Source organism: Dyadobacter sp. CY261 (assembly GCF_021440085.1).
Classification (GTDB): Bacteria; Bacteroidota; Bacteroidia; order Cytophagales; family Spirosomataceae; genus Dyadobacter.
Window position 1 is genome coordinate 346,029 of the sequence record NZ_JAKCPW010000001.1, and the last position, 115,343, is coordinate 461,371.

Consider the following 115,343-nt stretch of genomic DNA (forward strand, 5'->3'; position numbering starts at 1 on the left):
ATTGCTGTGGTTTGTTTTTTGGATTCGAAATTGCAAAATATAGCGTAAAATCGAATTTCTTGGTAAAGGTTCACTTGATTTAGGAACCGTTCTAGTATAATTTGCGCCCGGATTTTTTACACCCCTCTGTTAATGCTCTATCAAAATATCCTCCTCATCGATGATGATGAAGATGATCAGGAAATTTTCCTGACCGCGTTGGAATGTACCGGAAAACCTGTTCAATGCACCGTGTTGGATAGTGCAAGGAAAGCTTTTAACCAAATTACCAAAGGCGAACTCGAAACGGACCTTATTTTTCTGGATCTCAATATGCCGCTCATGAACGGGCAGCAGTTTTTGGCGGAGATCAAAAAAGATGAGAAGCTTCGCAAAATTCCCATAGTTATCCTCTCAACTTCTTCGAATGCCGCAACGATCGAGCAGGTAAAACAGTTGGGCGCAGGCCAATTTTTTACCAAGCCCGGGCGGTTTGAAGACCTGGTGGCCATACTCGACGAAGTACTGGCCTAGCGGCGGAGCCTGGCGCTAAACCAAGCCACATTTACGGAACACCCATCGGGGGCATCAGGACAAACGGGAAACCGGTGTATCTGAATAACCCGACTCAGGTTACGATTCGTCGACGCTTAGCGGTGAGCCATCGATTTCCATTCCTAAATTCAAGTAAACGGTAGTAAACGTATTTTGATTTCGCCTTTAAAGAATATTTAATCTTTAAATTCTACAAACATGGCGCAATCAATACGAAGTTGTTTATCGGTCTTGCTGGCCGTGCTGTTTTGTGTAAATCAGGCGGCGGGCCAGGACAGGCGGATTAAGGGAAAAGTGGTGGATGAATCGAGCGCCGGTATTCCCGGTGTAAGTGTGCTTGTGAAGGGTACCAGCAACGGCACCAATACCGACGCTGAGGGTAATTTCAGCCTATTGCTTCCCGCAGGCAGCCATGTACTCACCGTTTCATCGATCGGGCATGTGACGCAGGACGTGAATGTTTCGTCCGCCGCGACGGAGGTGACTGTCAAGCTCAAAGCGGATGTAAAAAGCCTCGGCGAAGTGGTAGTGACGGCACTGGGTGTTCAGCGCAGCACGCGGAATGTGGGTTATGCTGTGCAGCAGATCGACGGCGGCGGTATCCAGGAGGCGAGGGAGGTTAATTATATCAATTCATTGCAGGGGAAACTGGCCGGCGTCCAGATCGGCGGGAATAGCGGCTCGATGGGCGGCTCGTCGCGTGTGACGATCAGGGGCTTGAAATCTATTTCCGGCAACAACAATGCGCTGTTTATCGTCGACGGCGTGCCCATGGCCAATATGAACCTGAATTCCTACGGCGTGACCGGCGGGCAGGGGACAGGCGGCGGAGGTTATGATTACGGTAACCCGGCCCAACTGATCAACCCGAATGATGTCGAAAACATTTCAGTACTGAAAGGAGCTGCCGCGACGGCGCTTTATGGCAGTCGCGGGCAGAATGGCGTGATTTATATTACTACCAAAACCGGTAAGGGTTCGGGTAAGCTTTCGCTGAATTACGATCTGAACATCCAGGCTGACCAGGTTTCGCTTCTGCCGAAGTTTCAGAACCTTTACGGTGGCGGCGGTAGTTCAAATTTTACGAAGTTGTATGTAGATCAGAATCCGTCGGGCTTCCTTCCAGGCGGTGGCACCTACGACGATAACGATGGCAAAGGCCGTTATGACCTCATTCCGGATTACGGAACAGACGAATCGTGGGGACCGAAAATGGATGGCCAGTTGGTACGCCATTACTGGTCGTGGGACCAGGACAGGAATAATCCCAATTTTGGCAAAACGGCCCCGTGGAGCGCCCATCCAGATAATGCGAAGGATTTTTTCAAAACGGGCGTGACTTTCTCCAACAACCTGTCGGTAGCCAGTAGCGGCGATAACGGCTCGATCCGTTTTTCGGCTGGACAGACGAAACAGAATTTCATTTATCCCGGAAGTAGCCTCAGCCGCTTTTTTATCAGTTTGAATACGGTTTATAAATTGAATGAGAAATTTACATTTAGCGGCGGCATCAACTACATTAATGACCATTCCAAAGGTCGGCCTGGAACAGGCTTCTTTGGGAATAATCCAATGCTATTCTATGTGATGTTCGGCCAGCGGCAGATCGACGATACTTACCTGCGAAACTACAAATACGCCGACGGCACCGAGCAATCGTGGAACCGAACGGCCTGGAACATACAGAAACCTGCATTTACCCAAAATCCTTACTGGAACCAGTATGAGAATTACAATACCGACCAGAACAACCGTTACTTTGGAAATGCGGGGCTTACCTACAAGCTCACCGACTGGCTCTCTGCCGACGTGCGCGTTTTCTCGGATTATCTGAACCACCTTGACGAAGTACGGTCTGCAAAAGGTTTTTTTGTAGGTTCCTATGCCAGACGGGCGGTGATCAACAACGAAAACAACTACCAGGCGACACTGAATGTTAATAAGGTACTCGGCGATTCGAAGCTGACGCTTGAAGCGGTAGCAGGGGGGAATATTTTGAGGATCAAGTCAACCATCGATGCCGGTAATACCAACGGTGGGCTGCAAAATCCGAATGTGTATGTGCTGCAAAACTCGGCAACGCCGGCTACGGTCTCTAATTCGTATGGAAACAAGCAGATCAATTCGTTCTTTGGTTCGGTAACATTAGGATATAACAAGTTTCTGTACCTCACCGCTACCGGTCGTAACGACTGGGCCTCGACTTTGAAACAGACGGGCAACTACTCTTACTTTTACCCCTCGGTTGCCGGGTCATTTATTTTTTCCGATCTGATCACTGGCGCCAAATGGCTCACGCTGGGCAAGGCACGCCTGTCGTACGCACGGGTGGGGAACGACGCCGATCCGTACTCCGTTTCGCGCTATTATGATTACGTCGCCCCATTCGATACGTATCCATTGCAAAGCACATCCGACAAGCTCTTCAACAGCCGCTTGAAACCGGAATTGTCCTCTGAAATTGAAAGTGGTGTCGATTTTAAGTTCTTCAATGATAGGCTGGGAGCCAATTTTACCTATTATGACCGCAAGACTAAAAACCAGATCTGGAATGTGCAGATTCCGTCCGAAAGCGGGTTTACGACCAAAGTGGTCAATGGCGGTACTGTGCAGAACAAGGGCATTGAGCTGACTCTTTCGGTTACGCCCGTGATGACAACTAATTTCAGCTGGCGTGTAGGTCTTAACTTCTCCAAAAACAAAAATACTGTAGTCGACCTGAACAGCACCGGCGACAATATCCAGGGAATAGAGCGGTTCATTATCGGTACCGAGCGCCGTACGAACAAGGTCTCGATGGTAGCGCAGAAAGGAAAGTCGCTGGGCACAATGCTGGGGACAGATTATGTATACGATTCAAAAGGCAACAAGACGGTTGCCGACAATGGGACATACAATGTGACCGCTACACCGGTCATCATCGGAGATGCCAACCCGGATTATATTGGTGGTTTGTCCAACACGCTGAGTTACAAGAATTTTTATCTTTCCGCACTCGTCGACTTTCAGAAAGGCGGTGATTTCTTTTCCTACACCAATTTGTACGGGAACAAATCAGGCATGTTTAAGGAGACAGCCGAAAACGGTATTCGGGAAAATGGCGTGGTCAATCCCGGGGTAAAGGCCGATGGTTCGCCGAGCGATATCGCCGTGCCGGCGCGTACGCATTTCAATGCCGATGGTGGTAACCGGATCAGCAAAGCTAATCTGTACGACGGCAGCTACATTTATCTGCGAGAGGTGCGGCTTGGCTGGTACCTGCCTGATAGCTGGGCGCAGAAGATCCGGATGCAGGCATTGCGCGTGACACTCACCGGAAGGAACCTCTGGCTGATCAAAAGCAATGCGCCGAACGTCGACCCGGCGAACATTACGAATTCCATCGGCAACCAGATCGGTTTCGAAGGCGGTGCACTGCCGCCGGTGCGTAGTTATGGCGTCAATCTGAATATCACTTTCTGATCCGGTTCTAAAATTGAATACTATGAAAAGCAAAATATTATTACTGCTGACGTTCCTAGTGGCATTTACAGCGTGCGACAACTTCGACTCGCTCAATACCGACCCGGCGCGGTCGAGCGAAACCCAGCCCGAGTTCCTACTCTCGAATGCCGAAAAGCGGGCCTGCGACCTGATGTACGATACCTATTTCAACGGTCGGATCGGCATGGAGCTTTCGCAGTACTGGATGGGGACCGATAAAACCTCCGACGGACGCTTCCTGTTTACCAATGATGGTCTTTGGGCAGGCTTATATGCAGGCCCTTTGATGGACCTGAAAGAAATCAGCAACTATTACGACCGCCATCCCGCCGAAAAAAGCGAATACACACTGGCCGTCGCCGAAATCCTGAAAGCATGGATTTTTCACGTGCTCACTGACGTGTACGTTGATGTTCCGTATACGCAGGCATTGCAGGGGGAGGACATTCCGCAGCCGGTTTTCGATCAGGGAAAAGATGTGTATGCCGCATTGCTGGCTTCTCTGAAAACACAGATTGATGTACTTTCCGGAACATCTTCGGGGGTTATCCGGGGTGATATTATTGCTAAGGGTGATACGCAGCAGTGGATCCGGATCGCGAATGCGTTGCGGCTGCGGATCGCGATGCGGATGGCGGATGCGCAGCCCGCCGAGGCAAAGGCAATTATCGAGGAGGCCGTCAAAAATACGCTGACGGGCACTACGCAGGATGTTTACTTTCCGTACAATGTCGCTACGGCAACCAATCGTTTTCCTTACAATGATGTGGAACGCCCGCTGGTGGAATTTGCTGTGACCTCGACGCTGGTGGAATACCTGCAATCGGTGAATGATCCGCGGTTGCCCATTTTTGCCCGTCCCGACGATACTAATGGCAAATACGTGGGCAAAGTGTACGGTACAGAAGCCAATTCTCCGACCATGATCGGGCTTTCTAAACCGGGTGTGATTGCTTACAGCGGTTCGGCCAAGGGTTATGTGATTACCTATGCCGAGATTGCGTTCATCAAAGCCGAGGCGGCTGCTCGTGGTATGAATGTGGGTAATGCGACGGCTGAAACGCTGTACAATGAGGCTGTTGCCGCATCGATGGCGCAATGGGGCGTTACGGACGCGAAGGCGATCGAAGCCTATTTGAAAACAGTTCCCTATAAGGCGGGCAGCTGGAAGAATGTGATCGGGACGCAAAAGTGGGTTGCAATGTACATGCAGGGGCTGCAATCGTGGCTCGAACGGCTGCGGCTCGATCCCAAAAAGCCAGACGGCACCGTGTTGTTCATTCCCCCGGCATCAGGTAGCCTTGATCCCGATGTTACCGACGTGCCCAAACGGTTGAAATACCCCAGCAACACCCGCGCCAGCAACGCTACCAACAGCGAGCTGGCAGCCAAGAGAATAGGCGGCGACACCCAGGCGGTAAAGAACTGGTGGGACGTCAACTAAGATTAAGATATTGTTAAAGCATTCTGTGTTTTGATTCGGCTCCTTACCTTTGGCGCCGAATTAAGATACAGGATGTGAGATGACGTACGAAAAAATATTTGTTTTAGAAACCGGAAGAGCCGTGAAAGTAATGGCAGAGGGCGTTTTAGCCAACGACCTCTCCAAAGTGAGCATCCAGGTGGATGTTTTGATGAAGGACCCGAAAGATGAGGATTTCAGACCGCCCATCGGGCCGACGCACCCTAAATACTGGAAGCTGAAAAGCCTGGACCCGGAAAAGGCGAGGCGTTTGCAGATCCAGTACAGTGGTGTGCACAGAAAGCAAATCAGAAAGACAATCCGGGAATTTGATAAATTACATGCATTGGAAATCCAGCATTAAACCCTTTTCGATTATGAAATACACCACTATCATGAAAGCAAGCCTGCTCGCACTTTGCCTGGGCATGAACGCGACTTACTCCAATGCGCAGGTGGTAGGCCAACCGCTTCCCGCCTGGCAGGAAGGTGGAATGGATATTCACCACATCAGTACCGGAATGGGTAATGCTACATTCCTGATCCTACCCGATGGTACCACGATGCTCGTCGACGCCGGCGCGCTCGACCCCACGGAGGAGCGTACGAAAAGCGCACGTAATACGAGTGCCAGGCCCAATGCGGATAGGCAGCCCGGCGAGTGGATCGCACGGTATATCCACAAAGTAGCCAGTAAGGCGGTTGTGGATTATGCGCTTATCACGCATTTTCACGACGACCACATGGGCACCCCGACCTCGATTTCCAGGAAATCGGAGCAAGGCAAGTATGTACTCGCGGGTATTACGGAAGTTGCCGAATTTGTCCCGGTGAAAAAAATCATCGACCGTGGCTGGCCTGATTATGCTTACCCGAGGCCTTCGAAAGACAGCATGATGCTGAACTACCGTCGCTTTCTCGACTGGCAGGTTAAGAACAAAGGGTTACGTGTAGAGACAAGCGTTCCGGGTCGTCATGATCAGATCGTGTTGCTGCACGATCCGCAGAAATATAAGAACCTCTTTGAAATCCGCAATATTTCGGCCAATGGTGAAATCTGGACCGGTGTGAGCGGCATTACCCGCAGGCATTTTCCGGAGCTCAAAGATCTGAAACCGGAACAATATCCGAGCGAGAACATGTGCAGCATTGCCACCAGGATCAGCTATGGCAAATTCGACTACTTCACGGGCGGCGATACACCTGGCGTACTACAACCGGGTGTTCCGCTCTGGCACGATGTGGAAACGCCGGTTGCAAAGGCTGTTGGTCCGGTGGACGTCCATATTCTCGACCATCACGGTAACCGCGACTCTCAGAATGACTTCCTTCTCGGCGCATTGCGCCCACGTGTGTTGGTAATTCCCGTCTGGTCATCGGATCATCCCGGTCAAGACGTCCTCGATCGCATTTATTCGCAGCGCATTTACCAGGGCGACCGCGACGTATTCGCTACTGGAATGCTGGAAGCGAACAAGCTGGTTATCGGGGAGATGCTGAACCGGTTGAAAAGTGACAGTGGTCACGTGGTGATACGGGTTGCCAAAGGTGGAGAGACGTATCAGGTTTTGGTGCTGGATGACAGTGACGAGAGGTTGACAATCAAGGCTGTGCACGGACCGTATACTTCGCGGTAATTCTATGGCAAATCTGCTAAGTATTTTGCCGACTATATATCGGTGAAGACGAAATATTGCTTATTTACTGAAACTTAGTTTACCGAAGGATCATCGGTGGTTGAAATGTGATGGAAGCGTGAATGGATAGTCTACATTTTTTTGAATCCTGAATCAATCAAATAACCCCGGCACCAGTTACCGGCACCGGGGCAAAACGAATCACAAAGTCGCCATATCAATCACAAACCGGTACCGCACGTCGCCTTTCAGCATCCGCTCGTATGATTGGGAAATGTCTTTGATATCGATCAGCTCAATATCGGAAACGATGTTGTGTTCCGCACAGAAGTCCAGCATTTCCTGAGTTTCAGCAATACCGCCGATGCCGGAGCCAGCCATGCTTTTACGCCCTGTCAACAACGAGAATGGTCTCACAGAATAGGGCTCGGTAGGAACACCGACATTGATGAGCGTCCCGTTGGTGCGGAGCAGCGAAAGGTATAGATCCATATCATGCACGGCTGAGACGGTATCAAGAATGAAATCGAAGCTGCCTTTCACGGCATCAACCTGCTCAGGATCGGAGGTAACCACAAAATGGTGGGCGCCAAGGTCTTTCGCGGCTTGTTCCTTAGAAGCGGAAGTGCTTAAAACAGTTACGTCTGCGCCAAATGCAACGCCGAATTTTACACCCATGTGCCCAAGGCCACCGAGGCCGAGAACAGCGAGTTTATGGCCTTTACCCACTTTCCAATGGCGGAGTGGCGAGTAGGTTGTGATTCCTGCGCAAAGTAATGGTGCGGTTGCTGCCAGCGACAATTTGTCGGAAACACTCAATACAAATTCCTCACGCACAACGATCGTATTGGAATAGCCGCCATACGTCGGTACGCCGCTACGGTCGAGGTTGTTGTAGGTTTGGGTGTTACCGTCGAGGCAATATTGTTCCAGCCCGTCCTTACAGTTCTCGCATTCCTGACAGGAGTCCACCATGCAGCCGACACCGGCCAGGTCGCCAGCTTTAAATTTCTTTACATGCGCACCAGTCTGCACCACTTTCCCTACAATTTCATGTCCGGGTACCATCGGAAAAACGCCGGGAAACCATTCGTCTTTGATCTGATGCAGATCGGAGTGGCAAACGCCGCAATAGTGAATTTCGATCTGGACATCGTGCGGGCCGACCTCCCTTCTTTCAAAGTCCCACGGTGCGAGATCCGTCTCGGGTGTCTGGGCTGCGTAAGCTTTTGCTTGTATCATATCCGAATAAGGGGTTTAAAGTGATACAAAAGTAACAACCTGCTTTTCATCAAAATTAATGGATTCAAAACATTCATTATAGATTTCAAATAATCCCTTTTCCGGTGCAGATTGGCACTCTTTCTTTTTTATGAGCAGGAGCATTTCGATGTTTACTTAAAAAAATATGGAGAATGTTATCCGAAACAGCAATCTATATCGTTTATTAATCCATAATGGCCGACGTATAACCCTCCATCGTTCTCTTACCCGATTATTGGTCCGGAACTTAATTTGTGCGGTGCTGCGTTACGCCGTCATTACAAGTGTTATTGCGGTTAGAACGATTTTAATCATTTATAGGCAAAGTATGCAATTTCGGAAGCCGGAAGCGTTTGCAATTTTCTTATCCTTGTTGGGCATAAGCACGTTTTGCTGTGCCCAAAAGCCGGGCTTGCCCGGTTCCGCTCCCTCGAAGTGGATCACCTTCAAAACCACCCATGCACCCGGGAAGGTATATCGTTTTGCCAATGGCGATAACAAGACTTTTACCAACGAAGAAATGTTCGTTCGGGCGTGGATTCCAGTGCTTCACAAGAAGAATGTAGGTATTGTACTCGGCCCGAATTATCGTACGGAACAGCTGGAATTTAAAGGTAGAGGTGAAAATCCGGCGAAAAAATTCGAAGGGTGGAACTTGCGCACTTTCGGGCTGGACATGAATTCTTTTGTATGCCTTGATAGCACTTCATGGCTGCTTTTAACCTCTCACATCAATAAAACCGGCAACTTCGCAATGCTTTCCGCGAAGGAAATCCCATTCAATTACACTGTTTCGGCATCGTATCTCAAAAGATTGTCGCCCAACAAGGAAATCGGGGCGGGCGTTATCTTTAACAGAAGCTTTAAATCGACTTTCCTTCCCGTTTTTCTCTTCAACTACAATTTATCTGAAAAGGAAGGGGTGGAAATCATGCTACCTAAAAAGATTGCCTGGCGGCATAATCTTTCGCCCAATGACTTACTATATTTCAAAGCCGAGGCAGTTACGCGGACGTATTATCTCAACCGTGTTGCAGAAGGAACGCCGGACGTCTGCCGCCGGATCGATGTTGATATGGGGATTTCCTACAACCGTCGGTTCGGGAATTTCGGCGGGGTAGAGCTCTTTGGTGGCTACCGTAAAAATCTTTCCAATAAAATGGTGCATGACGCTGTGCCGGTACGTACCTCCGGGCTTGCCGCAACGGTGGAATTCTACATTCAGCCGCCCAGTTTCCGGGGCAAGGGGAGGAAGTAAGGTTTTTAACAATATGTTGATTTCGGGGCTTGTAAATTAACTTTCAGGTAAAATGGGCCAGTGTAGTTTTACGCAAACTAATCTGGATATAGATGAAACCCTTTTTACTTTCCCTCATTTCTACGGCGGCTGCCGTGGCAGTATTGAATAGCTGTACCGACCATGGCCTGCCTTCCGATAGTTATCCTGCCAGGGCCGAAGCCCAGAACCCAAAGATCATCACGGAAGTCGGTAATGTGAAAGTCTACAACGGCGGCTTCGGATCTGCTTTGGTGCAGGATCCAAACGACCACATGGCATTTTACCTTCTGACCGACCGCGGTTCCAATATCGACGGCAAGGTGGCGGATTCCAAAGTCTTCGCCGATCCGAGCTTCGCTCCGCAAATCGGCAGGTTCAGGTTGCAAGGCGACCAACTGATTCTGGATAAAATCATTGAACTGAAAAACGAGAAAGGGGAAAAGTTAAATGGCCTCCCTAATCCTCCGGGATTTGGTTATAGTGGCGAGCTGGCGCTGGATGTGCTTAACAACACATTACCGAACAACATCGATGGCCTGGATTCCGAGGGTATGGCGCTTGCCAAGGATGGCACATTCTGGGTGAGCGACGAGTACGGCCCGCATCTTGTGCATTTCGACAAAGATGGAAATACGCTTGAACGTATCAATCCATTCGGTAACGGTTTCGGAAACCGCAGAATTCCGCTGGTTTTTGCCAAAAGACGTCCTAACCGTGGAATGGAGGGCCTTACGATCACGCCAGATGGTAAAACGCTGGTGGGCATCATGCAATTCCCGCTGTACAACCCCTCCGCCGCAGATATTTCGGGCTCATTGGTGACGCGTATCCTTGTTTTTGACATTGTTACCGGCGTTAGCAAAGAATATGTGTATCTCATCGACCGCGCTAATTTGCAGGCTAACAGCGAAATCGTTGCGGTTGACAATACAACCTTCCTTGTCCTCGAACGCGATGGTGAATATGCCACCGACGCGAACCGGGCAACGGTGATCAAAAAGGTGTACAAGGTGGATATCGGAAATGCTACTGACATTACCGATCCAGCCAACGGCGTGAATGGCAAACTGTTTGGTGGCCTTACCGTGGAGCAGCTGAAAACGGCGGCGAACCTGACTGCTAATGGTATCAAGCCGGTAACAAAGACGCTCGTTGCTGACCTGATGACCGATATCCCGACCCTTTACCCACATGACAAGGCCGAAGGTATTGCGATCATTAACTCAACCACCATTGCGATTTCGAACGATGATGACTTTGGCGTAGTGGGAAGCGGCGGTATCTACACCCAGAAGATCCTGCAAGGCACCGGTCTCGTCGACCGCAATACCATTTACTTCGTGAAACTGAAACAACCTCTTTGGTAAGTAGTTAACATTTTTTGTACGGGTGCAGGGCTTCGCTCTGCACTCTTTTTTATTAATAGTAAATTGATTATGAGATTATTGAAATTACTGGCTGTCGCAGCAATTCCCGCATTCATCGTTCCCGGCAAGCCGGATGTATCGCTGGTTTCGTCCCGCACGATCGATTCGTTGGGCGCCTGCCAGGGTGCGTCTTTTATGGATGGCAAGGTTTACCTCTACGGTGACCGGGAGGTGGGTATGATTCGAGAATACCACCCAGAGGCCGACTCATTGCATTACACAGGCAAGGAAGTGAAGCTGACTGTTGCAGGCAAGGATGTGATCAACCATCCGACGGGCATTGCGCGCCACGGAAAGTTGCCGGTTTTTGTGGGTAACAGCATTCGCCTCAATACGGAAGGGACGTTATGGAAAGCGGAGATTTACGAGGTGGATTGGAAGGGGATGCTCAAAGCCGGCAATCTCGATGGCCACCTGATCCGGACGATCGAGGATGATGCCTGCATTCAGGGGACGCGTCCGGAATATGTTGAATATAATGGCAAATGGTATGTAGCCACAGCCGATTACGGCGACAAGCGCAATGAGGTGCGTTTGTATGACCCCGCGGTTTTGCAAAAAGTAGATAAAACGAGCGCTCCTGGCGTGCTGGTAAAGAAGTTTAGTTGCGGGCCTTGGGTACAGAACCTGCATTGGGTGCCGGAGAAGGGTATTTTAGTATTAATCCAAAACCAGATCGAGGGGCGCAGGTGGCGCTTTACGTTTGTCGATTTGAAAAAATCACTGGAAAAGGGAGAGCAGGTCGTGCTGAGTTCGGTGGATATCGACAAGGCCGATGAACTCGAAGGTTTCACATTCACCGGTTCGGCATCCAAGGGGATAGCCGTGACTTCTTCGCGTAAAAGTAACGTTCATCAAGTACATGTGAGCTGGTAGTCGGTTACTTCCGTTTCTTTAAAATTTTACATTTTCATAATAAACACGTTCTATTCACTTAATAGTCAAAAAATACCTTTACGCTCGATTTTTGAGCACGAAGCGTAGGGCTGTTAAAGTGATTTGTAACGTGTTTTCTTGTTTTTGTTAAATTTTTTAAAATTATTATGAAGAAACTGATACTGCCAATTGTTCCGTTGGTTTTGACAGGGATCCTGGTTTTTAGTCCGGGCAGGCATGCAGTGGCTTCCGGTAAAAAAGGCCGGATGATGATGGAGAGGCCGACGCGCGTATTAAATGTGACGGGTAAAGTGGTGGACGAAACCGGACAACCGTTGCTGGGTGTGACGGTTTTAGAAAAAGGAACCAACAAAGGTACAGTTACCGATGCCGCGGGCAGTTTCTCGCTGGAAACTGCATCGGGTTCAACGCTTGTGTTTTCTTTTGTAGGGTTTATTGCCCAGGAAGTAGTGGTTTCAGGTAATGCGCCATTGGCCATTACTTTGAAACAGGACGCCATGATGCTCAACGAGTTTGTGGCGGTAGGTTATTCGACCATGCGCAAAAGCGACCTTACCGGCGCAATTTCCAGCGTGAAGGCAAAAGAACTGAACCTGACGACGCCGACGATCGGTCAGGCATTGGTAGGTAAAGTGGCCGGGGTGCAGATCTCGCAGGTCAGCGGCGCGCCTTACGTGGGCACGAAGATACGTGTACGTGGCGTAGGCTCCGTGAACGCAAGTTCCGATCCTTTGTATGTGGTCGACGGTTACCCGGCTGGTAACGATGTTTTTATCAACCCGAATGACATTGAGTCGATTGACATCCTCAAAGACGCGGCTTCGGCGGCTATTTATGGTTCACGTGCGGCTGGTGGTGTTGTTTTGATCACCACAAAAAGAGGTAAGGAAGGAAAAGGAAGACTGGAATACGAATACCAATTTGGCATACATCAATTGAGCAAAAAGGTAGGTCTGTTGAATGCCTCAGAATTCGGTCAATTGGTGATCGATGGCCGGAATGCCAGCTACCGCGACCTGATGGTAAATGCCGGTAAAACATGGAGCGACGGCATGTATTCCGACGACAATGCTACCCGTATCAAAAACGTGGGTAATGCAGGTTCTGTCAGTATTCCAACGGATCTGTACGACTTTGCCAATCAGCAACTGATCACCCCCAAATACAATACCGACTGGCAGGATGAGCTTTACCGCAATGCACCTGTGCATCGTCATAACGTCTCGTTTTCAGGTGGCAAGAATGGCTTGCGCTATGCAATCAGCGGTGGGCAGCTCAACCAACAGGGGATTATCCTGAGCACCGGCCAGCAGCGTACGAATTTCCGTACCAACCTGGATGCCGATATCAACAAGAAGCTGAAAGTGGGTGCCAACCTCGCATTTACCTACAACACCAACCGCGAAGTGCAGGAAGGTCGTTTCGATAAAGGCCCCATTCTCGGAGCGTTAATTTACATGCCGATTTTCAAGGCTTACAATGAGGATGGAAGCCTTGCCAAAAACGAAGCAGCTGCACTGAGCTCGGCTTACGGTTATCAATCCATTGAAAACCCGGTGGCATTGGCGACCGAAACGCATATTAACCGCAAGGGCCAGCGTGGTACATTCAACGGTTTCGCAACCTATGAGATCATTCCGGATCTTAATTTTAAAGTCAACCTGGGTTTGCAGACTTATAATGAGAAATACGAGTTCTATGCTCCGACAAGTCTGAGTAGCGGTGCCAATCCTCCGGGATCACCGCAGGCGATCGCAGCAGCAAACGCGGTGGCCCAAAGCACGACCCAGATGGACAAGCTTGCTGAATTTACATTGAACTACAAAAAACAGCTTGGCAAGCATAGCATCGACGGATTGATCGGTTATACGGCCCAGGAAAATAACCGTGACATAATTTCGGTAACCGCACGCGGGTTCTCTAACGATCGCATTGAGGAAATTACCGGAAAAGGAGCAGATGCAACCCTTTTCGCGCTGAATACCGGAACCGATCAGACCGGCAAGGTGAACTGGACTTTGCTTTCTTACCTGGCACGCGCCGCGTATAACTATGACGGCAAGTATTACCTGACGGCCACTTTCCGCACCGATGGTTCGTCGCGCTTTGGGCCGAACAACCGCTGGGGTAATTTCCCGTCGGTTTCTGCCGGCTGGAACATTTCGAACGAGCAATTCTATAAGGATGCTTTGGGCGACAAATCGACAATGAAACTCCGCGCGAGCTGGGGATTGAGCGGTAACAATAACATTGGTAATTACAACTTCCTCCAAACGATGGCAACGCCGGGCGGGGTGGTTTACGGAAATGGTTCGGTAAATACGGCAATGTGGGCGACGGGTATCAAAGACCTGAACCTGGGTTGGGAATCGACTTCGCAGTACAACTTCGGTGCTGACCTTGGCCTGTTCAATGACCGTCTGTCGATCATGGCGAACTATTATATCAGCCGTTCTTTCAACCTGTTGTTCAACCAGCCATTGTCGGCCATCTCAGGCGCTTCGACGATCCTGACCAACCTGAGAAACTCGAAGGTGCAGAACAAAGGAATCGACTTGCAATTGGATGCCCGCGTGATCTCGACACAGGATTTTGACCTGAATGTGAGCGGTAATATCTCCGTGAACCGTAACAAAGTACTCGATATGGGTGGCGCGAGCACGATCATCACCAATGGGGCCGAGCGTTCGTACCTGACGCATATTACGCAGGAAGGCCAGCCGATCGGTATGTTTTATGGTTTTAAGGTGAAAGGCATGGTGCGTGAGTCGGATATGGAAAACCTGGCGGCTGATGCAGCAGCCTTCAACTCTTCGACACAATCGTACCCGGCCGGTTATCAGCTAAAAGGTCCTGCGCGCTCGACAGCTTCCACCAACCCGCTTCGTCCTGGCGACCTGTATTTCGAAGATGTCAATAATGACGGCGTGGTGAACGATGCCGACAAGCGTGTCATCGGTTCGCCGCATGCAAAATTCACATACGGCTTTGCCATTACCGCGAATTATAAAAACTTCGATTTCAGCTCTTCGTTCAACGGAACTTACGGTAATAAGGTGCTCGACGGCCAGGATTACTACGTCTACAATATGGAAGGCTCGGGTAACCAGTACAAAAAAGTGGCCAATCGCTACCGTTCGGAATCGCAACCGGGTGATGGTAAAGTGTATCGCGCCTCACGTGGAGGTACGCAAAGCAACAGCACACGTTTGTCGACCTTCTATTTGCAGGACGGCTCATTCCTGAGATGTACCAACCTGACATTGGGCTACAACATGGCCAGCATTGGCAGCCTGACCAACAATGCCATCAGCGCATTGCGCCTGTATGTGGGCGTGGACAATGCCTTTACTTTGACCAAATACTTGGGTTATAACCCCGAGGTGGATTACAACAACGGTGCTAACCTGACGCCGGGTGTCGATTACGGAAAATATCCGCTCGCACGTGCCTACAACATCGGTGCCCGTATTACATTTTAAGCAGTAGAGAGAGATGATCAAGCGCAAATACATATTCAATACCTTATTTTCCGCGTTCGGACTGGTGGCCTTCGCAGGTTGTTCCAATCATTTCCTGGATCAGGAAAACCCCAATGCGGTGTCTGCTCCGACCTTTTACCGCACGCCGGATGACGTGGCGCTGGCTGTAAACGGAATTTACAACTCGCTGCGCGACGGTACCGGTATCGGTGAGAATAGCGGGTTGTACAGCGAAGAACGTTCGGACAATACCGGTCGTAACGACAACCAGTCGAATGCCGGCGAGCCTTTCCAGTTCAACGACTTTTCGTTGCTGCCCAGCAATACTTACCTGAAATCGCACTGGCTGACGCTGTTCCAGATGGTGACGCGCTGTAACCAGGTGCTTTCGGGCATCGAACGCGTCACATTTGCGGATAACAACCTGAAAGAGCAATACAAGGCCGAAGCGAAGTTTGTGCGTGCATTGACTTACTTCCACCTCGTGCGTAAATGGGGCGATGTGCCTTTGGTAACCAAAGAACTCCTCAGCACCGACGAAGTGAATGCGGCTACTTTCCGTGAAAAACAGGATGTGGTTTACAATCAGATCGTGCAGGATTTGAAAGATGCCGTAGGCTCGACATTGCCGGATAGTCAGACAGCCAATACCAAAGGCAAGGCTACCAAAAGTGCTGCCAACGCATTGCTGGGCCAGGTGTACCTGACCATGGCAAGCACGCTCGACGCAGCCAACCGCACGGCCAACCTGAACGAAGCTAAAAAATACCTGATGGCTTCCTATAATTTGCGTTCTTTTGGCGCATTGAAGGAAATCCCTTACGCCGATGTGTTTGATGTGGCTAAAAAATCGACCAACGCCGAGATCATTTTCCAGATCGTGAACAAGCAGGGCGATATTACCTTCTCATCGTCGATCGCGCGTAATAACCAGGCGAAAGGCGAAACGATCAACTCTTTGTTCGCATCTTCGGGCTCTGGTGGTAATGTCACGCCGGACCTTGTGCAGGATTACGAAGCGGGCGATGGGAGAAAGGACTTCTCGATCAAGTACGCCAACGATCCGATCGTAAAGGATTATTTTATCACCAAATACCGCGACGCCAGCTCGGCAGCGAGTACCAATGGCTATGGAGGCAACGACTGGATCTTGCTCCGCTACGCCGACGTGATATTGATGCTTGCGGAGGTGAATATGCAATTGGGTGACGAACCAGCCGCTATCGCATTTCTGGATCAGGTACGTGAACGTGCAGGCTTGCCGACCTATGCAGTTTCCAAAGCCAACGCGGCCTATGCGGCGAATTATCCTACATTGAAACTCGCTATTCTGCACGAGCGCCGTGTGGAGCTGGCATTCGAAAACCACCGCTGGTTTGACCTGCTGCGTTTCTTCACGACCGATGAGCTGGTGGCTTATTTCAAAAGCAAAAAGCAGGAAAATTTCGGCATCGCAAAGCTCAGCAACTTTGGTAAAAAAGACCGGTATTATCCGATTCCGTTTGACGAAAACAAACTGAACCCGGAGAAAATGTACCAGAACGAAGGTTACTGACGACTAAACCGACTATACCATGCCCTGCGTCTTCAAAAGCGCAGGGTATTTTTTGTTGATAGAGGTTATTATATTTGAATACAATTCTAATGCAGATATCCGTGCCTCACCGATTTATTTCTTTTCTTCAACTTACCAAAGCCATCCCGCCGGCCGATCAGGCACTTATCCTGAATGCATTCAAAATACGGGACTTCCGGGAAGGCGATGTACTGTTCAAAGGCGGGAAAGTTTGCCAGGAAATGTTCTTTGTGCTGAATGGCGTGCTGCGTATCATGGTTACCAATGAAAAAGGCAACGAAATAACGCACTACTTCTTAAAGGAAAATCAGTTTTGCACGATCCTGAACAGTTTTAACAACCATATGATGGCCCACGAAAGCATCTGTGCGGCTTGCCCTGTGCAGGTTTTAAGCATTACAAGGGCTGAGCTGTTCACACTTTACACCCGTGTTCCCTATCTGAAAGCGATGATCGACATGATCAACCACCAGACATTGCTCGAAAAGATACAGGTCCGGAATGCGTATCTTGGGCAAGACTCGGCTATGCGTTACCAGCAGTTTCTGATACGGCAGTCGGATATTGCCACGCGGGTGCCGCTTTCTGATATCGCTTCCTACCTTGGCATTACGCCGCAATCGCTGAGCCGGATCCGGCGGAATCTGCGCTAAACCCGTTTTTACCATTTGTTAAGTGCTTTGGCTGCCCGACAGGGGAAATTTGTATTGTCAAAACATTTAAAACAATGGATAATTTGAATTTCTCACTAGAAGGTAAAAAAGTAGTGATCCTGGGCGGAAGTTCGGGAATAGGTTTGGCTGTGGCCCAAGCGGCGGCGGCGGAAGGCGCGCAGGTGATCATTGTGTCGAGCAATGCGGCGCGGGTGCAGCGTGCGGTGGCGGAATTACCCGGCACAGGCCTTGGAATGCAGGCCGACTTGTCGGACGAAGCATCCGTGAAACGGCTTTTTGAGGAAATAAGCACGCTGGATCATCTGGTTTTTACGGCGGGAGAAAATCTGCTGCTGGGGAATATCTCGGAAACGGAAATCGGAACGGCCCGTGAATTTTTCAATCTGCGTTACTGGGGTGCTTTTGCAGCGGTGAAATACGCGGCCCCGCGCATGAACGCGGGCGGCTCGTTCGTACTTACAGGCGGGATCGCAAGCCCGCGTCCGAATGCAGGCTGGGCGATAGGTGCAAGCATCTGCGCGGCCATGGAAGGATTTACCCGTGCCATGGCTGTCGAACTGGCACCCTTGCGGGTGAACCTCGTTTCGCCGGGCATTATCCGTACCAACTTGTGGTCGGGGATGGGAGACACTGAGCGTGATGCATTTTATGAAAATGTGGCCAATGCATTGCCGGTACGCCATGTAGGAGAAGCCGAACAGGTGGCGCAGGCTTATATATACCTGATGAAACAGCCGTTTAGCACGGGCCAGATCCTGGTCACCGACGGCGGCGCGGTGCTGGTTTAATTATTCCGCAACCTCCACATTTACACCTTGTTGTCGCAATGCATCGACCTTTTCAGAGTCGGAATCGGTGATGAGGGTATGGATCGCCGAAAGCTCCGCGAACTTCACATAACTATCCTTGCCGATCTTGGAAGCATCGCAAAGCAGCATTACCTGGCCGGCGTTGCGGATAAATGCCGTTGTAATGGTCGATTCGTGCTCGCTGTGTGCGGTAAGCCCGTTTTCAGCGGATAGCCCGTCCACGCCGATGAATGCTTTATGCGCATGATAGCCATTGATGTGCTGCACAGCCTTTTCTCCGTGGATGGCCTTCCGGGCCTTGTTTAGCTCTCCGCCGATGAGGTTGATCTGGATCGACGGTACGTCGATCAGCTCAGCCAGAATGGGCAAGGAGTTAGTAATGACGCGAATACTTTTCTTTTTAAGGAACCGGCACATTTGGAAAACGGTGCTGCCGCAGTCAAGAAAAATGATGTCGCCATCCTGCACGCAGGAGGCGGCATTTTCTGCGATACGTTCTTTGGTGGAATTATTCACCCCCGACTTTTCCTGAAACCCGGTTAATACCTGATTCTCCATTTTCATAGCGCCTCCATGTGTGCGCAGGAGGAGCCCCTCCTCGGCAATGTCACCCAGGTCGCGGCGGATCGTGGCCGGAGATGCCACCAGTATTTCTGCCAGTTCGAATACGCTCAGGCTCTCGGCCTGATCCAATGCGGCCAATATTTTCTTCTTTCTTTCTTGGAAGTTCATCTTAAATGATTAATTTTGATCAAAAATAATCAATACTGATTAAAATTAATCAAATCTATTAGCCATGATTGGTTCAATGCTCGCCAAAAGTAGCATATCTGATCATTTTAAATAAAAACAATCACTTAATTCAATTAGCCATGAGCAACTTAATGATCCTGGTGGCCGGTCCCTACCGATCGGGAACCAATGACGACCCCGCCTTAATGCAGAAAAACCTTGATTACCTTGAATCAGTAACGTTGCAACTCTTTCGTGCAGGGCATTTGCCGGTAATCGGGGAGTGGGTAGCATTGCCACTATTGAAACTTGCGGGATCTAAAGTGCCTGGTGATGGGCCTTATGAGGAAATTCTGTACCCGGTGGCCGAGCGCCTTTTGCATAAATGTGATGCAATCCTCCGGCTGGAAGGCGAATCCAAAGGTGCCGACGAAGATGTACGGATAGGGAAGGAGCGCGGCTTGCAGATCTTTTACCATCTCGCCGATGTGCCAGGTTGCGCGTAATCAGAGCAGGTTGCGCTGCCGGGCTTTGTTCTTGTCGAACATCGGCACCGAAATGTAGAAGCAACTACCCTGATCGGGTGTGCTTTCCAACCAAATCTTGCCATTCTGGGCCTTGATGAACTCCATACAGAGCATCAGGCCCAGACCAACACCTTTCTCATTGTCGGTCCCGAAGGTAGATTCCACATTCAGTGAAAAGATGGATTGCTGCTTTTCCGGGGACATTCCAATGCCGTCGTCTTTTACGGTAATGAGGCAATTGTTGCCTTGTACCTCGGCTTTTACCGTAATGTGCCCTCCCATGTGCGTGAATTTGATCGCATTACCGATGATGTTCCGCAGGATGAGCTGCATCATGTCGCTGTCGGCATAGATGGTTGCCGACGGATCGAAATAGTAAGCCAGACTGATATTTTTGCGGGCGGCAATATTGCGTTCGAGGGTCAGTGTTGGCTCAAAAAGCGCATGTACGTTCAGTTGTTCCATATGCGCCAGAACACCGTGCAATTGGGATTTCGACCAGTCGAGCAGCTTCGACAACATGGCCATGGTGTTCTTGGTAGAGTTGAGCAGGTCGTTCTCGATGTCAAGCTTTTGTTCTTCATCGAGCTCGTGCTGGGTGAGTAGTTCCAGGAAGTTCTGGATGCTGGCCAGGGGCGACCGCAGGTCGTGCGCAACGATGGACATCAATTTATTTTTCTCCGCATTCAGCTTTTCAAGTTCCTCATTCTGCCGCACGATCTGCCAGTTCTGCAGTTCGATCGCCTTTGAATTTTCAAGTGTCAATTCTTTTTCGCGCTCGTAACTGCCCCGGATGTAATGAATGCAGAAATACGTGATCGTGGCGACCACCACATAGGCGGACATATGGTCGACAAAACGGTTGGAGCGGGTGGTGTAGGTGTCGGGCACCAGGTGTGGGTAGTAGAACTCGACAAGGTTTAGAATGATCAGGATCGTGACGTTGACGGGAATCCAGACCTTATACTGATCTGCGGGACTGATCGCAATGCTGAGAAGCAGGAATAGCAGGAAAAAGAGGTCGGTAGGCCCGCGCATGCCGGCGTTCAGGAAATAATTGACAGTAAACAGTGAGAGACCAACCACGTTGCAAAGCAATGTGCTGACGTTCACCATGTGTTTAAACCTCGACGCATAGTAGAATCCCGCCGCGATGAGCAACACGACAAGGCTGACCAATGCAACTTTGGGCAATCCTATCGCGTAGTTAAATGGGATATTATAAATCAGTGCGAAAATTGAGATCAGGCATACCGAGTGGAATATCCGGGCGTTCAGGGGAAAGACTGACGGGTCACCGGATAGCTTAATCCAAGTTCGGTAGAGTGAATCTTTAAGAGGCAAGATGTGCAGGGTTTCGTTCCTGCAAATATAATATACGCATTTTCATTAAGCACAAGTAGAATTAATATTAATTAATCTGTGGAAAATCCCTAACCTTTGATGCGGTTCAATTCATCTTCCGACCCTGACCTGCGGTTACGCGCCGCTTTTATTTCCTTGCTTCCGAATCGGTAGTTGAAGTTTACACGCAGCATTTGTCCTTCAAATCGGAAGCGTAAACGCGTTTCTATTCCCGCATATGCAGAGGTGTAACCGCCACGGGCGGTATGGAAAACGTCGCTGAATGTCATTTTCAAACTGGCATTTTCCTTCCAGAACTTCTTCTGCACACCTACATCCACCATACCCATTTGCCAATTGTAGTCGATGCGGCGGTAAGGTGAGTTGTACCAGCCCGAGAGCTCTACCATCCAGTTGTTTTTGAGCTTGAATGTGTTCTGACCGTTCAGGTTGAATGCGGTTGTGCGGTTATTGACGACGATCCCATTATCGAGCGAGGCTTTCCAGAGGTTGTGGTATGCGCTCACGTTGAAATTAAACTCCCACCATTTGGTAATCGGCCTGGTAATGCTGACGTCGAGGCTGAACCCTTGCGAATAATCGAGGTTTTGGGTGATAAAGTAGGTGCGGCTACTGTCGTACGGAATGCGCAACCCTACGACCGGGAATTTTGTTCTGCGGTATCCAAGCGATGTTGTCAGTATTCCCTTGTAAACATGTGATAGCTTGAAACTATTCGCATATTCGGGTTTCAGGAACGGGTTGCCTTTTGAATACACCAGTTCGTCGATGCGGTATTCGAACGGATTGAGGTTCTGGTAACTTGGGCGGTTGATGCGCCGGCTGTAATTGAGATTCCAGGTGTGGTTTTTAGACGCGCGGAATGATATGGCACCGCTCGGAAAGAAGCTGAGGTAGGTTGTATCTACTTTATCGAGGTCGTTGTGCTTGTAGCTGGTCAGGTCGCCGAGTGATTTGGTCCGTTCGGCGCGCAGGCCAGCCTGAACGTCCCATTTTTTGCCAAGCGAAATATTGTAATTGATATAAGCCGCATAAACGCGTTCGAGGTATTTGAACCGGTTGCTTCGGTTGGTATCAATCACCTCCGTATTCTGCAATACGTTGTAGAAATTGAATGTGTTATCCGATTTGACATCCGACAGTTTAACCCCATAACCCAGTTTTCCCTTTTTAAATGGCTGCTCGTAATCAACCTTAAACGATTTGATCGTGATATCGACGGGCGTTTTGGTCACATAATTCCGCTCGATCGGCTCGTCGCTGGTGGTTTGGAACTGGTATTTATTGGGCTGGTAACTGATCCCGCGTGAGGAGAAAATGCCGTAGTCTGTGTCGATGTTCAGCTCGTGACCGGTAGTGTCGGCATAGCGGTAGTTCACATTCACATTCAGGTTCTTATTCTTCTCCGGGTTCGAAGTCCGTGACGACAGGATCAGCGAATCGGCTGTCAGATTGTTGCGTTTGCTAATGAATGTCTCGCTTTCCCCGCCACCGTTGTGGTTGCTAAGGCGTCCGTTCGCGCTGAAACCGAGGGTGTTTTTAGAATTAATAAAATAATCCGCCCCGATTTTGGCGCTGTGGGTGGTATCGCGCCAGATCCCTTTCCATAATTTGTTGTAGGCTACATTGTTCAGGATTTGGTCGTCGTAGGTGGTATTATGCCATGCGCCCTGGTTGAAGCCGTAGTTGCCGAAGATGTTGACCTTCTTGTCGCGGTGGTTTAGGTTGAGGGACGCGTTGTATTTTGGGGTTATACCAAACATGCCGCCCAGGCTGATATTGCCATTGGTACCAAGCTTCGCGTTCTTTTTCAGGCGAATATTGATAATGCCCAGGTCGCCGGCCGCATCGAATTTGGCAGATGGGTTCGTAATGATTTCGATCGCTTCGATATCGGCCGAATTCATGCTTTTGAGCGTCGATGCAAGGTCTTTTCCAGCAAGCGGCGACGGGCGTCCGTCGATGTAAATGCGGACACCGGTTTTGCCGCGTACCAGAATATTTTCGTCCCTGTCAACCTGCACGCCGGGCGACCTTTGCAGCAGATCGAGCGCGTTTGAACCGGTTGCATTGATGCTGGCCTCGACATTGAAGACCATTCGATCATTCTTGACTTCGATCAACGGCTTTGTGCCGGTTACTTTCACCTCATTCAACTGTTTGGCTTCCGGAGCCATTGTGATCGCAGGCAGATTCACATCCCGGCCAGACACATCGAACGTCGCGGAGTTGTGTAATTGCTGACCTACGGCCGAAATACGAAGAAAATATTTGCCTTCGCTGACCCCGGTGATTTTAAATGCGCCCTGCTCATCGGCCACATCGGCCTTAACAAGTGTAGAATCTTTGGATTGATTGACAGAGACTGCCGCAAAGCCGACGGGTTCATTTTGCTGGTTTTTGACGAGGCCGGTTATAGTGAACGTCTGAGCGAAACTGGCTAAGGAAGTTCCGCAAATTAGCAGGCTGAGTAAAGTTTTTTTCATAGATGGCTAATATTCGTATAGGGCAAAGAGTAGGAATCACTTTTAATGTTGCATTAGGGCACATTTTTTCTACTTTTAACTAACGTTTCTATCTATCACTGAATGAAGTGCCCATGAAAGCTGTTCGCCTGGGAGCAGTTTTATTGCTCCTCTTATGCTTTCAAGCGATGTATGCGCAGGAAGTCGCGCTCAGGTTTCGCAGGCTGACCACCGATCAGGGATTATCGCAAAGCCATGTAAGTGCAATCCTGAAAGACAGCAGCGGTTTTATGTGGTTCGCCACAGAAGACGGGCTCAACCGGTTTGACGGATACAAATACACCCATTACAAGCACGATCCCGCCAATCCGAAATCGATCAACGATAGTTTTGTGTTGTCACTTCTCGACGACGAAAAAGGGCAAATGTGGGTGGGTACCTCCACCGGGCTCGACCGTTACGATCGCGACACCGATACTTTTATTCACCATCCCCATCCACGCAGGAGCCTGGCGATCAATACCATTTTTCGCGACAGCCGGAACCGCATGTGGCTTGGGACCGATCAGGGACTTTATCTGTTTGATCGTGATCGCGGCACTTATCAGCTCTATCGTTATCCGGGCAGGGACGCCCGGGTGGGTAGCGAATTTATAACGAGTATTGCCGAGGGAAAAGACTATGTGCTTTGGGTGGGCACTGAAAAGGGCTTGTTTAAGCTTGACGTGCAATCCGGGAATTATACTGCATATACTCATGGGGCCGGTACATCGGCCGGGCTAAAATCGGACTGGATAAAGGTCTTGAATTTTGACCGGAAAGGCGATCTCTGGGTGGGGACGCATGGTGGAGGAATTGCCCATCTCGACCCCGCCGGAACAATTGTCCATCAGTTTCTGCATGATCCTGCAAACCAGTGGAGTGTCGCACACAACGATATTCTTTCAATGATGGAAGATAAAGCGGGAAAAATCTGGATAGGCACCGAAAACGGCGGCATTAGTGTGTATGACCCGTCAACTGGCCGCTTTACAACGATCCGTAATGACCCCGACGACCGTTATTCGTTGAATAACAATTCGGTTTACGCGATCTATCGCGATAATGCGGAGAACATCTGGATCGGTACATATGCTGGCGGGGTTAATTTTCTTCCCAGATTTGGACCTAAGTTTGCCTCCTATCGCCAGAAACCTAACACGCCTAACAGTTTGAGTAACAATACTGTGCTGGCGATCTGCGGCGATAGCACGGGCAACGACATCTGGATCGGCACCGACGGCGGTGGGTTGAACCGGTTTAACCGGAAAACGAAGACTTTTACATTTTACCGGCACCGCCCAGGCGATCCACAGTCGATATCCAATGACTATGTGATCTCGGTGATCTGGGTGACGAAAGATGTACTCGGCCTCGGTTTCCATAATGGCGGCTTTGATTTTTTCAATGTCAATACCGGGCAGGTAGAGCACCATATTTCAGAAGAAAATAATCCGAACAGTCTGTCGATTTCAGACATCAACAACATGACCCGCGACCGCGACGGCAATATTTGGATTGGGACCTGGAAGGGAGGACTCAATTTTTATGATGTAAAGACAAAAAGATACAGTCATTACCGGCATAACACAGCTGATCCGGCAAGCCTCAGCGGCGATATTGTCACTAGTGTTTTTCAGGACAAAAAAGGAAATATCTGGGTAGGCACATTCAACGGCCTCGATCTGCTGCTGCCTGATCGCAGCGGTTTTCGGCATTATCGCAATAATCCCGAAGACGCCGGCAGCATTTCCCATAACAAAGTACAAACGATCATGGAAGCAGAGAGTGGGAATTTATGGATTGGAACAGTGGGAGGCGGGCTTTGTTATTTTGACAAGAAAAAGCAGGCATTCCAGTCCTACAATGAGAAGGATGGGCTAGCCAGCAGTGTGGTTTTTGCTATTCTGCAAGATCGTAATGAGAATCTCTGGCTGGGTACAAACAAGGGAATATCGAAATTTAATCCGAAGACCAAAACCTTCCGGAATTTCGGAATCGCGGACGGGTTACCCGGCAATGAATTCCGTGACAATTCGCGCTTCATGGCGGTGGACGGGCAGATGTATTTCGGTGGGATCAATGGTTTTATCAGCTTTCATCCCGACAGTCTCCGGTATAACGATTTCGTCCCGCCCGTATACATTACCGGTTTCCAAATATTCAATCAGCAGGTGAACACTGGTGGCAAGGACAATATCCTGAAACAGCAAGTCAGCGTCGCAAAAACCATTACAATAGGGTATGACCAGTCGGTACTTACCTTTGAATTTGCCGCATTGAGCTACACCGTTCCGGAGAAAAACCAATATGCATATTTGCTGGAAGGTTTTGACAAGCATTGGAACTATATAGGAAACAAACGTACCGCTACTTACACCAACCTGGATCCGGGAACATATATATTCAAAGTCAAAGCTTCCAATAATGATGGCTTGTGGAATGAAACCGGGGTATCCATTCAACTGATCATTACCCCGCCTTTCTGGCTCACATGGTGGTTTCGTTTGCTAGGCGTGCTGTTATTGATTGGATTGATCGTGGCTGTATATCGGATCAGGACTTACAGGATTCGAAAGCAAAAGCGCGTATTGGAGCATCAAATCCAGGAACGGACCAATGAGTTGGAACGTGCGATTGGCGAGCAACAGATTCTTGTGGAAAAGGCGGAGTTGGCCAATAGGGCTAAGAGTGCGTTCCTGGCTACGATGAGCCATGAAATTCGGACGCCTATGAACGGGGTGATTGGCCTCGCCTCCCTGCTCTCGGAAACTGATCTTACCGAAGAACAGCGCAATTTTACCAAGTTGATCCAGTCGTCCGGCGAAGACCTCCTGAACGTAATCAACGACATACTCGATATCTCGAAGATCGAATCGGGGAATATGGAGCTGGAAGAAAAGGAGTTTGCACTGAAAACCTATGTTGGCGAGGTAGTCGACTTGTTCAGGGCAAAAACCAATTCGCATCATTTAAACCTGACGTTGAAAATCGATGAAAATGTGCCTTCGCGGATTATTGGGGACCGATTACGGCTCGGACAGATCGTTACCAACCTTGTGGGCAACGCAATCAAGTTCACGCCAAAGGGTGAGGTAAGTGTGTTTGTCTACGTGATCGCGGAAGAGGGGGAAATCATCAAACTTGGATTTGAGATTGCCGACACCGGTATAGGTATTGCGGAGGACAAGCTCGATAAGCTATTCAAGCCCTTTTCACAGGTGGATTCGTCTACGACCCGAAAATACGGCGGCACGGGCCTTGGGCTGGTAATCTGTGAGAAACTGACGACGCTGATGCGAGGTAGCATTTCCGTCGAAAGTAGTTTGAACAAAGGCAGTACCTTCCGCTTTTCGATTACCGCCAAGGTGGCGACTGAGATTCGGGAAAAGATTGAGTCGGCTCGTCGGAAGGAAAATTCCCCTAAAAAGCTTCCCGCTGATTTTGCGGCCCGTTATCCGATGTCGATACTGGTGGCCGAAGACAACAAGGTGAACCAGATTGTGATCATGAACACGTTGAGCAAGCTTGGATACCGCGCCGACCTGGCCCAGAATGGTATGGAAGTGCTTGAACGCGTTTCGGAAATGAGTTATGATGTGATTCTCATGGATATGCAAATGCCGCAAATGGACGGCCTGGAAGCGACGCGGCAAATCAAGGCGAGGAATGTGGCAAATCCATTCATTATTGCCATGACTGCGAATGCATTGCAGCAGGACAAAGAAAAATGTTTCGAAGCCGGAATGGACGATTACCTGAGCAAACCGGTCATACTGGAAGACCTTGTTGACATACTTCAAAAATGGGCGGAAAAGCTGGAAACGCGGCCGTCCGACATGCCTTAATCCCTTGTTTGTATCTGATTTCGACCGCAATTTGTGTTAAACTCATCAGGCAATTGCCTGAAATCGGCAACTGGCTTAATGATACCCATAAAGGGGAATTTAGTGTACTGGAAATACAGGAAGCAAAAAGAGCAGCCGAAGCTGCTCTCTTGCGTTTGTATGATGATGAAGTGCTAGTAAGGCCTTGATTTTAGTTTGCTGTTTTGTATGCAGTTAAAAAATCCATTCCAACAACGTCGGATTCCTGTTCTTTTTGCATCCTTGCACGCTTGACAAAGGCAGCTGCATCATCAGCAAGCAGCTCCTTGAGGTGCTTTCCTCCGAACTCGTCAAAGTACCAAATCCATACCATTTTCTCGGAGATGATCGAATACTGCACGCCCGCCATAGCTTTTATTTGTTGATGCTTCAAATATAGTGGAATATTTCCATTAAAAAGGAAATATTCCAGAAAAAATTATTCACTCAATAGGGTGGTGCATCTGACATATTATGAATGGCTCGCTCAGTTCAATGCCGCGAGAGAGTCACGTAGCGAAATATCTTCGTGGGATGCGTCATAAATACATTCGCCATTCTTCACGACAAGGATCTGGGGAGATTCGTGCCCGATGCCAAAGCTACTGGCAATGGCGAGCGATTCCTTCCTGTTTTGAATCACATCAACAATGTAAATCGGGATCTTGACGTCGGAAGCAGCATTCACCTCAGATTTGAGCTGCCGGTAAGCCATCAGGCTCGTCATGCAGCGCGGGCTGTGTTTGTATATAATGGAGTAATCGGCGGATTTAGCTATTTGATCGACCTCTTCCTCACTATTGATGGTAATCCAGTTCATAACCTGTTCAATTTTATCAAACTACTTGTAACAGCCTAGACAACACATAAATGATGTTTTTTCATTCCATTCAATCATAAAAATGGCCAACGAGGCTCTTATTCAGTGATATTTTGTTGACGCATATTACTTTTTAAATAATTCTACTGCCGTAAAGAGATTTGGGTATATGCAACTTTTGTATACTTTGATAGAATCGCTATATTTAGATAGTCGCTGTCCTTCAATCTATTGACGCCGACCCAGCCGCACAGATATTTCCAGGTAGCCGCACTGCCACAACAAACCGTTCGGAGCTTTCGCTTTGAGCGCTTTTGTCCTGTAACCATTTCCCATCACTCCATTACTAAACTCGTTTTTTATGGTACAGAAAATCAACCGCCGCAGTTTGCTGAAATCGGGTTTCGCATCGCTGGGCGCTGTGGCCGCGGCTCCTTTCCTTGCCGAAGGGGCATTTGCTGGAACTCCGCTCCGGCTCGACAAGTCCAACCGGATCTTTTATAGTCCGATGGTGAGAGGTCATTATCTGGACATTCAGCCGGACATGAACAAAATGGTGGCCAGGATCGGTTCGAACGAAAATCCCTACGGCCCACCACCATTGGCCCGGAAAGCTATCGCCGAGGCTATTGAAAAGGGTAACCGCTATGGTCGGCAAGAGCTCAAAACGCTCACCGACAAGATCGCGGCTAAAGAGAGCTTGACGTCTGATTACATTATGATGGGCAACGGCTCGGGTGACCTGCTCGAAAAAACGGCACTTGCGCTGTTCAAAGAGGGTGGAAACATCGTTTCGGCTGACCCGACTTACATGTCGCTCATACGCGTAGCCGAGTCGATCGGTGCTACCTGGAAGCCGGTCCCTTGTAAATCGGATTGGTCGCACGATCTCGATGCCATGGAAAAAGCAATCGACAAAGACACAAAGTTGATTTATATCTGCAACCCAAACAACCCCATTGGTGCTGTAACTTCAACAAAGTCACTTACAGATTTTTGCGGCCGCGTTTCCGAAAAAGTACCTATTTTCATCGACGAAGCGTATATCGAGCTCGTGGAAGGTGCCGACAATACCAGCATGGTAGCCCTCTTAAAACAAAACAAAAATGTCATCATCGCCCGCACATTCTCTAAAATTATGGGGATGGCCGGTTTGCGGGTTGGCTACATTGCTGCAAAGCCATCCACACTGGACACAATCCGTAAAACTGCGAAAGGCGGAGGTGGTGGAATTGCTGTTACATCGGTAACAGCCGCGATCGGTGCGCTGGATGATATTGAATTTCAGAACAATACCCGGAAGCTGAACACCGAAGCGAAGACCTATTTGTACGAAAATCTGAAAGCAATGGGTTACAAATATGTACCGTCGTACACCAACTTCGTGATCTTCCCGATTAACATGCCCGGAAAGGAATTCCTGAAAAAGATGGTTGATAAGGGCATTATTATCAAAGCCCTGGACATTCAGAACAAGCCCTGGTGCCGGGTGAGTATCGGGACGAAGGATGAGATGAAGTTGTTTGTGAGTGCTTTGCAGGAGATTAGTTAACGATTCAAACATTTTTCATGGGAAAGCGGATGGCGGGAGCTGTCCGCTTTTTTGCTTGTAGAAGTCCGTTACCGAACGCAATTGTAACCGTATTATGAATAGACGTTAGGCGGAATAGTAAACCTATAAGTTTATTTCATGGAAATAATTACTATATTTGAAGTAGTTCCGGACAGCTTGTATTCGGTGCAATTTGAGGGTGAGGAAACCCACGAGTTTTCCAGGGTATTTCGGCTGTGGAAGGATGCAGTATATCTCCAGCCTTTCTTTGAGACGCATTATGAAGATTTGCTTGCATTTTGGGAATATATGTCGGTTGAGGAGGCTATGAATATTACAAGAAACGAAGCATCCAGTCTTTCAAATGCAATTTTGACCGTTGCGGATAAAGGTGTCAGAGGAAGTTTTGATAATTTATCCGGCATGTTCAAGCCATTGTATCCGGGGGCATGTAATATCAACAGTTTTGAAAAAAGTAAGGCAAGGGGATTTCGACGGCGCAGTTGGTTGCGCGTGTACGCTGTGAGATTGGGTGTTAACAAATTTGTTGTAACAGGAGGAGCAATTAAACTTACCCGTACGATGAATGAACGAATGCATTTGACTAAGGAATTGAAGAAATTGGAGGAGGTATCTCAATTTTTGAAAAAAGATCAGAAAGATGAATTTGGCTTGTTTGAACTGTTTTAAACTTCAAAAAATGGACGCAGTAACCAGATTAAAACTTATTGCGGTGCCTGACACCGAGTGGATAAAGGAAGCTCAATATCAACGAGACAATGATTATTGGTTGCAGATATCCTTTGAAATTGCAACGGCAGTTTTGAGTGCATTAGGAAAAAAAGATATGACCCAACGCGAGCTCGCAAAACTAATGGGCTGTTCGCCCCAATATGTGAATAAAATACTGAAAGGCTCGGAAAACCTTACATTAGAAACCATCTGTAAATTGGAAAAGGTGCTCCAAATCAAATTGATCGAAACACCTTACAGCCATTTACGAGAGGCTAATTCTTCTTCTCAACCGGCACAATGATAAAATTCAGCAACTCAGTATGCCGTATTACTGAAATGTCGGTAATGGTGAGAATATCCCGGGTTGTGAGTGCTTTGAAAAGCTCGTTTGAATTGCGCACGGGTTTGCCGTTGAATGAGACGATGATGTCGCCTTCTAAAAGCTGAGAGCGGGATGCGGGTGTGTTGGGCTCGATATGGGTGATGAAAATCCCCTCATGGTTAGGGAGTTTGTAATGCTGCCGCACGCGCTCATTGAGCGGCACATCCTGTAATTGTAACCCCAGGTAAGCCTTGAAGACTTTGCCGTCGCGGATCAGTTGCCGGGCGATCTCTTTCGCAGTATTGATATCTACTGAAAAGCTCAGCCCTTGCGCGCCTTGGATGACGGCCGTGTTGACGCCGACCACCTCACCATCGGTGTTGATCATCGGGCCACCTGAGTTACCGGGGTTGAGGGCCGCATCGGACTGGATCACATTGTCGACAAACCGGCCCGATTGTGTCTGTAAAGTCCTGCCAAGCGCGCTCACCACGCCCGTCGTGACGGTATGCTGATAGCCATACGGATTACCGAGCGCGATCAGGAATTGCCCGATTTGCAATGCGCTGGAATCGCCCAATTTGGCAACCGAATATCCCTGTGCATATATTTTTAGGATCGCCAGGTCGGTGTCCGGATCTTTTCCGACGAGCGTCGCCTCGATTTCGTTTTCATTTAACAGACTCACCATGATCTTTTCCGCGCCTTCCACCACATGGCTGTTGGTGAAAATAAGGCCGTCGGAAGAGAAGATAAAGCCTGAGCCGGATCCGGCCGACCGCATTTTCCCATTATCTGTCTTAAATATATCGATCTTTACAACGGCATTCTTGATCTGATCAACCGCGCCGATGATCATGCTTGAAAAGGTATCCATAGCTGCTGGGTCTTATTTTCAATCCACCTTTCAAAAAACTAACCAGCCGCCTATAAATGCCAAAGTGGCGCGGCGCGGGTGTGCAGTACGCCAAAAGGGCATGTTTTGGGTTAAGTTATTTCAGCAGAATGGTCTTGAAAACCGGGTCATGGTTGAGAAGATAATCTTTAGAATATACGTCGCCCTTTTCTTGCAGCCGTTGAACATACTGGGCAATGCTTAGTTCGACCGGCATTTCAACCGTATCATGGAAGACGTCTTCTGGCCGTTTAACATTCATGAAATCAATGACCGGCTCGATCCGGTACATTATCTTCGAGTGAGGCAATTCGAAAATAAGTGGGCTGATGCCCTTTCCTAAAAGTCGTCCGGTCGGTGACCCCACTGTGGTTATGTTATCTGCCAATGCGCCGATAGCTGAGAGGCTCCCCGCTGAGGAATATATGTTTTCATTTTGGATAACATAGATCGCACCGCTGAATTTCAGCGAATTGATATCGGGCTTTATTGTAGATTGGCCGGCAGCATAAACTGCATAATTTGATTCGGGAAAGACCGGGGATTGATATATTGTCCACCTTTTTGATGCTTCCGGAAACTTGCATTTCATGAGAGGAGAATTATTACACAAAATTAAGTTCTCTTGCCTGATCGGATCAGATATGATAGCGGAGAGCACTTTCATCCATGCAAAGTCGCTTCCGCCGGGATTATCTCGAATGTCAATTACAATCTTAAAAATTTCCCGATCTTTTGCTAGTTGCAGTATTTTCTCAGAATAAAATTCTCCTTCTTCCATTTCGGGCATTCTGATGTATAGTATTTTTTCTTGCTCAAAGTATTCAACCTTTTTAATAAGTGATACATTTTGGAGGCTTTTTTGAAAGTCGTTTTGCAGTTGGAGTGAATCTTTAAGGCAAAATCGCCCAGATATTGGCTTGTCGGTAAGGTCTAGAAATTCCAGCTTTAAAGAGTCCGATGCTTTAAGATCGTAACTATTGAAGAAGTCTTCGGAAAACCATTGGCTCTTCCTAAAATCCCATCGCAGCATTCGCTTCGAACTGCACAGGTTTTGCACAAATTCATTTATTTCAACACCGTTACAGCTAACTAGCTTATATCCTTGCTTAAGCAGTAGTCCGTGATGATAAAATGGATATAAATTATAATAATTTCCATCAATATACCTAAGGCGTAAATTGAATTTTTTAGCCTTCACGATTTTATCGAAAAGGCTGTCATATTTTGCTTGTAAGTTGATGGCAGTTTGAGATATTCCTAATTGGAGATATATAGAATCAGCCGGATAGTAGTCTTTTCTAATCAAACTGGTGTGACCGTCTTGACATAATGTGAGAGCCGCCCTGATGAGGATTGCGAATTCTTCGATAGTATTAAGTCGATCTATTTTCCTGCGATACTCTTCAAGTTTGCGAACGATATCAACGCCGGTTATCTTTTTACGAACTTCAATTTGCGGACTGATCTCCCTGATCGTTTTTGTTAAGGTGTCAAAATCGGCATACATTTCGGACTTTGACAAAGGCAAGAGAGGCAGAGGCTCGACTGACTGTCCGGATGCTGTATGAAAGAATATCATCATTAAGAATACTAAAACATTTGCCGGAGTCCACCATTTAATGCGCACCATAGTTTTGATCATTTAGGGTTTCCATTTTAATGGCAAATGTCGGGCAAGTGTTGAAAGATGGACAAAACGATTAGCGATCGGTAGTGCTGGCTTACCGAAGAAATGTTTATCAACTTCCTCTAAGGTCAGCTGAGTCTTGCCGTGCGTTTAAAGCGTGCGATATGCGTGTAAACAAGATAGCTGCCGACTGGTTTACAGACGACAGCCATCTCACCAAGATTTTCAAAAAGTACCATGGCCTTAGCCCGCTGGAATTCGGGAGATAGGCTTTGGTAGAAATGAAGACGTAGGTTACTTCACAATTTTAAGCTCCCGGCCATCGACAGAAACCACGTAAAGTCCCTTCGGCAAATCGGCAATATCGAGTTGCAATGTTTTTTCTGTGGTTTGAATGCTTCGCACAAGCTTGCCCGCACTGGTGAATACAGTAATGCGGTTCAACGCATGGGCTGATTCGACTGTGACCACATCGGTAGCCGGGTTCGGATAGATTTTTGCTGTTTCAGTGCCATCGACACGGATACTCACGATCCGCGTCAGTTCTGATTGGCCATCGGCATCAACTTCCTTCAACCGATAATAGTAAATTCCCTTGGGCAAATATTCGTCCTCGTAATGATAAGCAGAGATGATTTTTGAATTGCCGATAGCGCTTACCGTCTTGATTGTCGAAAAGTTGCGCGAATCCAGGCTCCGCTGGACTTCGAAGTATGAAGCATTGACTTCCGAGGCGGTAGACCAATCGAGGTTCACGCGCCCGGTGACGCCTACGCGAGCTACGAAGGATTGCCAGGTGACAGGCAATGCCGATCCGGGAACATTTAGCATTGGTGAAAAAACAGTGTTGCGATTAGCATCGACCACCTTCAATTTATACAATCCCGTGCCGATGGTCCATTGCTGGGCGGTACTCTGTACCTGGTTACAATTGTCGGCCGAGAGCCAGTTGTACTCAAAACCGCCGGGCAATGAAGGTCCGGTGAACGTAATTTGAGTCCCGCCCGATGCGTACACCGCACTGACTGATGGCGGCGGTGTGGCTGAGTAGGGGCTAGATTGGTTTAAAAAGTCGGTAGTGATCTTGTCGGCCCAAAAACCGGCGAGGTAGATCAGTCCCGAATAAATATGGCCGTCAGGTGAAGGCGTCACACCGTCACCGCGGAAATGAATCTCGTCTTGCCGATATTCGATGTTGTAATATGGGTCTGTTTCAGGCCCTTGAAACACATTCGGATAAAGTCCGTCGTTGTTGATCAGCTCATTTTGCGCATTCACCACATTACCGGAAACGCGGCTCAACCCATTGACTGTGAAACGTGACGCCCGCGCGACGACCCACGCCAGGTTCGGTTTACCCGAATAATTCCGGCTCGCATTCACGACATCCCATAGGGACGAAAGATAGCGGTTATATGTATTGTCGCCCGGCTGTTCGAGGAAGTTGTCGGTCTCACCCTGGTGCCAGAGCACGGCCCGGATACCCAGTTGGGCGATATAATTGTTTAGCGCGAGCCGCAAATGCCCGAAAGGGAGGCCGGCCGGAAATGTGTAGCCAAACGCACTTGTAGTCACGCCGTTCGGATCGGTGCTTTGCTTCCAGTTATCGATCCCGGTGCTCGACCAGCCACCATTGAAAATCATAACCGGCACATGGAACTTTTCATAAATTTTATCGCCAAATGAACCCCAGCACCATGCATAATTGCCAAACGGCGCTGTTTTGACGTTGGCATCAAGATGCACAAACTCAGGACATGGGAGCTGCACATTCGAATACGGGGCGATTGTAAGTGTCGAGGGATCGAAATTCTGAAAATTCACGCTGTTGACCTGGTCATGCGATGCACCCGGGCCGTTTGGGTTCGAGTCACCACCCGTAGAATTCGATTGGCCCGCGACAACAAAAACTTCGCCTACGCCTACACGTGAAACCGTAGCGGCAGCCGACGGCGTGGTGCCATTAACGCCGCGAACCTCCAACTGATACCAACCCCCCTTAATCTTTACAGACCCCAGGAACTGACCAGCCGAAAGCTGGTCGTCAATGGTGATCCAGCTGCCGTCGGAAGGCAAGGCTTGTCCCTCGCCCGCTACCCTGGGCGTCAGGCGCGCTTCTACCTTCTGGAAATATTGCGTAATGTACCCTCCTATATATACGTCAGCTTCGTTCGCGTTATTACGCTGGAAGACCGCGCGCTCTGTCGGAAATGATACTACAAGCTGAGGGTATGCGTACTGTGTGGTAAATAGAAGAAATAAGCAGAATAAGAGTGGTAGATTTCTTTTCATAAGAATGTTTTTTATAGATGGATAGAGTTTATTCGGGTAAGTGATTTTGGTCAAATGCCAAGGCGATCATGACGATCTCCGGAGAGTCGCTCGTGCCTGGATTTCTATATGACGTGGACGGGTATTTGGTCGGAAAGGTAGAGAATAGCCTTGGAAAAGCCTCACGCGTCGGCTTTCAATTTATTTTATGGTACCCGGTAGGAAAAAAGCTAATTTTGCCCCATGTCAAAAATGATACCGCAAAATCTGATCGAGATCATGATCCATAATGCGCAGGAGGTCCAAAACCAGCTGGCAAAAGACCATGCTCCTGTCGTTAAACTGCATTCTAAATACGGAAAGGCAATATGGCTGCTTTCTGAACTGGACCCGGTCAACAATATAGCTTTCGGCCTTTGTGATCTGGGGCAGGGTACGCCCGAGCTTAGTTACGTATCTCTCACAGACCTAGCGAGCCTGAAACATGCGCGATTGAAAGTGCCTATGGTAGAGGCTGATCTTGCATTTGAGGGAAAGTATGTGATGAGTGTGTATCTGAAAGCGGCGAAGGCGGCTGGAAGGGTGGTGGAGGACGTGGCCACACTGGCCCGGTTTGATACGCCCGTTTAATTTCGCAAATCCGTTTTTCTTGTCCTAGTTCAATGCCCTGGCCCTACCCGGGGATATACCTTTGTATCATCAAAAACAAAGAGACATCTTAACTGAACAAGACAATGGAAAATACAATCAACGGCATCCACCACATTACGGCTATCGCTGGTGACGCTAAAACCAACTACGATTTCTATACAAGGGTATTAGGCCTTAGAATGGTGAAAAAAACCGTCAATTTTGACGACCCTAATACTTACCATTTTTACTACGGTGATCAAAATGGCACGCCCGGCTCAATCCTAACCTTTTTTCCCTGGGGTAACCAGATCCCCGCAGGCCGCCGTGGTACACGTCAGGCAACCGAAATAGGGTACTCGGTACCGGAAGGGAGCCTGGATTTTTGGTTGAAAAGATTGGAAGCCAATAAAATCACCTACAACAAACCTGCTGAAAAATTCGGGGAACAATACCTGACTTTCCTCGATCCCGATGGTTTGAAATTCGAGTTGACTGTGCCCAAAATCACTGATAGCCGGACTCCATGGGAGACTTCGGAGGTCACGGCGGATTATGCAACTCGTGGTTTCCATAACATCACCATCACGACAAGCAATATCGAAGAAACTGCGAAAGTGCTGACTGACATCTTCGGATACCGTCTGGCCGAGCAGAACGTGAACCGCTTCCGTTTCGTGACCGATGCGGTTGAGAATGCCAACATCGTCGACCTGGTGGAAGCTCCCGGTGAAAGAGCAGGCCATGTGGCCAAAGGATCGGTTCACCACATTGCTTTCAGGGTTGCGAATGACGACATTCTGATGGAGTTCCGTAAAAAAGTGCTGGACGCCGGTTTGCAGATCACCGATAAAATTGACAGAAATTACTTCTACTCGCTTTATTTCCGCGAACCAGGCGGCGTGTTATTCGAGATTGCAAGTGATAACCCCGGCTTTGCAACCGACGAAACCGTTGAACAACTAGGTTCCGGTCTGATGCTACCTCCTCAATACGAGCCACGCAGAGAGCAGATCGTGAAAGTGTTGCCGGTACTTGGATAATTTTGAATGGGTGAATGACTGAATAGAGTCATTCACCCATTCACTCATTCACTCATTAATTCTCATCATGTACACTCATAGCAAACAATTCATCACAAGCGGAGTGCCTATTCAGCAGGCAAAAAAAGCAATTGTCATGTTGCATGGCCGGGGTGGGACTGCCGCTGATATAGTTTCGCTTCAAAAGGTTTTGAAACTGGAAGATTTCGCGATCTATGCGCCTCAGGCTACTGATAACAGCTGGTATCCTTACAGTTTTATGGCACCAGTCCAACAAAACCAACCGGCATTAGACTCTGCATTGGCATTGGTAGGAAGTGTCGTAGCGGAAATTGAGGCCGAAGGTATTGCCGTCGACCAGATCTATTTCGCAGGCTTCTCGCAGGGCGCTTGCCTCACATTGGAATATACTTCTCGTAATGCGCGGAAATATGGAGGCATTATTGCTTTTACCGGAGGGCTGATAGGGCAGGAGTTGGCGATTGGCAATTACAACGGCAATTTTAAACAGGCACCTGTATTCATTTCAACCGGTAATCCAGATCCCCATGTGCCTGTATCGCGCGTGCAGGAAAGCGTCACGATCCTGGAAGACATGAATGCTGTGGTTAATCAGGTTATTTATCCTGGACGGCCACATACCATTTCAGGAGACGAGATTCAATTGGTGAACAACACGATTTTGAAAAGATCATGAAAAACTCCGTACTGCATCCGGCAGCGTCCCGCTTTTATGCGGACCACGGATGGCTCCAAAGTGCCCAGACATTCAGCTTCCACGGAAATTATGACCCGCAACGCATCCAGTTCGGGGCATTGCGGGTGTTGAACGATGACACCGTCAATGGCGGTAAAGGCTTCGGCCGGCATCCGCACGACAATATGGAGATCATATCCATTCCGCTCGAGGGCACGCTGGAACACGAGGATAGCATGGGCAATGTTGCGGTGATCAGGCCGGGAGAAATTCAGGTTATGAGCGCCGGCACAGGCATTTATCACACAGAATTCAACAAGGATGCAGATGTGCCGGTTACCTTTTTGCAAATATGGTTGTACCCCGATAAACTGAATGTACCACCCAGGTACGACCAGAGGGAATATGCTTCCGGTGACAGACATAACCGGTTCCAGCAGATACTTTCACCGGATCCGGACGACGAGGGTGTGTGGATACAACAGAAAGCCTGGTTCCATCTCGCCGAGTTCGATATGGGTTTTGAAGCCAAATACGAATTGAAGATAGCAGGAAACGGGATGTATGTATTTGTGATTAAAGGAGATGTAGAGGTAGATGGGCAAACGTTATCAACCCGCGACGGTTACGGTATATGGCCGGAATCGACGGTTTCGATTACCGCGAAACAGAACAGTTCCTTACTGATCATTGAAGTCCCTGAAAAGTGGTAACAGTTTGAAATAGCCGGCTGTTGTGGAACCGCCGGGGTAAAGACTTTCGATATGTCTCAAATCAATATTCTGGCTATCGCCAACCATCCCGAGATTCTGGAAACGATCATCCGGTTGATCAACCAGCAGGAAACCTGGAACGGCATACCCGCGGGTTCCGCAGAAGAAGCCGAAACAGTGCTTCGCTTAAATTCGATCGATTTAGTACTTTTGGGCGTTGGCGTGGATGAGGAAATGGGGGAGCGGATTGTTTCGCTTTGCCAATCCATGGACCCTCGCATCGTTTGCCTGCGTCATTTCGGCGGCGGCAGCGGATTACTTTATTCTGAGATCCGGCACGCTTTGGCCGGAGGCTAACCCAAAAACCGGATTATGTTTGAAAAGATTAACAACTATGCGCTGAGGTGCTTGCCGTTTACTCCGCAAAACCTTGAATACTTTGATTCGTTACTTCAATTCAAAACATATCCGAAAAAGACATTCCTGTTGCAGCAAGGCGAGGTTTGCCAATTTGAGGCCTATATTCTAAAAGGTTGCATCCGTACTTATTACATTGATAGTACCGGGGCGGAAGTGACGCTGCAATTTGCGGTGGAGGACTGGTGGGTAAGCGATATCATTAGCTTTCAGAATCAGGCGCCTAGCCATGTATATATCGAAACATTGGAAGATTGCGAAGTGTTGATACTGACCCCTGAAACGAAGGAAAAGCTGCTTTCCAATGTGCCGGGGTTTGAGCGGATGTTCCGGTTAATGGTGCAGCGCAACCTCGCGCAAACGCAGGAGCGCCTGTTCAGGACTATTTCTACCAGTGCCGTTGAAAAATATCTCGATTTCCTGAACCGTTACCCTGCTATCCCTCAGCGCGTTCCGCAGCATTACATCGCTTCCTATCTGGGTTTTTCACCCGAATTTCTCAGCAAGGTCAGAAAGAAGCTAAGTGAAAAATAATGCGGCATCGCTATCAGCGGCTCATTGCCCGCATATACGGCGCAAAAACCTCCCCAAATATTCCGTCGAAACGAGCTAGAACGGCAGGTAAAGGCTTGGAACAGAAATTTTTGTATTTACTGCATAACCAAACATGAACAATCATGTCACGAAATACAGCAATCATAGAAATTCTGAATGACCTGATTTTGATTAACAATGACCGTATCGCGGGCTACGAAAAGGCTTATGAAGAAACGGAAACCAACGATACTGATTTGCGTTCATTGTACAACAGCCTCGCAAATCACAGCCGCGACAATGTACTGGAGTTGAGCAGCGAGATAAATGCATTGGGCGGAGAGCCAGCAACCGGTACGATGGTGTCAGGTAAATTATACAGGGTTTGGATGGATGTCAAGGCTACATTTAGCAGCGATGGCCGCAAAACATCCCTTGAAAATTCTGAATTTGGTGAAGACGCTGCACAAAAGGCATATGATACCGCGCTGGAATCGGATGAACTGACCCCCGAACTTCATGCGCTCGTTACCCGCCAGAAAGCAACGCTTAGAAGCGGACACGATACAATCAAGCGACTCCGCGATTCGGAGAAAGCTTATCACTGATAAATATTACATTTCGTCAATAAACAGCAAGAGGCCGGCATTCAACCGGCCTCTTTGCATAACTATTCATTTCTGGCAGGTTTTCCCACCTCGTCGTCGTGTTTTCTGCTGGTGGAATCGGCATTCAGGTTAGATTGGTTGCTGGGATATCCGAGCGAATCTTTCTGATTGTCTTCACCCACACCTATGTCCTTGCGGCTTTCCGCACCACTGCTATCATTTGGAGTAGTCTCTGAGGTGCTGCCTGAGCCTTCCACCGTTGTCTCCTGGTCGTTCGCTGTGCCGCACGAAGCGAGCAGAATGCCTGTTCCAAGGCATATTGCCGCCAAATTTGCTTTCAATCGTTTCATATCATTTTTGCTTGTTGATCAGGCGCTGATCTTTACAAAAATGATACCCGCTAAGTAGGGCCTTTGGCATCCCAGTGATCCTTGACCACTTTACCATTGCCGTCGCGAATTAGTATCCTGACAAACCGGTTGCCATTAATTTTGCCATCCACATCCCGGTTTCCTATAAAAAGCGTTACCGGATTGCCATCTGCATCCGTACGAAAAGTCAGATCGTATCTCCCAAATTTTTTATCGATCGTGCTGTCCGGTCCGTAACGTTTCGACAGCTCTTTCAACAGTTTATCTCCAATTTTCATAGTTGACCGCCCGTTATGGGTAATTCAGCCAGAATGAGCTCTGATATCTGGCTATGCACTACATTTCATTGCCATTGTTGACGGCATATTGGATAAAATCAGTTTTGGGCGCTAGTCAAAAACTTTGCCAGTCAGGGCAGGATTACCCTTTGTAGGTGGTAATTAAAATTTCCGAATCCGTCTGTGCCTTAATTGAGTGCGCAACGGCCGAGTGAAAGGACATCATCTGGCCGTTTGTCGTGTAGAATACCCGTCCTTCCGTTTCAACCTTCAATTCGCCTGACAGCACCTGAAATGTCAGACATTCATCTATCGAGTGATCATTTAGCGTCGCCCCCGATTTCAGGATCGCGACAAGGATCGTAATTTTCTCCGATTTGTAAACTGTAATCGCATTGCGGTCATTTTTTTCCCAGGATTTTTCTGATCTGAGTTGCTCCAAATAGATAGGGATATCCGTAAAGACATACGGAGCATCCAGGATTCGGTCTCCCTCAGGGCGGTTTCCGGTAGCGTGGTTCGATTTGATTTCCATTGCCATGGTGAATAAGGGTTGATCAATATGTTTCGGCATTCAGGAAAATCATGCCATTTGACTATCAAGTATATGTTGATATAATTTATAAAAAAAATCTTATTGAAGCAATGATCTTGTCACCACGACACAGCAACACAATGCCCACCCGAATTGCTTTTTGCCGGGAAATAGTTGGCTCAAACGAATGACTTTTACCATTTGATCACAAGATAGACCGTTTGATAAATGAAATAGTACTTTTTTTAGAGTTATTCCGCTATTTTTGGGTATCACACTCTTAACTTAATTTAGCTGTGGAATTCAATAACAGGGAAATCGGTGCTTCACTTATCCTGGTCTTCATGATTGCTTTTTGGACTTTATCGTCCATTCGCAAGCGGATCGCGGCAGAGAGAAAGAAAAAAATCCTTAAACAAGGCGTTCAAGCCAACGCTACTGTATTGGCGATCAAGCCGACAGGTGAATACCTCAATAATCTGCCCGAATTTCAGGTGCAGATTAAGGTAGAATCCAAGGCCGGCAATGATTTCGTGACGGAGATGAGGGAGGTGCTTCCTTATGCGAAATATGATTCGCTTCGCCAGGGTACGCAGGTTCTCGTTAAATATGATCCTGCTTATTACAAAAGGGCGATCTTCCTGCAAATGGCGGAGACGCTGGTTTAGACCTTGATCTTTAATAGTTTGTAAACACGGGCCGCATGGCCCTTTTTTATTGAAATAAGCCGTAGATCGTACACCCCAGGTTTCATTTTTGTCTTGAATATTTCGCAGCTAAACCCGTTCGAAGCAGGCCTTGTCAGCGTTGTGGAAAATCTTCGTAACGCGGGATCATAACCATTGGCGACTTTCATTAAGTAACGCGGCTGTAAATCGGTGTCATTCAATGCGACTACGTACAAGTGGTCATAACCCTCGCTTTCCTTGAAAATTCCGTTTCGCAGTTCTAAACTCTGTGTGTTGTCTTTGCATTCAACTGTGAGAGAATCAACTGTCCGTTGCCAATCAATTTGCAAAATCGGAGAATCGGTAGAAGGCAGGGAACCAATCAGATAAGTTTCCTGGGCCTCGGAAAAATAGTCGTTCAATACGATGTCGTGGAAAACCGGTGGATAGCAGACGAAATTATCCCAGTACCTATCATAAAATGCAGTCGCCAGGACGGCAAAAAGCGCTGCGTATATTTTGTACCGATCCATCTTGTAGCCGATATCATCCGGCTCTATGCCGCGCGCGAAGCAGATGAGAAAGGCAACGAAAAGCAAAGAACAGATGCCCGCGACGCATAGCCATTGCAAGTCTGTGATCCGTCGATGTTTTTGCCGCATCAATTGTACAAACACAATAAGCACAGGTAATAATATCGCAATGCCCAGCCATATGCTATAATTCTTATTGATCAGGTCCGTATCAGCCACTTGTCCGGCAAACGACAGCAAAAGGAATAGCTTGGGCCAAATGTTGCTGGTCGCCTTGGTAAGCATCGATCCCGGACCGAGGCTTAGGGTCGCAAGATGGATAGCTGTGGCTGCAATGAGCAGTATTGAAGGCGTCAGAACTTGTTTCCAATGGTTGGAAGTTGCCCAAACGATCATCAGCCAAATCACAACTGCTGCGAATCCATTAGCGCTGGTGAACAATGCGATAGCCGCGAGAAGCGCACTTAGGTGATACTTTTTTATCGTTATGGCCGTGTAAAACGACCACAGCGAAAAGGCAATGCACGGGGCGTGTTGCAGGCTGCAGGTAGCCCATAACACGGTGTCGGCGTAATGTTGAACTTGAAAAAGGAGGCAACAAATAGCCACCAGGGCGGGGAGTGACAATTGCTCTTTTCGATGAAACTGGTAGAAGATGACGGCTATGCCTAAAAGGCTTAAATCCCCCCAAATGATTAGCCATCGCATGTTGAGTTGCCTTGTCAACAGATATTGCAAGGTTGCGACGACTTTGGAGAATAGTAGCCGATGCTCAAAATTTTGATCAAAAAGCAAACCCACTGCGTCGACAGGGTTTTGACTGTGCTCAAATTTATAAATGAATTGGACGATGTTTTCAAAATCGTCATAGTAGGGAAAATTGAACGAAAGCCGGAAAACCGTAAACCAGAAAAAGGCGATTACTGTGAGGATGGTTGTCCAGAGAATGCGTGTGCAGAACTGAGAAAAAATGGTCATCGACAAGTAGCCCGGCAACTGCCGGATAAGCTAATTTTAGATATGCAGAGCGAATAGAAGAAAGTGAGTGTGTGCATAGTGAATGTCAAGAATAGTGTGTAGCCGTCTTATTTAAGCCTTTCACAAACAAACAGCGAAAACTTAGGTTTCCCAAAGTTGTTGAATGACGGGCCGGTTACAGTTAGCAAGCGGTTTAGTGTTTACCGTAATGTCTTTTTTTCGGCCGTTTTTATATTATTGTTAACTGCATTTTCGGAAAGTGATAGGGCCGTACTTTTACCTATCAAAAAAATGCATTTCCATGAAGCAACTTCCCGCGCTGATTTTCGCCTTTTACTATGTTTTGTGCCTCGCCAATGCCTCGGCACAGAACCGGAAGATTGATCTGATCGCACATAGGGGCGGGGTAGTGGATAGTACTTTTACGGAAAACGGATTACCAGCCTTGAAGGAGGCTGCCCGCCAAGGTTACGAAATGGTCGAAACGGATGTGCGTGCGACAGCCGACGGTGTTTTGATCGCCAATCACGATGCTGATTTTAACAGGTTTTACGGTGATCCCCGCAAGGTTACAGAAACGGAATGGGCCAATGCGCGCCAACTCACAAGCAAACTGGATGGAAGTAAACCGATGCTGCTCGACGATGTGCTGAAATTTTGCAGGAAACATGACATGGCCTTGATGCTCGACAACAAAATAACAGGCCTTGATTCTGCACTTTTTAACAAACTGATTGCATTGCTGGACCAATATCACCTCAGGAAAACGGCTCTCATGATAGGTACCGACGAATCTACCGAATTTTTTACCGGCAAGGTCCGGCTGAGCTGCTCACGAAAACAGTTGGAAGATAATATGCGAAAGACTGGCTACCAGGCCGATCATTATTATCTTTTCGAAAGGCCTGCCAACCTGACCCATGAGGACGTTGCATGGGCGCGAAAGAATCATATCCGCGTTGTGGCTGCGATCAACAAGTTTCACTACCGAAAATCGGCCGACATCATGGCTGATGCAAGGCGAGATTGTGAGAAGATGCTTGGCTACGGTGTCACGGAATTTCAGATCGATTCGGAGTTCCGGCGGTTCCTGCGGAATTAATTTCTGTAAAAATCCTATAAATCGCTTAGGGGTTTGCGGGAGTTGTTTGACTATACATACAGATCCGGATAATGGAGCACCCTCATGACTAAATTTCTAACCGATGAACAGCTGGTAACGCAGCTCCGCGAAGGCAATAAACGCGCTTTCGAGGAGATCTATGACCGTTACTGGTACAAATTGTTCTGCGTCTCCTATCATCAGGTAGGGTCGCGGGAGGAGTCGGAAGAACTGGTGCATGACATATTCGAAAGCCTCTGGAACAAGCGGCTGGAAACCGAAATTCGAAGCCTCGGAACCTACCTGGTGATCTCGATGAAATACAGGGTTACCAATTTTATCAAGTCCCAGATCACCTGGCGACGGTATCAGGAATATCTGATCCTCAACAAGATACAGGAAACGTATTCTACGGATGAGATCGTGCAGTTTTCGGATCTTTCGCGGGCTGTGGACGAAGTGATGAGGAAGCTTCCCGAAAAAACCAGCCGTATTTTTCATTTAAGCCGCTTCGAAAACCGTCCGGTAAAGGATATTGCCGAGGAGTTCAATATTTCCGAAAAGGCCGTTGAATACCATATTACCAAGTCACTCAAAGCACTAAAAGAAAATCTTTGGATGTATAATTCCAACAACTAAAACCTATACACGCCTCCGCAAATGACACCATATAGCTACGACGAACTGATTGAAAAATATATTGCCGGAACAACAACGGCAGACGAGGACCAATGGATGGAGCATTATTTACGCGACAATCCGGTCGATGACTCGGATATTTTTCAGTACGAAAAAGAGGAGATCGGGCAACGGATCAGGCAGAAACTCCTGGCCAATACAACACGTAAGCCGGTGAAAATTGGATGGTGGGCCGCGGTTGCTGCTTCCGTGACGTTTCTGGCTGGTATTTTCTGGTATAATGCACCGAAACAAAATACCTTTCTACCTACGCTGGCTTCTATCTGGAACGAGGATGGCGAAGGCTTTGCAGTGAGCAACACATCGCACAAGCCACAACGGCTCACATTGGAGGACGGCAGCGTGGTGATCCTGCAACCCAACAGCCGGATCAGTTATCCAGATCATTTCGGCGAGCGTAAAAGAATGGTATACCTGCACGGCGAAGCGTTTTTCGAGGTTAAGCGGGATGTGACAAAACCGTTTGTCGTTTCTACAGAAAACCTTGCAACGCAGGTGCTGGGGACAAGTTTTAATGTAAAATCGTATGACGGGTCCGGTTCGATAGAGGTCCAGGTGGCTACCGGAAGGGTGTCGGTATATGAGACTTCCGATAGCAAGACGTCGAGTAAAAACGGTTTCATTCTGACGCCTAACCAGAAGGTGGTATTTGACAAGGATTCCCGTAAGATGGAATTGGGGATTGTGCGGAACCCGGTGATAGTGAAGGCCGTGGAGTCGCGGATGCGGTTCGAGTTTGCTGAAACGCCGGCGACCGACGTTTTGGAGATACTGGAGAAGGCCTACGGCATCGATATTGTAGTGGAAGGCGATGTGTTGCGGAATTGTCTTTTTACGGGCGATATCAACGACCTGTCGATGTTCGATCAGCTGGATCTGATCTGTAAAGCGGTAAATGTCGAATACGAGCGCCGCGGCGCTTCGCTATTTATTTCGGGTGAAGGTTGTGGTAACTAATTGAAAAAAGGATAAGTGAAAATAACAAATGCCGGCCATGCGCTAACATGTCCGGCAGTTTGAACATCCTTCCTGGCAGAAGGATAGCAGTTTGTTTTTGAGTTGTTCAGTCCACAAAAACTTTTAAAATTATGCATAAAAAAATACCCTTCAAAAGGGCTGTTTACAAAGTCATGAGCGCTACGGCCAAACAACTTTTACTTGCTCTGATCTGCTGTGGGTTCTCCATGGCGCATGGCGTTTATAGCCAGGAGTTACTTAACAAAGAGATCTCTTTGAAAGTAGAAGCGCAGGAAATCCGCCAGGTTTTGCGGCAGATCGAGAAACAGGCCGATGTTAAATTTGTATACAGTTCGGGCAGCATTCAGGGCAGAAGCACTGTTGCGGCCAAACAACTGCAAGGCTCTCTCAGCCGCGTGCTCGACCAATTGCTGACACCCCTGAATGTTTCTTACGAGGTGGTGGGAACCTCTCGCATATTATTGCGAAAAAAGAGCGAGCCGCAGAGCACAGCCCCGTTTGGTGCCTCAGCCGCGGAAGTCGCAGCCGACAGGACTGTAACAGGAAAGGTCGTTGACGAGAAGGGCGACGGCCTGCCCGGCGTGAACATCCTGATAATAGGGAGTCAGCAGGGAACATCCTCCGATCAGAACGGCCAGTTTCAGCTGAGCGTGCCGGATGGCAGTGTAACGCTCCGCTTCTCTTTTATCGGTTATGTGAGTCAGGATGCGGTAGTGGGCAACAGTGCGGTGATCAATGTTACCATGGCACCCGATGTAAATGCCTTGCGGGAAGTGGTGGTGGTAGGTTACGGAACCCAGGAGAAAAAAGATGTGACAGGCGCCGTTTCCTCTGTGAAAGGGGCTGACTTTCAAAACCTTCCAACGGGTGGTGCACAGCAGGCTTTGCAAGGCCGTGCAGCGGGTGTGAACGTGATCCGCAACGGGGGAGCACCGGGTGATGCCGGTACGATCCAGATCCGGGGCTTCGGAACGGTCAACAATGCCGATCCGCTGGTGGTGATCGACGGGGTACCGGCCGGTTCGATGAACGACGTGAACCCCAATGACATCGAATCTATCGAGATACTGAAAGACGCTTCTGCATCAGCTATTTATGGTACTCGTGCTGCCAATGGCGTGGTAATTATCACTACCAAACGCGGTACGTTCGATAATCCGATCTCCGTGACGGTGAATGGATACGCAGGTGTCAGCAACCGCATCAAGATACTGGATATGCTCGAAGCTCGTGATCTGGCGGAATTGAAGCGGGAGGCTTACGACAATGACGGCCTGCCTATTCCGCCAATTTGGAAAGAAACTCAGTATCAGACCCAGAAAACCAACTGGCAGGATGCATTGCTCAAACAAGGTGTTACCCAGAACTACGATGCCGCGATCCGGGGCGGCGGTAAGTATTCGTCCTTCTCGATTTCGGGAGGTTATTATAATGAAAAGGGTATTATTGGTAAATCGTATTATAAACGATACACATTCCGTGTGAACTCGGACCATAAGATTGGGTCGAGGTTGAAAATCGGGCAAAATTTGCAATTCACCAATACCCATAATACGTCGCCGAATACAACCTCGTCACAAACCGGTTTGCTATGGAGCGCTATCCGCTTTCATCCCGGTCTGCCGATACGCAATGCCGACGGTTCATACAGTACTACCAAGGGAATCGGCGCATTCGGGGACATCAACAACCCGATTTTTACGGTCGATAACCAGGATCAGAACAATATCCGCAACCGTATCCTGGGTAGCCTCACCGGCGAACTCGAACTGTTGAAAGGCCTGAAATTGCGCGCTAACCTGGCGATGGACGCGACTTTTTCAGAAAATAACAATTTCGAGGTTAAAATTAACGACCAGTTCCGGACGAACTCTTATAATCAGCTCGATCTTACTCACGGCAAATACTGGTCGTTCTTGCAGGAATATTTTCTTTCCTATGACAAGAAATTCGGTGCGCATAGCCTGAACCTCGTTGGTGGTTACACTTCGCAAACATTCAACAGCATTTCTTCCAAACAGCGCGGCCGTGATTTCGCGAGCGAGGACCCCACTTTGCGTTACCTGCAATATGCTGGAACGATCGTTTCCGTGGCCGGGGAGGATGGCAACCGCAGCTACGATGCGCTGGCTTCCTGGTTTGGCCGGGCCAATTACTCGTTTATGGACCGCTACCTGCTCACGGCTACATTCCGTTCCGACGGTTCGTCGAAGTTCGCGTCGGGCAATCGCTGGGGTTATTTCCCTGCATTCTCGCTGGGGTGGAGGCTTTCGGAAGAGGCGTTTTTCAAAAACGCATTGCCCGTGTTCAGCAACTTCAAGCTTACCGGTGGCTGGGGACAGCTGGGTAACCAGAACGTGAACTCGCTGCAATACCTGGCTCTGATCAACTCGTCGTACCGCTATGCGTTAGGGGCTGGCGGAACGCAGAACCCAATTTCGGGCGCCGCGCAGAGCCGTCTGGCAAACCTGCAAATAGGCTGGGAGACGGCTGAGATGAGCAACTTCGGTGTGGAAGCCGGGCTTTGGAAAAATGCATTGTATGTCTCAGTCAACTACTTTGTCAAGGATACCAAAAAGATGCTGCTCGCGCCGCCTTCGGTCGGAACGATCGGAACGTCCATTATTCCGGACCAGAACATCGGACAACTGCGCAACAAGGGCGTGGAGATAGAGGCATCGTACCGTCATACTTTCGGCGGTCTTACCTTCAACGTAAGCGGAAACGCAACTTTAATTAGAAACCGAATTACCAAACTCGCTACGCCGGGCGGCTTCCTCGCTTCGCAGCTTTACGGACGCGGACAGCAGGAGATCGTGCGCACGTACGAGGGCAATCCTTACGGCACGTTTTATGGTTACAAAACGGACGGTCTGTATCAAAAGCAAAGTGATATCGACTCCGACCCTAACATTGCCAACGACTCCCGCAAAACGAACGGGCAGATTCACCCGGGCGACGTCCGTTTTGTGGACCTGACCGGCGACGGCATTGTGGACGATAAGGATAGGACCATTATAGGAAGCCCGCAGCCCAAGATCAATTACGGTGTAAATGCAGGCTTGAATTACAAAGGATTTGATTTCAACCTGTTCTTCGTAGGTGTAGGCGGCGTTTCGATTTTTAACGCCGACAGAATGCAGGGACTTGACGCGAGCTACTCGTTTAACTTATACCAGGAAGCCAATGAGCGCTGGCATGGCGAGGGCACGAGTAACACCGTACCAAGGCTGAGCATCGATAACCCGAACCGCAACTTCCGTCCTTCCGACCTGTTTATCGAGAAAGGGGATTTCTTCCGATTGAAAAACTTCACATTGGGTTACACCATTCCCAAAACGGTGATTGAAAAAGTGAAGTTATCACAAGCGAGATTTTACATTACCGGGCAAAACGTGTTCACGTTTACCAAATACAACGGTCTGAACCCCGAGCTTGGCTATGTTGGCGGTGATAAAGCGGCCGGGTTGTACAACCAGCTGAATGTAGACTACGCGCAATATCCGCAGGCACGCACGTGGACCATCGGAGCAACTTTGTCATTCTAACCAGGACGGGAAATAACCCTAATTGATATTAAGATATAACCGACATGAAAAAGATATATGTACTGGCCGGATGGGTCTTTCTGATGGCCGCAACCAGTTGTAACGACGATCTGCTCGAAAGTACGCCTTACGGACAGGTGACCTCCCAGCAGTTCTGGCGCAATGGCGATGACGTGGTGGCTGCCACCAATGCGATTTATGCACCGCTGCTGAATGAAGACGGCTTCGCGCACACCGAATATACTTTCGATAACTGCTCCGACGATATGAACCGCGCCGGCGACCACTCCGATGAAACTTCGTTGGAAATGTTCACATTTGATGCCTCCAATTCGCATATCCTCGCTACCTGGTCGACTAAATATGAGGTGATCTCGCGGGCCAATGCGGTGCTGATCAACGCGCCAAAGGTGACAATGGATGAGGCATTACGGAACCGGAGCATGGGGGAGGCCTATTTCCTGAGGGGATTCATCTACTGGCGTCTCTCGCTTATTTACGGCGAAGTGCCCATTATCCTCGAAGGCGACGCACTGGATAACAACTACAACAAAGCCAAAGCCAGCCTTGCGGAAGTACGTGCGCAGGCAGAATCCGATTTTACGAAGGCAGCTAGTCTGTTGCCGGTAAGCTACGATGCAGGCGAGGCAGGCCGGGTGACACAAGGCTCTGCCAATGGTTTTTTAGCTAAATTATACGTGTACCAGGAAAATTGGGCGAAAGCTATCGAGGCAGGCCAGAAAGTGATCAGCAATGCCGCTTACAAGCTTGCGGACAACTATGACGAGAATTTTCAGCTTGCCACTGAGAATAATCCGGAAATCCTCTTTTCACTGCAATACGAAACGGGTTGGACCACCGATAATTCACCGACCTTCTACCACACGCCACAGGCATTCGGTGGCTGGGGTTTCCACGAGCCGATCGAGGACCTTGTGCAGGAATTTGAAAAAGGTGACCCCCGGCGGTCATATTCGATTTACAGCCCTGGTGATAAAGTGAACCGGGGGAGCGCCGGAACAACCACATTTGCAGCCAATATGACCCGGGTAACCGGTTATTCGTTCCGGAAATACACCGACTTTACCGATGCCGGTGACATGAGCCAGAGCCTTAATGCGCCATTCCTGCGTACAGCCGATGTGTACTTGCTCCTGGCGGAGGCTAAGATCCGCGGAGGACAAAGCGGCGACACGGAATTGAATGCAGTGCGCAAACGTGCCGGACTAGCCGCCAAAACCGGTGCAAAAATGACAGACATTATGCACGAACGACGTGTGGAGCTTGCCGGAGAAAATGAACGCCACCAGGATCTGTTGCGCTGGGATAAAGCGGGTCTGATCGACATCGCAGCGCATTACAAAATCGCCAGAGGGCCATTCAAGCCAAGCCGTAATTTCATCAAACCCAAGCATTACTATTTCCCTCTCCCGCAACGTGAGGTGGATTTGAGTAATGGAGTTTTGACGCAGAATGGGAATTATTAATAATTGAATGATAGGCTGTACTGTCACCCTGAGCGCAGTCGAAGGGTAAATGCATCATCGCTAGTATCCTTCGACTGCGCTCAGGATGACAGTACCGGTAAACCATAAATACAGTGACCCATTCCCAAAAACTACTGATCACCGTCTTGGCCCTAACGACCCTCACCCGCTGCAACACCCGCGAGCGTGAATTGCAAGGCGTTTGGCGTACGGACTCGATTAGCAATTTTGTGAATGGGTTTAGTTTTACCAATAATACTTTCGACGAGCATTGGTCGACGTTCGAGTATGGTGCCGATGGCGTGATGACGGAGCGGAAGAAGGAGAGATTCAAGACGTATCGTTACCAGCTTCCAGGTGCCGATTCGCTGGTTTATACCGATTCTACCGGGCATAAGCTGAGTGGTTTCCAGATCCTGAAACTGTCGGACGATCAGTTAATCCTGAAAAAAGCCCAGAAACCTTACCTTTCGGGAAAGAACCAGGAATTGTACGAAGTCAGGTTTTTTACCAAAATCCACGCAGGGAAATAACTGCATTTGCCCTATGACCCGTCCTTTGTCCCTGTTTCTTTGCATTGCCTCGCTACTCGCTGCCTGCAATTCGGGCAAAGACGATCAGAAGCTCTTCAAACTGCTTTCACCGGATGAAACAGGCATTCATTTTAAGAATCAACTCAAAGAGGATGATCAGCTTAACATTCTGACCTACGAGTATTTTTACAACGGCGGCGGTGTAGGTGCGGGTGATATCAATAATGATGGTCAGACAGACCTGATCTTTACCGGCAATATGACCGACAGTCGGTTGTATCTCAATAAAAATGAAGGGAAATCCATTCATTTCGAGGATATTACCAGTCAGTCAGGTATAGTAGTGCCTGGCGGCTGGGCGCGTGGTGTGGCTATGGTCGACATCAATGGCGACGGTTTTCTCGATATTTACATTTGCCGCGCAGGTCCGGCACAAGCAGGCCGGTTGCCCAATCTTCTGTTTATCAATCAAAAAAACAACACATTTAAAGAAGAAGCCAGGACCTATGGCCTGGATTACTCCGGTAATACCACGCAAGCGGCTTTCCTTGACTACGACCACGATGGTGATCTGGACGCTTATCTTGTCACTAATGTGATGAACATGCGCGGCCCGAACAACATTCGCCAAAAGGTGAGTGATGGCACATCGCCGAATGCCGATCGCCTTTTCCGGAACAATGGTAATGGTACCTTCACCGATGTTTCAAAGGAAGCGGGGATACTGGAAGAAGGTTATGGATTAGGTATTGCAGTTACGGATGTAAACAACGACGGCTGGCAGGATGTTTACATTTCCAACGACTACGTCTCGAATGACCTGCTTTATATCAATCAAAAAAACGGCACATTTAAAAACGAAATAGCGGCCTATTTCAAACACCAGAGTTATTCGGCGATGGGTAACGATGCGGCCGACATCGATAATGACGGTCTGGTCGATTTCATTACCGTGGATATGCTGCCCGAGGATCCCGTTAGGCAGAAGAACATGTTTGGGCTCATGAACTATGATCGGCATCTGTCAGAGCTGCGCATGGGCTATGAGCCGCAATTTATGCGCAATACTTTGCAGCACAACGCCGGCAATGCGCCGGGAACAAATCGGCCGGTTTTTAGCGAAATAGGCCGTTACGCCGGTGTGGAGGCGACCGATTGGAGCTGGGGCGCATTGTTTGCCGATTACGACAACGACGGTTTCCGCGACCTGATGATCACCAACGGTTACCCCAAAGACATTACCAACCGTGATTTCGTCATTTACCGCATGGCCGAGCACGAAATGCAGATGCGCACAGGCAATAACCGCAACCTCGTGGAAGCATTAAAAAAAGTAGAAGGAGCTCATGTCCCGAATTACCTGTTTGCCAACAACCACGACCTCACTTTTGCCAACAAATCGGCAGAATGGGGCTTCGATATTCCATCGTTTTCAAATGGTGCCGTATATGCCGACCTCGACAATGACGGCGATCTTGATCTGGTTATGAATAATATCGACAAAGAGGCATTTGTATACGAGAACCATTTGGAACGGAAGCCGGATGTCCATTCGCTGACGGTGACGCTTAAAGGGCCTGCATTAAACCGGGACGGTTTCGGTGCTAAAATTTGGGTCTGGACAAAGCACGGCCAACAGTACGCCGAACATTCTCCTTATCGGGGCTATCAGTCGACAACCGAAACCAACCGCGTGCATTTTGGCATGGGTACTTCTTCCAAGGTCGACAGCCTGACGATCGTGTGGCCGGATGCGCGTAGGCAGGTTGTGAGGGATGTAAAGGCTGACAAGTCACTTGAACTGGATTACGAAAAAGCAACCAGTCAATATCAAACAAATGGGTCTCACGACAAACCCCTGTTCGGAACAGTAAAGAATATTGATTTTCAGCACACTGATGATCTCTATATAGATTTTAAAGTTCAGCCTCTGCTTCCTCATTTATTATCGCAAAACGGTCCGGGTATTGCGGTGGGCGATGTAAATGGGGACGGGCTGGATGATTTTTATGTCGGTGGGGCATTCAACCAGTCGGGGAGCGTCTTTGTACAGGACAAGCATCAGCATTTTAGCTCAAAAGCATTAGCAGCTGGGCAGAAGTATGAAGAGGACATGGGTTCTTTGTTTTTCGATTCGGAGGGCGATGGCGACCTCGATTTGTACGTCGTGAGTGGCAGCAATGAATTTGAAGCAGGTTCGAAGTATTATCAGGACCGGCTTTATGTCAATGACGGAAAGGGCAATTTGAAGGTCGATCCGCAAGCATTACCAGCACTTACCGGCAGCGGGTCGACGGTCAATGCGGCCGATTTCGACCGCGATGGCGACCTCGATCTTTTTGTCGGCGGCCGCCTCTCGCCTGGTGCTTATCCAATGCCTGGGGAAAGCTATATTCTTAGAAATGATCGTGGGAAGTTTACCGAAACTACGCAGGAAGTTTGCCCTGAAATCGCAAATATCGGTATGGTAACCAGTGCCTTATGGACTGATTTTGATCAGGACGGCTGGGTGGATCTGATCGTTGCCGGAGAATGGATGCCTATTATTTTTTATAAAAACAACCATGGTAAACTGGTCAATGCCAGCGCTCAAACTGGCTTAAAAAACACTACGGGCTGGTGGAACAGCATAGTATCCGGAGACTTCGACGAGGACGGTGATAACGACTATATTCTGGGTAATGTCGGTCTGAATGCAGAGGGCAAACCGTCGACTGACAAGCCACTCACGCTGTTAGCGAAAGACTTTGACCAAAGCGGGACGATGGATCCCGTTACGGCCCGCTACATCGGCAACGACCTGTACCCGATCCATCCGCGCGACGAGATGACAAGCCAGATGAACTTTCTTAAAAAGCGGTTTATCTATTATGCCGATTATTCCAAAGCGAAAATCACCGACGTTTTCAAGCCCGAGGAATTGAAAGATGCCCGCAAGCTGGTTTGTGAAACGATGCAGTCGGTCATGCTGGAAAACAAAGGCGGTGGGAAGTTTGTCATGAAAAACCTGCCAACAGCCGCACAGCTGGGTGCGGTGTACGGCTTGCTGGCCAACGATTTCAACCATGATGGCCACCTCGACTTGCTACTTTCCGGCAACACCTACGCAACAGAATCAATCAGCGGACGACTGGATGGCTTGAATGGCCTGCTGATGCTGGGTGACGGAAAGGGTGGTTTTAAGCCATTAAGCCCTGCTCAAAGTGGTATTCTGATTCCTGGTGATGCGAAAGGAATGGCCAATTTAATGCTTAGCAATGGGAGTCAAATGATATTAGCTGCGCAAAACAATGGGCCACTGCTGGCATTTTCGGATGGCTCAGATAGTAAAATGGTTTATATCAAACCGTTATCGCAGGATGTGCTAGTGGAAGCGACCTATGCCGATGGACGGAAAAGGCGTTTTGAACTGGCATATGGCGCTGGATATTTATCACAATCGGGGAGGGGTGTGGCTCTGGTGCGCGAGGGATTGATGAAGGTAGTGGTTGCCGATTTTCGTGGACGTTTGAGAGATGTTGCGTTTTAGTTGTTGTTACAGCCCTAACGGGATTTTGAGAAGATAATTAGATATTTTCTGCTACCGATATTACATGCCTAGCGGCATTTTTGCACGCTTTCTTGTTGCCGCAATTCCAAAACAAAAATCGCGTAGCGATATAATATCGGTAGCAAAAAACGTCACCGTGAGATGTAAACAAATGCCCTTGGGCATGCAACAACAAATACGAAACCTCAAAACGCTACCAAACAAACGTCCCAACCGATCCGGCTTTCAAACTTACATAGGCCGCATTCTCCCCGTCTTGAATGCTAAACTTCTTCTCCGCATCCGAATCGTTCAGAACAATCAAAACCTTCTTTCCCTCAGGTGTGACAAAGGCCACATTTGGCAATTTTTCATCCGGCTTATCCCCGACAGCGGCGCCCGAAGCGATCCGCACAGATCCGGGCCGCACAAACTTGGACGCGTGTGCGACCACGTAATACGCCGCATTGCGCGTGACTTTGTCGCCGTCGATGGTAACGCCACCCAGGCAGCGGTCGCAGCCGCCGCGATCGGTGAATGGACGATTTTCCGGGTTGCTGGTCAGGTTCCATTCCAGCACAGTGCGCGCCCAGTTTTGGGTGGCTCCTATGGTCAGGTTTTTGATGTGGTTTGGGAAATCCTTCCCGAAATTACCCGGCGCTCCCATCCATTGCTCGGTGAAATAGAGGTTTTTGTCGGGATGTGCATCGTGGACTTTGGATAATGCATCGATGGTTCCTCCGTACAGGTGGAATGCGGAACCATCTACATACTTTTTCGCTTCGGGATCGTCCAGGATCGAGATCGGGTATTCGGGCTTGTCGGCATTATGATCGTAAACGATGATCTTCGTGTCGATTTTCGCCTTTTCAAATGCAGGTCCCAGGTGGTTTTTGACAAAAACGGCCTGATCTTTTGCCAGCATCAGCAGGCTTGGGTTATTACCGGGGTGCAGCGGCTCGTTTTGCACGGTAATTGCATCAATGCGAATACCTTCTTTTTGCATATCCTGAATGTAGCGCACCAGATATTTGGCATAAGCATCATACCATTCGGGTTTCAGGCTTCCGCCGCGGGTATCGCCGTTGTCTTTCATCCACACTGGCGGCGACCAGGGAGAGCCGAGGATTTTCAGTTTCGGGTTAATGGACAGTATTTCCTTTAAAACCGGGATCACATCGTGGCGGTCGGGTCCGAGGTTGAAATGCTTCAATTCCGGGTCGGTCTGGCCCTGAGGCAGGTCGTTATAAGAAAAAACTCTTTCATTAAGGTCGGATGCGCCGATGCTTACACGCAAATAGCCCATGCCGATGCCATTACCGGCGGTAGAGAATAGCTCTTTCAATAATGCTGCGCGGGCGGTTTTGCTCATGGCCATCAGGTGCCCCGCGCTGCCGCCTGTGAGCGTGAAGCCGAAACCGTCGATCTCCTGGTATTTTCTTTTGGGATTGATGCTGATTACCGGCGATTCAATGGCCGGCGATGTCTTCGACATTTTCCGGAAAGTCAGTTCGGATTGCTTCTGGAAAAGCGCCGATTTATCGGAATTGGTCAGCCAGAATTCGATTTTGCTTTGCTTTGGCTGGCCGGTTACCCGCAGAAATGCCAACCAACAAAGGGCAGGAAGTAATGCGTATTTAAGAAATGAAGTTTTCATGCGTTTGCGGCAATTGAAAGGAGATGACTGGTAAACAAAGCAGCGCTATTCCATCTATTGAAATACACTGAAAATAATGTAATATATTGCGAGTTCAAATGTAGGGCAACCTGCACAACTTCGGGCAGACAGGACTACTACATTACTACAACAACCTGACGAAATTTGCGAAATAAATACCCTGGCGTGGTTTGTCACTACGTCAATTCCCTCATCGGTGTATTGCAGGTGCGAAATAGGATACAGGTCGCTGGTCTGCTGCTATTAATCCTGTTCGTTTCTCCGCTGCGCGCGCAGAATACCATTGGTTTGCCAGAGGTAGTCAATTACTCCAAACAGGTTTATCATGCGGGAACCCAAAACTGGGGCATTCGCCAGGGCAGCAACGGCGTCATGTATTTCGCCAACAATGAAGGGCTCCTCACTTTCGATGGCATTTACTGGCGCACTTATCCGTTGCCCAACAAGACCAAAGTACGCTCTCTGGAAATTGGTCCCGATAACCGCATTTACATTGGTGGGGAAAATGAATTCGGCTATTTCACACCGGACGAGCGCGGGATTTTGCATTATGTTTCCCTGCGCGACCTCGTCCATGAGCGCGACCGTGGCTTTGCCGATATCTGGAATGTGGCAGTACTCAAAGGCAGCGTATTTTTTCGGGCCAGTAATCGGATCTTTGTTTACGAAGACAAAGCTGTAAGCGTTTTCAGCGGCGGTTCCCACTGGCGGTTTCTGAGTGTCTCCAATGGCATCGCCGTTGCGCAGGATGCCGCAAGTGGTCTGCTTCGTTACGACAATGGCCGCTGGATACCCTGGATCACATCGGGCGATTTACCTGCCGACTACCTGGCTACCGCATTGTTATCTGTCAATAAGGAAACGTCGCTACTTGTAACAATGGACGCCGGCGTTTTCCGTCTTACGGGCGACCATGCGACACGCCTGCAATCCGCATTTATCGATCAGGTCAGGAAGGAACGCATTTACGCCGCCACGAGGGTGAACGATCAACTGATCGCGCTGGCGACGAGCCTCGGCGGATGTTATATCATCACCAATAAAGGCGAGTTTATACACCGATTCTCACGCGCCGACGGCTTGCAAAACAACAATGTACTGAGCGTCTTCCGCGATCGCGACAAAAATCTGTGGCTGGGTCTCGACAATGGGATTGACTTTGTGGCCTATGACAATGCGATCAAAACCATGTATCCCGCGACTACGAAGGACGAAGCGGGATATGCTTCGGTCATCTACAAGGGCCACCTGTATGTAGGCACGTCGAATGGCTTGTACTCGGTAGCGGTGGGGCAATTCAACGATTTGAGTTACGTGAAAGGCACTTTTGGTTATATCGAAAATTCACGGGGGCAGGTGTGGGGGCTCGCGGAGATCAACGGTAAGTTGCTGATGGCACACCATGAGGGTATCTTCGAAGTGGAAGGAAGCCAGGCTCGGCCCATTATGAAACGCAATGGTTTCTGGGGCTTTTTACCGCTTTCGAGGATTTATCCGGTCAAAACGGTGGCGGTAGGGAACTACAACGGCATCAACTTCCTGGAATATGATGGTGATGCGTTCAAACCGTCGGGTTCGGTACCTGGTTTCGATGTGGCGTCGCGCTTCCTGTGCACGGATGTGCGCGAGGAGAATGTGATCTGGACGTCGCATCCCTACCGTGGCGTGTACAAAGTGACATTGTCGCAGAATGGTAAATCGCAGGCGCGCTTGTACACGCACAGGAACGGATTACCGCTTTCGCTGAACAACAATTATATATACAAGGTCAGAAACAAAATCCTCGTCGCGACGGAAAAGGGGATTTACGAATACAATGCGGCCGGTGACCGGTTCGAAGCTGCCGGACATTATAACAGCATATTCAAAAACCTGGGGGTGCGCTATTTGAAAGAGGATCAGGCTGGGAACGTGTGGTTTGTGCGGGGCAAGGAACTTGGCGTGGTGGATATGAGCAGCGGCAATCCAAAGATTATTTTCCTGCCGGAAATCAATCATAAAATGGTCTCCGGTTTCGAATACATTCAGCCTTTAAATGAAGAAAATATCCTGATCGGTGGCGAAAAGGGTATTTATCATATCAATTACAAGAAATACAAAGAGAACAAGAGCCATATCGATGTGCAGGTGCGGGCAATGCGATCGTCCGGAAAGACCGACTCCCTGCTCTTCGGCGGCTATTTTGGGGAGGTCAATGAGCTTAAAAGGCAGTCGGAGGAGCAAATACCACAGATAGCCAACCGACTGAATTCAGTAGGTTTCGAATTCTCTTCCACGCTTTTCAGCCAGCAATCCAGTATCGAATATGCCTATTTTCTCGAAGGATTTGACAACAACTGGTCGAACTGGTCGCCGCGGAGTGCGAAAGAATATACGCATTTGCCGCCGGGGCATTATACATTCAGGGTGAAGGCGCGGAATAATTTCGGAAATGAATCAGAGGTGGCTGGTTACTCGTTTGTGATCCTGCCGCCATGGTATCAGACGATCTGGGCGTACCTGGGTTATGTTATATTGGTTCTGGGGCTGGCCTGGCTGTTTTACAAATGGCAGGAAAGGCGCTTTCTGCACCAGCAACAGCAGCATTTGGAAGAACAGAAACGCCTGCAATACCTGCATCAGCTCGAACTGGAAAAGAGTGAAAAGGAGATCATCAAGCTCAAAAACGAAAAGCTCGAAGCCGAGATTTCGCACAAAAACACCGATCTGGCCACGTCAGCCATGCATTTAGTCCAAAAAGCGGAATTATTGTCTAAGCTCAAAACCGATCTCGTCAAAATCACCAAAAGCGCCGAGGACGACAAGATCAACGACGACCTCAAAAAGATGATCAAGGTGGTAGCCGATGAGAACAAGGTCGATAAGGACTGGGGCCAGTTCTCCCGGCATTTTGATAGCGTGCACAGCAATTTCCTGATCGCATTGAAAGAGAAATATCCAAACTTGACCGCCAATGAGTTGAAAATGAGCGCCTATTTGCGGATGAACCTTTCAAGCAAGGAGATCGCACAGCTCATGAATATTTCATTGAGAGGGGTGGAAGTAAGCCGCTACCGCCTGCGCAAGAAGTTGCAACTGCCCACGGAAGTGAATATGTTCAACTTTTTCCTGGGTTTTCATTTCGACGAATCAAAAGAAAAGGCTTAGAGCAATGCTCCAAGCCTTTCTGATCTGGGTATGGAACACGCTACTTAGTTCCGCCCCATTCTTTACTCTGCTCGATTTTCGTGTTTTCTAGTTCCAGCAATGGAATCGGAAGAATTTCGTGCTTGCCTGCGACGAAACCTTTCGGTCCCAGCACGGCAGGCGCATCGCCCCAGCGCACGAGATCCATCCAACGGTGGCCTTCGCCAGCGAGTTCAAGGCGGCGTTCTTTTTTGATGTTTTCAAATGTGGCTGCTACCGGTTTCAGTCCCACACGGGCGCGTACCGCGTTCAGGAGCGCGGCTGCGCGGGTGAGGTCGCCTGAACCGCGTACGAGGGCTTCGGCTTCCAGCAGGTAGGTGTCGGCCAGGCGGGTATCATACATGTTTTGCGGGAAGTTCAGTTCGGGTGCACCGGCGCCCGTCCAGCGGTCGGATTGCCGCCCTGCGAATTTTTCGAGGAAATAGCCGGTATTCATATAACCCTTTTCGTAGGCTACCGCACCCGCTTTTTCAAGGCTGTCGAGGTTGGCGATCGTCGCTTTGTAGCGCGGGTCCGAATGGATCGCGTCGAACAACGACGGCGTTACCGGAAGGAAGCTCCATCCAGAAACATAATCCGGCGCGGCATCCGACTTGCGGTTATAGCCACGCGGACCGGTGATAATGTTCATCACATTCCCTTCGGTACACGACACGCAGCTCCATCCGCCCGCAGAAGTATTGGTATAGGAAAGCTCGAAAATCGACTCGCTGTTAAACTTGCTACTCGTCTTGAAAAGGTCGCCGAACTTTTCGAGCAACTTATAGCCGTATGGGTTGTTGCCGCCCGGTGTGCCATTCACTTTGGACAGTTCCTGTGCAGCCTGCGGGAATTTTTGTTGGTACAAATACACTTTGCCCAAAATCGCATGCGCAGCGCCTTGTCCTACACGGCCGCCTTCGGTGGCGACATTGATCGTAACCGGCAAATCCGCAACCGATTCTGACAAATCCTTCTCGATTTGAGCATATACCTCAGCCGGGGCCGCCTGCACCACGTCGTACATTTCCTGGGTAGAAATGGTGCGGGTAAACAGGGGTACGTTTTTGAACAACCGCACTAGCTCGAAATAGAAATACCCGCGCAGGAATTTCGCTTCCGCGGTGTAGCGCTTTTTCAGTGTTTCATCCATCGGCACCCCAGGGAGCTTTTCGAGAATGGAATTCGCGCGGAATACGCCCGAGAAACCTTTTCTCCATAATTCCCCCTGAGGTCCTGTGGTCGGGTTTAGGGTATAGTTGGAAATGACCTGGAAATCCATAATATCGCTTGGTCCGCCGCCGCCTGCATAATGGTCGTCGGAAGCTGCATTCATGGTGGCGATGGTGGACACGTAGCCGTTACCCTGCCAGCCCACCACATCGTAGGCGGCTACGAGACCATTAAATGCCTCTTCCTGGTTGCGGTAATAGTTTGCTTCGAGGTTAAGCCCTTTGGGTTTCACATCGAGGAAGCTGTCGGAGCAGGACATGAGCTGCAAGCCGGCGGTAAATGCCAGGGCAGTCACGAATTTGTTATATCTCAATTTCATATTATTCGTATTAATCAATTAAAAACCAATGTTCAAACCAACCATGAAGGAGCGTGCCTGCGGGTAAATGCCCTTGTCGATGCTCAGCACGCTGCCGCCGATCTCGGGATCATAGCCGGTGTATTTGGTGATTGTGAACAGGTTCTGGCTCATTACATACACACGGGCCTTTTTCATCGCCAATTTGCTGATGATCGAGTTCGGCAGCGAGTAGCCGATTTGCAGGGTTTTCAGGCGGAAGAAGTCGCCTTTTTCCAGATAGAAGCTCGACGGGTTCTGGAAGTTCTTGTTAGGATCGCCGTTCACGAGACGTGGAAAGGTGGTCGAAGTTCCCGGTCCGGTCCAGCGGTCGAGTGCGTCGGTTTGCCAGTTGGCATTGGCGATATCGAGGCGGCGGAGGCCCTGAAAGATCTGGTTACCGGCCACGCCTTGCCCAAATACCACGACGTCGAAGCCTTTGTAACCTGCACTCAGCGTGAGGCCATAGTTCCATTTCGGGGTAGGGTTACCGATGAACGTACGGTCGGTTTCAGTGATCGTGCCGTCGCCATTGAGGTCCTGCCATTTGAAATCGCCGGGTTTTGCATTGGGCTGGATCTTCTTGCCATCGGCGGCAACATGTGAATCCACTTCCTCCTGTGTTTGAAAAATACCCTGATTTACATAACCGAAGAACGAGTTGATCGGCTGTCCTACCTGCGTGCGGGTGATCGGCGGTGCGCCCTGGAAGCTCTGGCCGCCTGAAAGGTACTCCACGCCATTGCCCAGGTAGGTCACTTCATTTTTAATGTAGGAAACGTTTCCGTTCACCGAGAAATCAACCTGGCCTAAACGTTTGCGGAAGCCGAGTTCGAGTTCCACACCTGTGTTTTCCATATCCGCAATGTTGGCTGCTGGGTTCGAGATAGCCCCTACATAGCCTGGAATGCGCGGGTTCTGCAGAATATCCTTCGTTGCTTTCTTAAACCATTCGAAGGTCACATTCACATTGTTAAAGATCGTCGCGTCTAAACCGATGTTGGTTTGGCTGGTCTGTTCCCATTTCAAATCGGGGTTGGCAGGGGCGTTCGGGCTGTAACCGATAATGTAGCTGCCTGATGTTCCGATGGTGTAATTGCGGCCGCTTCCGATGGTCGAGAGGTATGCGAAATCGCCGATGCCGTCGTTACCCACCACGCCGTAGCCTCCGCGGAATTTCAGAAAGTTTACCGCATTGCTGGTAGGGAAGAAATCTTCCCGCGAAAGTACCCAGCCCAATGAGAATGAGGGGAATACACCGTATTTGTGATTCGAGCCGAAGCGGGAAGAACCATCGCGGCGGACGAGAGCCTGCACGAGGTATTTCTCATCAAAATCATAGTTCAGACGGGCGAAAAGCGAGCTTACCGTGTGGTTTGCACCTTCGGAGCCATCCGAGTTACGCTGGTCGGCAGGGACTTTGAAGTTCAGGGACGCATCGTCGAAATTGGTCGCAGGTACGTTGAAGAACGTCACGCTCGTCATGCGGGTGTTGTTGTCCAGGTATGCGCCTTGTCCGAGCAACACATTCACATTGTGCAGGCCGAATGGGCGGGAGTAGGAAATGGTATTTTCCAGGTTGTAGTCAAAACGGCGGTTGTTGGTGCGGTTGAAGTTGGTTTGCGAGGTTATGGAAGCTGCATTCAGCCATGAAATGGGGGTGAAGCTCTCATTACCCCAGAACGCAAGCTTGCTACCAATCGTAGATTTCAGTTGCAGGCCTTTAATAGGCTCGGCCATCAGATAGGCATTGCCCACGATATTATCCGACCAGCTGTAATTACCCAAACGTGTACTGATATACGCAAGCGGGTTGCTCATTTCCTGACCTACGGCCTGCGAAATGCCATAGGGGTTGCCATTCTCGTCCCGTACTATGCCCTTGTTGGTATAAGGCGCCGCATTCGCTACTGCCGGGTCAGTTATTACTGCGGGCGTAATTGGGTCGAGGTTAATAGCCGAACTCAACGGGCCGCCGAATTCACTGTTTGTATTACCTAAACCAACCGATTTGTCATGTGAATAACCCAGGTTCTGGCCAAATGTGAGCCATTTCGCCAGTTTATGCTCTGAGTTCAGACGGATGCTGGTTCTTTTGTATTTCGAAATATCGGTTGCAACAATCCCTTCCTGATCGAGATAACCTAATGAAAGATAGAACGTTGATTTCTCCGACCCGCCGCTTACGCTTAGTTCGTGGTTCTGGCGTTTGGCACTGTTGTTGAAGATCAATGATTGCCAGTCGGTACCTTTCCCGAATGCTGCCGGATTGGCGTAAGGCGCAGCTTGTCCCGCATTGACAGCCGCTTCGTTGCGGATCGTCGCATATTGGGTAGCGTCCAGCAGGTCGAGCTTTCTGGCCGGTCCCTGCACGCCGATGAAGCCGTTGTAATTCACGCGAATACCGCCCGCTTTTCCTTTTTTAGTAGTAACCAAAATAACCCCGGCAGCCGCCCGTGCACCGTAAATGGCCTGCGAAGCGGCATCTTTCAGTACTTCAATGGATTCGATATCGGACTGGTTAAGGTAGCCGATCCCGCCATTGTCAACCACCACACCGTCCACCACATACAACGGATCGTTGTTGTTTAGCGTAGTGATCCCGCGAACACGCACGGTTGCAGCCGAGCCGGGCTGGCCGGAATTGGAAGCGATCGTCAAACCTGACGTGCGGCCTTGCAATGCTTCTTCAAGCCGGTTAATGGGCATCGATTGCAGGTCGGAAGCTTTTACACTCGAAATAGCGCCGGTAACAACACTTTTCTTTTGCGCACCATAACCGACCACGACCACCTCCGAAAGATTGTCGACGGATTCCTCCAATGCGAAATTGATTTCGGACTGGTTACCTACGGGGACCTTTTGGGTATTCATTCCGATGAAACTGGCCACGAGGATGGCGTTGGGTTGCACCTCAATGGAATAATTGCCGGTGGCATCGGTAATCGTCGCATAATTGGTGCCTTCTACTACCACGGTAGCGCCTACCAGCTCTTCGCCCTTCGTTTTGACCGTCACCTTGCCTTTCACGACACGGCTTTGGGCAAGGGCGGTCTGTACGAGGCCATACAGCATTAGCACACTACATAATAGTACAATTTTTTTGCTCATAAATGTTAGTATTAAAATTTAGTAGATGCGGCAAATGGACTTTGCCCAATTAAATATTGAAAAAGTAATACTTGTGTATTATCAGCAAAGGTATAGGCACAATCAGGCCGCCGGGTAGCAATGCATTACTACATTACTACCTCATATTGCACAAGTGAAATGTTTTCACAGAAAAATCACCACTACATTACTACTACAATGCGGGTTGAGCTGGTTATTTATTAACAAAAAGTAGGAAAATTTTGACTTTTCACCCCGCCGCGACATCCAGTTTGCCGATCACTTTTTCCAGGTCGATCCCCTCGCCCAGAACAGGTTTGAAGAGGTCACCTTCGCGCTGGATACGTTCGATGGAATTGTAAATTGTGAAGTCTTTCAGTTGAAGCCCCTTCTTGACCTCGTTCCAGTGCAATGGCATGGACACGGTCGCGCCGGGTTTGGGCCGAACGGAGTATGGTGCAGCGAGCGTCGCCTTAGGGCGGTTCTGCAGGTAATCAATATAGAGCTTGCCCTTGCGGTTTTTGGTCATGCGTTCTACGCTGGTAAAATCAGCGAGCTGGTGCTGCACTTGCCCTGCCACCCATTCGGCGAAAAGCTGACATTGGTCGTAGCTGTATTTGGCACCGAGCGGGATGTAGATATGCAGCCCGGTGGAGCCGGAAGTTTTGCAATAGGAGGGCACCGACAGCGAGTCGAGCAGGCCTTTAATGACTTGCGCTGTTTCGATCACCTGCTCGAATGTATTGGTGGTGTCGGGGTCCAGGTCGAGCAGGCACCAGTCGGGGTTATCGGGTGTTTCGACGCGGCTGTTCCAGGGATTTACATCGATGGCACCGAGATTGGCCATGTATAGCAACGCAGCCTCGTCATTACAAAGCATGAAGTTCTTATGCTCGCCTTCCGAAGTGTAAGGTGTTGTTTCAATCCAGTCGGGCACTTTGCCGGTAACATCTTTTTGGTAAAAACTCTTTCCCTGAATGCCATTCGGAAAGCGATTGAGTGAAAGCGGCCGGTTTTCGAGGTAGGGTAAAATAAATGGCGCGACCTGATAGTAATAATTGATCAGCTCGCGTTTCTGGATTTTGTCGTCCGGCCAATAAAGTTTATTCAAATTGGAAAACTTCACTTCATGCCCACTGATTTTCCGGACCTGGGTGTCTTCTTTCGGGTTCAAAAGCGTTTTTCGTTTTGCCTTAACGGGCTTTTTGATAATGGTTTCGTTATCGTTATTGGCTACGTCGACTATTTCTTCTGCCGGTTTTTCCACTTCGCGCACCACTTCCTTAGCCGATTTGTCCTCGCGCATTCCTTCAAACGAAGGGTGACGAAAAACGCCGTCTGCCGTGATTTCGGCAAAACTGATCTCACAAACCAGTTCCGGTTTCAACCATGTCGCATGGGCGTGTGGCGGGTTCGGGCGGAAGCGTGACGGTTTGTTGTAATCCGGTGTTTCTTTGAACGGGCTCTTTTTGGTAACTAATGGCTTAAAGAGCGCCAGCATTTCCTTTTGCTGTTTTTCCTTGAACCCCGTTCCAACCTTGCCTACGTAATGCAGTTCGCCGTCCTCGTAAGCGGCAAGCAGCAACGCGCTGAACAATTTGGAAGAGCCGTCATTTAACGTATAACCCGCTATAATGACCTCTTGCCGTTTGTTGATCTTGACTTTGAGCCAGTCTCGGGTGCGGATCCCTGGGTAATATTCGCTATCCGATTTTTTCGCGATAATGCCTTCCAGCCCCATTTTTTGGGCTGCTTCAAAAAATGCATTGCCGTCGGCAGCGATGCTGTAACCGAGCTGTACAGGGCTGTTTTCGTCGACAATACTTTGAAGAACAGCTTTCCTTTCGGTTAATGGCAGATGTACCAGGCTTTTGCCTTCCAGCCAGAGGATGTCAAATGCATAGTAAACCAACTCGCCATCGGCTTCACTCCGCCAGTTTTGCAGGGCATTGAAGTCTGAAATGCCATTTTGGTTGATGACCACGATCTCGCCGTCGATCACGGCATTGATCTTCCATTCTCCCAATTGCTGGTAAACCGGATAGAACTTGTCGTTGAACGACTTCCGGTTCCGCGACTGCAGGCTCACCTCACCCTTATTCAGGTAAGCCAATGCGCGGTAACCGTCCCATTTAACCTCATATTCCCAACCCGGATCGTCGAATGGCCTGTCCACCAGCGTAGCAAGCATCGGTTGCAGGTCAGTCGGAAGCGCTTGCTTTTTACCCTTTTTCAGGATCGCCGGTACGTTTACGTCCGGGCTTTTTTTTTCAATCGCAGCTTCTTCCGCCGGATCTTTGGCCTCGGTTTTCGAAGCTTTGGTGGTTTTTGTTTTGCTGGTTGATTTTGTTGTGGAAGATTTCTTCTCTTCGTGATCGCTTTCCCAAACCGCGTCACCATCTTTCTCAATGCCTTTCAGTGTCCTGCGTGAAATGGCCGAACGGTCTTTTTCGGTGATATCATCTTCCGAAGCGAATTTATCGCGATGCTTGATCAGCAGCCAGGCATTTTCGGCCATCCCTTTTGTTTTTACCAAAGCAAATTCCCCTTTCAGTTTTTGGCCGTTCAGCCGCACTTTCAATGAGCCTGCATGCAACTCTTTGAGCAAAAGTTTCTCCTTTGCCTTCTTGCCCTCTACCTCTTTCAATTTGCCGTCTACCTCTTCCAACGGCTCGTAAGTGCCAAAATCCCAAACCATTACGGTGCCCCCTCCGTAGTTACCTTCCGGAATAATGCCTTCAAAGTCCTTATAATCGTAGGGATGGTCTTCCACCATCATCGCCAGCCGCTTCACCGACGGGTCTGTCGAAGGGCCCTTCGGTACTGCCCAGCTTTTGAGCACACCGTCCATTTCCAGCCTGAAATCGTAATGAAGGCGAGAGGCGTCGTGTTTCTGGATCACAAAAATCAGCTCTTCCTGGTCGGCTTTGCCGCCTTTCGGTTCCGGTGTTTTGTCAAAGGAACGTTTTTCGTTGTATTTGGTAAGGCTCATGGGGGTAATGATTGAATGGTTGAATGACTGAATGACTGAATGTGTGTGAATAAGTCAGTCTGCGGGTATTTGGATTTTGGTGTTGACTAGCTCTTGCAATTTTCGTGCGTTGTTGAGTGCGTGTCCGCCAACATCATTATTAAAGAAGGCCCAGACGTGATGTCCCTGGTCGGCCCATTCGGTGAACTTTTCGGCATATTCCTCCAAAACTTCGTCGGAATAAGGCGAGCTATAAAGAGACGATGGGCCGTGAAAGCGCAGGTAGATGTCTTTGGCGGTAATTTCCTCGTGATAGGGAAATGTTTCGGCTTGCGAAAACACCAGCGTAATGCCATGTTTTTTCATTAAGGCGATACTTTCTTCCGAAAACCACGACGGGTGGCGTACTTCCAGCGCAAATCGAAAGCCTTTGTACCGATCCGTTTCCTCATAAAACGGGCCGGCCACGCCGGAACTGAAGCGCGAATTAGCCGGTAGCTGGATCAGTATGGGCCCGAGATGCTTTTTAAGTGGACCAAAAATCCCGAAAAAGCGCTCCAATGGCTCCTGTGGGTCGTGGAGTTTCTTCAGATGGCTTAGATAGCGACTCATTTTAGGACAAAACAGAAAGCCATCCGGCACCGATTCTACCCACTTTTCGGCTATGTCCTTCGTAGGCAGCTTGTAAAAGCTGTTATTGATCTCTGAAACGGGGAAATGTCGGGCATAAAATGTCAGGTATTCCGCAGATTTCATATTGTTCGGGTAAAATATACCTTTCCAGTGTTTGTAACTCCATCCCGACGTGCCGATGTGTATATTTCGCTCCACTTTCATTTTCAGTTTGTTGCGGAGCTATTAAAAGCAATAATCGTACCGAGATGCAGCCAGTGCCGCCCGGATCGTAATAGGAACGATTTTTGAAATTTGCAGACGAAACGCAAAACGGAACATAATGACAACTATTGATATTCTGGGCGACCAGGAGGAAACTTTGGGTACGGCCGAGGACCTGCGCGAGGAAGTGGTGCTCGACATCATGCAGCAGGAAATCGTGGGTAGCATGGTGAAAATTGAATTTGAGACGTCATTGGGGCTCTGCACAGGGTACTACTTGTCCAGCGAGCTGGGCCACGAGGAGATTAACCTCGAGGAAGCGTCATTGGAACGGTTGAAACGGCTTTTTCCGGCATGTAATGGTGCATTCATACACCCGGCTAACCGCGACTGGGTGGAAATAAGCCTGGCGGAGGCGATAAGCGGGCTGCCTGAGTATAAGATATACAGTCGAATTGTGACCGGCGGAATTGTGTAAAGTGAGGGTATTGTTGTCCATTTTGGCCTTCATGACAAAAAAAGCCGCTCAAATGCCGATTTATTTCGAAATTGGGTGTTTCGATTATATCATTACCGCATTCGCCCATGAAGGATATCACTGTCAACGATCTGCTGGCTATCGACGTTTTCAAGGATGTTCCTGAAAACCAGCTGCAATGGATGATCGACCGCAGTTCGCATTACGAGTTGCAGGAGGGCGACGTAATGACCCGGCCCGGCGAACCACTTTTAGGCACGGCCGTTGTTTTTTCGGGCCGTATCGAACTGTACCGCGTTCAGAACAATACCAAAAGCATTATTGCCCAGCTTGTAGCGGGTGCGGTGACCGGTATGTTGCCGTTCTCGAGGGGCAAAATCGCCATCGCCTATGGTGTGTGCCTGGAAACATCGCAATTAATGATGTTCCCAAAGGAATTGATGCGCGAATTGATCACTTCCCATTACGAGCTCACGCAGGCGCTCGTCATCGTGATGACGTCGCGCGTGCGGGAATTCACCGAACTTGAACAGCAGAATGAGAAAATGATGGCGCTCGGAAAGCTTTCTGCAGGACTGGCGCATGAGCTGAATAACCCCGCCGCTGCGATCGTGCGGAGTTCGGCATCTTTAAAAGAACATTTGCTGATGCAGCCGGATGCATTCAAATCGCTGTTGTCAATCCATTTGTCGCACGAGGAAATCGACCTGATTAATAATAAAATGGTGCGTTTGCTCGGTAATATCAACCGTCCGATGCTATCGATGATGAAACGGTCTGAAAAAGAGGACGAAATACTCGATTGGCTCGATCGTAACAATATCGATGGCTGCGAGGACATTGCCGATAATCTCGTTGAATTCGGAGTGGGTGAAGATGATCTGGAAGAGTTGAAAAGCAGGATTAACCATCAGGACCTGTCGCCGGTGTTCACCTGGATCAATAATAGCCTTACGACCGAGCGGATGGTCGCCGATATCGAGGAGTCGTCCAAACGCATTGCGCAACTGGTAGGCTCGGTGAAATCATTCACGCATATGGACCGGGGCGGGGAGCGCGAATTCATCGATATTCATGTGGGTATCAAGAATACCCTCATCATGTTGAATTACAAGCTGAAAAAGGGCAATATCAAGGTGACTGAGGATTTTGATCTCGAATTGCCGCCCGTGAAGGCAATGGTAGGCGAGCTCAACCAGGTATGGACGAACCTGATCGACAATGCGATCGATGCACTTGATAACCAGCCGGCTGCGGAGCTGACGATCATTACGCGCCGCGATAAGGAGTTTGTAAAAGTGACTATTTGTGATAATGGTCCGGGCGTGCCGGCCGACATCCGTTCCAAAGTTTTCGATCCGTTTTTTACCACCAAATCAGTGGGAAAAGGCACTGGTCTTGGACTGGATGTGGTAAGCCGGATCGTGCGGCAACACCACGGGACGGTCACCCTGCACTCAAACCCGGGCCGCACCGAATTTGTGGTTTGCTTCCCGTTTAATGCATAATTTTAATTCAACACTTAACAAAAGCTGCCATGGCTTTGCCCATTATCTTTTCGATTGACGACGATCCGCAGGTACTGCGCGCGATTAGTCGTGACCTGAAATCCCACTATCGTGAAAAATATCGCATATTAAGTACCACTTCCGTAGCTGAGGCTATGGAGAGCCTGCTCGAATTGCAGAACCGCGGCGATGAGGTGGCCATGTTTATTTCCGACCAGCGGATGCCCGAAATGCAGGGCGTGGATTTCCTGCAAAAGGCAATGAAGATGTTCCCGTTCGCTAAGCGGGTGCTGCTTACGGCCTATTCGGATACGGAGGCGGCAATCAAGGCCATCAACGACGTCCAGCTCGACTATTACCTCATGAAACCCTGGGACCCGCCGGAGGAAAAACTATTTCCGCCAATCGACGAACTGCTCCGCGACTGGCAGGGCAACTACCGCCCCGAATTCAAGGGTATTAAAGTGATAGGTTATCAATTCTCTCCTAAGGCACACGAAATCAAAGACTTTCTAGCCGGCAATCTGGTGCCTTATTTATGGTTCGATGCGGAATCGAATGAAACCGGCAAGCAGATTTCACAAAATAACAACCTGTGTCCCGTTGACTTCCCTGTTGTGATATTCGAAGATGGCTCTTTGCTCAAAACACCGTCATTAATCGACATTGCAGGACGTATCGGATTGAATCCCAAAACAAAACAACAGATTTACGACGTCGTGATCATTGGCGCGGGGCCTGCCGGACTGGCGGCTTCGGTGTATGGTGCTTCGGAAGGTTTAAGTACTTTATTGATCGAGCGAAAAGCACCTGGCGGACAGGCTGGTACGAGTTCTAGGATCGAAAATTATCTCGGTTTTCCGACGGGCCTGAGCGGCTCGGAGCTAACGCGGCGGGCCATTACACAGGCGACGCGATTCGGGACGGAGTTTCTTTCGCCGCAGTTTGTGAAGGAGATCAAGTTGAAGGATAAATATAAAACCGTAGTGCTGGGCGACGGCAATGAAGTGAATGCCAAGGCTGTGGTGATCACCACCGGCGTGGACTACAGAAAACTGGAAACCCAAGGAATAGATGACTTTACCGGTAAAGGAATTTATTACGGCGCGGCGAGTACTGAGGCGAGTTCTTGCGGAAATAAGGATGTATATGTATTGGGCGGCGGCAACTCCGCCGGGCAGGCAGCGATGTATCTGTCGAAATTCGCGCGGAATGTATACATCCTGATCCGGCGGAACGACCTGACGTCGTCGATGTCGTCCTATTTGATCGACCAGATCGCCGGGACTGAAAATATTACCGTACTAGGCTGCACGGAGATCGTGGAGGCTCAGGGCGGTGATCATTTGGAACAACTCAAATTGGTTGAATTAAATACAAGCGAAGAGCGGACGGTGCCCGCCGACGCATTGTTTATCTTCATTGGTGCTAAGCCGTTTACGGAATGGGTAGGCCTGGAAATCATCAAAAACAAGAAGGGCTTCATCGAAACCGGTCGTGAAATGAAAAACTATGACAATTTTAAGGGAATCTGGAAGGTAAATCGTGACCCTTATTTGCTCGAAACGAGCTCGCCGGGCATTTTTGCCGCAGGCGACGTGCGCGCCGGTGCCATGAACCGCGTTACATCGGCGGTAGGCGAGGGGTCAATGGCTATCAGTTTTGTTCACCAATATTTAAGCGAGGTATAATGGATCAGGTTTGTAAACATATCGCCGACATTCAGGAAATCAAGGTTGCGGATGAGCTAGCTTGCGAGGAGTGCAAAAAAGTCGATGGCTGGTGGGTGCATTTAAGAACTTGCCAGACCTGTGGGGCTACGCTTTGCTGCGACAGTTCACCTTCAAAGCACATGACGAAACACTATCACCACACCGGGCATCCCGTGGCCTCTTCGGCTGAGCCCGGCGAAAAGTGGCTATGGTGTTATGAGGATGAGTCGTTTGTGGAGTATGATTGAAATTCGTAACTTCGGGTTATGATGAAATCTGATAGTATCGAGCAGTTCTACAAGGATACTTCCCAATTAATCCCTAAGCCTGTTCAGAAGGAGGTGGGGCATTTTAATATTTTCAAAACAGACGAATTGTATCGTTTGTCTGCGAAAAGCCGTACAATGCCTTACAACCGCCGGGCTTATTATAAGATCAGTTTGATTATCGGGAGGAACCGTGCGGAGTATGCCGATAAAGTAATTGATATAGCGCATAATGCGTTGCTTTTTGCGACGCCGCTGATCCCTTATCATTATGTTCCGCAGGACGATGACCAGGCGGGTTTCTTTTGTATTTTCTCGGAGGATTTCCTTACGCAGAACAACAGTGGCGTGCGTTTGCGCGAACTGCCTGTGTTCAAGCCTGGCGGCAACCCGATTTTCTTTCTTAATGATGAGCAGATCGAGGAAATCAAATACATTTTCAGGAAGATGTTCCTGGAAATAGAATCGGATTATGCCTACAAGTATGATTTACTGCGGAATTATGTCATCGAGCTGATCCATTTCGGGCAGAAGTTGCAGCCGGCGACGTCGCTTTTTACCGAAACAAATGCGTACAAGCGTGTTTCTTCTCTCTTTATCGAGCTGCTCGAACGGCAATTCCCGGTGGAGCCGCCGCATCAGAAGCTAGGTCTTCGTTCGGCCAAGGATTATGCCGAGCAACTTTCCATTCATGTCAACTACCTCAATAAAGTCTTAAAAGAGATCACCGGTAAAACGACCACCGAGCTGATTACCGAGCGCATTATTAAGGAATCCAAAATCCTTTTGAAACATACCGATTGGAATGTGTCGGAAATCGCATACAGTCTGGGTTTCGACGAGCCATCCCATTTCAACAACCTTTTCAAGAAGCACACGACGCTCAGTCCGCGGGCATTTCGGGCTTAGATTTGAATTTCGTAAGTTTCGGTTTGAAACCCGCAAATCGGTGCTGCTGACGGCTGGTACCTTTGTTCCATCAATTTTAAACAACAAAAGAGATGGACTCAGTCAATAAAATAGCATTGGTTACCGGCGGCAGCCGTGGTTTGGGGAAAAATATGGCGCTTAGCCTGGCAGAAAAAGGAAATGACGTGATCGTCGTCTATCGCAGCCAGGAGCGGGAAGCGGCCGAAGTTGTTTCGGCGATCGAAGCGCTTGGGCAAAAGGCCGTCGCTGTCCAATTTGATACTTCGGATGTAAAGGCATTCGACAGCTTTTTCGCCACGTTATCTGAGATTTTGAAAGACAAATGGGGCCGCTCTTCCTTTGATTTTCTGATAAATAATGCAGGCATTAACCGGCCTTCGGCATTTGGACAAACAACCGAGGGAGATTTCGACGAGCTTATGAATGTGCATTTTAAAGGGGTGTATTTCCTCTCGCAAAAGGCATTACCGTTTATCGCCAACGGTGGCCGGATCGTTAACCTCTCGACTGGACTGGCCCGTTTTTCGACACCCGGATATGCGGCCTATGCATCCATGAAAGGTGCGATTGACACGCTCACACGCTACATGGCGAAAGAGCTCGGCGGAAGAGGTATTGCCGTCAATACAGTAGCGCCGGGCGCGATCAATACTGATTTTACATCATTTGATAACCATCCGGGCGCTGCTGATTTCATCGCGAGTGTCACGGCACTGGGGCGTGTAGGCGAGCCCGACGACATTGGCGGCGTGGTAGCATTCCTCTGTTCCGACGACGCTCGCTGGATTACCGGTCAGCGGATCGAAGTTTCGGGCGGAATGTTTCTATAAGAAATTAACCTCTGCCAGGCTCGCCCGGCAGAGGTTTCTAATGACCGACCCGGTCCAAGGCTACATTTTTTTGCCTGACAGTTTTAGGTGCACATCGATACCCGGCTTAATGGACGCATCGTCCGGCAAGCCGGGTTCTGTTCCGTAGTTCATACCCCATAAGGTGCGGTCGAACTGCGTTAATGCCTCCAACTTGAACGAATCGCCGTTCAGGTCGATACGAGCGGGAAATGTGATTGGATTGCTTTTGCCTAACAGTGTTAAATGTCCTGTCACCTCGTAATTTGCGCCCGAAACTACACCTGCGGCACTTCCTGAATAGGATGATACGCTCATGATTTCGAAGGTTACGTTGGGATGCAGCGCCATATTGAAGAAATCGGCGCTTTGCAGATGGTGGATCAACTGGTGCTTCACTTCATCGGGCAAGTTGAAATTTACGATCGACGCGAGTGGCAGCGTAAACGACCCGCTTTTGACTTTCCCTCCCTCGATCACGAGGCTGTTACTTTCCACTTCCATGGAACCTTCATTGAAGTAACCGGTTTTAAGATAACCCTTCCACTCGGCAACGGACGTTTCATCGAGGTGGTAATTGGTTGCTGTCGGCACTTCGTGGTCGGTGCATGCGGTGAATAGTGTGGCAAGTGTTAACAGTGATAGAAATTGCTTTTTCATGGTTGGATGTGTTTTCATGGCTGATAATGTTGTTGATGCAAAAGTAAAGGCGTCGTCGTCGGTACCGGCTACGCAGGGCGGATGAAAAACTACGCGGAACGGATTTACACAGGAAAATACGCCGATTGGTATTCGAACCATTTATTGCGTTATTTGTAACCAGAATTCTGTCATAATCCGAAGTGACAATGTCAATGAAAGGACCTATTATTTCTATTGAGGACGACGTCGATGACCAGTTCCTGATCAAAAGCGTTATGGAGGAGCTTGACATACCCAACGAGCTTTTGTTTTTTAGTAACGGCGTCGATGCGTTACTTTATCTTGAAACCACGCAGGATCAGCCGTTCCTGATCATGTGCGATATCAATATGCCGGTCATGAATGGGCTGGAATTGCGCGAGCGCATCGACAAGAATGAATACCTGCGCAAGAAATCGATCCCGTTTGTGTTTGTGAGCACCGCCGATAACCCGGTGGTGATCGAGACGGCCTACGACTCCACGATACAGGGTTTTTTTAAAAAGGAGAACAATTTTGAAGATCTTAAAAACCGGATCATGGTCATCTACAATTATTGGTCTTACTGCCTGCATCCCAATCATTATAAACCCGGGGCAAGGCGTGCATGAAGAAAATTCTGATAATAGATGACGAGGAAAAGCTGAGAGGGCTGATGGGCCGGGTGATCAAGCTGGAAGGCTTCGAGGTGATAGAAGCAGGGGATATCAAAACGGCCTGGAAAAAGCTGGAACAATCGGATGTGGACGTGGCACTTTGCGATGTGAAACTCCCGGACGGTAACGGCGTCGACTTTGCGAAGGTTTTAAAAGAGAAATATCCGACCATCGAGGTAATCCTGCTGACCGCCTATGGCAATATTCCCGATGGCGTCCAGGCGATCAAAAACGGCGCATTCGATTACATTACCAAAGGTGACGACAATAATAGGATCATTCCATTGCTTTATAAGGCCCTTGAAAAAGGGGAGCTGAACCGGCGGGTCGTGAGCCTCGAAAAGCAATTGGGTGAGCGGCACTCGTTCGATGCCATTATAGGTAAATCCAAAAAATTGCAAGCCAGTATCGACCTTGCGCGCCGCGTTGCGCCTACGGACACTACCGTACTTCTGCTCGGCGAAACGGGTACCGGCAAGGAAGTTTTTGCCCAGTCTATTCACCAGGCCAGTAACCGCGCCAAGAAATCATTTGTGGCGGTCAACTGCTCCGCATTCGGGAAGGATTTGCTTGAAAGCGAAATGTTCGGACATAAGTCGGGGGCATTCACAGGTGCGGTGCGAGACAAGAAAGGGCTCTTCGAGGAAGCGAATAACGGTACCATTTTCCTGGACGAGATCGGCGAGCTGGCGCCTGAATTGCAGGCGAAGTTGCTGCGCGTGCTGGAATCGGGCGAATTTATCAAGATAGGGGAAACGCATCCTACCAAAGTGAATGTCCGCGTGATAGCCGCCACACACCGCGATTTACCCAAGCAAATCGAAGCCGGGGAGTTTCGAAGTGACTTGTATTATCGCCTTTCTGTATTTCAAATTACGCTACCTGCCTTGCGTGAACGCGCTTCGGATGTGGGTGCACTGGCAAACAGTTTTGCCATGCAATTTGCATTGAAGACCAACAAGAAGATCACCTCGTTGTCCCCCGATTTTATCAATATATTGGAGAAAAACCCTTGGAATGGCAACATCAGGGAACTCAAAAACGTGATCGAACGCAGCGTCATTCTCACCGACGGCCCGGTGCTCGACATTGAAAGCCTGCCCTTCGAAATGCAGCATCCAAGACAGGAAGGAGGCAAAAATTTGTCCGCATTTTCACTGGCAAGCTCCGAAAAGCTCCATTTGCAAAAAGTCCTTAATTACACCAATGGCAACAAAGCCGAAGCCGCAAGGCTGTTGGAGATCGGTATCGCTACACTATATCGCAAAATCGACGAGTACAAGCTGTAATTCCCATTCTGATAAAGAAGCTTATCATTTTGATAGGCTTTTTTGTGTCCAAAATATTATTTAGCCGGACAACGTGTTAAAAGTCAATCAATTGCCGCCGACTTCGGTCGGCGGGTACAGGAGTGGATAACACCAGCAGCGGCATTAGAAGCGGCTTCTGTATTCTGTGGAGTATAGCCACTACCGTTTAACGGCATTAACACGACGTTTTTCACTCAACCAACAATCAGCCATGTTTACCCAGTTACAAATCATTAACCTGCTCAAAAATGAACTTCCTGTTCTGGCGGGAGCAGATTGCGCGACAGTATCCTCGCATACTTTCACTTCTATTCATTCATCAATCCATTACCTGTCGGCATGCACGAAGAACACCGTGGAACACAGGCATTTCACAGCGGCGCATAAGTGCTTCACCCTCGCGGAACAGGTCTACCGGGAAGGCGACGCGATGGTGAAGTTATTAATCGAGAATGTATTCGTTTACGCCAATGTCTGGACGAAAAGCCGCAATGCGGTATCAACATTGCCAGGAAACATCATTCCCGAGGTCTTGTACAAAGTACATTTAAAGCAACTGAACGACAGCGGTTGCTGATGACCTTTTTTAAAGTCGTTATGGCAACGAATGTGTCAAATGGGCTTTTAAATAAAATGTCTTCTTCCGACATTGGGCTCGTAACACTTTCCTGAAATGAAAATCAAAACCAAATTACGACTGGGTATCGGCCTGCTTTTCGCGATGATCACAGTGCTGGCGGTTGTCGGCATCCGGCAGGTGGGCCTGCTTTCTGCCGATTCGCGGAATATCCTTGTCGCCAATCATAACTCGCTCGAATACACTCGCCAGATGCTGCGGGCACTCGACGACCTAGAAGTGCACGCGGGCGCGCTCGACGTTTTTAAAAAGAATCTCCAAGCACAACAAAAGAACGTCACGGAGGTCGGTGAACGGGAACTGACTGAACAACTGGTCGGCCATTTTGAAAAACTCCGGATGAATATCCGCGATAAGGAGACGATTGCGCTTATCCGCACCGACGCCCTCGAAATAATGAGCATCAACCTCGATGCTATCAACCATAAAAGCCACATCGCCAGCCAGACAGCCAAAAGTTCGATGGTCTGGATCGGCATCACCGGCACGTTATGCTTCATAATTGCATTCACATTGTTTGTGAACCTGCCGGGAAACATCGCCAATCCCATCCGCGAGCTGACAGAAAGCATTCGCCAGATTGCCAACGAGAACTACACCGAGCGTGTGCATTTTGGCAGCCGTGATGAGTACGGGCAACTTGCGCAGTCGTTCAATACAATGGCCGAAAAATTGGAAGAATATAACAGCAGCAATCTGGCGAAGCTGATGATCGAAAAAAAGCGGGTGGAAACGCTGATCGACAATATGCATGACCCGGTGATAGGCCTGGATGAAAGCCGGAAGGTGATTTTTGCCAATGAAGAAGCTAGGAAGGTGACTGGCTTGCAAGTGTCGGAGCTGGTTGGCCGTAATGCGACGGATGTCGCATTACATAATGATCTGATCCGTTCGCTGGTAAAGGATATTGCGGAACCACAACCCAAAAACAATGCTCAGGCAGCGCCGGTGAAGATTTATGCCGATGATAAGGAAAGTTATTTTGAAAAGGAGTACGTCGATATTTCCATTGTGCCGACGGGCGAGCAACAACCGCGTTCGATCGGCCATGTGATCATTCTGCGGAATGTTACACCCTATAAGGAGTTGGATTTTGCAAAAACCAATTTTATCGCCAACGTTTCCCACGAATTCAAAACACCGATCTCTTCCATCAAAATCACCCTGGACCTGCTGCGTAACGAGCGTGTCGGCGAGACCAACGAAGAGCAGCGCAACCTGCTCGACAGCATCCGGGAGGATGCCGACAGGCTTCTCAAAATTACCGGCGAACTGTTAAACATCACCCAGGTGGAAAGCGGTAAGATCCAACTCAATATTTCAGGTACATCGCCCCGCGAGATTGTCCGGTACGCTATCGCCGCGAATGAAACCCAGGCCGAAAGCCGGGATATCCGCCTGCAGGTGGAAGATAATGGTGTAAATGCCGCTGTCCTGGCAGATTCCGAGAAAACAGAATGGGTGCTTACTAACCTCATTTCCAATGCAATCCGCTATTCGTATGACCATTCAAGAATCCTCATAGCATTGGAAGAAGGCTCTGACGACGTACGCATTTCCGTCAGGGATAATGGGCAGGGTATTTCGCAGGAGTACAGGGACAAGATTTTTGACCGCTATTTCCGGGTTCCCGGTTCCACCAGGGAAGGTACCGGCCTGGGCCTTGCCATCAGCCGCGAATTCATCGAAGCCCAGGACGGTACGCTTACAGTAGAGAGTGAGCTGGGCACAGGAAGTACATTTACGATCGGGTTGAAAAAGCTGGCGTAAACGCCCCACGCTATTCCACAACCCGCACGCCCACGTACGAAGAAGTCTCTCCCGACAAATAGACCCTGTGTTCCGCTTTCTGAAAATCAGCTTCCGTGGCTTTATATATGTTTACAAATTTCTGCGGATTGCGGTCTACGAGCGGGAACCACGAGCTTTGAACCTGCACCATGATCTTATGGCCTTTTTTGAAACGATGCGCCGCATCCTGCATATCGAATTTCACATTTTCGATCATGCCGGGCGTCATCGGTTCGGGTTTGGAGAAACTTTTGCGGAATTTGGAGCGCATCACTTCGCCACGGATCAATAGCTGAAAACCACCCATTTTCATGTTGGGGTTAATAGGACTGTCATTGGGGGCATCTCCGGGGTAAACGTCTATGAGTTTAACCACAAAATCGGCATCGGTGCCGGTGGTGGATACAAAAAGGTCGGCAAAGACATTGCCGGAAATCGTAATATCTTCTTTCAATACCTCGGATTCGTAAACAAGGACATCGGGTCGGCTGGCGGCGAAACGCTGATCTTCATACATGTAATCGCTCCCGCGGATAATGCGGATCTCGGACGTGTAAGGCACCGGCTTTTTCGGGTCACTGATATACTCGTGGAACGACGGTTTAACACCAGTTTGCATGGTGGCCATCGTCGGTGAAAACGATAACGTGCCATCCGGATGCAGGTAGAGCCTTTTCTCAACGGTGTTTTTCGGCGGCCATTGATCGTACTTACGCCATTCGTTTGTTCCCGTTTCGAAAACATAAGCTTTCGGCAGCTTCGGATCAGGTTGGTCTTTCAGGTAATGGTTAAAGACAGGCAATTCGATCTCTTTTTGATAGAATGTACTCGTTTGTGCTCCAAACCGGATGTGCCCCAGCGACTCGCCGCTCCCGCGCGCCCAGCCTCCATGGATCCAAGGACCCATCACAAGCCAGTTGGGGGTCTGGGGGTTGTTGCTTGAAACAGCCTGATAGGTTTTCAATGGCCCGTACAGATCCTCCTGGTCAAACCAGCCGCCGACTACCATAACTGCCGGTTTGATGTTTTTTAAATGAGGCACCGGTGTGCGTGCTTTCCAGAAATCGTTGTAGGTCTCATTCTCCATCATCTGGTTCCAGATGCGGTTTTGGCCCTTGAAAATCTGTTCATTAAAGTTTTTGAGAGGCCCCATTTTCTTGTAAAACTCGTAGGAATCGGGCGTGCCGTAAGCGGTGTATTGTGGCGTTCCTTTCGCAGTCGGCACCGGACGAGGGGCACCGTAAGACGACAGGAATGCAAATGTTCCCATCAGGAAAAATGCACCGTTGTGATGGCGGTCGTCACCCATAAACCAATCAGTAACCGGCGCCTGTGGCGATGCGATCTTCAATGCGGGGTGTGCCTCTACGGCCGTCATCGTGGTATAATATCCGGGCGCCGAAATGCCCCAGGTACCTACCTTACCATTATTACCTGCAATATTTTTTAGCAGCCACTCGATGGTATCGTACGTGTCGGAGCTCTCGTCTATGTCGGTTTTGGTCTTTTTGGCCGGGATGAAAGGGCGGTAAGCCTCAAAATCACCTTCGGACATGAACTTCCCACGAACATCTTGATAAACAATAACATATCCATCCTTTGCGAACAACATACTTGGCCCCAGCGATGTTTTGTACAAATCCTCACCATATGGAGCAACATTGTAAGGTGTGCGATTCAGCAGGATGGGGTAGGTTTTGTTTTTTGAAATGTCTTTGGGCAAATAAATGGAAGTAAAGAGCTTGACGCCGTCGCGCATCGGCACCTGCCGCTCTATTTTGGTGTAATGCTGGCGGATGAAGAGGGAGTCTTCGCTGGGTTTGGTTTGGGCTAGACTCTTTTGTACAAAAAATAAGATTGCCAAAACCGACAAAAATATTCTCAGGGCTGATAAGGAATGTTTCTGTCTAAGTGGGCGGAAGTGACGTGTAGCAGTGGTCAAAGCGATATTTGAAAGGTTAGTTTAAGCCAATTTAAACATAAATGCATTAGCTCAGCCAACTACGCATTGGAATGACTACAATCCGCTGGGTAAGTCATCCTGGCGGCAGTGGTGTTTCAATCAGAAACGGATTCGTCGGAGTTAAACCTTCCCAATCTTAAAACAGGTTCTTACTGCCTTGTTTTACAACTGGCGGACGGGTCGTGCCATAGCCAGTCAATTGTGGTAAGCCATTAAACATTCAGGGTCTGTGAGTCCGACCCGCGCCATTCGATAAACCATATGGTCAGGACGGACATCGTAGTTCTCATTCAGACTGATAGGATCTATTTTCATTTATTTCGCACTTAAACAATAAAGGAAATGAGACCGTACTTTTTGATCTGCCTTTTCAGTTTGTTGAGTTTAATGACCCATGCCCAACCCGGTTCGCTCGATGCCAGTTTTGGCAATGGCGGAAAAGTGCTAACTAATGTGGATCAAACCAGAAATGTAACCAATTCCGTGTTGGTGCAGCCTGATGGAAAAATTGTGGTGGTGGGGTATTGCCGACCCGTAGACTATGAGGGGTATTTTGCGCTGGCCCGATACAATCAAAACGGCACAATAGACAAAGATTTTGGCCTGGATGGGATAGTTACAACTATTATTAACGGGGATGAAGATATCGCCCTCTCAGGAACACTGCAAGCGGATGGTAAGATTATTGCTGCGGGGTATAGTTGGACCGGGATGGACTATGATTTTGCGATGGTAAGATACAATGCTGACGGAACCAGAGATATGTCGTTTGGGTCGAATGGCATAGTAACGACAGATTTTGAAGGGAATAACGATAAAGCGAATCAGGTTGTCATTGCTCCGGACGGATCAATATTTCTCGTTGGTTTTGCCGGAAATGGCAATTATTTGCAAATGGATATGGCTTCTGCCCGATATGATACGAACGGTTCACCAATGTTAACTTTTGGTACAAATGGCAAATCAATTGTAGCTGTTAGCGAAGATTTAAGGGATGCGGCGCGAGGAGCTGTGTTACAGGATGACGGGAAGCTTATTATTGTGGGATCTGCTGCAATTGGAGGCGTTTTAGATGAATATGTCAATGAGGTAATCGTAGTGTTGAGGCTAAATACAAACGGCTCGTTGGACAGCTCCTTTGGAGATCTTGGAATAGTAAAACGGTCTATTGGCAAAATCGATATCGGGACTTCAATTACTTTACAAGAAAATGGACAAATAGTCGTGTTAGCTGAATCTATTTCAGTTGAATACAATGGCTATTCAGACTTTGCGGTATTAAGGTTGGATCATAATGGTAATCTCGACAACAGTTTTGGAATAAACGGCGCCTCTATCTTTTCATTTGATAATACCAACGACACGGGTTATGCACTGTGCCTGCAACCCGACCAGAAGATACTTGCCGCCGGCTACACCGCGGTCAACAACGGCTCGACAGTGGATTTTGCACTCGCCCGGTTTAATCCGAATGGAACGCTGGACAATACGTTTGGCAACGGAGGAAAAGTAACCGTCGACTTTCAGGGTGGATTGGATTTTGGAGCTTCAATCGCTTTGCAGAAAGACGGGAAGATCGTCATGGCAGGGGCGGCCAGGGTGGGCAATGACTTTGACTTCGGATTGGTGCGGTTTGAAAATGACATCGCTTTACCTGTTAAACTCATCCGTTTTGACGCGACCCGGCAGGAAAAACAGGTTCATCTGAAGTGGCAAACGTCGGAGGAAATGAACAGCAATTATTTTGAGATACAAAAAAGCCCGGATGGTATTAAATGGGCGGCCATTGGGACGGTCGGCGCAGCCGAAAATTCGGTAATTGGAAGAGAATACTATTTTGTAGACGAAAACCCGCAGCCAGGTCAAAACTACTATCGTTTGAAAATGGTGGATAAGGACGAATCTTTTGCTTTTAGCAGTGTTAAAGTAATCCTTCTTGATTTAATGTCTGCAAAAAATGAGTTAGTTGTATATCCTAATCCGGTAAAGGGAAAATTGTACGTCTCGCTTGGGAAAAGCGAAACACTTCAACTTGTGCAGCTCTATCATCTGAACGGTGTGCTGGCATTTCAATCGGAATCACACTCCCCCGAGATAGCGCTTCCCGATCTCGAAGCCGGACAATATTGTCTGATTTTACAACTGGCGGACGGGTCGACAAAAAGTCAGACGATTTTTATCAGCCGGTAGGAAGTTGAGTAGAAGAACTATAACATAGAAATGCTGCCATCCTCAGAGATTAAATCGGAGCATTTGTAATTTATTGTCAAGTACTGTATATTGCATAGTACCTTGTAAAACAATTTTTGGCTATGAAAATGAAATACCTGATCACCGTGCTCGCTATTGCTGCACTGTTTTCCTCTTGCCACCGTTCCGGTGAAACGAATGTCAAAGTAAAGGATACCGATGACTACTACCGTTTTTCCGCGGTTTTCGATGAGAGTTTGTCGTCGCGTATCAGCAAGTTTATCGGCGAGGAAGTTTCGCCCGTACATATCAATCCGGATATTGATTCAAAGGTAATCACGGTTTTAAGCGATAACACCAAGTTGACGGTGGAGACGTCGCCAGGGGAGGTGATGGTGTACCTCGACAAAGACGAGAATGGCCCTGCTTCGTACCATCGTGTCAAGAACATGTGCGAAGGGATCAAGGACATTATCGTTGGGAAATAACGCTTAACAATGCCTTCAGATAACCACGGCCCAATGACCAAAAATTTCTATTTTTGGCTACCCAACGGACTGGTTACAAATGGCTTCGAACGCACTCAGCGGTTTTTACCACAAGCACAGGCAAGAGATCCTCTATGGGATTTCTCTTGCCTTGTTGCTTTTTTTGCTCAAATGGCTTGAATTGCGGTTCCTCATCATCGACCATATCATTGAAATTTATGTCGGCGCCATTGCTCTGGTGTTCACCGGGCTCGGAATATGGCTGGCGCAAAAGCTCACGACGCCGAAAGTCGAAACGCGGATCGTCGAACGCGAAGTGTATGTGATGGCGGAGGACGAGTTTGCGGTTAACGAGGCGGAGCGGCAGCGGCTTGGCATCAGCCATCGAGAGCTGGAAGTGCTGCAACTCGTTGCGGAGGGGCTAAGCAACCAGGAGGTCGCGGAGCGGCTTTTTGTTTCCCTGAACACCGTGAAAACGCATTCGTCCCGGATCTTTGAAAAGCTGGAAGTGCGCAACCGCACGCAGGCGGTGGAACGAGCCAGGCGGCTCAGGCTGATTGCGTGAAATTTCCGCGCTGCGTCGCAAAATCACCCGAAAGTATGAAGCGGAAACGACCATTACGTGTCAATTTTGCAGCATTATCAGACATCTAAATCATAAGTATATGAACAGGATTATCGTGATCTGCGGGATCATTTCGGGTGTGATTGTTTCTACTTTCATGGTTGTATCGGTTGGCGCGTGTTACAAGCAGGGCAATTTCGAAGGTAATATGCTGCTCGGCTATGCGGCCATGCTGCTGGCGTTCTCAATGGTTTTCGTAGGCATCAAAAATTACCGCGACAAGTATAGTCAGGGCGTAGTTTCGTTTGGCAAGGCATTTAAAATCGGGTTGTATATCACGCTTGTCGCGTCGACGGTGTATGTGATCGTCTGGTTATTTGACTACTATTTTTTCATTCCCGATTTTATGGACAAATACACGGCGCACCTCCTAAGGCAGTTTAAGGCTGAGGGGCCGACCCAGGCGGAACTTGACAAGAAAATGGTTGAGCTTGCCGGATACAAGGATATGTACAAAAGCCCGCTGATGGTCATTTTATGGACTTATGCCGAAATCCTGCCAGTCGGCCTGGTTGTCTCCCTGATTTCTGCATTGATCCTCAAGAGGCCGGGCGCACAAGTGCGGTCAGTATAACTGCAACCGAATAATTAGTTTTTACAGGTATTTAATAATAATTAAAACTATTACTACGGTCAGAAGGGTTGCGTCCGAAGATTTTAGGTATAATTGCTTGAAAATCTTTGATTAAACGCAAACCCTTCATTTCTGTGAAAAAACTCTACTTTCTGTTGGCAGTGCTGCTTTCGGTTACTGCAAAGGCGCAATGCCCAACCGACCTCATTATTTCCGATCAGGCGACGCTGGATGATTTCGTAACTAATAATGCGGGTTGCGTAAACCTGCCTGGCGATCTCATCATAGAAGGTGCAGACATTGTAGACCTTAGCCCTCTCAGCACGCTAACGAGCGTAGGAGGTATCATTTCGATCCGTAACAATCCGTTGCTGACGAGCCTTGCCGGGCTTGACAATATCGTTTCGATCGATTCTTTGCTGGAAGTACATGATAATCCGTCACTATTGGGCCTGGCAGGACTCGAAGGCATTACAGCGGTGAACGGCGACCTCATCATCGATAATAATATAGTGCTCAAAAACCTCGCGGGGATCAAAAACATTGTATCCGTGGCCGGTTCGCTGGTGATAGGGACCAGTGATTCGTTGAAATCGATCAGTGATCTCACGATTGCCTCCGTGGACAGTTCAATTCATATCGGATTTAATGGGGCGCTGGCGTCGTTGGCCGGACTTGAAAATATTACGCAAATCAACGGTAACCTGGAAATTACAAATAACCTGTCGATCAAGGATTTGACGGGTCTTAGCGGGCTGATGTCCGTTGGAGGCAGCGCTTACGTGGATTTTAACGATAGCCTTGTAAACCTGCAAGGCCTTAACCAGCTCACCTCAATTGGTGGCGAGCTTTTTCTGGATTTTAATTTTTTGCTCGAAAACCTCGGCGGACTCGAACAGCTTACCTCGATCGGCAGCCACCTCACGATTGCCGACACCGATACCCTGACGGACATTTCGGCACTGGGTAACCTTTCTTTCATCGGTGGTGCCTTCTATTTGTTTAATAATGTGGAGCTGAAAACATTGAACGGGTTGGAGAGTCTATCTTCTTTGGGCAAAGAACTGGTCATTACGCTCAATCCGTTGCTGGAAAATCTGGACGGTCTTAGCGGGCTGACGACCACTGGGGATCTCGGGGTGCAGATCGCCGCCAACTTTTCACTAAAAAATGTAGATGGATTGTCCTCACTGACATCGACTGGCGGTGACCTGCAATTGATTTTTAACCCTTCGTTGCAAAATCTTTCCGGTCTGGGAAATCTGCAAACGCTTGGACCCTTGGGCGCGCTGGTGGTTTTTGCCAATGATTCTCTGACTGATTTGCAAGGACTTAACGGCCTGACGACTGTCGACCAGCTTTTTATAGAATCGAATTGGGGCCTCAAATCGCTGGCCGGACTCGATAATCTTGTTTCTGTAACCGATTCAGTTTCTATTTCATTTAACGACAGCCTGACAAACCTTGATGGCCTTGCTGCATTGCAGAGCATCGGGGGTGGCTTGCTGATGATGGATGATTTGCTACTAACAAGCCTGGATGGTCTCAGTAGTCTGTTATCGATAAGCGGCACGATTACCATCGTCGATAATCCGGTTCTTGAAACCTGCGCTACCGCGAGATTCTGTGCAATTCTTAAAACCAAATCGGTTGACGAAGTTTTGATTGAAAATAACCTCGGAGATTGCGAAACCCGAGAAGCGGTGGATCTCGCCTGCGTGCAGTTGCCGGTTACATTGATCCGTTTTACAGCCCAAAAAGAGGAGAGAACTGCATTGCTGGAATGGGCAACCAGCTCGGAGTCGAATAGTGACTATTTTGAAATACAACACAGCACAGCCGATGGAAAAACATGGGTTGCTTTGGGAAAAGTTAGTGCGAATGGGGAGAGTGCCACCACAAAACAATACAAATTTGTTCATGCGCAGCCGCTGGCCGGAAGCAATCTCTACCGCCTCAAAATGGTCGACCGCGCGGCGGACCGTAAGGAAGGAAGTTATGCTTTTAGCAGTATTCAGGCGGTCCGGTTCGACAGCGAATTGTCGATTGAAGTTTATCCCAATCCGGTTGCTACAAGCCTGATGATCCGGTCAGGAAATGCTCATGTTCAGCAAATTGCATTGTATAATGCTGCTGGTAAGCGTATTGCGTTCAAAACACTGGATAGCAGGTTGGCACCCGGAATAACGACCATCGACACCAGCCAATTACCGGCAGGCTTGTACATTGCCAAAGTCGCTTATGCAAACGGATCGACGGAAACTGGCAGATTTGTCAAGAAATAGGTTAATAGATTGCCAGTTTCTTAACAATGCTTCTTCCATTAACATCAACCTTCAACAAATAGATACCCGCGGCAAGTTGATTGGGCAGGAAAGCCGCAGGTGTTTGGCTGATAGTCATTTTCCGCGTATCCAATACTCTGCCCGAAACATCGGTGAGGGTCAGTTCCGCAATTTGCGTGGTCTGTCCGGCAGTGCGGATCTGCATGAGATTTGCGGATGAAGGGTTCGGAATAATATCGATGTCGAGAGCAACGTTCGGATCTGCCGAAAGGATAATGTCGCGCAGCGTTACACTTCGGATGGGCGTGTAAAGCAACCGCCCGTCCGTGGCTGTCGCAACGAGGCGGTAGTAGTAAGCGGTATTCAATGGTAGAGTGGTGCTTTCGGTGTCTGTGAAGGTGTAATCCTTATTCTGCTGTGAATTTGGCCCACCATTCACGTTGCCAATTTGTGTAAAATTGGTTCCATTGGTCGACCGTTGGACAGCGAAATAGGACAGTTCGTTTTCGGCACTCGTAGTCCAGGTTAACGTCACCAAATTCTTCTCGTCCTTATTAGTCGAAAATGCGATGAATGTAGCGGGATCGGCTTTCGGGACTTTAACATGGAAAACATCCTGGACGCAGTTCTTGTCGTCCCTCACCGTGTAATCGGTGGTTTCGGTAGGCTGGACTGTAATAGTTCTCGAATTTTGTCCGGTATTCCAAACGTAATCTCCTACAAATGAAGCTCTAAGTTCCACCGAGGCATTTCTGGCGATATCGTGCGTGGTTTCCTTATTTACCTCTTTTTCCATCGTGAACTTGTCGCGGATGGTACCGTCGGAAGTTATCCATTTCATATCGAGCCGGTTGCCCTCCACTTCCATCATGAGTGCACCGCCAACTTCAGCATCCGAATAGTACATGGCCTTATGGGGGAAATCAGCTTTCGGGTTGCCTAACTGGCCACTCGAACCAGCAACGACATACACTGTACCGCGACTTTGGGGAGTGATTTTAATGTAGGGGCAGGAATTGTCGCTTCCGTCGTATTTTGCCGTCGACGCGTCTATCACATGCTTGGTCGCATCGAAGGTATTGCTGTACCCATAATGCCCACCCATGAGCCGCGACCGCTCGTAAACGTGGCTATGCCCGCAGAGGATCAGATCCACGCCATAGCGTTCGAGGATGCGGATGAAATTCTGGCGTATTCCCGTCATTTCCGGGTCGCCGTCAGACTCACGTGAACCTTTCGAGTAGGGCGGGTGATGCCAGTATGCGACTACCCAATCCTTGTTCTGATTCGCTGCGAGATCTTTTTTGATCCATTGCACCTGTCTGCCGAGCGTATCGTACAGCCTCGTTGTATTATCCTCGCGACCGTAGGAATCGATGGAGAGGAAATGGACGTTCCCGTAATCAAATGAGTAAAACGACTCCGTCCCTGATGGTTCACCACCTGCTTCGCCTTGGGTAGGCATCGTGAAAACGTCGTAATAAGGTACCTTATGGTCGTTCTGCCGGGCCGGATTGTCGTTGTCGTAGTCGTGATTGCCCGGCGAGGGGAACATCGGGTTCTTTTTAAGAAAGCCATCCTTGTAATGGGCAAAGAAATTGGACTGATACTCGGCATCGCGCCCGAACGAATAGGCATTGTCGCCCATGAGCAGCCAGGCATTCATATAATTACTGCCAAGGTATTCGGTCACTTTATCCCTCACCTGATGCTGTATGATAGAACTGGTGCCGCAATCGCCGAATATGCCGAAACGATACTTGCCAGGTTTGCCCGCCACGGCCGACGTCTCAAAATAATTATCATCACTTCCCTGCAAAACACCCGTTTGTGAGCCAATGGAATAATAATAGCGGGTTTCGGCTTGCAAGCCGGTGATCTTAATTTCGTGTTCGTTGGTAAGTGTGTTATCGGCAACGGTACGGTCGAGAGCTTGCGGACCTGGCCCGATTTTAACCACTGAACCGGCAGGCAGGTCGGTGCGCCAGCGGATGACAATGCTCGTAGGTGTAACCGTTTGCAGGTAAGGTCCACGCAGGAGTGCGCCCTGGCCATAAGTGGTAACAGCCGTAATGCATAGCAGCAACGAGAGTAAATACTGTTTCATAGACGATCTGTAAGCGTATGTAAAAAAGCAATAATGTCGGATTTCTCCTGATCGGTGAGGTTGAGCGGGGAAGGGGAGAGCGTCTGATCGGGAATATTGAGGCCTAATCCCGCGCCGCCGCCTTTATCGTAAAAATCGATCACAGTTTCTAAACTTCCAAACGTTCCGTTGTGCATATACGGCGCCGTCACCGCAGCGTTGCGAACGGTAGGGGTTTTGAATGCACCCCGGTAATAAGGTGTCGGCCGGGTTTCGAAGCGGCCTTCGTCCTCGTCGGCTTTAGGTCGTTTGAAATCGTCGGAGCTGGTGGTGCCGAGTATTTCAAATTCTGTGAGCGTGTACAATGGGGGAATGAGGCCATTGAAAAGCGGTGCGAAATGGCAGGTGCCGCATTGGGCTTTACCCATAAAAAGGTTGAAACCGTTGATCTGGTTTTCCGTTATCGCGACCTTGTCACCCGCCATATAGCGGTCAAAATCCGAATTGAAGGGTTGCAGCGTGCGGACATAGGCTGCGATGGCGTTGTAAATGACGGAATCGCTCAACGATTTGCGGTTGGGAAAAACTTCCCGGATCAGGCGACGGTATTCGCGTTTTCTGGCCAGTTTCCGGATCAACTCCATGGGCTTGCCATCCATTTCCAGCGTATCATGGATCACGACTTTGATCTGTTCTTCCAGGCTTTTCGCTCGTCCGTCCCAGAACTGTGCGTGTTGAAATGTACCGTATAGCAGTGACGGGGCATTGCGCCTCACCATCGTGCCGGGATGGATACCGATGCTCCTTGGCAGTCCATCGGTGAAGTGCAATGCCGGATTATGGCAGGAAGCACAGCTCCGTGTGCCAGTGCCGGAAAGGCGCGTTTCGAAAAACAGTTTTTTGCCCAGATCAACTAATGCGGGGTTTGAGTTTCCGGTATTGCCAAATGCAGTTTGAGTAAATGCATCGGGACTGAAAAGGTTTTTTGCATTGTAATTCAAAACACCTTTTTCATTCACCTCCAATCCCATTGCGCGGATCATCCGGCCCAGTTGCTCCTGCAATGGCAATGCGTAATGGGTAAGAAAATATAACCGGTCGAAAGTGTCAAAATTGTTGCTTTTCCTAAGCGACACCTCGCAAGAAACCAATAATCTCCATATAGTATCGTCGTTTGCGTGTTTCATGTAAGGTTTTAAGACCCCATTCATTGTTTCCAGCGAAACAAGGGCCTCTTTAAGTCCGCTTTTGAGCAGAGGTGCGTCAAAACCCGTAATGCTGAGTGTCATCACACGGATCAACTCAATGCGGATGCTTTCGAGAACCTGCGCATCGGTCGCTTTAAAATTGTATAGCAATGCGGGCAGGTCGTCGGCTGCCGTTTCCAGCAGGCGGCATTGGGCAAGCATTTCGGTCTTATTCCCGACGGGATCATCGAACAGCAGCGCTTCCAGGTATTGCAGGCCGGCTGGCTCCATGTATTCCAGATGCGGCTCCTCGATCTCATTTTTGGGTGGCCGATTGTACATGCGGGACGAGGTAAAAAAGAAGTATTCAAGAAAGTACCCGATCCGTTTGTAGGCCAGGCGAGTTTCTTTGAGACTTTCTTTGGCGGTAGCTACGCTTTGCCTGTCTGTCGTATCCGCTTTTTCAATGGCGGTTCTCATGTCCCTTACCCGCTCTGCAAATAACTTCGCATCCGTCCGAAACCGCGCTGTGCAGTGATCGACGCCGATCGTTCCCTGCCGGGCAGAGACCAGGACGAGGAGCAAAGCGAAAGTGAGCGTAAAGGCTCTCAACATTGTCGGGAATGGATTAAGGGATCGGTCCCGCAAGATACGAAACAGGCGTCAAATGGTTAGGAGTAACTATTGCTTTGAGGATCAATGAAATAGAAATTTGTTTAAACCTAAAATCAATTCCTATGACCCGGAAACTCATTTCCCTCCTCATTGGCATCGTATTATTAAATGGCTGTAAAAAGGACGATGCGGAGCCTGTCGAAACGCTGACTGCCCGTGTGGCCGGCAAAACCTGGACGGCCAATATCAGCAACAACCAGAATACGACCGTCGGTGCTGCTATTGTGCAGGGAATGGTGGCCGTTGTGGCTTTGCAGGACGCCGACAATGCGAAAACAGCTTTCGGGATTCAATTCCCGGAGAACATTAAAGTAGGAGAGGAAGTTGAGATCGACCGGGCAGAGGGGATTGTAATAGCCTACGCGATCAGCAACTCGGAAGGGTACGTGATAGACCCTGCGAAAGGCGGCTCCGGGAGGTTAAAGGTCATGTTGTTCGATCGCGAAAATAAGATTGTGGAAGGATCGTTTACCGGTGAAGGTGTTCATAACCAGAATGGTAGCAAAGTTGGGATTTCAAATGGGTACTTTCGTTCCAGAATATTCGACACGCAGGTCGTGACCACCTCGCCGGGCAAAAAGTAATCTAAGGTGCCCGGATTAGGGGCTGCACCGTGCATCATATGATGAATAAACCCTAAATTGCCGGCTCTGACCCAATTCAGGATATCCATGCACGGTTCATTTCCCCGGCTCGACATCGGCCCGCTTTCCGAATACCGCGAAGATCACATTATGATCGCCCGGTTCTCGGATTATTTGCATGAGCACCAAAGTCTGGTTTTTCCGCATCGCCACAGCTTCTATCATCTGGTACTTTTTACCGAAGGCAGTGGTCGGCATACCATTGATTTCCACCATTTCCAGGCCCAGCCTTACCAGATCTATTTTATGATCCCCGGCCAGATCCATTCATGGGATTTCAAAGGCAAAATGGAGGGATATGTTGTCAATTTTTCGGAATCGTTTTTCAAATCTTTCTTATTGCAACCCGATTACCTCGATTCATTTTCGTTTTTTGACCAGGATAGTAGCAACAATGTGCTGATCCTTGCTGAAAATATCAGGGAATCTGTTGGCAGGCTGTTTCAGGAATTATTGTTGCTTAACCACCGCACGACAAATCTCCGCGACGATATGGTGCGTGTTTTGCTCCTGCAAATTTTCCTGACTATCGAGCAAAGTGATTCGGTAGACCGAAAGAAGGGAGCCGAGAAAGGCAAAAATGCGATTGTGAAAAGTTTTATCCGACTGATCGATAAGCACTACGACCGCGTCAGGCTGCCTGGGCATTATGCCGAAATGCTGAATGTGACCCCCAATCACCTCAATGCATTGTGCAAGGAACACCTGGGCATGCAGGCCGGAGAACTGATCAGGAACCGGATCGTTTTAGAGGCAAGAAGGTTATTAATTAATCTGGACCTGACCGTCTCCGAAATCGCCTACAAGCTTAATTTCAATGATAATTCGTATTTCACCAAGTTCTTCAGGAAAGAAACCGGCATGACGCCGGAAGATTTCAGAAAGAGCCCTGCTTTATAAAGGCATTAGGCCGACCGTTCCTCAGAAGAAGCCGGTTTGATGAACAACGCGAGCCAGGTCCGGCGAGCGATGCGGTAGAAAAGCGGCGTCAGGATAATGAGGACGGGGATAATGCTAACCAGAAAATAATCGAGGTATTGTTTAAAAAAGTTGACGAAAACCAGGAAGTACATCACCATAAACGCCACGTACAATGCATAGCTGATGTACAGTGCTCCCTGGTAAAAACCGGGCTCGGGTACAAAATCGGCACCGCAATTTGAGCAATAGCGGTTCATTTTGTCAAAATTGCGGAGGCTGTAAGCACTTTTGCTGATAAAAAAATCGCCTTTACCACATCGGGGGCATTTATTGAATAAAACGCTGTATATTTTGCTGGGCTTTGCCATGGTCTTACTGTTTTAAACTCTTCACAAATCTCCTCATAAACCAGTTTAAAAAGAAAGACTGAATCTCGCTTTTATGGTAAAAATCAACGATTGATAGTAAATACTATGCCAGGCTGTTGATGAAAGCCGCCATTTGCATGGTATCAAAAACATGATCGACCTGTGAATGCATCATGGCGTTATGTGGCATAAAAGGCATTTGGGCGGTTTCAGGATTTTGTACCACAGCTGTACCCCCCACCTGTTTTACGGCCACCAGGCCACTGGTACCATCCTCATTCGCACCAGAAAGGAGGATGGCCACTAGTTTTGAGCCATACACTTCGGCCGCCGACTCGAACGTGACGTCGATACTGGGGCGGCTGAAATGTACCTTTTCGGAGTAATCGAGAGAAAATGTACGGTCGTGTTCGATCAGCAGATGGTAGTCTGCCGGGGTAAGATATATTGTTCCCGGTACGATTGCCTCCTTGTCTTCGACTTCATGCGTAGGGTTCAATGTCTTGGAAGCCAGTAGGTTAGATAATGATGAATCGGCTGAATTTCGCCGGTGTAATACGAGTGCAACGGGGAACGGAAGGTCTGCCCGCAGCAGAGGAAGCAGCTTGAACAACACTTCGAGGCTGCCCGCGGAACCACCAATAAGAAGTAATTCACAAACTTTGTTCATGAGATTTTCTTCCATATTTTTTCCCGGTTCAGTTGTTTGAACTTGTTTTGTACACCCGAGAATTTCAACGTTTCCTTAGTCCCTAATGCAAGATAACCAAGAGTCCCCAGGCTTGCGTCGAATAGTTTTAACACTCTGTCCTGTAACTCTTTATCGAAGTATATCAGCACATTGCGGCACAGGATCAAATCAAACTCATTGAAGGAACTGTCAGAAACGAGGTTATGGGTCGAAATGATGATTTTCTCTGATAGCTCCGCATTGAACTTGGCCTGGCCGTACTGGGCCGTGTAATAGCTCGAAAAATCGTTTGTCCCACCCGAGGTAATGTAGCTTTCGGAATATTGCTTCATCAATGCCAGTGGAAATATACCTTTTCTGACTTTTTCCAAAACGCTCGGATTGAGGTCTGTCGCATACAGTAAGGAGCGGCGCAGCAAGTTTGCCTCCCTGAGCAAAATCGCCATTGAGTATACTTCTTCCCCGGTAGAGCAGCCCGCATGCCACACCCTGATAAACGGTTTGGTACCGAGTACAGGAAGGACCTCCTCGCGAAGGGATTTGTAAAATGAAGGATCCCGGAACATTTCGGTAACATTCACGGTGACTTCTTCAACAAACCGTTTAAGATACGATGGATCGTTGCGTACACGGTAGCGCAATTCCGCGAAGCTTGGGAATTTGTCGAGCGAACACAACCGTACCACGCGGCGTTTCAGGGAAGCGCGTGAATACCGCGTGAAATCGTATCCGTAAAGATCGAACAGATCGTTCAGCAAAAGATCGATGTCTTCCTCCTCTATCATGAGCTCAGATAGCGCTTAGTATCCGTAAAAGTTTGTCGACATCGATGGGTTTGGAAATGTAGTCGTCGGCACCGGCTTCGAAGCACTTTTCGCGGTCGCCTACCATAGCCTGTGCGGTAACAGCAATTACTGGAACCGACTGTCTGGTGTCGAGCTCCTTAATGAGCGGTATGGCTTCGTAGCCATCCATTTCGGGCATCATCATGTCGATCAGCACGGCATCCACGAGCTGCTCCGTCCGGAGTATTTCCAGCGCTTCCGATGCACCGGTACACGCAATGCAGTCGAATCCCTTGGATTTGAGGGTCGCTTTGAGCGCGAAGATGTTGCGGGCGTCGTCATCAACGATCATAATTTTTTTCTTTTCCATTGTGAGGGTCAGGATTTTTCGTAAAGCCACACCCGCAGCAGCGACATCAACTGGTCGATATCCACAGGTTTGGTAATATAATCTGAAGCACCGGCATTGATGCATTTTTCCCGGTCGCCGGTCATTGCTTTGGCTGTCACGGCAATCACCGGCAGATTACGCCATTGCGGGTTTTTGCGAATGCGCTTGGCTGTTTCGTAACCGTCCATATGCGGCATCATCATGTCGAGCAGAACCACATCCACGTTGGGGTTTTCTTGCAGTTTCTGCAATGCTTCGTTGCCATCCAACGCAGTAAGGACGTTCATTTTATAATTTTCCAATGATTTTGAAAGCGAAAAAATATTCCGCACATCGTCATCGGCAATGAGTACCGTTTTGTTGTTTAAAATCTCACCCAATCCGCCGAGTTTACGGGAATCGGAGATTTGGCTGGCATTTTTCTTGTTCTCTTCGACTACATGCAGGAAAAGCGACACTTCATCGAGCATGCGCTGGTAAGAATGTGCTGTTTTGATGATGATTGAGTCTGCATACTGCTTGATACGCAGTTCCTCGGTCATCGACAGGCTTTTCCCGGTGAAGATAATGATAGGGATATGCTCGAATTCGGGGTTCTTTTTGGCCTCTTCCAGCATATCGTAGGCTTTTTTATCAGGAATACCCATATCGAGGATCACGCAGTCGACCTCATTGTTGGATAGCGCACTGATTCCCTCATGAATATCGCTTTTGAGCTCCGAGTGGATTTCAAATGTGCCGAGGAAATAAGCCAATGCTTTGGCATGCATGGAATTATCCTCCACGATCAGTACTTTCTTAGATTTTTTACTGATGACATATTCAATCTTTTTGAAAATCTCGTCCATTTTCTCGATCGCCACCGGCTTGTCGATAAAATCCACCGCGCCTTTTTGCAAGCTCTCGTTTTTCATCCGGTGCGACGACATAATATGCACCGGAATATGCCGCGTTTCAGGATCGTTTTTCAGTTGGTCCATCACCGCCCAGCCGCTTAATACCGGCAGCTGGATGTCGAGCAAGATACCCATTGGTTTGAAAGTCCGCGCCAGTTCCAGCCCTTCGTCGCCCCGCACACCCACAATGCCTTTGTACCCTTGTTTACGAGTATAATCGAGGAGTGATTTGGCAAATAGCGTGTCGTCTTCAACGATCAGGATTGTTTTGTCGGCCTCGCTGACAGTCGCCCGGTCGTCTGGAATGCTTTCAGGAATGACAGTGCTGATAAACTGGTTTTCAGCCTTCGGCGCAGATTTTGCAGGCGTTTCCTCCTGATGGTGCACGAAGAAATTACCCGTTTCAGGCAAAGCAATGCCATATTGCGGTCCGATGGGCACAAAAAATTTGAATTCGCTGCCTTGGTCCACAACACTGGTGAGCGATATTTCCCCGCCCAGCAATTTAGCCAGCTCACGACTGATCGACAAGCCCAGCCCGGTGCCGCCATATTTGCGTTTGGTAGAACCATCAGCCTGCTGAAATGCTTCAAAAATATGCTGTTGTTTCTCAGGTGCTACACCAATGCCCGTGTCACGTACGGCAAAGCACACCATTTTATCATTGCCATCTTGAAGCCCTATTGTAATATTGACGGATCCCCGGGCAGTAAACTTCAATGCGTTGGATACGAGGTTTTTCAGGACTTGCTCCATACGCATTTTATCCGTTTCGATCACCGGCGGAACACCGCTTGCGACCGTCACTGAAAAATCAAGCCCTTTTTCTCTTGCAATTGGCGAGAAAAGTCCCTTTAAATCGTCGCTGATTTCTCTGATTGAAACAGTTACATATTCCAGCTCCATTTTTCCGGCCTCGATCTTCGACAGGTCCAGGATTTCATCGATTAGCCCCAGCAAACCATTACCGGACGACTGAATGACGGTCGCGTATTCGATTTGTTCTCCGGTCAGATTTTGCTCGTCGTTTTCAGCAAGTAACCTGCTCAGCAACAGGATTGAATTCAGTGGCGTCCGCAATTCGTGCGACATATTGGCCAGAAACTCGGATTTGTACCGCGTCGTCGTTTCCAGCTCTTCGGCTTTTTTTTGTATTTCAACATTTTTTTCTTCCAGCAGGCCGCTTCGTTCTTCCAGTTCCTGGTTGGTCTGCTGCAATTCTTCCTGCTGCACGCGAAGTTCTTCTTCCGAAGCCTGCAATTTCTGCGATTGAGCTTCGAGCTCTGCATTCAGGTTTTCGAGCTCATTGTGCTGCGTTTGCAGTTCTTCCGATTGTGCCTGGGTTTCTTCCAGGAAGTTTTGGAGTTTCAAGTAATCCAATGCCGAGTTTACCCCGCTGGCGATGGTTTCCAGGTTGTCTTCGAGGAACTGTATCGCCAGGTCTTCGGGGGCTTTGAGAAAACCCAGCTCGATCACCCCGATACAATCGTAAGAATAAACGAGGGGGAGGATCACCAGCGCCGCCGGACTGGCTTCGCCAAGACTGGATGTCACTTTCAGATAATTTTCGGGAACATCGCGTACAATCAGCGTTTTCTTAGTCTCAATAACCTGGCCCGGCAGACCCTGGCCTGCTGCCACCGATTCGGGCGCATTGTGGGCGGCAAAACTGCCGGTGAGCCGGAAATTCCAGTCGGTATCGAGGATATAAACCGTACCAAGGTTGGCACCGGAGTAGGCTGTGAGGGTGTTGATGAGGTTGGCAGACAGTTTTTTGAGTACACGCTCACCGCGGATCGCGTCGTTGACCTGCACTTCACCGGCCTGCAACCAATTCTTGGTACTCAGGTCGCTGAATGTCTGTTCAAGCGAAACGGTCATTGCGTTCAGTGCGGTTGAAATCCGGCCCAGTTCGTCTTCGCTAACATCCTGGCTTCGAGCCGTATAATCTCCCTCAGACACCCGCTGCGCAATCTGTTCAACATGACTAATGCGGCGGTTGGTCTCGGCATACTTTTCTTCGTCGAGGAGTTGCTGTGCAATGCGCTTACCCATGTCCGCCCGGATACGCAGGTACGAAGAAACGGTGATCAGGATAGATATCAATGCTGCGGCAACCAGCAGAAGAGGGGTATATTTAATGTAAACTTGTTGTTGTTCCAGGCGCTTCGTCAAATTTGAACTTTCCTCTTGCTTGATACGCTGGGTAGCAAGCCGCAGGTCGTCCATAATCTTTTTGCCCCGCACCATTTCCCGCAACCGGCCCTCGGTGTCATCGATGAAGTTGGAATTTTTCTTCGCCATATCGATGATGTTCTGCATCTGGCCAAATTTGGCTTCGTATAGGGCTTTTACCTCGCGTAAATTCTTTTGCTGTACCGGATTATCGGCCGTCAGTTCCAGTAGGTTGTTGTAGCTCTCGGTGGTTTTTTCGTATGCGCCTTCATACGGCTCGAGAAATTGCGCTTCGGTAGTGATTAGGAATCCGCGCTGGCCGGTTTCGGCATCCTTCATATGCGAAATGATAGCCTCCGCTTCGATAAGTACCTCGTTGGTGTGATTGACGAGCTCCGAGTTGTTGATCAATTTCTGGGTGCTGTAATACGATGCCAGAAGACTGAAAAAAAGGAGCAGGATGGAGAAGGAAAATACGATCTGTAACTGCTGGATAATAGAACTGGAAACTTTCTTCATATAATAAACATCAGCTAATTTTCAATATTAATGGGGGCCAATGTGCGTTCCTGGACGAGCGGCAGCACGATGATGAACTCGGATCCTTCATTTTCGACGCTCCGGGCGGAGATCAGGCCGTTATGTTTATCCATGATCTTTTTGGCAATGGCCAACCCTATGCCTGTCCCTTCATAGGCATTGAGATTGTTGAGACGCTGAAAAATAACAAAGATCCGGTCGAGGAATTTCTCATCAAAGCCGATCCCATTATCGGAAATACTGATCCTGCAAAAATGACCTTCGGGGGATGCGGGCCCGGTGGGCTCCTTTCGCTCGATGATCTCGTAACGGATATCGATGACGGGTGCCACTTCGGGCCTTGAAAACTTCAGTGCATTGCTGATCAGGTTCTGAAACACTTGCCGGATCTGGCTCGGGATCGTCTCAATGAACGGAAGGTGGTCTTTGCGGATGCTGGCTTTTTTCTCACGGATGATTTCGTCAAAATCGCCGAGCAGTTCTTCTACCAACGCATTCAGATCGGTCGGCTGGAAATAGGAGGTTACCGAAAGGCGCGAGTAGTCGAGTAAATCGCTGATAAGGCGCGACATCCGTGCCGAAGAACTGATCGATCTGTTGAGATAAGAAATGGCCTCCTCATTGCCCGAGAGGTATTTGTCTTTAATCAAATGGTTGAACGTCTGTATTTTGCGTAGCGGCTCTTTTAAATCGTGCGACACTACCCACGCAAATTGTTGCAGTTCATGGTTGGTCGTTTCGAGTTCCTGGTTTTTATCCACGAGCTCCTTCGTCCGCAGGTCAACTTTGTGTTCCAGCACTTCATTAGCCACCTTTTGCTGATGAATGTCCGTGAATGTGCCTACCCACCGAACGGTTACGCCATGCTGCCGCACTGGGATGATTTTAAGCAGGAAATATTTAAAGTCGCCGGTTTCAAGATGTTTCAAGCGGGTTTCGCCCGAAAATTCGATCCCATGCTCGAAATGTTGCCGCCATTGCTCCCAAATAGGGTCATCGGGATGGATGTCAGGAAATACCTGGGCGTCGGCGGAATACTGGAACCAATGCTTGTTTACATACTCGATCTTTCCGTCGGTACGAATGGTGAACGCAATCTGCGGCAACGATTCGAGTATAAATTGCAACTCGTCCATTCGCGCCGCTAGTTCTTCCTGGGCATGCTTCCGGATGTCGATCTCCTGCCGGAGCGACTCCTGGATGGCTTTCAACTCCTGTTGTTGTTCGAAGAGCCTGTAAAATGTCTTCACTTTCAACAGCAGGATGTCGGGATCGACGGGCTTGGTCAGGTAATCGATACCACCTGAGGAGTAACCTCTGGTAATGAATTTTTTTTCGGTATTAACCGCGGAAAGGAAAATAATCGGGGTGTCGCGCGCCTTACCGAACCCTGCAATGGCCTCTGCCACCTCAAAGCCATCCATGCCTGGCATTTGGACGTCCAGAATGATTACCGAGTAGGTCGTATTAAGGACTTTTTTCAATGCTTCTTCGCCCGACTCTGCCGTGTCGGTCCTAAAATTGTGGAGTTCCAGGATTTTTTTGAGCGGTAAAATATTTTCCGGCCTGTCGTCGACAATAAGGATCATGGTCTTGGGTAAAATGGGCACTAATTGTAAGCTTCTAAGCTCGGGGTGCGTTGCACCGGGTGTCTATACGATTGGCTCGCTCTGACACAAATAACGAAGTGTGTGTATCAGCGTTGCGGTATGCGTATCCTTGCATGCGCTGTAAAAATTATACCACAAGATACAAACTGGCATCGTTTCCTCCTAAGATATCACCCGGGATCTGCCTGCCGGTCGAGCAATTCCAGCCTTACCAGCTCCTTCAACTCGTCGACATGCTGCTGAATTGTCACCATAGGGTGAAGAAAGGGTTTGTTAAACTCCTCGACAATAGCTTTTTGGTCTCTCGATTCCGCCAGGTTACGCAGTGCGTCAATATGTGGCTGGTCGGCTGGGTCGTATTCGGTGTCCTCGTTGAAACCCGATACTTTTTCGAGAAAATGGTAGGTATCCAATAACTGTGATTTGTACATAGCATTGCTGAATCTGATAAAACCCTGGCCCTGTTGTGGAATTTCTTCCCGGATGTGTTCGGGCTGCATTGGCATAATTTTGTATCAAAAGCTGTACTAACGCCAAATCTTGTTGTCAAATACCTCAGCGAAACGCATGAAGCTGCATGATGGAGAATGAGGTGGGGAGCGGCGTGACGAGACTTAAATAAGCTGAATATGAAGAAGATTGCCAATAAGAAACTAGTTGATCAATCAGATCGAAGTAATGTTGAAGTATATCCTGGCGAGCCTTACCCGCTTGGGGCGACGTGGGATGGAAAAGGGGTGAATTTTGCGCTGTATTCTGAAAATGCCACAGGTGTGGAATTGTGCCTTTTTGATAGCCCCGATGCCAGATCCGAACAAATTAAAATACAAATCAAAGAAGTTTCACATTATGTCTGGCACGCCTACGTACCAGGCCTCAAACCCGGTCAACTTTACGGTTATCGGGTACACGGTCCTTATGAACCCACTGTTGGACTTCGTTTTAATCCAAACAAATTACTCATCGATCCCTACGCGAAGGCCATTTCCGGCACAGTGAAATGGCACGATGCATTATTTGGGTATAATATTGGCGACCCGGAAGAAGACCTGAGTTTCAGCGAGTCCGACAGTGCGCCATATATTCCCAAATCTGTCGTAGCCGATCAACTTTTCGACTGGGAAGGGGTGACTGCTCCTGAAATCCCCTATCACGATACGATCATTTATGAACTCCATGTGAAGGGTTTTAGCTGCCTTCATCCCGATATCCCCGAAGAAATACGTGGAACTTACGCCGGCTTGGCGCATCCAAGCAGCATTGCGTATCTAAAAAAACTCGGCGTCAATGCGGTGGAGCTCATGCCGGTGCATCACTTTATTTCTGACAGGCACTTGCAAGAACGCGGGCTGTCCAATTATTGGGGTTATAATTCCATTGGATTTTTCGCACCTGATGTCCGTTACAGCAGTTCCGGTACGCATGGAGAGCAGGTGAAGGAGTTCAAGCACATGGTGAAAGAGCTGCACAAAGCAGGAATTGAGGTGATCCTGGACGTGGTATACAATCATACTGGCGAAGGAAACCAGATGGGGCCGACACTTTCATTCAGGGGCATCGACAATATGGCTTACTATCGTCTGATGGATGGCCGTTACTACATGGACTATACCGGTACAGGCAATACGTTGAACGCCAGGCTTCCGAGTGTGCTGCGGCTCATCATGGACAGCCTGCGCTACTGGATCACCGAGATGCACGTCGACGGCTTTCGTTTCGATCTGGCCTCGACCCTGGCCCGAGAGCTGCACGAGGTCGACCGTCTGAGCGCGTTTTTCGATATTATTCACCAGGATCCGGTGATTTCGCAAGTAAAGTTGATCGCCGAACCGTGGGACATTGGCTTCGACGGTTATCAGGTCGGTAAATTTCCCATCGGTTGGGCGGAATGGAATGGTCGTTACCGCGATTGCATGCGCGATTACTGGCGCGGTGCCGATAGTATGCTGGCCGAATTTGCCGAGCGCTTCACAGGTAGTTCCGATCTGTACAAAGGAGAGGACCGCAGGCCAACTGCCAGTATCAATTTCATTACCGCACATGACGGCTTTACATTGAACGACCTTGTTTCGTATAATCATAAGCGTAATGATGAGAATGGGGAAGGAGGCCGCGACGGTGAGAGCCATAACAGCTCGTGGAACTGCGGGGCCGAGGGGCCTACGACGGATAAAGATGTTATTGAATTGCGGAACAAACAAAAACGTAATTTTCTGACTACCTTATTCCTTTCGCAGGGTGTACCCATGCTGGTGGCCGGAGACGAATGGGGACGTACGCAGCATGGTAATAACAATGCCTATTGCCAGGATAATGAGATTTCGTGGCTCAACTGGGATCAAGTGGACAAGAATTTGCTTGCATTTACGCAAAAGCTGATCGCGCTCTGTAAGGCTCATCCCACGTTCAGGCGCAAGCATTGGTTCCGTGGTCTGCCTATCAAAGGGATCGGCTCGGAAGACATAGCCTGGTTTTTACCAGACGGCCAGGAAATGCCCGACGAAAACTGGAACCATGATTATGCAAAATCGCTCGGTATATTTCTGAATGGTAAAGGGATCAGACACATGGATCCCAAAGGTAACCCGATTTACGACGACAGTTTTTATATCATATTTAATGCGCATTACGAACCGGTTGAATACACGCTTCCACACGAAAAGTACGGAAGCGAATGGCGAAAAGTGATCGATACCGCCGACTCCTGCGTGAGCAACGACGGTCAGGTGTTGACGCCGGGTGGCAGTTTTACGGTAGAAAGCCGTTCGGTAGTGGTATTCAGACATGCATTGGAGGAGCAAAAAATATGAGTTACGAAAGTTTAATGCAACAGCGACCGGGCGTAACTTTCAGTGAGCAGGGCGAAGCGCAGGTACTTGTGTGGGCTTCGAAGGCGGAAAAAGTTCAGATGGAATTTGGCGGATCAGCACAGCCGCTCGACCTTGAAAAAGGTGAATATGGGTTTTGGACCTTGGAAACGGGGAAGTTGTTGCCAGGAGACCGTTACAGTTTCCTGATCGACGGCCAGGGCCCGTACCCCGATCCCGCCACCCTCCACCAGCCAGATGATGTTCACGGCCCGTCCGAAGCCTTCGATTTGCAGAAATTCGAATGGACAGACCAGGATTGGAAGAATCCGAGCATGAAAGACTATATCATATATGAACTTCATGTCGGCACGTTTACAGACCAGGGTTCATTGGACGCCATACGGGCGAAGCTCGACTATCTGGTCCAGCTTGGCATTAATGCGATTGAAATCATGCCTTTATCACAGTTCGCAGGGAATCGCAACTGGGGCTACGATGGCGTTTTTCCGTATAGCGTGCAAAATTCTTATGGGGGCCCGGCGGCTTTACAGCGGCTGGTGAATGCCTGTCATGCAAAAGGGATTGCGGTGGTTCTGGACATGGTTTACAACCACCTCGGACCCGAGGGAAATATCCTGGGCACTTTCGGGCATTATTTCACGGATAAATACCACACGCCATGGGGAGACGCGATCAATTTCGATGATCAATGGTCGGATGCGGTGCGGCATTATTTCCTGCAAAATACGTTGATGTGGTTCCGTGATTTCCATATTGATGGGCTGCGCCTGGACGCCGTGCATGCGATTAAGGATTTTGGCCCGAAGCATATTTTGCGGGAGATCAGGGAAAGTGTGGATGCGCTTTCGCAGGAAACGGGCCGGGAGCATTATCTGATCGTCGAAATGGACTTGAACGACACGCGGTTTGTTGATCCCATTGAGAAGAACGGCTATGGCATGCATGCCCAATGGATCGATGAATTCCACCATGCGTTGCGGGTAAGCTCCGGACAGGAGCGGAGCGGTTATTATTCTGATTTTGACGGTGTTGTTGCACTTGCCAAGTCTTTTCGCGATGCTTATGTGTTCGACGGCATTTATTCGGAGCACCGGAAGAGAAAGTTCGGGATGAAGGCCGACGGTATACCGGGGCATCAGTTTATTGTGTTTTCCCAAAACCATGACCATGTCGGTAACCGTATGCTCGGCGAGCGCACGAGCCAACTAGTAAGTTTTGAAATGCAGAAATTACTTGCGGGAGCGGTTTTCATTAGTCCGTTTGTACCCCTGCTTTTCATGGGCGAAGAATGGTCGGAGACTAATCCGTTCCAGTATTTCGTAAGCCACACCGACCCCGAGCTGGCAGAAGCCGTACGGAAAGGCCGCAAAAGTGAATTTGCCGCTTTTCATCTGGAAGGCGAAGCACCGGATCCGGTTGCGGCCGAAACCTTCGAAAATTCGAAAATACAATGGAATTTACCCGATCAGGAACCGCACCAAAGTATGTTCCGGTACTACCAAAAGTGGATTGCCTTGCGCAAGACCGAACCTGTATTGAAGGAATGCGATCGCACAGGGCTGTCGGTGGAGGTTTTTGAAGAGAACAAGTTGATTATCGTCCAACGCGTATGGGAGCAACAACATTTGGTTGCGTTTTTGAATTTCTCGAAATCCTCTCAAAATGCGTCTTTGCCATCTGAACATTCGGCATGGCAGAAGCTGATCGCCTCGTCCGATCCCATTTGGAATGGGTCACAGGAATTGTCCGAACGGTTAGACGAGGGCGCATTGACTGTACCGGCCGAGTCAATTACCGTTTATACCAATATTATAAATTCCTGATTTTAATCCGGATCTCCTGAGGCGCGGCTTCGTCCCCGCCGAAATAGGGAAGTAACTTGTAAGCAATGCCGACGCCACCCGAACAGTGGCGCGGCATTGTTGTTTCTATACCGCGGTAGGTGAAAACATAGGAGTTATCGCGAATGTCGATGCGGAAGCTGGTGAGTTCATTGAGTTCAGCCGTGCCCAGTTCGCGTTCCTGGCGTACGCCATTGACATATATGTATGCATAAATGCGTAGCGCACCCTCCCGCCAGTTCCAGCCGATACGTGCGCTGTTGTTCTGGTGTTGCGAGCTGCAATCCGAAAAGCCATAGAGCTTATTGATATCGTTCTGATTCTCGGGGACAGCGTTTTTATAAACACAACTACTATCGAATATCGCTTGAAAACGCATTGAAGAGGCTGTAAACGGCGTGTTCAGGTTGCGGTCGACTTCATGATTGCCCGCCTGAATGGTGTACGTGATAAAATCATCCCCAAAACTGGGCGTGTTGCCAATCCATTCACAGGAAACGGCGCCGACCAGGAGGAAAAGCGCCACTATATATCGTTTCATCCGTTCTCGTTTTAGAGGTTTTGAGCTGCGCTGCGGCCGTGATCCAGCATAGGAACGTATTATCTGACTAAAAATTGAGGGACGGGCACCACAGTTCGTATTTCGACAAATGGTGTCAGTCTTACACATTTTTTGAGTAAGACGATGGAATTGCTGCTTTATTGAAAGGCAACAATTTTATAATGAACTATGGCAGAACAGCAAAGGTACAATCTTCGCATCGGCTTATTTGGCATTGGGCTGGAAGCTTATTGGGGACAATTCGAGGGGCTTGAAGTGAGGTTGAGAGGCTATGTCGATGTGGTGGAAGGGCGACTGGGTGGCTACGGAGCCGAGATTGTGAACCTCGGGCTGATCGACACCCCTGAAAAAGCACTGGCGGCAGGGCACCGTTTCCGGCAGGAAGATGTGGATCTGATTTTCCTATATGTAACGACTTACGCATTATCCTCGACCGTGCTGCCCGTTGTAGCCCGTGCCAAAGTGCCCGTGATTGTGCTGAACCTCTCACCCGCGCCAGCGATCGATTACAGCTGGTTCAATGCCCTCGGCGACCGCACGCGCATGACAGGGGAATGGCTTGCCTACTGTTCCGCATGCCCCGTGCCGGAGATAGCGAACGTGTTCCGGCGCTCCCGCATTCCGTTTTACCAGATCACCGGCACGCTGAATGACGACCCGGAGGTGTGGCGGGAAGTACGTGAGTGGATCGAGGCGGCAAAGGTGGCGCACACAATGTATCACAACCGCCTGGGTGTAATGGGTAACTATTATGGCGGGATGCTTGATATTTACTCCGACCTCACATTGCAATGTGCCACATTTGGCGGGCATGTCGAAATCATTGAAGTTGATGAATTGTCGGCCCTGCGCGAAGCCGTTTCGGAAGAGGAGACGGATGCCACGTTGCAAATCTTTGCCAGTACCTTCGACATACAACCCGATTGCTCCGATTACGAGTTGCGCCGCGCCGCACGCACTGCTTCCGCATTGGAAAAGCTTGTTGAAATACACCAGCTTGGCTCTATGGCCTATTACCACAAAGGAACCGGCAACCCCCTGAATGAGGACACCATGAGTTCGGTGATCCTCGGTAATTCGCTTCTTACAGCCCGCGGCATTCCGGTTGCGGGGGAATACGAGGTGAAGAATGCACAGGCAATGAAAATCATGGATGCTTTTGGTGTAGGGGGCTCTTTTACAGAATATTATGCCATGGATTTCAAAGACGATGTCGTGCTGATGGGGCACGATGGCCCCGGGCACATTGCCATTGCCCAAGGAAAAACCAAAGTGAAGCCTCTGTACGTATACCATGGTAAAGTGGGCAATGGCCTTTCGGTAGAAATGAGCGTCGCGCATGGTCCGGTGACGTTGCTGTCAGTGGTAGAGACGGTGGACGGAAAGGTGATGCTACTGGTCGCGGAGGGAGAATCAGTACCCGGGCCTGTTCTGGAAATCGGGAACACGAATAGTCGCTACCAGTTTTCGATCGGAGCCAAGCGGTTTGTGGAGCAATGGAACAGTCATGGACCTGCGCACCATTGCGCGGTGGGCATCGGGCACATTTCTTCGAAAATCGGTAAGCTGGGAAAACTGCTGGGAATTGAGACCGTGTCGGTGTGTTAGTCGCCTTATCGCTGAACGGGAATGGTAAGGGCATAAAAAAACGAAGTCCGGATGATCTTTCATGCGGACTTCGCTCAACTTAGGAACCATTTAATAAGGTGCTTCTATTGATGCTACCTCTGCTGTTTTCCCAGACTGTGACGTTGTTTTTGGTTACTGGTAAGATTATCACCTTTCACCATTTCTTCTTCACTACGCCTGCTGTCCAGATTGTCTTTGTTTTCAGGTCGGCTCTGGACCTGGCCTTTCGGCATGGTTCCTGAACTTTGTGATTGCTTCATGACAATTTTTCTAAATGGTTATGTCTTATATTATCTAAATATTGTGCCAAAGTTGGCAATAATTGTATGCCAAAAGTGATGGTGGATGCGGATAAAGTCTATCAAACCCTTCTTGAACCCTCGTAAAGTTCGTATTCCAGCAGCCTGCAATCGATTTTTCCTGAGTAAAACTCAATCCTGCGCTTGGCTTTCAGCCCGATTTTCTTGGCCAGATCCAGGTTGCCGGTAAACACGTACCCGAAATATCCCCCACATTTCTGTTTCATAAAATCACCAATCCGGGCATAAGTTTCTTCAAGTTCGCCGATTTCGCCAAGACGCTCTCCGTATTCGGGATTAATAAAAAAGACACCCTTATTATCCTGAGGCACTTCTGAATCTGCAAAATCACAAACGTCGAATTCGATCATATTGGCCACACCGGCGGCGATCGCATTCTTTCTGGCATTGGCAATTGCATTCAGGTCATGATCCGTAGCAATGATGCGTGCTTTTGGTGCTTCAATGATCTGTGCTTCCAGTTTGTCCTGTTCGGCATAATACACTTCCTGGTCATACCCAAGCAAATGCATGAACGAGTAATTATCCCTGAAAAGCCCCGGACGGCTATTAGTGGCGATCAATGCGGCCTCGATGGCGAGCGTGCCCGAACCGCACATCGGGTTGAGGAATGCTGAGTTCCGGTCCCACTGGCTGGCGAAAATGGTAGCGGAAGCCAGCGCTTCGAGCATGGGTGCTTTGCCTGGGATTTTGCGGTATCCATGTCGCGCCACCGATTCGCCTGAGGTATCGATGAAGGTCTCCGCCCGGTCGTCCTTCCAGAACAGATGCACCACAGCCCCCTTCAACTCCGAGCCCGTCGATGGCCTTACGCCCTTCTTGTCGCGCAGCCTGTCGACAATCGCATCCTTCACACGCAGGTTCGCGAACATCGTGTTATTGACCGTATCGGTCATGACGTTGCTGGTGACCGAAAAATATGCATCCGCAGCCAGGATATCCTCCCATTGCATGTTCGAAAGGAAGCGGTAAACATCGTCAGGATGCCGCGCGCTGAATGTGCCGAGGCTATACAGCACCTGACTCGCGCAATAGAGATTGAGGTTCAGTTTGATGCAGTCATTGACTGTGCCGCGGAGCTGCACCCCCGTTGCGAAGGTCTCCGCTACCTGGTAACCAAGCGCTGTCACCTCTTTCTCAAGATATGGCGCAAGGCGTTTGTAGCAGGTGATGACAATGGGGGCGGTAGTATTAAATAGGGACATTGGATAAGAACTTTCAACTTTGTGCGCAAAACTACCGCATTACAGGAAGCAAATCAGTACTCTTCACCGATTAATTCATGATTGAGCCTCGCGCCGGCAGTGGTACCGGATGCCATTGCCCCTGTTAAACCCCTGAATGCACCACTGTTATCGCCCGCGGCGTAAATACCTGCAACGCTGGTTTTCTGTGCTTCATCGACTTTGATAAACCCTTGCGGCGTAAGTGCGCAACCCAGTTCTTCGGGTAATAAGGAATGCTGGACAAATGCGGGCCGATGGTACAATGCGGTGATTTCGCGACTGGAACCGTCGCTGAGGTGCAAAGTGTTGAGATATCCGTCCTCGTGAACCAACGAAGCAATAGGCGTCTCAACGATTTCCGCACCGAAAGCGAGCATTTTCTCCCGGGTTATTTCGTCAAATGTCGCAGCACCATTGGTATAAAGCGTAAGGGAAGCGGTCCAGTGTCGGATCATGCGCACGTATTCGAGCGCCATTTCACCGTTGATGAGCACGCCGGTGCGGGCGTCGCTGTATTCGTAGCCGTGACAATAGGGGCAATGGATGGCGCTGATGCCCCAACTTTCCGCAAAACCAGGGATTTCGGGTATCAGATCGCGGATGCCCGTCGCGAAAATGATTTTTTTAGCTTGTATTAAGAGGCCGTCGTCGGTACCAAGTAAAAATGCACCATCACTTCCTGATGCCGAGGTTATGAGCCCGGTGCGCAGGCTCACGGTCGGGTAGGCAAGTACCTGCTCGCGTGCGAGGGCGGATATTTCAGCAGGTGTTTTCCCGTCGTGGGTGATCAGGTTGTGCGAATGCGGCGTCTGGCGGTTGCAGGGTTTACCGCTGTCGATGATGGCCACCTTGCGTCGGGCACGGCCGAGCGTCATCGCCGCCGAAAGCCCAGCGTAGCTGCCGCCAATAATGGCAACGTCGAAATGTTGTTGATCAATCATATTGAATTTATACGAATGTCTCAAAAATGAGACATGGTTGGACAAAAAATTTTAAATACCTATCCCTTTACTGAAAGAAAACCAGGCAAGCTGCCGTGCTGCCGGGCGATCGATGGAGCCTTTTTGTTGGGAATTAATAAACACCACTACCACACTCTGAAAAAAGTTATGGATCCAGTCAACCGTCATGGTTTGATGAATAACCCCCTTTGCGAGCAATACCTGCAAATTTCCTTTCCAAAGCTCAAAAGTGTGATCGTACTCCGAGCATTGTTCATTGGCGGCCTGGTGTTTGTGGTCGTGGAGCGTGTGTAATTTATGTAAAAATGTGTTTTTCGAACCACAGTCCAGCCCGGCGTAAAACATGCCTTCCAGCCGTTCTAATGGGCTTTCCGAAGCGTAGTAAGCATTAGTTATCGCTATTTCACAAGCCCTGCGGATCTCCTTCTGACATTTATCCATCAGTTCCTTCCGGTCTTTGAAATACCGGTGCAAAGTCCTCCGCGTCACCTGCGCCTGATCCGCCACTTTTTCCAGCGGGGCAGACAGGTCTTCATTAAAAATCAGGATCGCAGCGTCAATAATGCTTTGCTCGGTGTCTCTCATGATGGGCAAATGTAAGTATTGTGTCTCAAATGTGTGACATATTGCTCAATTTTCTTTTTCAGGCATCATTTTCATTCTACGGGGCGGTCGGTAAGATTGGCTACCAATAAACGCGTTTGAACCATTTAAAAATTCTTCCATTGCCGTTTGAAAATGTTTCCCGGTTGGCTGCGTGCTCACTTGCTAAGGGTAATCTTTAAAAATTCATGACGAGAATGTGGAAAGGCATTCGGTTTCGAGTTTGCGTTTTCCTTGCTGCAATGCAGCATCATAAAATTATCAGTGGTCATAATCTTGATGGCATCCAACGGTATACTTGGAAACAATATGAAGTTAAAAAATGCTCTCGTTTACAAACCCAACACAGCTGGCTGGATTTTGACGATCTCCTTCATCTCGATGACTTTCATTCCCAGGTCGCTGGATGACACTATGTTCGTCGACGGCCTGGCTTATGCCGCCATTGCCAGGAACATGTCACACGGGCTGGGTTCATTCTGGCAACCGCACTTTGCTGACTCTTTCTGGTTAACTTTCAATAACCGATGTCCGTTCTTCTGTGAGCATCCGCCATTGATGTTTGGAATGCAGGCTGCGTTGTTTTGGCTATTCGGCGATACGACCTTTGTGGAGAATTTTTACAATCTTCTGGTGCTGGTGGCAACCGTGTTACTGCTATCCGGCGTATGGCGGTTATTGCTCAGAGACAACGATTTCGTACGGAAGCAAACATGGTTTCCGGTCATGATGTGGTATGGGCTTCGGGTTGTTTGGTGGAGCATGCCGAATAATTTGCTTGACTCCACAATGGCTGTTTTTTGCCTGGCATCCGTATGCTTGCAATTAAAGGCATTCGAAAAAAATCGGCAAACCTTTTATCTTTTGGTTTCAGCCGGGATGATTGTATGCGCTGGACTTACCAAAGGTCCGGTGGGTCTGTTTCCGATAGCATTCCCATTATTATACGGATTTGTCTACGAAAGGCGGGAGCTTATTACTGCACTTCTAAGATCGTTGGCCCTTTTTCTCACGGTCGCTTTGATCTTTTCGATGATCTTGCTGAACGCACCGGCCTGGGTTTTACTCAGTAACTATTTTGAAGGTCAGGTGGTTTCGGCCCTTTTAGGCCACAGAGAAAAAGTCAGTAATGATTGGACCGCCCATTTCTATCTGGCGCGATTACTATTCTTTAATATTGTTCCTCATCTCGCCATTTTGTTGGTATTGAAATTAATCGGAAAACGATTAAAGCTTGAAGGGACGATTCGGCAAAGTTCTAAGAAACTCGGTGCCCTCGCATTGTTAACCTCAGCCCTGATTGTTTTGCCTATGCTGGCGAGTGTGAAGCAGGGCGACTATTATTTAATGCCGGCCATGCCGTTTGTGGGGCTGTTTTTTGCGGCTATCACTGTTGATGTAGTCCAGGCAATATTTTCGAGAATCACCGTTGTGTCTTGGACTATCATGGTCGGGATGTCGGTGCTTTTGGTGTGTACTATGGCTTATAAATTGTTGCATCAGGACCGTGACCCTACGTTTGAAATAGCGAATGATCTTGCCCAAATCATTCCTTCGGGTTCCAAGATTTATTTGCCGGCCTCCATCTCCATGTGCTCGGAGATCCACACGCCATTCCAGAGATATGCGGGGCTTTCAATTGCCTTCAATGCCGGGGAAACGGATTATTCGTTTCTGGACAATCCCGAAAAGTGCGTGCTGGATTCTTTGCGCCGCACCGGTGAGTATCGGTTAACAGCGCTGCGACACGGTGCCTTTCTCGCAGTCAGGGGCCGTGAGCGTTAAAAATAAAGGCACCTCTCGCGAAGTGCCTTTATTTTAAAATTCAAAACATACATCAAATTCCATTCAGCTCGGCTTCGGTAAATGCTTTTTCCCGGCCTGTGAGTTTGGTGCGGACTTTGGTTACTTCTTCGGTGGTGACCTTGTCGGCATTGTTACGCCAAGAGCGGCGGATGAAGCTTAGCAACTGGGCGATGTCTTCACTGGGCATGTCTTTGTCGTAGCCGATGCCGGGCATGTCGCCACTCACTTCGGGCGTTTGGTACACGTGGCCATTCACTTTCACCGGGCCCGTTAGGCCGAAAAGGACAATGGAAATAAGTTTGTCTTTATCGCCCGTTACCCATTCCGACTGGTTCAGTGGTGGTGCGAGCGATTTCACGCCGCCGCCATCGGCACCGTGGCAAGTTTGGCACACGGAAGTAAATAGCGCTTCGCCTTTCGGAAATTCCTTTTTCAGCATTTCGGGATTCCGGTTTCCCTGTGCACTGCGGATGGCGGTTACGACGCGCGTCAGTTGCTTGTTGATTACGGCATTCTGGTCGGATACCGAGGCTGAAATGGCGCCGTGGAAGAGTTCTTCCACGTCCTGCAAGTTGCTGATCACCGCGTCGGAGACATAGCGGTTGTTAGGATATTTGAGCGCCAGCTTGTTCAGTAGCCCGCGGGATGCATTCTGGTCAAACTTTTCGATGCTTTTGCATAGCAATGCAATGTAGGGCGCTGCTAGCGTATCTCCGGAATCGACGATGCCGTCAAAGGCCGTTGCAAACTGCTGATAGGAGCCAGGTGTGATCACTGCCGCCGACGCGTAAAGTCCCTGTGCGCGGAAAATCCAGGCCGGCTGCCGGATCCAGCTCAATGCTTCCTCAGGTTTCAGGGAGTTCAAGCCTTCCAGCGTCCACATAGCGTGGATCGCCAGCAATGGGTTAGCGGTTTGTTTGATGGCTTCGCGCAATGCGGGTACCGTTTGGTTGTATTTGCCGTCGATCAGCTTTTGTTGTGCGCGGTCGCGTGCCCAGCCGTTGGGGTGGCCTAGCAGTTTCACCAATTCCTGTGCGCCGTCCGGAATGATTACCGGTTTGGGTTGCGAACCTTTTGGAACAATTTTATAAATACGGCCTGCCGAAAGAGGCTGCGTCAGATCGCGTTTACCTATCTGGCCTTTCAAATAGGGGGTCAGATAGGTTTTGTGTTGGATAATGCCCCGGTACATGTCGAGTACGAATATGCTGCCGTCGGGTGCGTTGTAGAGGCTTACCGGACGGAAGCGTTCGTCGGTGCTGGCGACGAATTCTTTGCCTTTGTAGGCAATATCACCTTTCACGACGTAGCCTTTTTCATTAAGCAGGTCGCGCTTGATCAGGTTTGCGGATGGCTCAGGTACAAATGCATTGAAATCGAAATTCTTACCAAACAAGTCGCCGCGGTAAATCACCGGACCTGCGGCGGCGGTGAATTCGTTGAGACGCAGGCTGTCGTCGAGGACGTTTTTCATGTAGCCGCGGTTTACGCCCGGCGTCGGATGAAGCGGATATACCTTGTTGTTGGCTACGGATTTCTCATTATAACCGGCCACGCCTTTCTGGTTTCTGTTCCAGGCACCGAAGCCGGCCGGGAAATAGTCACCAAGCAGGTTTTGGGAATTGTTGTTATAGTAAAGCCGACCGTAATTGTCCTGACAAATACCCCATTGCCCGCGGAAATGCGTATGTTCAATCACCCACTTACCGCCAATACGACGATAACGCTTATCGGATTTTGCATTGTAGATCCAGTTGTCCATCGCGCGGAGCAGGCCGTTGGGCTGGTGTTCTACGTTACCACCTTCGGTGTATTTGGGATCCACAAGTGTCTTTTTGACGACCTGGTCATTTTTCAATTCATAAAACCAGAGATTGGTTGGCTCGGCCACAAGGATGCCGTTGTCGATCAGGCATATCGCACGCGGGAGGATGAGCGAATCGATCACGATCTTGCGATCGTCGTACACGCCGTCCTTATTCTTATCGTCGAGGATCACGATGTTGCCGTTCGGAATGTCTTCGCCGGTGCCGATGGTATCGGGCATATAACCGACCATCTCAACGACCCACATGCGGGCCTTATCGTCGAACTGCATGGCCACAGGAGCACTCACAAGCGGCTCGGCAGCAACGAGTTTTACTTCGAACCCATCTTCGACCTGCATTTTGGCGATGGCTTCCGAAGCGGAAAGGAATGGCGATTTTCCGGCAGTTTGGGCCGGTTTTTCCTCCTTTGCAACAGTGGTTGCAGCGGAAGTCGAGCTTTGCTGGCTGGATTGTTTGTTGGTTTTGCAATAAACCAACATAAATGAAGCTGCCAGAAACAAGAGGGGATATTGGTACTTCTTCATCAGGATGCTGAACTAGCAAAATTAGTAGCTATGGTGATTTTTTGGCGAAAGCCGGGATTAGTTCTGTAACGATTCTTCGACCGGTTTCATTTTGGCAGTCAGGAAATGGATGATGAGCCATGCAATAATGTAGGCCAAACCACAGATTACGAACAGGATATTATACCCCGCGCCGATGTTACCGGTTCCTTTGTAATAATCGAGCAATGCACCAACGAGCAGCGGAAAGAAGGTCGAGCCCAGCGAGCCGGCCATTCCACCGATCCCTACGACTGAGCTTACGGCGCGTTTGGGGAAAATGTCGGAGACGATCGTAAAAATATTGGCGCTCCAAGCCTGGTGAG

90 protein-coding genes (1 of these 90 only partly in view) are annotated in these 115,343 nt (G+C 49.0%); 54 read left to right on the top strand and 36 right to left on the bottom strand.

Annotated elements, in window-relative coordinates; translation table 11 throughout:
* The first annotated feature begins 132 nt into the window (after positions 1-132).
* The 5 genes from LZD49_RS01430 (at position 133) to LZD49_RS01450 (ending at position 7,116) form a co-directional block, all read left to right on the top strand.
* Positions 133-513, top strand: a complete 381-nt coding sequence (locus LZD49_RS01430) for a response regulator (RefSeq protein WP_234665525.1) — start codon at positions 133-135, stop codon at positions 511-513.
* Positions 514-732: 219 nt separating this feature from the next.
* Positions 733-3,996 (top strand): SusC/RagA family TonB-linked outer membrane protein, encoded by a 3,264-nt coding sequence (locus tag LZD49_RS01435; RefSeq protein WP_234665526.1) that lies wholly within the window; start codon positions 733-735, stop codon positions 3,994-3,996.
* Positions 3,997-4,018: 22 nt separating this feature from the next.
* Entirely contained in the window at positions 4,019-5,461 is a 1,443-nt protein-coding gene (locus LZD49_RS01440) for a SusD/RagB family nutrient-binding outer membrane lipoprotein (protein WP_234665527.1), read from the top strand.
* A 79-nt stretch (positions 5,462-5,540) separates the two neighbouring features.
* Positions 5,541-5,843: a hypothetical protein gene (locus LZD49_RS01445; RefSeq protein ID WP_234665528.1), complete on the top strand. Its 303-nt coding sequence runs from the start codon at positions 5,541-5,543 to the stop codon at positions 5,841-5,843.
* Between the two features lie 13 nt (positions 5,844-5,856).
* Complete coding sequence (locus LZD49_RS01450) at positions 5,857-7,116, top strand: ComEC/Rec2 family competence protein (RefSeq protein WP_234665529.1); 1,260 nt, start codon at positions 5,857-5,859, stop codon at positions 7,114-7,116.
* A 201-nt stretch (positions 7,117-7,317) separates the two neighbouring features.
* Here the strand turns inward: LZD49_RS01450 and LZD49_RS01455 are convergent, their stop codons facing one another.
* Positions 7,318-8,358: an NAD(P)-dependent alcohol dehydrogenase gene (locus LZD49_RS01455; protein WP_234665530.1), complete on the bottom strand. Its 1,041-nt coding sequence runs from the start codon at positions 8,356-8,358 to the stop codon at positions 7,318-7,320.
* Positions 8,359-8,707: 349 nt separating this feature from the next.
* Between LZD49_RS01455 and LZD49_RS01460 the strand changes: the two genes are divergently transcribed.
* The 7 genes from LZD49_RS01460 (at position 8,708) to LZD49_RS01490 (ending at position 18,502) form a co-directional block, all read left to right on the top strand.
* Positions 8,708-9,637: a DUF6268 family outer membrane beta-barrel protein gene (locus LZD49_RS01460; protein ID WP_234665531.1), complete on the top strand. Its 930-nt coding sequence runs from the start codon at positions 8,708-8,710 to the stop codon at positions 9,635-9,637.
* A gap of 92 nt (positions 9,638-9,729) precedes the next feature.
* Positions 9,730-11,025, top strand: a complete 1,296-nt coding sequence (locus LZD49_RS01465; RefSeq protein ID WP_234665532.1) for an esterase-like activity of phytase family protein — start codon at positions 9,730-9,732, stop codon at positions 11,023-11,025.
* Positions 11,026-11,094: 69 nt separating this feature from the next.
* Positions 11,095-11,961, top strand: a complete 867-nt coding sequence (locus LZD49_RS01470; protein ID WP_234665533.1) for a hypothetical protein — start codon at positions 11,095-11,097, stop codon at positions 11,959-11,961.
* Positions 11,962-12,128: 167 nt separating this feature from the next.
* The gene (locus tag LZD49_RS01475; protein ID WP_234665534.1) at positions 12,129-15,464 is read left to right on the top strand and encodes a TonB-dependent receptor; all 3,336 of its coding nucleotides are present in this window, start codon (positions 12,129-12,131) and stop codon (positions 15,462-15,464) included.
* Between the two features lie 13 nt (positions 15,465-15,477).
* The gene (locus LZD49_RS01480; protein ID WP_234665535.1) at positions 15,478-17,019 is read left to right on the top strand and encodes a RagB/SusD family nutrient uptake outer membrane protein; all 1,542 of its coding nucleotides are present in this window, start codon (positions 15,478-15,480) and stop codon (positions 17,017-17,019) included.
* A gap of 89 nt (positions 17,020-17,108) precedes the next feature.
* Complete coding sequence (locus LZD49_RS01485; RefSeq protein ID WP_234665536.1) at positions 17,109-17,693, top strand: Crp/Fnr family transcriptional regulator; 585 nt, start codon at positions 17,109-17,111, stop codon at positions 17,691-17,693.
* A 74-nt stretch (positions 17,694-17,767) separates the two neighbouring features.
* The gene (locus tag LZD49_RS01490) at positions 17,768-18,502 is read left to right on the top strand and encodes an SDR family oxidoreductase (RefSeq protein WP_234665537.1); all 735 of its coding nucleotides are present in this window, start codon (positions 17,768-17,770) and stop codon (positions 18,500-18,502) included.
* On the opposite strand, the gene LZD49_RS01495 is transcribed toward LZD49_RS01490, so the two are convergent.
* Positions 18,503-19,255 (bottom strand): DeoR/GlpR family DNA-binding transcription regulator, encoded by a 753-nt coding sequence (locus LZD49_RS01495; protein WP_234665538.1) that lies wholly within the window; start codon positions 19,253-19,255, stop codon positions 18,503-18,505.
* Positions 19,256-19,395: 140 nt separating this feature from the next.
* On the opposite strand from LZD49_RS01495, the gene LZD49_RS01500 reads away from it, so the two are divergent.
* Positions 19,396-19,761: a DUF4406 domain-containing protein gene (locus tag LZD49_RS01500; RefSeq protein ID WP_234665539.1), complete on the top strand. Its 366-nt coding sequence runs from the start codon at positions 19,396-19,398 to the stop codon at positions 19,759-19,761.
* Here the strand turns inward: LZD49_RS01500 and LZD49_RS01505 are convergent, their stop codons facing one another.
* Both LZD49_RS01505 and LZD49_RS01510 read right to left on the bottom strand, forming a co-directional pair.
* Positions 19,762-21,126, bottom strand: a complete 1,365-nt coding sequence (locus tag LZD49_RS01505) for a sensor histidine kinase KdpD (protein WP_234665540.1) — start codon at positions 21,124-21,126, stop codon at positions 19,762-19,764. It lies immediately after the preceding gene.
* Positions 21,127-21,215: 89 nt separating this feature from the next.
* Positions 21,216-23,633, bottom strand: coding sequence for a TonB-dependent receptor domain-containing protein (locus LZD49_RS01510; RefSeq protein WP_234665541.1), 2,418 nt, complete (start codon positions 23,631-23,633; stop codon positions 21,216-21,218).
* A gap of 113 nt (positions 23,634-23,746) precedes the next feature.
* Here LZD49_RS01510 and LZD49_RS01515 point away from each other — a divergent pair, with 113 nt between their 5' ends.
* Positions 23,747-27,499 (top strand): two-component regulator propeller domain-containing protein, encoded by a 3,753-nt coding sequence (locus LZD49_RS01515; RefSeq protein WP_234665542.1) that lies wholly within the window; start codon positions 23,747-23,749, stop codon positions 27,497-27,499.
* 190 nt (positions 27,500-27,689) lie between these two features.
* On the opposite strand, the gene LZD49_RS01520 is transcribed toward LZD49_RS01515, so the two are convergent.
* Positions 27,690-27,911 (bottom strand): hypothetical protein, encoded by a 222-nt coding sequence (locus LZD49_RS01520; protein ID WP_234665543.1) that lies wholly within the window; start codon positions 27,909-27,911, stop codon positions 27,690-27,692.
* A 93-nt stretch (positions 27,912-28,004) separates the two neighbouring features.
* Entirely contained in the window at positions 28,005-28,337 is a 333-nt protein-coding gene (gene ytxJ, locus LZD49_RS01525) for a bacillithiol system redox-active protein YtxJ (protein WP_234665544.1), read from the bottom strand.
* A gap of 361 nt (positions 28,338-28,698) precedes the next feature.
* Here ytxJ and LZD49_RS01530 point away from each other — a divergent pair, with 361 nt between their 5' ends.
* From LZD49_RS01530 to LZD49_RS01540, 3 genes are all read left to right on the top strand, one after another.
* On the top strand, positions 28,699-29,889 hold the full coding sequence (locus LZD49_RS01530) for a histidinol-phosphate transaminase (protein WP_234665545.1): 1,191 nt from the start codon (positions 28,699-28,701) through the stop codon (positions 29,887-29,889).
* Between the two features lie 138 nt (positions 29,890-30,027).
* Positions 30,028-30,579, top strand: a complete 552-nt coding sequence (locus LZD49_RS01535) for a hypothetical protein (protein ID WP_234665546.1) — start codon at positions 30,028-30,030, stop codon at positions 30,577-30,579.
* Between the two features lie 10 nt (positions 30,580-30,589).
* Positions 30,590-30,925, top strand: a complete 336-nt coding sequence (locus LZD49_RS01540) for a helix-turn-helix transcriptional regulator (protein WP_234665547.1) — start codon at positions 30,590-30,592, stop codon at positions 30,923-30,925.
* On the opposite strand, the gene LZD49_RS01545 is transcribed toward LZD49_RS01540, so the two are convergent.
* The 3 genes from LZD49_RS01545 to LZD49_RS01555 form a co-directional block, all read right to left on the bottom strand.
* A complete protein-coding gene (locus LZD49_RS01545) occupies positions 30,897-31,823 on the bottom strand; it encodes a S1C family serine protease (RefSeq protein WP_234665548.1) in 927 nt (308 codons plus the stop codon). The genes LZD49_RS01540 and LZD49_RS01545 overlap by 29 nt on opposite strands.
* A gap of 115 nt (positions 31,824-31,938) precedes the next feature.
* Positions 31,939-33,486: a S41 family peptidase gene (locus LZD49_RS01550; RefSeq protein WP_234665549.1), complete on the bottom strand. Its 1,548-nt coding sequence runs from the start codon at positions 33,484-33,486 to the stop codon at positions 31,939-31,941.
* A gap of 279 nt (positions 33,487-33,765) precedes the next feature.
* Positions 33,766-35,763 carry a T9SS type A sorting domain-containing protein gene (locus LZD49_RS01555; protein ID WP_234665550.1) on the bottom strand — a complete coding sequence of 666 codons (1,998 nt, stop codon included), beginning with the start codon at positions 35,761-35,763 and terminating at the stop codon, positions 33,766-33,768.
* Between the two features lie 222 nt (positions 35,764-35,985).
* Between LZD49_RS01555 and LZD49_RS01560 the strand changes: the two genes are divergently transcribed.
* The 7 genes from LZD49_RS01560 (at position 35,986) to LZD49_RS01590 (ending at position 40,384) form a co-directional block, all read left to right on the top strand.
* A complete protein-coding gene (locus LZD49_RS01560; protein ID WP_234665551.1) occupies positions 35,986-36,372 on the top strand; it encodes a DUF2958 domain-containing protein in 387 nt (128 codons plus the stop codon).
* Positions 36,373-36,476: 104 nt separating this feature from the next.
* On the top strand, positions 36,477-37,415 hold the full coding sequence (locus LZD49_RS01565) for a ring-cleaving dioxygenase (protein WP_234665552.1): 939 nt from the start codon (positions 36,477-36,479) through the stop codon (positions 37,413-37,415).
* Positions 37,416-37,482: 67 nt separating this feature from the next.
* The gene (locus LZD49_RS01570; protein WP_234665553.1) at positions 37,483-38,112 is read left to right on the top strand and encodes an alpha/beta hydrolase; all 630 of its coding nucleotides are present in this window, start codon (positions 37,483-37,485) and stop codon (positions 38,110-38,112) included.
* Positions 38,109-38,825, top strand: coding sequence for a pirin family protein (locus LZD49_RS01575; RefSeq protein ID WP_234665554.1), 717 nt, complete (start codon positions 38,109-38,111; stop codon positions 38,823-38,825). Before LZD49_RS01570 ends, LZD49_RS01575 begins: the two co-directional genes overlap by 4 nt.
* 51 nt (positions 38,826-38,876) lie before the next feature.
* Positions 38,877-39,182, top strand: coding sequence for a response regulator receiver protein (locus LZD49_RS01580; protein WP_234665555.1), 306 nt, complete (start codon positions 38,877-38,879; stop codon positions 39,180-39,182).
* A 15-nt stretch (positions 39,183-39,197) separates the two neighbouring features.
* Entirely contained in the window at positions 39,198-39,776 is a 579-nt protein-coding gene (locus LZD49_RS01585) for a Crp/Fnr family transcriptional regulator (RefSeq protein WP_234665556.1), read from the top strand.
* Between the two features lie 143 nt (positions 39,777-39,919).
* Positions 39,920-40,384, top strand: coding sequence for a PA2169 family four-helix-bundle protein (locus LZD49_RS01590; RefSeq protein ID WP_234665557.1), 465 nt, complete (start codon positions 39,920-39,922; stop codon positions 40,382-40,384).
* A gap of 62 nt (positions 40,385-40,446) precedes the next feature.
* On the opposite strand, the gene LZD49_RS01595 is transcribed toward LZD49_RS01590, so the two are convergent.
* The 3 genes from LZD49_RS01595 to LZD49_RS01605 all read right to left on the bottom strand — a co-directional run bounded on the left by LZD49_RS01595 (position 40,447) and on the right by LZD49_RS01605 (position 41,574).
* A complete protein-coding gene (locus tag LZD49_RS01595; RefSeq protein ID WP_234665558.1) occupies positions 40,447-40,734 on the bottom strand; it encodes a hypothetical protein in 288 nt (95 codons plus the stop codon).
* Between the two features lie 50 nt (positions 40,735-40,784).
* Entirely contained in the window at positions 40,785-41,033 is a 249-nt protein-coding gene (locus LZD49_RS01600) for a hypothetical protein (protein WP_234665559.1), read from the bottom strand.
* 142 nt (positions 41,034-41,175) lie between these two features.
* Positions 41,176-41,574, bottom strand: a complete 399-nt coding sequence (locus tag LZD49_RS01605; protein ID WP_234665560.1) for a hypothetical protein — start codon at positions 41,572-41,574, stop codon at positions 41,176-41,178.
* A 290-nt stretch (positions 41,575-41,864) separates the two neighbouring features.
* On the opposite strand from LZD49_RS01605, the gene LZD49_RS01610 reads away from it, so the two are divergent.
* Positions 41,865-42,236, top strand: a complete 372-nt coding sequence (locus LZD49_RS01610) for a hypothetical protein (RefSeq protein ID WP_234665561.1) — start codon at positions 41,865-41,867, stop codon at positions 42,234-42,236.
* Here the strand turns inward: LZD49_RS01610 and LZD49_RS01615 are convergent.
* Positions 42,233-43,747 (bottom strand): hypothetical protein, encoded by a 1,515-nt coding sequence (locus LZD49_RS01615; protein WP_234665562.1) that lies wholly within the window; start codon positions 43,745-43,747, stop codon positions 42,233-42,235. The two genes, LZD49_RS01610 and LZD49_RS01615, sit on opposite strands and share 4 nt — an antisense overlap.
* Before the next feature lie 301 nt (positions 43,748-44,048).
* Here LZD49_RS01615 and LZD49_RS01620 point away from each other — a divergent pair, with 301 nt between their 5' ends.
* The 7 genes from LZD49_RS01620 to LZD49_RS01650 all read left to right on the top strand — a co-directional run bounded on the left by LZD49_RS01620 (position 44,049) and on the right by LZD49_RS01650 (position 55,623).
* The gene (locus LZD49_RS01620) at positions 44,049-44,849 is read left to right on the top strand and encodes a glycerophosphodiester phosphodiesterase family protein (protein ID WP_234665563.1); all 801 of its coding nucleotides are present in this window, start codon (positions 44,049-44,051) and stop codon (positions 44,847-44,849) included.
* An 84-nt stretch (positions 44,850-44,933) separates the two neighbouring features.
* The gene (locus LZD49_RS01625; RefSeq protein WP_234665564.1) at positions 44,934-45,488 is read left to right on the top strand and encodes an RNA polymerase sigma factor; all 555 of its coding nucleotides are present in this window, start codon (positions 44,934-44,936) and stop codon (positions 45,486-45,488) included.
* A gap of 21 nt (positions 45,489-45,509) precedes the next feature.
* Complete coding sequence (locus LZD49_RS01630) at positions 45,510-46,505, top strand: FecR family protein (RefSeq protein ID WP_234665565.1); 996 nt, start codon at positions 45,510-45,512, stop codon at positions 46,503-46,505.
* Positions 46,506-46,636: 131 nt separating this feature from the next.
* A complete protein-coding gene (locus tag LZD49_RS01635) occupies positions 46,637-50,074 on the top strand; it encodes a TonB-dependent receptor (RefSeq protein ID WP_234665566.1) in 3,438 nt (1,145 codons plus the stop codon).
* 44 nt (positions 50,075-50,118) lie between these two features.
* Positions 50,119-51,561, top strand: coding sequence for a RagB/SusD family nutrient uptake outer membrane protein (locus LZD49_RS01640; protein WP_234665567.1), 1,443 nt, complete (start codon positions 50,119-50,121; stop codon positions 51,559-51,561).
* A 113-nt stretch (positions 51,562-51,674) separates the two neighbouring features.
* Positions 51,675-52,094 carry a hypothetical protein gene (locus tag LZD49_RS01645; protein WP_234665568.1) on the top strand — a complete coding sequence of 140 codons (420 nt, stop codon included), beginning with the start codon at positions 51,675-51,677 and terminating at the stop codon, positions 52,092-52,094.
* Positions 52,095-52,107: 13 nt separating this feature from the next.
* Positions 52,108-55,623 carry a VCBS repeat-containing protein gene (locus LZD49_RS01650; protein WP_234665569.1) on the top strand — a complete coding sequence of 1,172 codons (3,516 nt, stop codon included), beginning with the start codon at positions 52,108-52,110 and terminating at the stop codon, positions 55,621-55,623.
* Positions 55,624-55,837: 214 nt separating this feature from the next.
* On the opposite strand, the gene LZD49_RS01655 is transcribed toward LZD49_RS01650, so the two are convergent.
* Entirely contained in the window at positions 55,838-57,280 is a 1,443-nt protein-coding gene (locus LZD49_RS01655; RefSeq protein WP_234665570.1) for a glycoside hydrolase family 30 beta sandwich domain-containing protein, read from the bottom strand.
* Positions 57,281-57,445: 165 nt separating this feature from the next.
* Between LZD49_RS01655 and LZD49_RS01660 the strand changes: the two genes are divergently transcribed.
* Positions 57,446-60,448, top strand: coding sequence for a triple tyrosine motif-containing protein (locus LZD49_RS01660; protein WP_234665571.1), 3,003 nt, complete (start codon positions 57,446-57,448; stop codon positions 60,446-60,448).
* Positions 60,449-60,488: 40 nt separating this feature from the next.
* Here the strand turns inward: LZD49_RS01660 and LZD49_RS01665 are convergent, their stop codons facing one another.
* The 4 genes from LZD49_RS01665 to LZD49_RS01680 form a co-directional block, all read right to left on the bottom strand.
* Positions 60,489-62,018, bottom strand: coding sequence for a RagB/SusD family nutrient uptake outer membrane protein (locus LZD49_RS01665; protein WP_234665572.1), 1,530 nt, complete (start codon positions 62,016-62,018; stop codon positions 60,489-60,491).
* Between the two features lie 18 nt (positions 62,019-62,036).
* The gene (locus LZD49_RS01670; RefSeq protein WP_234665573.1) at positions 62,037-65,147 is read right to left on the bottom strand and encodes a TonB-dependent receptor; all 3,111 of its coding nucleotides are present in this window, start codon (positions 65,145-65,147) and stop codon (positions 62,037-62,039) included.
* Positions 65,148-65,397: 250 nt separating this feature from the next.
* Positions 65,398-68,139, bottom strand: coding sequence for a DNA ligase D (ligD, locus tag LZD49_RS01675; protein ID WP_234665574.1), 2,742 nt, complete (start codon positions 68,137-68,139; stop codon positions 65,398-65,400).
* Between the two features lie 54 nt (positions 68,140-68,193).
* The gene (locus tag LZD49_RS01680) at positions 68,194-68,955 is read right to left on the bottom strand and encodes a DUF72 domain-containing protein (protein ID WP_234665575.1); all 762 of its coding nucleotides are present in this window, start codon (positions 68,953-68,955) and stop codon (positions 68,194-68,196) included.
* A gap of 118 nt (positions 68,956-69,073) precedes the next feature.
* On the opposite strand from LZD49_RS01680, the gene LZD49_RS01685 reads away from it, so the two are divergent.
* From LZD49_RS01685 to LZD49_RS01710, 6 genes are all read left to right on the top strand, one after another.
* Positions 69,074-69,433 carry a hypothetical protein gene (locus LZD49_RS01685; protein ID WP_234665576.1) on the top strand — a complete coding sequence of 120 codons (360 nt, stop codon included), beginning with the start codon at positions 69,074-69,076 and terminating at the stop codon, positions 69,431-69,433.
* A 107-nt stretch (positions 69,434-69,540) separates the two neighbouring features.
* Entirely contained in the window at positions 69,541-70,941 is a 1,401-nt protein-coding gene (locus tag LZD49_RS01690) for an ATP-binding protein (RefSeq protein WP_234665577.1), read from the top strand.
* Positions 70,942-70,970: 29 nt separating this feature from the next.
* Positions 70,971-72,632 (top strand): response regulator, encoded by a 1,662-nt coding sequence (locus LZD49_RS01695; protein WP_234665578.1) that lies wholly within the window; start codon positions 70,971-70,973, stop codon positions 72,630-72,632.
* Complete coding sequence (locus LZD49_RS01700) at positions 72,632-72,901, top strand: UBP-type zinc finger domain-containing protein (RefSeq protein ID WP_234665579.1); 270 nt, start codon at positions 72,632-72,634, stop codon at positions 72,899-72,901. The genes LZD49_RS01695 and LZD49_RS01700 overlap by 1 nt, the downstream gene beginning before the upstream one ends.
* Positions 72,902-72,919: 18 nt before the next feature.
* Positions 72,920-73,828, top strand: coding sequence for an AraC family transcriptional regulator (locus LZD49_RS01705; protein ID WP_234665580.1), 909 nt, complete (start codon positions 72,920-72,922; stop codon positions 73,826-73,828).
* A 92-nt stretch (positions 73,829-73,920) separates the two neighbouring features.
* Positions 73,921-74,679, top strand: a complete 759-nt coding sequence (locus LZD49_RS01710; RefSeq protein WP_234665581.1) for an SDR family NAD(P)-dependent oxidoreductase — start codon at positions 73,921-73,923, stop codon at positions 74,677-74,679.
* Positions 74,680-74,739: 60 nt separating this feature from the next.
* Here the strand turns inward: LZD49_RS01710 and LZD49_RS01715 are convergent, their stop codons facing one another.
* Positions 74,740-75,357 carry a YceI family protein gene (locus LZD49_RS01715; RefSeq protein ID WP_234665582.1) on the bottom strand — a complete coding sequence of 206 codons (618 nt, stop codon included), beginning with the start codon at positions 75,355-75,357 and terminating at the stop codon, positions 74,740-74,742.
* Between the two features lie 188 nt (positions 75,358-75,545).
* On the opposite strand from LZD49_RS01715, the gene LZD49_RS01720 reads away from it, so the two are divergent.
* The 4 genes from LZD49_RS01720 (at position 75,546) to LZD49_RS01735 (ending at position 79,751) form a co-directional block, all read left to right on the top strand.
* Positions 75,546-75,989 (top strand): response regulator, encoded by a 444-nt coding sequence (locus LZD49_RS01720; protein WP_234665583.1) that lies wholly within the window; start codon positions 75,546-75,548, stop codon positions 75,987-75,989.
* Positions 75,986-77,323: a sigma-54 dependent transcriptional regulator gene (locus LZD49_RS01725; protein ID WP_234665584.1), complete on the top strand. Its 1,338-nt coding sequence runs from the start codon at positions 75,986-75,988 to the stop codon at positions 77,321-77,323. Before LZD49_RS01720 ends, LZD49_RS01725 begins: the two co-directional genes overlap by 4 nt.
* A 232-nt stretch (positions 77,324-77,555) precedes the next feature.
* Positions 77,556-77,921, top strand: a complete 366-nt coding sequence (locus tag LZD49_RS01730) for a hypothetical protein (RefSeq protein ID WP_234665585.1) — start codon at positions 77,556-77,558, stop codon at positions 77,919-77,921.
* Positions 77,922-78,017: 96 nt separating this feature from the next.
* Entirely contained in the window at positions 78,018-79,751 is a 1,734-nt protein-coding gene (locus tag LZD49_RS01735) for an ATP-binding protein (RefSeq protein WP_234665586.1), read from the top strand.
* Positions 79,752-79,761: 10 nt separating this feature from the next.
* Here LZD49_RS01735 and LZD49_RS01740 read toward each other — a convergent pair whose 3' ends face one another.
* Entirely contained in the window at positions 79,762-81,636 is a 1,875-nt protein-coding gene (locus LZD49_RS01740; RefSeq protein WP_234665587.1) for a CocE/NonD family hydrolase, read from the bottom strand.
* Between the two features lie 441 nt (positions 81,637-82,077).
* On the opposite strand from LZD49_RS01740, the gene LZD49_RS01745 reads away from it, so the two are divergent.
* The 5 genes from LZD49_RS01745 to LZD49_RS01765 all read left to right on the top strand — a co-directional run bounded on the left by LZD49_RS01745 (position 82,078) and on the right by LZD49_RS01765 (position 87,897).
* Entirely contained in the window at positions 82,078-83,925 is a 1,848-nt protein-coding gene (locus LZD49_RS01745; RefSeq protein WP_234665588.1) for a hypothetical protein, read from the top strand.
* Between the two features lie 122 nt (positions 83,926-84,047).
* On the top strand, positions 84,048-84,413 hold the full coding sequence (locus LZD49_RS01750) for a hypothetical protein (RefSeq protein WP_234665589.1): 366 nt from the start codon (positions 84,048-84,050) through the stop codon (positions 84,411-84,413).
* A 79-nt stretch (positions 84,414-84,492) separates the two neighbouring features.
* Positions 84,493-84,978, top strand: coding sequence for a response regulator transcription factor (locus LZD49_RS01755; protein ID WP_234665590.1), 486 nt, complete (start codon positions 84,493-84,495; stop codon positions 84,976-84,978).
* Between the two features lie 100 nt (positions 84,979-85,078).
* Positions 85,079-85,612, top strand: coding sequence for a DUF4199 domain-containing protein (locus LZD49_RS01760; protein ID WP_234665591.1), 534 nt, complete (start codon positions 85,079-85,081; stop codon positions 85,610-85,612).
* Positions 85,613-85,746: 134 nt separating this feature from the next.
* Positions 85,747-87,897 carry a T9SS type A sorting domain-containing protein gene (locus LZD49_RS01765; RefSeq protein ID WP_234665592.1) on the top strand — a complete coding sequence of 717 codons (2,151 nt, stop codon included), beginning with the start codon at positions 85,747-85,749 and terminating at the stop codon, positions 87,895-87,897.
* Position 87,898: 1 nt separating this feature from the next.
* Here LZD49_RS01765 and LZD49_RS01770 read toward each other — a convergent pair whose 3' ends face one another.
* Positions 87,899-90,004 (bottom strand): metallophosphoesterase, encoded by a 2,106-nt coding sequence (locus LZD49_RS01770; protein ID WP_234665593.1) that lies wholly within the window; start codon positions 90,002-90,004, stop codon positions 87,899-87,901.
* Positions 90,001-91,785 carry a cytochrome-c peroxidase gene (locus LZD49_RS01775; protein ID WP_234665594.1) on the bottom strand — a complete coding sequence of 595 codons (1,785 nt, stop codon included), beginning with the start codon at positions 91,783-91,785 and terminating at the stop codon, positions 90,001-90,003. Before LZD49_RS01775 ends, LZD49_RS01770 begins: the two co-directional genes overlap by 4 nt.
* 122 nt (positions 91,786-91,907) lie before the next feature.
* Here LZD49_RS01775 and LZD49_RS01780 point away from each other — a divergent pair, with 122 nt between their 5' ends.
* Positions 91,908-92,429 (top strand): hypothetical protein, encoded by a 522-nt coding sequence (locus tag LZD49_RS01780; protein ID WP_234665595.1) that lies wholly within the window; start codon positions 91,908-91,910, stop codon positions 92,427-92,429.
* Positions 92,430-92,516: 87 nt separating this feature from the next.
* Complete coding sequence (locus LZD49_RS01785; protein ID WP_234665596.1) at positions 92,517-93,389, top strand: helix-turn-helix transcriptional regulator; 873 nt, start codon at positions 92,517-92,519, stop codon at positions 93,387-93,389.
* Positions 93,390-93,394: 5 nt separating this feature from the next.
* On the opposite strand, the gene LZD49_RS01790 is transcribed toward LZD49_RS01785, so the two are convergent.
* The 7 genes from LZD49_RS01790 to LZD49_RS01820 form a co-directional block, all read right to left on the bottom strand.
* The gene (locus LZD49_RS01790) at positions 93,395-93,778 is read right to left on the bottom strand and encodes a DUF983 domain-containing protein (RefSeq protein ID WP_234665597.1); all 384 of its coding nucleotides are present in this window, start codon (positions 93,776-93,778) and stop codon (positions 93,395-93,397) included.
* Between the two features lie 103 nt (positions 93,779-93,881).
* Positions 93,882-94,463, bottom strand: coding sequence for a chemotaxis protein CheB (locus LZD49_RS01795; protein ID WP_234665598.1), 582 nt, complete (start codon positions 94,461-94,463; stop codon positions 93,882-93,884).
* A complete protein-coding gene (locus LZD49_RS01800; protein ID WP_234665599.1) occupies positions 94,445-95,254 on the bottom strand; it encodes a protein-glutamate O-methyltransferase CheR in 810 nt (269 codons plus the stop codon). Before LZD49_RS01800 ends, LZD49_RS01795 begins: the two co-directional genes overlap by 19 nt.
* A gap of 4 nt (positions 95,255-95,258) precedes the next feature.
* On the bottom strand, positions 95,259-95,624 hold the full coding sequence (locus tag LZD49_RS01805) for a response regulator (protein ID WP_234665600.1): 366 nt from the start codon (positions 95,622-95,624) through the stop codon (positions 95,259-95,261).
* Positions 95,625-95,632: 8 nt separating this feature from the next.
* A complete protein-coding gene (locus LZD49_RS01810) occupies positions 95,633-99,235 on the bottom strand; it encodes a response regulator (protein ID WP_234665601.1) in 3,603 nt (1,200 codons plus the stop codon).
* 14 nt (positions 99,236-99,249) lie between these two features.
* Positions 99,250-100,845, bottom strand: a complete 1,596-nt coding sequence (locus tag LZD49_RS01815; RefSeq protein WP_234665602.1) for a response regulator — start codon at positions 100,843-100,845, stop codon at positions 99,250-99,252.
* Between the two features lie 191 nt (positions 100,846-101,036).
* A complete protein-coding gene (locus LZD49_RS01820; RefSeq protein ID WP_234665603.1) occupies positions 101,037-101,366 on the bottom strand; it encodes a hypothetical protein in 330 nt (109 codons plus the stop codon).
* Between the two features lie 129 nt (positions 101,367-101,495).
* On the opposite strand from LZD49_RS01820, the gene glgX reads away from it, so the two are divergent.
* Both glgX and treZ read left to right on the top strand, forming a co-directional pair.
* On the top strand, positions 101,496-103,676 hold the full coding sequence (glgX, locus tag LZD49_RS01825) for a glycogen debranching protein GlgX (protein WP_234665604.1): 2,181 nt from the start codon (positions 101,496-101,498) through the stop codon (positions 103,674-103,676).
* Entirely contained in the window at positions 103,673-105,520 is a 1,848-nt protein-coding gene (gene treZ / locus LZD49_RS01830) for a malto-oligosyltrehalose trehalohydrolase (RefSeq protein WP_234665605.1), read from the top strand. Before glgX ends, treZ begins: the two co-directional genes overlap by 4 nt.
* On the opposite strand, the gene LZD49_RS01835 is transcribed toward treZ, so the two are convergent.
* Positions 105,507-106,079, bottom strand: a complete 573-nt coding sequence (locus LZD49_RS01835) for a hypothetical protein (RefSeq protein ID WP_234665606.1) — start codon at positions 106,077-106,079, stop codon at positions 105,507-105,509. The genes treZ and LZD49_RS01835 overlap by 14 nt on opposite strands.
* 189 nt (positions 106,080-106,268) lie before the next feature.
* Here LZD49_RS01835 and LZD49_RS01840 point away from each other — a divergent pair, with 189 nt between their 5' ends.
* The gene (locus LZD49_RS01840; protein WP_234665607.1) at positions 106,269-107,708 is read left to right on the top strand and encodes an arabinose isomerase; all 1,440 of its coding nucleotides are present in this window, start codon (positions 106,269-106,271) and stop codon (positions 107,706-107,708) included.
* 113 nt (positions 107,709-107,821) lie between these two features.
* Here the strand turns inward: LZD49_RS01840 and LZD49_RS01845 are convergent, their stop codons facing one another.
* The 4 genes from LZD49_RS01845 to LZD49_RS01860 form a co-directional block, all read right to left on the bottom strand.
* Positions 107,822-107,989, bottom strand: a complete 168-nt coding sequence (locus tag LZD49_RS01845; protein WP_234665608.1) for a hypothetical protein — start codon at positions 107,987-107,989, stop codon at positions 107,822-107,824.
* Positions 107,990-108,090: 101 nt separating this feature from the next.
* On the bottom strand, positions 108,091-109,254 hold the full coding sequence (locus LZD49_RS01850; RefSeq protein ID WP_234665609.1) for a class I SAM-dependent RNA methyltransferase: 1,164 nt from the start codon (positions 109,252-109,254) through the stop codon (positions 108,091-108,093).
* A gap of 53 nt (positions 109,255-109,307) precedes the next feature.
* Entirely contained in the window at positions 109,308-110,216 is a 909-nt protein-coding gene (locus tag LZD49_RS01855) for an NAD(P)/FAD-dependent oxidoreductase (RefSeq protein ID WP_234665610.1), read from the bottom strand.
* A 51-nt stretch (positions 110,217-110,267) separates the two neighbouring features.
* Positions 110,268-110,822: a TetR/AcrR family transcriptional regulator gene (locus tag LZD49_RS01860; RefSeq protein ID WP_234665611.1), complete on the bottom strand. Its 555-nt coding sequence runs from the start codon at positions 110,820-110,822 to the stop codon at positions 110,268-110,270.
* A gap of 327 nt (positions 110,823-111,149) precedes the next feature.
* Between LZD49_RS01860 and LZD49_RS01865 the strand changes: the two genes are divergently transcribed.
* A complete protein-coding gene (locus tag LZD49_RS01865) occupies positions 111,150-112,625 on the top strand; it encodes a glycosyltransferase family 39 protein (protein WP_234665612.1) in 1,476 nt (491 codons plus the stop codon).
* A 52-nt stretch (positions 112,626-112,677) separates the two neighbouring features.
* On the opposite strand, the gene LZD49_RS01870 is transcribed toward LZD49_RS01865, so the two are convergent.
* Complete coding sequence (locus LZD49_RS01870) at positions 112,678-114,999, bottom strand: c-type cytochrome (protein WP_234665613.1); 2,322 nt, start codon at positions 114,997-114,999, stop codon at positions 112,678-112,680.
* Between the two features lie 57 nt (positions 115,000-115,056).
* Positions 115,057-115,343, bottom strand: partial view of an MFS transporter gene (locus LZD49_RS01875; RefSeq protein WP_234665614.1) — the 3' end only. 1,012 nt of this gene lie beyond the right edge of the window; only the last 287 of its 1,299 coding nucleotides appear in the window; the start codon falls outside the window, past its right edge; its stop codon occupies positions 115,057-115,059.

Excerpts from the sequence above, each read along its gene's own strand:
- LZD49_RS01430 (WP_234665525.1), top strand. The coding sequence starts at position 133 with ATGCTCTATCAAAATATCCTCCTCATCGATGATGATGAAGATGATCAG.
- LZD49_RS01435 (WP_234665526.1), top strand. The coding sequence starts at position 733 with ATGGCGCAATCAATACGAAGTTGTTTATCGGTCTTGCTGGCCGTGCTG.
- LZD49_RS01440 (WP_234665527.1), top strand. The coding sequence starts at position 4,019 with ATGAAAAGCAAAATATTATTACTGCTGACGTTCCTAGTGGCATTTACA.
- LZD49_RS01445 (WP_234665528.1), top strand. The coding sequence starts at position 5,541 with ATGACGTACGAAAAAATATTTGTTTTAGAAACCGGAAGAGCCGTGAAA.
- LZD49_RS01450 (WP_234665529.1), top strand. The coding sequence starts at position 5,857 with ATGAAATACACCACTATCATGAAAGCAAGCCTGCTCGCACTTTGCCTG.
- LZD49_RS01455 (WP_234665530.1), bottom strand. The coding sequence starts at position 8,358 with ATGATACAAGCAAAAGCTTACGCAGCCCAGACACCCGAGACGGATCTC.
- LZD49_RS01460 (WP_234665531.1), top strand. The coding sequence starts at position 8,708 with ATGCAATTTCGGAAGCCGGAAGCGTTTGCAATTTTCTTATCCTTGTTG.
- LZD49_RS01465 (WP_234665532.1), top strand. The coding sequence starts at position 9,730 with ATGAAACCCTTTTTACTTTCCCTCATTTCTACGGCGGCTGCCGTGGCA.
- LZD49_RS01470 (WP_234665533.1), top strand. The coding sequence starts at position 11,095 with ATGAGATTATTGAAATTACTGGCTGTCGCAGCAATTCCCGCATTCATC.
- LZD49_RS01475 (WP_234665534.1), top strand. The coding sequence starts at position 12,129 with ATGAAGAAACTGATACTGCCAATTGTTCCGTTGGTTTTGACAGGGATC.
- LZD49_RS01480 (WP_234665535.1), top strand. The coding sequence starts at position 15,478 with ATGATCAAGCGCAAATACATATTCAATACCTTATTTTCCGCGTTCGGA.
- LZD49_RS01485 (WP_234665536.1), top strand. The coding sequence starts at position 17,109 with ATGCAGATATCCGTGCCTCACCGATTTATTTCTTTTCTTCAACTTACC.
- LZD49_RS01490 (WP_234665537.1), top strand. The coding sequence starts at position 17,768 with ATGGATAATTTGAATTTCTCACTAGAAGGTAAAAAAGTAGTGATCCTG.
- LZD49_RS01495 (WP_234665538.1), bottom strand. The coding sequence starts at position 19,255 with ATGAACTTCCAAGAAAGAAAGAAGAAAATATTGGCCGCATTGGATCAG.
- LZD49_RS01500 (WP_234665539.1), top strand. The coding sequence starts at position 19,396 with ATGAGCAACTTAATGATCCTGGTGGCCGGTCCCTACCGATCGGGAACC.
- LZD49_RS01510 (WP_234665541.1), bottom strand. The coding sequence starts at position 23,633 with ATGAAAAAAACTTTACTCAGCCTGCTAATTTGCGGAACTTCCTTAGCC.
- LZD49_RS01515 (WP_234665542.1), top strand. The coding sequence starts at position 23,747 with ATGAAAGCTGTTCGCCTGGGAGCAGTTTTATTGCTCCTCTTATGCTTT.
- ytxJ (WP_234665544.1), bottom strand. The coding sequence starts at position 28,337 with ATGAACTGGATTACCATCAATAGTGAGGAAGAGGTCGATCAAATAGCT.
- LZD49_RS01530 (WP_234665545.1), top strand. The coding sequence starts at position 28,699 with ATGGTACAGAAAATCAACCGCCGCAGTTTGCTGAAATCGGGTTTCGCA.
- LZD49_RS01535 (WP_234665546.1), top strand. The coding sequence starts at position 30,028 with ATGGAAATAATTACTATATTTGAAGTAGTTCCGGACAGCTTGTATTCG.
- LZD49_RS01540 (WP_234665547.1), top strand. The coding sequence starts at position 30,590 with ATGGACGCAGTAACCAGATTAAAACTTATTGCGGTGCCTGACACCGAG.
- LZD49_RS01545 (WP_234665548.1), bottom strand. The coding sequence starts at position 31,823 with ATGGATACCTTTTCAAGCATGATCATCGGCGCGGTTGATCAGATCAAG.
- LZD49_RS01550 (WP_234665549.1), bottom strand. The coding sequence starts at position 33,486 with ATGATCAAAACTATGGTGCGCATTAAATGGTGGACTCCGGCAAATGTT.
- LZD49_RS01555 (WP_234665550.1), bottom strand. The coding sequence starts at position 35,763 with ATGAAAAGAAATCTACCACTCTTATTCTGCTTATTTCTTCTATTTACC.
- LZD49_RS01560 (WP_234665551.1), top strand. The coding sequence starts at position 35,986 with ATGTCAAAAATGATACCGCAAAATCTGATCGAGATCATGATCCATAAT.
- LZD49_RS01565 (WP_234665552.1), top strand. The coding sequence starts at position 36,477 with ATGGAAAATACAATCAACGGCATCCACCACATTACGGCTATCGCTGGT.
- LZD49_RS01570 (WP_234665553.1), top strand. The coding sequence starts at position 37,483 with ATGTACACTCATAGCAAACAATTCATCACAAGCGGAGTGCCTATTCAG.
- LZD49_RS01575 (WP_234665554.1), top strand. The coding sequence starts at position 38,109 with ATGAAAAACTCCGTACTGCATCCGGCAGCGTCCCGCTTTTATGCGGAC.
- LZD49_RS01580 (WP_234665555.1), top strand. The coding sequence starts at position 38,877 with ATGTCTCAAATCAATATTCTGGCTATCGCCAACCATCCCGAGATTCTG.
- LZD49_RS01585 (WP_234665556.1), top strand. The coding sequence starts at position 39,198 with ATGTTTGAAAAGATTAACAACTATGCGCTGAGGTGCTTGCCGTTTACT.
- LZD49_RS01590 (WP_234665557.1), top strand. The coding sequence starts at position 39,920 with ATGTCACGAAATACAGCAATCATAGAAATTCTGAATGACCTGATTTTG.
- LZD49_RS01595 (WP_234665558.1), bottom strand. The coding sequence starts at position 40,734 with ATGAAACGATTGAAAGCAAATTTGGCGGCAATATGCCTTGGAACAGGC.
- LZD49_RS01600 (WP_234665559.1), bottom strand. The coding sequence starts at position 41,033 with ATGAAAATTGGAGATAAACTGTTGAAAGAGCTGTCGAAACGTTACGGA.
- LZD49_RS01605 (WP_234665560.1), bottom strand. The coding sequence starts at position 41,574 with ATGGCAATGGAAATCAAATCGAACCACGCTACCGGAAACCGCCCTGAG.
- LZD49_RS01615 (WP_234665562.1), bottom strand. The coding sequence starts at position 43,747 with ATGACCATTTTTTCTCAGTTCTGCACACGCATTCTCTGGACAACCATC.
- LZD49_RS01620 (WP_234665563.1), top strand. The coding sequence starts at position 44,049 with ATGAAGCAACTTCCCGCGCTGATTTTCGCCTTTTACTATGTTTTGTGC.
- LZD49_RS01625 (WP_234665564.1), top strand. The coding sequence starts at position 44,934 with ATGACTAAATTTCTAACCGATGAACAGCTGGTAACGCAGCTCCGCGAA.
- LZD49_RS01630 (WP_234665565.1), top strand. The coding sequence starts at position 45,510 with ATGACACCATATAGCTACGACGAACTGATTGAAAAATATATTGCCGGA.
- LZD49_RS01635 (WP_234665566.1), top strand. The coding sequence starts at position 46,637 with ATGCATAAAAAAATACCCTTCAAAAGGGCTGTTTACAAAGTCATGAGC.
- LZD49_RS01640 (WP_234665567.1), top strand. The coding sequence starts at position 50,119 with ATGAAAAAGATATATGTACTGGCCGGATGGGTCTTTCTGATGGCCGCA.
- LZD49_RS01650 (WP_234665569.1), top strand. The coding sequence starts at position 52,108 with ATGACCCGTCCTTTGTCCCTGTTTCTTTGCATTGCCTCGCTACTCGCT.
- LZD49_RS01655 (WP_234665570.1), bottom strand. The coding sequence starts at position 57,280 with ATGAAAACTTCATTTCTTAAATACGCATTACTTCCTGCCCTTTGTTGG.
- LZD49_RS01665 (WP_234665572.1), bottom strand. The coding sequence starts at position 62,018 with ATGAAATTGAGATATAACAAATTCGTGACTGCCCTGGCATTTACCGCC.
- LZD49_RS01670 (WP_234665573.1), bottom strand. The coding sequence starts at position 65,147 with ATGAGCAAAAAAATTGTACTATTATGTAGTGTGCTAATGCTGTATGGC.
- ligD (WP_234665574.1), bottom strand. The coding sequence starts at position 68,139 with ATGAGCCTTACCAAATACAACGAAAAACGTTCCTTTGACAAAACACCG.
- LZD49_RS01680 (WP_234665575.1), bottom strand. The coding sequence starts at position 68,955 with ATGAAAGTGGAGCGAAATATACACATCGGCACGTCGGGATGGAGTTAC.
- LZD49_RS01685 (WP_234665576.1), top strand. The coding sequence starts at position 69,074 with ATGACAACTATTGATATTCTGGGCGACCAGGAGGAAACTTTGGGTACG.
- LZD49_RS01690 (WP_234665577.1), top strand. The coding sequence starts at position 69,541 with ATGAAGGATATCACTGTCAACGATCTGCTGGCTATCGACGTTTTCAAG.
- LZD49_RS01695 (WP_234665578.1), top strand. The coding sequence starts at position 70,971 with ATGGCTTTGCCCATTATCTTTTCGATTGACGACGATCCGCAGGTACTG.
- LZD49_RS01700 (WP_234665579.1), top strand. The coding sequence starts at position 72,632 with ATGGATCAGGTTTGTAAACATATCGCCGACATTCAGGAAATCAAGGTT.
- LZD49_RS01705 (WP_234665580.1), top strand. The coding sequence starts at position 72,920 with ATGATGAAATCTGATAGTATCGAGCAGTTCTACAAGGATACTTCCCAA.
- LZD49_RS01710 (WP_234665581.1), top strand. The coding sequence starts at position 73,921 with ATGGACTCAGTCAATAAAATAGCATTGGTTACCGGCGGCAGCCGTGGT.
- LZD49_RS01715 (WP_234665582.1), bottom strand. The coding sequence starts at position 75,357 with ATGAAAAAGCAATTTCTATCACTGTTAACACTTGCCACACTATTCACC.
- LZD49_RS01720 (WP_234665583.1), top strand. The coding sequence starts at position 75,546 with ATGTCAATGAAAGGACCTATTATTTCTATTGAGGACGACGTCGATGAC.
- LZD49_RS01725 (WP_234665584.1), top strand. The coding sequence starts at position 75,986 with ATGAAGAAAATTCTGATAATAGATGACGAGGAAAAGCTGAGAGGGCTG.
- LZD49_RS01730 (WP_234665585.1), top strand. The coding sequence starts at position 77,556 with ATGTTTACCCAGTTACAAATCATTAACCTGCTCAAAAATGAACTTCCT.
- LZD49_RS01735 (WP_234665586.1), top strand. The coding sequence starts at position 78,018 with ATGAAAATCAAAACCAAATTACGACTGGGTATCGGCCTGCTTTTCGCG.
- LZD49_RS01745 (WP_234665588.1), top strand. The coding sequence starts at position 82,078 with ATGAGACCGTACTTTTTGATCTGCCTTTTCAGTTTGTTGAGTTTAATG.
- LZD49_RS01750 (WP_234665589.1), top strand. The coding sequence starts at position 84,048 with ATGAAAATGAAATACCTGATCACCGTGCTCGCTATTGCTGCACTGTTT.
- LZD49_RS01755 (WP_234665590.1), top strand. The coding sequence starts at position 84,493 with ATGGCTTCGAACGCACTCAGCGGTTTTTACCACAAGCACAGGCAAGAG.
- LZD49_RS01760 (WP_234665591.1), top strand. The coding sequence starts at position 85,079 with ATGAACAGGATTATCGTGATCTGCGGGATCATTTCGGGTGTGATTGTT.
- LZD49_RS01770 (WP_234665593.1), bottom strand. The coding sequence starts at position 90,004 with ATGAAACAGTATTTACTCTCGTTGCTGCTATGCATTACGGCTGTTACC.
- LZD49_RS01775 (WP_234665594.1), bottom strand. The coding sequence starts at position 91,785 with ATGTTGAGAGCCTTTACGCTCACTTTCGCTTTGCTCCTCGTCCTGGTC.
- LZD49_RS01780 (WP_234665595.1), top strand. The coding sequence starts at position 91,908 with ATGACCCGGAAACTCATTTCCCTCCTCATTGGCATCGTATTATTAAAT.
- LZD49_RS01785 (WP_234665596.1), top strand. The coding sequence starts at position 92,517 with ATGCACGGTTCATTTCCCCGGCTCGACATCGGCCCGCTTTCCGAATAC.
- LZD49_RS01790 (WP_234665597.1), bottom strand. The coding sequence starts at position 93,778 with ATGGCAAAGCCCAGCAAAATATACAGCGTTTTATTCAATAAATGCCCC.
- LZD49_RS01795 (WP_234665598.1), bottom strand. The coding sequence starts at position 94,463 with ATGGAAGAAAATCTCATGAACAAAGTTTGTGAATTACTTCTTATTGGT.
- LZD49_RS01800 (WP_234665599.1), bottom strand. The coding sequence starts at position 95,254 with ATGATAGAGGAGGAAGACATCGATCTTTTGCTGAACGATCTGTTCGAT.
- LZD49_RS01805 (WP_234665600.1), bottom strand. The coding sequence starts at position 95,624 with ATGGAAAAGAAAAAAATTATGATCGTTGATGACGACGCCCGCAACATC.
- LZD49_RS01810 (WP_234665601.1), bottom strand. The coding sequence starts at position 99,235 with ATGAAGAAAGTTTCCAGTTCTATTATCCAGCAGTTACAGATCGTATTT.
- LZD49_RS01815 (WP_234665602.1), bottom strand. The coding sequence starts at position 100,845 with ATGATCCTTATTGTCGACGACAGGCCGGAAAATATTTTACCGCTCAAA.
- LZD49_RS01820 (WP_234665603.1), bottom strand. The coding sequence starts at position 101,366 with ATGCAGCCCGAACACATCCGGGAAGAAATTCCACAACAGGGCCAGGGT.
- glgX (WP_234665604.1), top strand. The coding sequence starts at position 101,496 with ATGAAGAAGATTGCCAATAAGAAACTAGTTGATCAATCAGATCGAAGT.
- treZ (WP_234665605.1), top strand. The coding sequence starts at position 103,673 with ATGAGTTACGAAAGTTTAATGCAACAGCGACCGGGCGTAACTTTCAGT.
- LZD49_RS01835 (WP_234665606.1), bottom strand. The coding sequence starts at position 106,079 with ATGAAACGATATATAGTGGCGCTTTTCCTCCTGGTCGGCGCCGTTTCC.
- LZD49_RS01840 (WP_234665607.1), top strand. The coding sequence starts at position 106,269 with ATGGCAGAACAGCAAAGGTACAATCTTCGCATCGGCTTATTTGGCATT.
- LZD49_RS01845 (WP_234665608.1), bottom strand. The coding sequence starts at position 107,989 with ATGAAGCAATCACAAAGTTCAGGAACCATGCCGAAAGGCCAGGTCCAG.
- LZD49_RS01850 (WP_234665609.1), bottom strand. The coding sequence starts at position 109,254 with ATGTCCCTATTTAATACTACCGCCCCCATTGTCATCACCTGCTACAAA.
- LZD49_RS01855 (WP_234665610.1), bottom strand. The coding sequence starts at position 110,216 with ATGATTGATCAACAACATTTCGACGTTGCCATTATTGGCGGCAGCTAC.
- LZD49_RS01860 (WP_234665611.1), bottom strand. The coding sequence starts at position 110,822 with ATGAGAGACACCGAGCAAAGCATTATTGACGCTGCGATCCTGATTTTT.
- LZD49_RS01865 (WP_234665612.1), top strand. The coding sequence starts at position 111,150 with ATGAAGTTAAAAAATGCTCTCGTTTACAAACCCAACACAGCTGGCTGG.
- LZD49_RS01870 (WP_234665613.1), bottom strand. The coding sequence starts at position 114,999 with ATGAAGAAGTACCAATATCCCCTCTTGTTTCTGGCAGCTTCATTTATG.